The sequence below is a fragment of the uncultured Sulfitobacter sp. genome (assembly GCF_947499945.1).
In the GTDB taxonomy this organism is placed as follows: Bacteria; Pseudomonadota; Alphaproteobacteria; order Rhodobacterales; family Rhodobacteraceae; genus Sulfitobacter.
The window spans coordinates 1-106,971 of the sequence record NZ_CANMQD010000007.1; the positions used below are offsets into that span (position 1 = coordinate 1).

Below are 106,971 nucleotides of genomic sequence, written 5' to 3' on the forward strand. Positions count from 1 at the left end.
GTCTTCTCGAGTGTTGCAGTTGTCATGATCTTATCTCCTCATTCAGCCGCAACTTGGACGCTGGCTGCGTTTTCGCGTTCCTTGGCAACGGCTGCTGCCATACGCTCGGCCCATTGGGTGTGCTGGATCACGAACAATCCCTCGTCCTCGGTGCGCGCACCTGACATGATCGGATTGATCCCCAATGCCTTTGCATCCTCGTCCGGCCCCTCGATCCACTGGGTTGCACCCCGGCAGATGTCGTTCCATTTGGCGTGTGCAGCGCCCGCATACCCGCGCTGGGTCGCACGAAATTCTTCGGTGTCATCGGGCGTCGCCATGCCGGAGGCGTTAAAGAAATCCTCGTACTGGCGGATGCGCAACGAGCGGGACGCCTGATCTTCGCCTTTGGGCGCGATGCAATAGATCGTGACTTCGGTCTTATCGACACTGATCGGGCGGAACACGCGGATCTGGCTGCTGAACTGATCCATCAAGAAGACGTTGGGATAGACACAAAGATTGCGCAGCACACCAACCATCCATTCTGCCTTGGTCTTGCCGTAGGTCTCGGTCCATTCGTCCAGACGGGCATAGTTCGGGCGCGTGGTCGGGTTGTCCCATGTGGTCCAGAGCAGCAGATGACCATTCACATATGAGTGGAAGCCGCCCTTTTGCTTGGCCCACTTGGAGGCGTCAGTCGCTTTGATGTTATCTTCTTTGCCGTCCACGGTGCGGTGCGATGTGGTGGCAACATAGTTCCAGTGAACCGCCGAGACGTGATAGCCGTCTGCGCCATTTTCGGCCTGAAGTTTCCAGTTGCCATCGAAGGTATAGGTGGAGGAGCCGCGCAGCACTTCCATGCCGTCCTCGGACTGGTCAACGATCATGTCGATCATCTTGCAGGCCTCGCCGAGGTATTCCTCGAGCGGTGCAACATCAGCATTAAGCGAGCCGAATAGGAACCCGCGATAGTTCTGGAACTTCGCAACTTTTGTCATGTCGTGGCTGCCGTCTTTGTTGAACTGCTCGGGGTAGCCAGCGCCTTTGGGGTCTTTGACCTTCAGGAGCTTACCGGTGTTGGCAAAGGTCCAGCCGTGGAACGGGCAGGTAAATGTCTTTTGGTTGCGGCGCTTAAACCGGCACAGCATGGCACCGCGGTGCGAGCAGGAATTGACCAGTGCGTTCAGCTCGCCGTCTTTGTCGCGGGTAATGACCACGGGCGTGCGGCCCATGTGCAGTGTGAAATAATCGCCCGGGTTCGGGATCTGGCTCTCATGGGCCATGTAGATCCAATTGCCCTCATAGATGTGCTTCATCTCCAGCTCGAACAGTTCTTCGTCTGTAAACATGTCGCGGCGGGCGCGGAAAATTCCCTTTTCTGGGTCGTCTTGCACGATGCCGTCAAGGCGGCTTTCAAGCTCGTCGAGATTTGAATGGGTAAACATATTCAGTCCTCCTCTGGGTGCCGCGCCTTTTTGGCTGGCGGCGTTTTGATGGTGTTAAACTTCCGCGAGATGCTTTTGCGGGGTGCTCTTGTTACGGTCAAAATAGGCGACCTTGTCGTCGTCGAGCGCCACGCCAATGCCCGCGCCTTGCGGAACCTCAACGCAGAAATCGTTGTATTTTATCGGCTCTGCCAGAATATCGTCGGTCAGCAGAAGTGGGCCGAACAACTCGGTGCCCCAGCGCAGTTTCTCGACGGTGCAGAAGAGTTGTAGCGCAGCCGCCGTGCCCAACCCCGTCTCCAGCATGGTGCCTGCGTAAAGGCCAAGGCCCGCTGCCTGCCCGATGGCCACAACCTCGGAGGCGCGCTTGATCCCGCCCGACTGCGCAACTTTGACCGCGAAAACATCCGCCGCCGCATTGGCAACAATCTCAAGCGCGTCCTCGGGGCCGTTCAGTACCTCGTCCGCCATGACCGCAATCTCGTATTTCGCTGTCAGTTCGCGCTGCGCCTCGACATAGCGGCCCTGCACTGGCTGCTCGACCAGCTCACAACCAGCGTCCTGCAACCCTTTGAGACCCCAGCGCGCATCGTGTAACGACCACGCCTGATTGATGTCCACCCGCACGGAACCTGCATCGCCCACAGCGCGTTTGATGGCTGCAACATGGGCTAAATCATCGCGAACAGAACGTTTGCCGATCTTGAGCTTGAAAATGTTATGGCGGCGTGTCTCGATCATCTCCAGCGCCTCGGCGATATCGGTATTGGAGGAGCCGGATGCCAGCGTCCATGCAACCGGCATCCGCGCATGGACCTGCCCGCCAAAAAGTTGCGACACTGGCACGCCAAGGCGCTTTCCCAGCCCGTCCCAGAGCGCGATCTCGACAGCCGCTTTCGCAATCCGGTTGCCGCGCACGAGTTTGTCCATCAGCTGAATTGCGGTGTTCACATCGTCCGCAGCTTTACCCTTGAGCGCAGGCGCGATGTAGGTGTCGATGGCAGACTGAATGCTCTCGGGGCTCTCGACACAATATGTCAGGCCGCCGATAGTAGTACCTTCACCGATTCCGACTGAACCATCGGAAAACCTGATCCGCACCAGAACGGCCGTCTGCGAGCGCATTGTCGCCATCGACAGGACATGCCCGCGAATGGTCGGGACATCGACAACGACAGTTTCAATCTGATCAATCTTGGTCATGCAGCGTCCTCTGGTAGCAATGATGCTTCGAGGATCAGAATGCACAGGAGAACCTGTTTTCGGCGATACACGGGCAGGTCTTGGTTGATACCCTTTACGGCAGGACCGCCCTCGACAGCCGCAAAAGACGCTGGAAAAAACTACGGTGTTGATCATGAAACCGATGTCACCAAGTAGATAGCTGTCGGATACGTTGCCAAAAATTTAATTGTATGCGCCGATAGAGAAAGGATTAGGCGGATCCAGACCAAATTGGCGCGCTTATGCGCATCTAATTTTAAGTACTGTATTGAAAATATCTTATGTCCGAACTCGCTGCTCTATCGAGCCTGGCGCATTTCCTCTAACGTCAGCTTTTAGTTTGATTACAAGCGCACTTCGTAAGTACAACGAAGGTCAGCCGTCCGCACATGCTGCGTTTCGCCGCGGGAGAAGCATAGAAAAGCTGTCATTGACCGAAAAAATGCCAAGGTCGGTTTTGTCCTGCATTGAGTTAGTTCGTGCATGATGCAGCGAAGGTCGCAAATGCCTTATGATGCGATTCCGCTTCCAGCTGAGCTCGATACCTTTGACTCGGCATTAGTCACGTTATCCACCAATGGCCCCTTAAGCTAAAAGAATTTGGAGGCCGCTGCACCCCCTACCCTTCGCAAACGGCCCATTCCGGCCATTGGCCAACGAAGCAAAGTGCTGCGGTTGCAGCCCAATAGCGGCCGTTCGCAAGACCACACCATTTAAAGTTCCAGGAAATTGAACGGCGCAGTTTTCTTCGATTTTATGACCTAAGCCGGTACTACAAATCCAGGATGAGCTACTATAGTGACCGCACTTCTATGAACAGACGCTGAGCGCTTGGCGATCTGTCGTCGCTGACTTTGAAAAACCAATCTGGAGAATGTGTCTAATGGCTGGAAGCGGGCAGCACTTCATTCCGCGACATTTCTTGAAACCTTTCGTCATTCAAGATGGGTCTGACAAGCTGTGGATGTATCGTCGTAACCTTGACCATCCTGTTCCGGTTGACCGTGGTGATGCGGCTAAACAGAAGCATTTCTATTCGAAACCGTCAGAGGATGGGACGCCAACGCTTGACGATCTCATCACGGATTACGAAACGCACGTGTTCAAGATGGTTGACGTGCTGCGCGCCCTCAACATCGGTGAGGAGGCAGACCCACTAATGGTTGGCGAAGTCGCCGCCCACTTGTCCATTCGCTCCGCGCATTCGAGAACGTTCATAATGGAGGGGGCGGCGAGTATGGCGCAAGCCATAGGTAAGCTAGTCGAAAACCCTGCTGAGGTTTTCGGGATCGAAAGACTATCTGCCAACTGTATCCCTAAAAAACTTCAAGACCTCATCTTCGATGGCATTACTGAAAATGAATATGATGTCTTGTCTGGCGTCAGCAAGGAAACACTTACGCGTGTGCTCTATTTCCATTTCCGAGAGAATGGAGCCTCAATGCTTGGAGAGGCGCAAAGCACTCTTCTGCCGTTCGTGGATCAGTTTTTGGGGAATACGAAGGCTTTGGCCACCTCGGCACACATTGAAGCTCTATCCAGAACGCTCGCGCCTGACGGCATCATCGAAAAACTCGCCGGATTGCATTGGACGGTAGAACCACACAAAGTGGTGCCGGCAATCCTGCCAGACTGCGTTTGTATTTCTTTCGATGAAGATGAAGGCTGGCAACCACTTTTTCTGGGTGGAAAGAAACTGAGATATGTAGTTCTACCCGTTGCGCCGGATCGGATTCTGGTGGGCACCCGCGCGGGTGCCGATGCGTTTGCCGTCGAGGGCATTAATGACATCGCAACGACCGTATGCCTTGATTTTTTTCTATCGAGTCAACGTAGCGATGCCTTGGCATTTCACCACGAAGGTTTAGGTGACCGGATTCGCGGCAAGATCACAGGACTAATCGACGACGCTCTGTCAGGTGTTTCCCTCGACTTTCTTCCGCCAAGCGAAAACGCAGCCAACCAGAAGTCAATCTTCGACCTGGAACAAGACGATAATACGGATCAAAATCTGAGTTTTTCCATCGCGCTCAAAGACGCTGGCAATGAGGACTTTGCAAGACAGCTAGGCGACAATCTAAGCAAGTTGATCATACGACTGGTACCGACACAAACGTTCTGCCGATTTGACGGGTTCACGGTTGCGCATGATTATGAGTCCGCCCTGAATGAGGTGGATCGCGGCTTTGACGCCGCACCGATCAAATCCACGCCGCCCGAATTCGGTCTTGGCGTCGCCATGCCGCTTTGGGTGATGCGCGACGGTGTGATGAAGACACATTTCGTCTTGCGCGATAGTCTGGCTGCACAACTTATGTTTGGCGAAGAAGCCGAGCGGCTCGAAGCCGAAGACCTGTTAGCGCAAATGATTGCTGGCACTTATTTGGAATCGTTGATTTTCGGCAGGTTCCCGGAAGCAGCAAAGTTCGTTGCTTCCGATGGCGTTGAGCAATTGCTGAGCCAGCATTCTTACAATGCGTTCAGCGCGTATTTCTGCGCTCGAGTCTGCGCGCGCGACAACCTGAGAACTAATGCCGCTGAAGAACATCTCGTCGGTCAACTAGACGTGGCTCATCACAATATTGTTGCGAACCGCCAAGCCTATCGTGTGGATGGGAATTTGGACGGGTTCCTCGAGTACACTTTTGAAGCGCTAAGTCTTCTTCTAAAAGCATGTGCCCGATTGATCGGCACTTACCATTCGTTTGAGCAACCACCAGAGTTGCCGGGTGATCTGCGTGAAAAGCTCAAAGAACTTGAGATTATCGATTGGTTCGATCTGTTTGCGAAGGACCTGAGCGGGTTCATGGAGAGCTTTGAGGAATGGGGCCGATTTGAAGACATTCTGTTCACCAACCGGCATCTAGAACGCTTACTCCTCCGCTATGGTATCCTCCTAGATACGCATGAAGCGGAAGGTGTGTACGCCCACATTCCTTTTGGCTCCGATGAAGCCTATTTGTTGAAGCTTGAAGCCAAGCATTTGCACTAGTGAGGCTGCAGCCCCATGGCATCCAGAAAAGAACTAAAGTCAGCGTTACGTGGGCCCTGTGCTGCACGCTGGACATCTTCAAGGGCTATTTGCTTTCGAAGCTCCTGAGCAGGAAATCCTTTTTTGTATTGGGGCCAAACTGCCTGTAGACGGGTGAGAGCGATCGCCGCAGTGGGTGGTTCATCGTTGGCATGACCAACAAAGTGCCTGAGCAAGAATGCTTCGAAGCAGCAATTCTGTCTCAGCAGGACGAAGTTGTGCCGTTCCACCAACCCGTCAATCTGGGCATCACGACCGGGATTATTCCCGAGTAGGTCTGTATCCAGCATCAGAAAACGTACGCTGTAGGCTGGTTTAGACCCTCTTTCGCCTTGTGCGGCCATTTCAATTGCGCGCTCCACAATGGCGAGAGGATCGCCCGCGCGCGGTACCACTTTAGATTCGGCGTGAACGGCACCCCCTTGCTCGTCAGAAAAACGTTGCAGTAGCGCTGCGTAGCCCTGTTCACTCTCGCCCTCACAGCCGACAAATAGGCGCCGGCGCCGTCTAACTTTTTGCCTTCTCCCCATTAGCCAAGCACCGGTACGGCACCGTACTCGCCGCCCATATATTTCCCGTAAAAGTTCTCGTTTCGGCGTACCCGATCAACATCAGCTAGGTTGAATACCGTTGTGTTGCCCTCAGGATCCTTCTCGCAGAAAAACACCTCCTCTTTGGTGAGTTCCGTAAGGAGGCTTGCAGAATGGCAAGTCGTCCACAGTTGCGCCCCATGCGGATTGCGCTTTGGGTCGCCAAACCAACGCAGTATCTCTGGTAGGATGAGAGGATGGATTGTCGTATCGAGCTCATCGATTATTGCCACACCGCCTCGATCCAGTGCCATCAAAATGTAGGGGAAGATTTTGATGAACTGCTGAGTACCATGACTTTCGCGGTTCAGCGAAATTATCTGATCCAAACCCGAGTGCCGAAAGAGCATCATCGGTTCGCTCGAAGATGAGTCGATTCCGATCTCATCAATCCCAAGATCAATGCGCCTTGCAATCCCCTGAAGCTCTTCAAGTGCATTGGGATTGCTATGGTACCATTTAGTCATCGTCCTTACATCATCTTCAACCCGGTCGATGAAGATGTTCGAGACCACGGATAAGGCCGCTTCGACAAACGCGGTCGCAATCGTGTGGTTCAACTGCGCCAACGTCGCAATCACGCTAGCCCTGGGCCGAAGAACTTCCTTCAGGGCTTTCTCCGTGCCAGAGGTTAGGAATCCTTTTTCCGCCTTTACCGCATTGCTTTCGTTCCGTTCAAACAGCGTTCTAAACTTACCTTTCCCACGGGGCTGATAGCACATTTTTTCTAGAAGAACTTCGTCAACACGGCTATTGCCGCGAGGTGAGAAGACGACTTCATAAGTGTAGGGGCACTGATCACTGTCTTCGGATATGGAAAGTGGGTTAACTGGTCCCGCAAATGAGAATGCCAATCTAGTCGTTTTTTTGATCCGTTCATCGCTGCCAAACTTTTCGTAGGGAAGGCTGAGGTCTGAACGGTGGCCGAAGCTATGCGCGACAAACCATGACCCGAATGCTATCGACCGTAATATGTTCGATTTTCCAGCTGCATTTGGACCAAAAAGTGCAACGACGGTCGGGGCTCTCTCATCGGCGCCCTTGTAAATAGGGGATAGTCGCGCCAGCGGATCGTCAACTGACTTCCGGGCGCGAAGGTCGAGAATTTGGCGTTCTCCAACTGAGAAGAAGTTCTCAATTTCGACACTGTAAAGCATAAGATCACTCCATTCAGGTTCATATATAGTATCTATAATCGCAAATTCAACAAAAAAATGCTAAATGTTAGATTATAGGCCCTTCTATGATGACGCATTCGACGGCAAGGTAATGCTGGCCCCTAGTTCGGTCTGGACTCTTTGCGGTCATCGGATGCGTTGCCCGGATATCATCATCACGTCCCCGATGGTGGAAGCGTCGAGGGCAAGCTACAGTTCTGGCAGAGCGATAGCAGTTTCAATGAATGGACCGGACTGGCAATGGCGTACTATGAACAGGATTTCAAAGAGGTTGCTCATTGCGGGGCCAACACGACCATCAATATCTCTTGCGATGATGAAGGACGGAAGGGCGCAGCATTTGGAATTGTTGGACGTAGTCCGGGGCCAATGACTGCCGTTGGAGTCTACATCTTGCTCCCCCATGGGATCCCAGTGTCTGACTTCAAATTGGGAGGAATCGGCCAACCGTTTGATCCACCGCCCCCGGAGGGCTGTGTTCCGGCAAGCCTTGGGTCTGACTCACTAGGCTGCTGGGGTCATCAATGCCCACAATGTGGTGGCTATTTCCGCAATGGAAACCACGCGGCTATTTATCCCCAGACCTGCCCCTACTGCGGCTTGAGGACAGCGGCATTTCAATTTCTCACACCAGCACAAAGGATGTTCCTTGCTCACCTTGCTGAGAGGTTAGAGGAAGAACTTGCTGCACCCGATGAAAAGGGTACAGAGCGGCAAGTAGAAATCGACATGGAAAGCCTCGTTAAGCAGGCAGCTGATGAACCAAAGCCGGACTTCTACTATGCGTCACAGACACAACAAACGCGATACAAGTGCAAACACTGTGGCGAATTTAACGATATCAGAGGCCTCTATGGCTACTGCGCTGCCTGTGGACGTCGGAATAACGTCCAAATGCTCTCGGGTCGGCTTGAGGAAATCCGGCAGTCATTAAATGACGGACAAGCACAACCAGAGGTAGCCGTAAGCCAAAGCGTATCAGCATTCGATGCAGCGTGCCGTGACTTCGCTAATCAACTCGTACGCCGAACTCCGATGAAAGCCGCACGGAGAGAAGCGCTTTCTAGGTTGGTCTTTCATGACATTGAGTCGGAAACCTTCAAACGTTTGAAAGACTTTTTCGATCTGAGTCCACTCAAAGGGATTGCGGACAAAGATGCTCGGTTCATCCGGCTCATGATGGAGCGCAGGCACGTTTTTGAACACAATGCTGGCGTCATCGACCGTAGATACGTTGAGCGTAGCGGCGACGAAGAGGCTGTGGAGGGGAACCTATTGCGTGAGAACCGCGAAAATGCGCATCGCCTGATAGGCTTACTTGCACGAATGGCAAGCAATATCGACACGGATTTCCACGAGATATTCACTCCGACTGAGTGGCCAATCAAGTATTTCAAAGAACGGCAGGAAAGGGCGTCAGGGTAGCTGCGCGCAGGAACTTAAGTAGTTTCACCGAAACAGAACTGAGAATTTCCATTCGGAAAGCTGAAGGCCAACCAAGGTCCGCTTTGAAAATGTCCCATGAGCCCTCTCGCACCTGCGGCGAATGACCGGTTTCCGCCGTTCTTGTCGATCGCTCGACGCTAGTAGCGATCACCGCAATCTAGAAATCGTTGTATGAGCGACGCCAAGGTCCTTAGCGATTGTGCGGCAGGTTTCGCCATTCGCCATGCGATCACGGGCAAGTTGGCGCTGATGCTCTGTGAGCTTTGGCTTTCGTCCAAACTTGGTACCATTGGCGATAGCGATTTGGCGGCCTTCATTAGCGCGTCGGGTGATCCGCTCTCGCTCGTCCTCAGCCAAAGCTGAAAGAAAGGCCAAGATACCCTTCCCCATCGGGGTCGTTAGGTCGAGCCAGGGCTTGTCCAAGACTTTGACGGTCGCTGATCGGTCCGCAACGCGTTGGATGATATTGATCCCATCCATCATTGATCTTGTCGCCCTGTCCCATTCGGCGATGATTAATACGTCCCCTGCCCCAAAGGTATCGATTGCGCGTTCCAACTGGGGCCGACCTTTGACTGTCCGGCCCGACGCAACTTCACGAAAGATCTTATCCGCCTTGGCTGCGTTTAAAGCACCGATCTGGCGATCAAGGGACTGTCCTTGGCTGGACACTCTAGCGTAACCGATGAGCATGTGAAAAGCCTACACCAGACACCAACGTTGCGCACCTGATTTACGCACCGACCCAGAAGCCTTTTCTTTATGGTCAGCTCAGCTTGGTGCAAATATCATGCAATTCCTTACAAAAAACCCAAACCGGCCCTTCGCGATCAACGCGGCGAAGGTCGGTTGAGAGCCCATACCGTTGAAAAAGCAGTGCCGAATTCTGCTTATTACTTCTTCACGCAGCCGCTCAAGACACTACCATTTTCCCTCACTTTGGCTATGGAAGCGGCGTCGAAACACCAGCTGGAATTACGCTTTTCTCGTACAGTTGACATTTCTTTTGGAAGAATTCAGGGCGCTCGCACGTTAATATTGCAAGCGACACCAACAAGTGCTGCCTCAACCTTTCGGAAGGAACACAAAATGCGAACAATAGCCATTCTTGCAACAACTGCATTGATTGCGAACTCAGCGCTGGCCCAAGATACCCAGCTTTATGATTCAGCGATCAAACACATGCCAAAGGACGGCATCGTTAAGCTCTATGGTGCTGGGGGTCCACATACCGCATTCAAGAAAGTCGCCGAAGTTTGGGAGGCGCAGACTGGCAACAAAGTTGAAATTATTGCAGGCCCAGAATCCAAATGGTCCGCAGCGGCTCAGGCGGATGCTGATATTCTTTGGGGTACATCCGAACAGTCGATGACAGCGTTTTTGCAGACGTACCTGACATTTTCGCCCGATCAGGTTGATCCGATCTATATTCGTCCGACAGTGATCGCTGTGAAGGCGGGCAATCCCAAAGGTATCGACGGTTTCGATGACTTGCTGAAAGACGGGATCAAGATTGTGGTGACTGAAGGCTCTGGTGTCTACAATACCTCCGGCACCGGCACATGGGAAGACGTGGCTGGCCGTACAGGCAACCTTGAAGATGTGCGCGCGTTTCGGAAGAACATTGTGAGTTATGGCCTCGGTTCCGGCGCAAGTTTCAAGGCATTCAAAGAGATGGATGCTGACGCCTGGATCACTTGGCCAAATTGGCCGATCACACATCCGGACGTACTGGACATGGTACAAATCGACGATGACCGCCAGATTTGGCGCGATGTGAATGTGGCCGTCGCACCCGATGCCGACCCTGAAGCGCAAATGTTCCTTGATTTCCTGATAACAGACGAGGCCCAAAGTCTCATGAAAACAGAGGGATGGGTTCGTTAAGAAGCGTTTTTTAAGAAAAGGTGTAGGGCTGCGGGAATAAAATCCGCGGCCCGTACGTCAATATCGAAAGACCTTGGGTGCGCGATTGCATACCGAGGCACTGCCAGGGAGGAACATATGGCACTCGATGATGACAAAAACAAAACGGTCCACGGATTTTTTTCGAAAGATCCTGAAAAAGCGGACAAGGAATTTTTTGGCCGCGTCGCCAATCCTGACCGTCGCGGATTTCTGAAACGCACCGGCTATGCCACGATGGCGGCTATGGTTGGGACATCAATCCCGTTTTCAGATAAGATGCCCATCGGGTTTGTCCCTGCTGCCTTCGCACAGGACGACATTTTGATGGGTAAGGATGGTCTGACATTGCTAAACGATCGACCGATCAATGCCGAAACACCCCCTGAATTTCTCGACGATGCAATAACGCCAACCGCGCGGCACTTTGTGCGCAACAATGGCATTCCACCCGAAGACGTCGATCCAGCGACTTGGACGCTGACCATCGACGGTTTTGTTGATGCACCGATGGAACTGACCATCGCCGATCTGCGTGATCAATTTGAAGTCGTAACAATGGCTTTGACGCTCGAATGTGGAGGCAATGGTCGGGGATATTTCAATCCGCCTGCCAAAGGCAACCAGTGGACCTATGGTGCAGTTGCTTGCTCTGAATGGACAGGTGTGCGTCTGAAAGATGTGCTGGAGAAGGCTGGCGTGCAGGCAGGCGCGATCTATACTGCGCATTACGGTGCAGACGCGCATTTATCAGGCGATCCTGACAAACTGCCTATTTCTCGCGGGATGCCTATCGATAAGGCGATGACTGACAACATCTTGATTGCGTTCGAGATGAACGGCGATGCACTCCACCCGTTGAACGGCGCACCCTTGCGTCTTGTTGTACCGGGCTGGCCTGCGTCTACAGCGCAGAAATGGCTGACACGCATCCAGCTGCGCGACATCGTTCACGATGGACCGAAAATGACCGGCACCGCCTACCGTGTGCCCAATCGTCCGGTCGAGCCAGGTGAGGACGTGGACAAAAAAGACTTCGTTATCATTGAGCGGATGCCTGTGAAGTCGCTGGTTACATTCCCCGCCAACGGTGCTGCATCCGGAATGGAGACTGAAGTACGTGGCCATGCATGGTCAGGTGACAGGACCGTCGATAAGCTCGAAATTTCCATCGACTTTGGCGCGACTTGGCAGGATGCCGATATGGACGCACCGGTCAATTCAGGCGCATGGCAAAACTGGCGGTCAAACGTGACCTTCCCCATTGCAGGATATTACGAGGTTTGGGCGCGCGCCACAGACAGCGAAGACGACATGCAGCCATTTGCGATTGATTGGAACCCCAAAGGGTATCTCAACAACACCATGCACCGCGTCGGCCTGCGGGTGAGTTAATCTAATCAGGCGGGCGCTTTGTTGTGCCCGCCGAATTAAATTCTGGAGATTTCTATGTTTCGTAAGATGAACCTGGGCGCGCTGGCCCTTGGTGCTACGCTTTTGTCACCCCTTCCTGCCTTTGCTGATCTCACCGATGCGCTTGCTTCGGCGGATGTGTCGCAAGGGGAGAGCGTTTTTCGCAAATGCAAAGCCTGCCACGTTGCCGCAGCAGATGGCAAAAACAAGGTTGGTCCGAACCTCTACAATATCGTTGGCGCATCTGTCGCGACAGTTGACGGATTTAAGTATTCAGCCGCGCTGACCGAATATGGTGGCGATTGGACACCCGAGCGATTGGACGCCTTCCTCGCCAAACCCAAGGCCGAGGTCAAAGGCACAAAAATGGGGTTCGCAGGGCTGAGAAAAGATGATGATCGCGCCAACTTGATCGCCTATCTGAATACATTGTCCGATACCTCAATGGAATTTGGTGCGACGCCAGCCGCCGCTGAAGCCACGCTACCAGAAGAAGATCCTGAATTCGGGGTTTTGAAAGTTGCGCCGGGTGTTGAGGAAACGTTTTATGCATGTACGGCCTGTCACTCCGAGATGATCGTCGCCCAACAAGGATTAACGCGCGAGCATTGGGACGAATCCTTTGAATGGATGGTCGAAGAACAGGGCATGTCAGAAATAGACGAACCCGATCGCACAATCATCCTCGACTATCTTGCCAAGCACTATAACGAAGATCGTCCCAATTTCCCTCGACCCTTAAATTAACTGTCCTGCGCGCGCCCAAGGTAATCGCTCCTGCTATGATAAGTAGGAGCGAAAATTATGCGCAGGGTGTTGCGCCACGTACTGCACCCAATAGTGCAAGCACAGTCGCAGGTTTACGTTGGTCTTGGGTGGATTGCTGTAAATATACGGTCAACGCATCAAATTTCACTTGATCCATGCCAGTTGCCAAAGATTGATACCACTGCTCACCTACAGTCCATTCTGCAGACTGCAGGGTCTGGATGGGCTGCGGGGGAGCGCCAATCCCACGCAAAAGAGTCAAACGGCATCCATTCTCTCCAACGTAGTGAGCTGAAGCTGTTGCATCAGCTGTACTTGTAACCACCAACACCATGTTCGCATCCCGCAAACTGGGGAAGCCATCTGTCTCAGCGTTGGATACAGAACGGAGGTCATTCAGCGTTGGCGCCGGAAAAGTCTGGGCCGTGTAGGCATTGTGAATGTCCAACGGGTCTTGGACACTTTGCTGAGGGGCCAGAAACACCGCCACCGCAATCGAAGCAGCGACAGCCGCGCCAGCGATCCAGCGATACGGACGCCGATTTGAGTTTGCGGGTTGTGACGTATTATTTTGGCCTGGCTTCAAGGTAGACAGTGCCTGTGACATCTCGGTGATTGACGCAAGTGCCGCCTGTAATTCCGGTTCGTTGCGGAGCCGTTGTTCAAGGCGTGCAGCATCATCACCTCGCAATTCACCATCTGCAAAGGCACTCACCAATTCCCAGTCTTGTTCCGTTATCTGTGTCATCGTCCATTACTCTTGCGGTCCTCGGAGGGCCCTTCCACCAGTTCTAACAGCGCGCGTCGTGCCCTGCTTAACCGGCTCATCACCGTGCCGTTGGGCACATCCATCACCTTTGCCGCTTCAGCGTATTTCAAACCCATAATATCCACCAGAAAAAGCACTTCGCGGGTGTCTGGCGGCAGTTTTTCGAATGCACGGCGGATCAGCACGTCCCGCGCATGATCTCCCGTTTGCATGCTTTCCTCAGATAGACGTCCCATACCGGCAGAATATTCCCGGCGCACACGTAATTTTCTCAATTCATCGTAATGCAGATTACGGATGACCCGAAACATCCATGGTCGAAGTTGATCCAAAACGTCTGGCTTATTATTGCTGCGCAAGGCACGCTCTATGGCGTCTTGAACGAGATCTTCCGCACTATCAGAGGCAGACGTTATCGATCGGGCATATGCCAGAAATTCGGGCATGAGTTGTTGAAGATGAGCGGAAACGATCATATCAGCGAACTTGCTCTAATTCCAAGCAATCGTCAAAGTGAAGCTGTAGATTTAAGATCGCTCGTTTGAACAGTATTTTGGATTGATAGATTAGAGACTACTTCGCACCTCTTTCCTTGGCTCACTGTAGCATTGGGTACGTATCCAAAAACTGAAATTGTTGCTGGAAGTTCTGAGCAATTTCTCGCCGTTCATACATTGCGTCGTTATGCCGAACTTCTGCTTTTTCCATACAAGACTCTGAGATTCGCATTTGCAGCGAAAGTTGACTTTGTCCGCGTTGTGTCAGTTCAGGCAGAGCGCAGCGAATGTCCAGAAACCGATACCGGTCGTTCGTGCAGATTGCGTCTACATAGGATTGGCATGGCTGGATCTCAGTATCTCGGCTATGCTAAAAATCCCGGCTTCGTCAAAGCATAAGCTCCGGAAAGAAATGCGTTCTTCAAGTAAACAGGCAGCTTCTCGGGATATTTATCAAGGTCTTTCTTGGCGTAGTGAGAGAGTGCCACCGGACTAACGAACTTGGTTTTGCTTCCTTCGACGAGTTGGATCAAGGTTTCAATTTTGAAGGAAACCGCCCCGCCTGCCATACGGCCTTTCTTGGCACGAGTTTTAATCACGAACACATCAATCTCGTAATCTCGGGAAAACTGTTGAAGTTCTGCCAATACTGATCGTAGATCGGCCTCGGATGCGTCATCCTCCAGCACTACCCGTGTGGTCTTCAGGCGCAGCATTTCCACGCCGCCTTCATCATCATGGTAGGCAACGGCAAGCCGAACTTCACTCGCCGATATTTCACATCCACAAACTCTCATGTGTCACGCCTCCTTTTGAAAACTTGTCATTACCACATTGCCGACCTGAAAAATTCAAACCTTCGCTGCACTTTGAAAGAACACCATAGCCAGCGGCACAATGGCCGTCCTGCCTAATTGAAGCTGCACCAACAAAAGATCAGCGTAGTTACGATAACAGGCAATTATCCTCGCAATCAGCCAACACCAGCGACGACCAAGACTCGCTTCCTTCGATCAAGAAATGTGGAATTTGGGCAACCACGATCACCAGAATCCAAACATAGATGCTCTGGTTTCACTTGGAAATCTGACAACTTGGTGGTTAATGCTGTCTGAGAAACAGCAACATTGGGCGTTATACTACCTGCTCAGTGGCAATATTATAGCTACGACCAGACGATGGGCCACTTAGAGAACCACTGTCTTGAGTAGAACGGGAAGAGGTTTGGTGTGAGCAGCATCCAAGACAACGAAGCACCAAATGTGATTACTGAGACACGTTTCCGCACATTGATGCAAAGCGGGTACCTTGCGGAGGTCTATTGCCAATCTTCCGCCTTCAACAAAAGCGCGGTGTGGTACGGTGTATGGGTGATCCGCATTATCGACGAAGACAGGACCTTCATGAAGCTCTTGGTCCCAGCACGATCGATGTCAGACAAGCATGATGAAATCAGAATTCGCGAGTTTAAGACGGCGAACGGTCTGATCTCTTTCCTTGCCAGCATGGGGTGCACACATGCCAATGTACCGCTTCAAGAAGGCGGGGTTTCAACACACGCGTTGCCTGCTGAGCTTCTGGCCAAGGATGAGGGCTGACAAAACTTCGAGATTTTAATCCCAAGCTCTCAATAGTTGACCTGTTCAAAACCGTAGTTCCCCTCGTAGTCGCGCCATTCGACAAAGACGGAGCGATGCCAGATCGACGGGCAGTTAGACCCCCAACGCTCCGTTCCGACATGTGCATCTGGCAGGTCGGCGATGCCTGCACGGCTCCAACGGTAATCACCTTGAGTGCCGTAAGATCCGAGCCGCACTCTCGCTGATCTTTCGCAGTCACCTTCGCTCCCTGCCTCCCTTTGGTTTGCTTGGACGTCGAACACCCGGATTGATCGAACAAAGTTGAATTCTTGACCGCTTATGTCGATATCCGCTGTTCCAGTCTCGTCACTCAGACCTTGGACCAAGTTCAGGATTGCAGCTTCGGGCAATCGTGCAGCAGGACCACCACCCTGCCTCAGAAGCGCGAATTGTGGGATGAGGTCAAAATCACCTACAGGGCTGTTTGGAAGTGACTGTACCGGCGCATCCTCCATTTTGAACAAGATATCGTAGATACGATCAGCCGTCAGCATTTGCGGATCTGTTCTGTAAGCTGCTCCCATAGGACAACGCCAGATTTGAAGAGGCGGCTCCACGGGCCAAGGCGTTATGCGTCGGATGAACTCGGCGCGGGCTCGAGCACAGGGAACGGACGCTGGCCATCCGCCAGAAAGGCACAACAAGATTGCACAGTCTATTTGGTAGCTTTGCGCTTGGGCTCGATCTGGAACAGCAGTCAAACTGATGACCCCTGCAATCAATGAGAATGCGGAAGTGCGCAGAAAATTAAGCATAGGGCGCTCCATAGCAAAAATGATGCTATGCTTATTAACACTATATTATAGTATTGTTAAGTGAAAGATTTGAACGCCATACCCATCTGTTCGTGGACGCACCAAATCAAACTTAAGACGAGGTCGCCGTAAATACTTGTGTTACTCAACCATTTCCAGAACGAAGCGGCCATATTCTTGGCTAACTTCCTGCGCCTCGGTGAAAGCACGGGCACGCTCGCCCTCCATGCAGCGAAAGTAATCTTGCACCTCGTCGATGTAATTCTCGAAATCTAAGCGAATGAGGTCTTCGTATTCCTTGGCAGCCGCAGGATCGCTGGGAACAAAGGGGCGAGCGGGCGCAAGACAGGTTTCCGCACCCGCTTGCGAACACACTGCAATCAGCAAGACCGTAAAACCCCGAACAATCATGATGCGTATGATATCTTCCGCCTTCTCACTGTTTTTATGGGTACTTTTCCATGACAGCGATTACTTGCCAAACCTGCTCAGACTTCAACATGGTACAATCTTATAACTTGATGTCAATATTATAACATTGTATTGAGGTGGAACCGAGGAACGGTTCCCGACCTGCCAACAACAGTGAAAGTGCAGCAATGGGCCCAGAGTTAGAGAGAGAAGCGCCCAATGTGGTCACAGAAGCACGTTTCAGATCTCTCCTGCAAAGCGCGTACCATGCTGAAGTCGTTTGCAAGTGCACTGCCGAGAACAGGAGGGCCGTCTGGTACGGTGAATGGATTATTCGGGCAGTCGACAATACTCAAAAGCGCGAGAAGCTCCTGGTATTGGCCCGCCGAAAGTCAGGCGATGCAGACGAAGTGGTCGCTAGAACATTTAAGACAGCAAACGGTCTCATCTCATTCCTTTACAGTATGGGTTTCGCCCAAATTAATATCCCCCTTTATCAAGGTGGCCGCTCGTCCCAAGTACTTACTCACTTCCCTGCAGCACCTAACCATCGCTAGCGCCATCGGGTTTATGCTTGTCAGCAGTGCCGCAACTGCTCAAGGCATGGTCTTGGTTATGCAGGGTGACGGCTCTCTGTCGGAATCCGCCTCGCAAAACAACTTCGCCAGGAATTATAACGAAGGAGTTGGGCAAGGCACTGCGTCAGAAGGCCTGCGACTCTTCGGCCAGCAACCTGAAGAAGCCGGATCTGCCAGCGAAGGCTTCCGTGTCTCTTCAATTGCTCCACAACGCATCGCGCCTCGTCCAGAAATACTAGCTGCAATTGATGAGACGGCCCTGCGCTATGCAAGCAACCCTGCCCTACGTCGTGCTGGCCTCTCAGTGACAGAATGGCGGCTGTTGTTTCGCTCAAACATTGAAATTGAGAGTGCATATAACCCTAACGCTCGCAGTCAGGTTGGTGCCATCGGTTTGGGCCAACTGATGCCAGAGACCGCCTCAGATTTGCGCGTCGACCCCCACAATTGGCGGCAGAACCTTGATGGGTCTGCGCGGTATTTACTCATGATGTTGGAGCAGTTTGGCGACCCCCGACTGGCACTAGCCGCATACAACGCTGGACCTAACGCAGTCGCCCAATACGCAGGCATCCCACCTTACCGAGAAACTCAAAACCACGTCAGCCGTGTGCTGGCCGTATTCAACAGGCTTGAGGGAGAAAACTCATGAGGCCAACCACAGCAAAAATTGTTACGCTTTGCACCCTGTTCTTGATAGTCGCGCAACCTGCCTTGGCGCAGTCCATTGATCTATCCCCCGTTCAGAACGTCCTGCAAGGCATCGTTGACGCTATCACAGGGCCGCTTGGCATCGTTATCGGCACACTCGCATTGATCGGCGTATTCCTATCATGGCTCTTCGGCATTCTTGATTTCCGGCAAGCCCTTTGGGTTGTTGTGGCCATCGCCGGCATCGCTGCCGCTCCGACAATCGTCGCCGCAATCTGGACGACATAGGGGAAACCAATGGCTGAACAGTCTCGTCTTTTTCTGGGCCTCGTACGACCTCCCAAACTGTTGGGTCTGCCCATCATGTATGCGATGGTCTGGTTGTTCGGATCTGTTCTCATTTTCTTGTGGGTTCAGCATTGGGTGGTCGCCGTCATAGCCGTGATCACCTACCCCCTTTTGTGGAAGGCCGCGGACTGGGACCCCAATTTCTTGGATGTGGTTGCCACAACGCTGCAAGAAACACCTCCAACAGCCAACCGCAAAATCCACGGAGGCGATAGCTATGCCCCGTGATACCGATTTTGACCCCCTCACCCTCTTGCCAAACTGGGTGAAGAAAGAAAAAGAATTGGCCCACATGCTTCCCTATGTGAGCCTCGTAGATGACTTAACCGTTCGGACGCGGGGAAACGAAATATTCCAATGCATCCGGTTGGAGGGCGTGAACAGTTACACCAAAGACGATGATCAACTCGACAAGATCCGCGCACTGTTCGCGTCTATTATTGCTCAGATCGGGCCCGAGTTTTCATTCTACGTTCACAAAGTTTCCAAAGCCATCGACCCAGCCTTGGCGCCAATTGATGGCGACGACTTTGCCGCCACGGTGGATCAAAACTGGACAGAATTCCTCCTCGGCAGCGGGTTGCGCGATAAAACTCTGACACTCACGGTCAGCAACCGCCCCCCTCTCGCCTCAAAAATTCTGTTCAGCAGCGAGAAATCTGTCCTTCAGCTGAAGGAACAGACAGCAAAGCGGATGCGCCGGTTGGCAGAGGTTGTCGGGTTTCTGAAGTCTACATTCGCAGACATGTCTCCTCGGTTGCTGGCTGCCTCCGAGGGCGAGTTGTTGGGCTTTCTTGGCGGATTGAATACCGGCCAAGAATTACCACTCTTTGCGTCCTCAAAATATGGATACCTGTCGCAAGACGTCGCGAACGCACGCATCACATTCCGTGGAGCAACCTTTGAGGTTTCTGACGGAGCGGTTGGTTCACGGTTCGGAACCAGTTTCGCCATCAAGAATTATCCCGCGAGAACATCCTGCACGATGTTTGATGAGTTAAACCTACCTATCGACATGGTCGTCACGCACTCCTTCACGCCGATCAACAGCAACCTCATGGCGGGGCGGATCAAGAAGCAACAACGCCTCATGCGTGCCGCCGAAGATGGCGCAATCTCGCTGGAGGCAGAGCTGATTGATGCCCTTGATGATCTAGAGTCAAAACGCCTGAGTTTTGGCGATCACCATATGAGCGTGACCGTATTCGCATCGTCCATCGACGATCTTGCGTCCATTGCAGGCGAAGTACGAAACACCGCCGCGATTGAAGGGGTAAACTTGGTCAATGAGGCGTTCGCCGCCCAGACCCATTTCTTTGCCCAGCATCCCGGTAATGCAGCAAAACGCAGCCGGAAGGCCGCTGTCACCAACAAGAACTTTGCTGATTTTGCAGCCTTTCATCGGACACCACTTGGAAAACGCAGCCACGAGGTCCCTTGGGGAACAACAATCACGATGTTTCCCACGCCCGAGCGGTCCGCACATTGGTTCAATTACCATGAGCAAGGCTCACCTGACAAAGAACCTACTGGCGGCCACACACTAATCCTTGGCCGCCCCGGCTCGGGCAAGTCGGTCCTATCAGCATTTCTGATGACCCAAGCACGACGAGCGAGTGCGCGGATCTTCGTCTTCGATTACCGCCTCGGTATGGAAATGGCTGTGCGGGCGAACGGTGGCCGCTACGCGGCAATCAACGCGGGTCAGGCAACAGGCCTTAATCCGCTATGGACCGAAATTGATGAGCGCGGGCAATCTTGGCTTGCCGACTGGCTAGCCTCCCTCCTCTACCGCGCCGACAAACCACTCACCCCGGCACAGACCAACCGCATCCAAGAGGTCGTTCGGCAAAACGCATCTGCCTCTGACGCTGATCTACGCAACTGGCACGATCTCGCGTCACTCTTTGTTTCCGCCGATGACGACGGCGATTTGCATGAGCGCTTGCAGGAATGGACGGCCGATGGCCGTTACGGTTGGATTTTTGGCCAGACCAAAGAGGACACGTTCTCGCTTGAAGGCGATGTTGTCGGATTTGACCTTACAGGCATCTTGGACAGCGAAAGCGAAAAAGAGCGAATGGCCGTCCTGTCTTATCTGTTCCGTCGCGTCGAACGTGTCATTGAAGATCGCCAGCCAACGATCATAGTCATCGATGAAGCTTGGAAGGCCCTTGACAACGGATATTTCGCCGAACGCTTGTCCAATTGGCTTGTCACTGCGCGCAAGCAAAATGCGGTCGTTGTGATGATGACCCAATACGCCAGCCAGTTGGAACAAACCCGCACGGGTAGGACCATCGTGGAGGCCGTTCCGACACAGATCTTGCTGCCAAACATTCGGGCGAACGCGTCCGACTACGCGATGCTCAATCTTCAAAGCAAAGAACTCGATGTGCTGCTGACCACTGGCAGCAATTCTCGGCTTGGGCTCGTCAGAGACGATGAAGGTTCGGTCGTGATCAACGCTGACCTCAGTGCCTTGGGTCCGCTACTGACCATCCTCGGCGGGATGGAAAAAGGAGAACAATTGGTGGGTGCCGACTATCGCCAACGCCCAGATTTTTGGAGGACTTCATGAAACGAACCACTTTCATCCTGTTGTGTGCGTTTGGCCTTAGTGCCTGCGGTGACTACCAGGGACCGAAGGCAAATTGCTTTGAACGAGACGTCATTGCGCGATCAACCAACAGCTTGAGCTTCCTTCAATCACCTGGTGGCCGCGTCTCGACCAGCACCGCACCCGTTTCCGATTGCAACTTTGTTGCATTGGACGCGCCCATACAAACCGAAGCGCAGTAATGCGTGCATCCCTCACAGTTACTACGATTGGAGTGATCTGGGGGTCTGCCGCAGTCAGCCAAGGCGTGCCAACTGTGGATGGAAACCTGTTTATCCGAAACGAAGCGGCCAACCTGCGTCGCGAAAGTGACTTAGCCACACAAGCCGAACGCCTTTCAGCCGCAGAAGCGATTTCCGAAATCGAACGTGAGCAACTCGCTGTGCTGCAGCAGATACTTGATGCTCAATCCAGTTTTGGTGGACAGGGCATTCCAGCGATGGTGAGCACCCTCGAAGATGGCACTTTGCCAGAGCAATCGGCCGACAATTTGTATTCCCCTATCGATGGCAATCCCGGTGCCAATCAAATGTTCGGGGACGCAAATCTTAATATCGAGCAGCTCATCATCCGCGTGGCGCAAGAAACCCACGGTTTAACCGGGGTAAGTCAGGCAGGTCTCACTGTCGTCCAGTGGCGGTGTCTCCTGCAAGCTCTGATCTGGCAAGAAAGCCGCTTCACGATTGGAGCACGATCCCCCGTCGGAGCCTTTGGCCTGACGCAAATCATGCCCGGAACTGCAGGCGATTTGGGCATAAACCCAGAGTACTATGACAGCCCATATCTGCAGGTCGAGGGTGGCGCACGATACCTTTCGCAGATGCTGCGCATGTTTGATGGCAACATCATCCATGCCCTTGCTGCCTATAACGCAGGGCCCGGCAATGTTCAGACCTATGGCGGCGTCCCGCCATTCAAAGAAACGCAGCATTACGTTCAGGTCATCCCAGCAAAATACAATTTCTATCTAACAAGGGTCGGTGGCGTTGACGCCTTGGGCACGATTGACTCCGCACTGCTTGCAAATTCGAACCTGTCGATCACCGGCTCGGGTGCCAGCTTTTACGCCAACAGCTCGATGCAAAACGTCGAGGCTGCGGCCCTGCGTATTCAGAACACTGTGCGACGCATCGGTCAAACTCAGGACGTTCAAGAGTCCCTCGCCCTCAATACCTACGCCCGCGCTGAGTTGGTTCGGTTGGTCTCGACCCTGACCCGCCTCAAGGCCGTCCGAACCCGACCACTGAGCGACGCAGAACTCGCGATGGCCGCCGCACAACTCAGGGAAAATCAGTTCATGGACTTCACATTGGAGGAACTCGACTAATGGAAACATTTTCAAATAAGGGAGCCACATTAGGCTCCACAGTCAAAACCGTCGTTTTGTGCTCGATAGGCTTCATAGCCGCGCCCGGCCTTATGGGGGGCGGCGCTGCCTTTGCGCAGGGTGTCCCAACCGTTGATACGCGAAATATTGCACAAGAAATCCAGCAACTACGACAAATGATCGAAGATGAGGTCCTGCAAAACGAACAATTGCAGCAAGCACTGAACCAACTCGACACACTGCGCGAGCAGTACGCCCAATTGCAGGAAACCTATGCAGCCCTTACCGGACTGATGGATATCCCAGAAATCATCACGACGCAGTTTGAAGCTGAGTTGAACGGAGTTCTGGACCAAGAGTTCGGCGATATCCTTGCAACGATCGACGCTATCAAGAATGGCGACTGGTCTCGACTGGCGGGCAATGGTGCACCCGGCATCCAGACACAAATGACCCGCGTTCTGGCTGATGCGGGGTTTGACGAAGACACCTTGTCAGAGATGGCAAACAGCGGAGCGGCGGGTGCGGAACGCATTGCCCAACAAGCAACCACAGGTGCTGTCATGTCTGCCGCTGCCCAGAACAGTTATGAAGAAGCGGGCCAATCGCTGGAGCGCGTAGACCGTCTCGTCGGCATGATCGGCGATATGGAAGAGCTTAAAGACAGCGTTGACCTCAACACCCGTGTCACTGCCGAACTTGCAATCGCCTTGGTCGCACAATGGCAGTTGGAGGCTGTTCAGACCGTTGGGTCGGGCCAAGCGGGCGTTCTGGATGCAGCGACACTCGCAGAAGAGCAGCAGTTCATGGATTTCACACTCCCCACTCTGACTGCTGACTGATTGAGGAACAGGGTGTGACACAGGAAACTGAGATCGTTGAAGAAGAGCTTATTTACGGCGCGCGGCGACGTGAAAAGCTTTGGCAGAAGCTCGCGCTATCGGGTTTGGTGTTCGGGATCATCGGATGCCTGTCAGCTGCTACTGTTGCAATCCTCGATGTCGATCCAGACCCCATTGTTGTTCCCTATAATCCAGAGACAGGAATGGCCCTTCCCAACGCATCGGTTGGCGCTGTTCGCGTGACCGAGAATGAAGCCATTATCGAGTCAGTCGTCTTCCGCTACGTGACAGATCGTGAAACCTACAACCAACTCGACAATGACTTGCGCGTTCGCAGCATTCTAGAACGTTCTGATCGGGCCGCCGAAGCATCCATGCGGTCCTTATGGGACAGTGCAAATTCAAACTATCCACCAGAAGTTTATGGCGATGCCGGTCGTCTCGATGTCGAGATCCTCAGCATCAATCGGATCGGAGTGAACCGCGCACAGGTTCGGATGCGTAAGCGTCTTACATCGCCCCAAGGCGTACAAGCAGGCCTTTTCACCGCGACGCTGTTGTTTGAATTCAGACCAGAAGAGCGTCGTTCGATTGATGACGTCTGGAGCAATCCATTCGGCTTCACCGTCATTGAATACGCAATCCGCTCAGACAGATTGGAGAACTGATATGAAGGCCCTTAAGCCAACCATTCTGTCTATCGCGCTAACCTTGATCGCCGCCCCTGCCCTCGCAGAGTACATCCCACGCTCGGGCGGGAACGATAACCGCGTGCGCGTCGCGACATATCAAGACGGTCAGGTTTACCGCCTGAGCGTTAGCTTGACGCATGTGACGACAGTGGAGTTCGGGCAAGGCGAAACAATCCGTTCGATTATCGCTGGTGACACCGAAGGGTTCCAGCTTGATGGTGTTCCTGGCGGACGGGCCTTTGCGGTCAAGCCAAACGCACGCGGCGTTCACACCAACATCACGGTCTATACCAATCGGCGCAGCTACTATTTCAATGTGACAGAGGCATCGTCTCCAACCTACTACGTTGTCCAGTTTCGGTATCCTGAAGACAATGTGCGCCCAACCAATGCGGTCGCACAACAAGCCCCCAACTATAACTACGCAGCCAGTGATCAGACTGAGTTCACCCCAACGTCGGTGTGGGACGATGGCACTTTCACTTATTTCCGGTTTCCGCGAAGTTCGCCTGTCCCTGCAATCTTTCGATCTACCACTGGAAGCGAACGAACGGTCAACAGCCAACAAATTGAGGACGGCGTTTTGCGTGTTTCGGGCGTTAGCAACCAATGGGTTCTTCGACTCGGAGAAGACGTGGTCTGCATTCAAGTTAGTGCTGGAGGATCAGGATCATGAGCGATCAACCCGATTTGGAAAAGCGCTTAGCCGCATTGGAAGGCAGTTCTTCTTCATCCGCCCCGAAGAGGCCATCTATGAAAGTGGCTGCGGCAGGCATCATTGGTATCGCAGCGCTAGGAGGGTTCGCATATTTGGCTTTGCAGCCAGCGGTCGATTTACCCCTACCCACAGCACAACCAGAGGAATTCCAATCTGAAGGCGAAGGATTTGGTGATATTGCTCCGTTTGTTCCTCCTCCTCCACCAGACCCCGAAGTTCAGATCGTAGAAACAGAGGTCGAGCCAAATGCGGAATTGTTGGCACAACTCGCGGCGCTACAGACACAAATCGAAGCCTTGCAGAACGCCGAACAGCCAGTGGTCGAAGACGACACTGCTGCGGCAGATGCCATCAATTCCTTGAGCGAACAAATTGCTGCTCTTCAGGCGTCTTCGGAAAGCGCTCAGGAACAGTTTCAAAATGAACTTGAGGCGAGAGATCGCGAGCTTGAACGATTACGCATGGACCTTGAGCTTGCCCAGCTTCAGCCGCCAACACCCGCATCAGGTCCATCTCAAAATGATCTGTTGGAGGCGGAACAGCTTCGGCTTCAACGAGAGAACGAAGCACGCAGAATGGCAGAACTGGAACGACGTCGTGCAGAAGAACTGGCCTTCCAGCAAGCCCGCATAGAATCCCCGACAATTGCCTTTGGTGGCGGTGCTGGGGCCGATGGCTCTGACGCCCTCAGCGAACGTACACTCGGAGCGGTGCAAGATTTCGTTGTGAACGGAGCACTACCGTCCCAAGTCACACAAGCAGAAGTCATCGCCAATCCAGCAAATACGGTTGTCCAAGGTACAATGATACAAGCGGTGACCGAAACAGCCTTGGACAGCTCACTGCCTGGTGCGATACGCGCGATAATTTCAGAAGATGTCTATTCCTTTGACGGGTCGCGCATTCTGATCCCGCGTGGGTCACGCTTGATCGGGCGCTATCAATCTGGTGTAGAAATTGCCCAACAGCGGGTCACGGTCGCTTGGGATAGAATTATCATGCCCAATAACCAGACAGTGACAATCAGCTCGTTCGGAGGCGATGAACTTGGTCGTTCCGGCGTAACAGGTGTCGTCGACACCCGTTTTGGCGAACGCTTCGGTTCTGCAGCGCTGATCTCGCTCATAACCGCCCTGCCCGGCGCTGCTGCCGCTCAGGTTGAAGATGAGGCTTCCGCAGAAGTTCTGGAAGATGTTGGCGATGATCTGGCCGACAGCACAGACAGCGTGATTGGAGAATACCTCGCTATCGGTCCTGTCATCTATGTTGATCAAGGCTCACGCATCACGGTCATGGTTGACCGTGATCTGGAGATCTTCTGATGGCTTCAAACTACTTCCAGGTCAGCCTCGATAAAATCCCCGAGGCGAAACGGGATGATGTCATCGAACTGTGTATCAACCCAGACGGCTCACTGTGGGGGGAATTTCAGGGCGATCATTTCATGCGTCGCCTCGATACGGTTCTGACTAAAACTGATATTAAGGACCTTGCTTCCCAAATTGCTGACAAAGCCTCCACACCGATGAGCAAGAACAAGCCAATCATCTCTGTCAGCGTTCCCTATCATGGCCGCTCCATCAGAGCGCAGGTGATTCAGCCCCCAGCCGTCCGCGATGGTTACGCAATCGCGCTCAGATTTTTCTCGACGCTTCCACTGGAAGGCATTGAACTAAAGTTCCTATTTGGGGCTGAGCGTAGTTTGGAGACCGAACGCCAGCAAAAGAACCTCGCTCTACGTGAAGTGGTTGCCGGTGGCGACATTTATGCGGCCACGAAGTTTTGCGTTGAAAACAAACTGAATATGATCGTCTCTGGTGGGACATCCACGGGTAAGACTGTTGCCGCGCGCAAAATCCTCGCTGACGTCCCTGACGACGAACGTATCATCACGATTGAAGAGGCTGCGGAGTTGGTTCCGACGCAGCCAAATTCCGTCACACTAATCTCAAATCGTGACAATTCTGCTCAATCGGCAGACGTGCTGCTCACATCCACTCTAAGAATGCGGCCGGATCGTATCGTGCTGGGGGAGGTCCGCGGCCAAGAGGCAATGACGTTCTTGGAAGCGATCAACACTGGCCACGGTGGATCGATGACGACCCTTCACGCAGAGACGCCCCAACTGGCGGTTCAACGCCTAGCGATCGCTGCTTTGAAGACCGATGTGCCTATGACTTATCGAGACATGATAGAATACATTGAAAGCTCAATTGATGTCATCATCCAAGCTGGTCGCCATGAAGGAGACCGGGGCATTACCGAGTTTTATCTGCCCGGCACATCAGAGACAGGAGGCCAGAATGAAACAATTTGAACATGAAGTTCTCAACTTCGACATCTCTACGGACAAAAAATATGCAGGGATGCAGCAGACCCTACGTGAATGGGGTGAAGTTGGCTTTGAAGTAATCTCAGTCGTTCCAGCAAGTCTTGGCTTCGATGTAGTAAATGTATTCTTTAAACGTGAGATCGTCGAACAAGCCGCCGGAACTGGCGAGGCGGCAAGATGAAACTGATACATGTCGCCTTCATCTTACTTGTGGCCTTCAGTGCAAACTACGCAAGTGCTCAGATCACTCCAACATTAGGAAGTGAGACGCCGCGAGTATGTCCAGATCAACCGCCGCAACCTGAATGGTTAGACAGAATTCCGCTACGAGAAGCGCAAAACAAAGTGTTGATCCAGCAAATGTATCGCGCGCAAAGCATGCAAGCTGTTGCAGAAAGCGGTGATTGTTCTTGTGAAACAAGATTCCCATCTTGGGCGACCGTCGAAACCATTTTCTTAGAGGCTTATGCAAACTTGGACCGATGGGGTGCCACAGAGAGAACCGAGCAATATCGCGACATAGCAAATGAAAACCGAAGGGTTGCCAAACCGATCTGTGAGCAACAGGGCAACTGGTAAGGAGCAGAAAGTTGAGTGTTGTAACTTACTTCGTCGAAACTGCCGAAGGATACCTGAACACTGCTGCCGAAACCCAATTTGGATCAGTTGCCGCTACTGTTGGAACATTGATAATTTTAGCGGCGACGATCCTTGTGATCTTCGTTTTCGTTAACATGGCGTATCAATATCGTTCGATGGATGGGCGAACTGCCTTTTGGCTTGCGCTGAAAATCGCGCTGGTGGGTCTCTTCGCGACAAACTGGGTTCAATTCAACGCTTTTTCATCAGCCATTCTCAACGGCATTGATAGTATCGCTGGCGCACTGGTCGGATCAGTCGGTGGCGGCACCCCCGGACCGTCAGGGACATTTGCCGAAGAGTTCGATAGTCTAATCGGGTCTCTTGGTGATTACCTAAACGCCGCCGGTTCCGAGCTAAACTGGATGGCTGGCGCCATGCTGGACATACTTGGAGTACTTTTACTTTCGATCCTTGGTGGTCTCGCCGCTTTTATTTTAGTCGCGTCGCGCTTAATGATCGCGCTCCTCATCGGTATCGCGCCTGTGATGATCTTCTTGACGCTTTTTGATGTCACAAAAGACTATTTCGCACGCTGGCTCTCAGCACTAATTTCTTTTGCCATTTATCCCATTATTGTGGCTGGCGTTTTTGCAACAATAACGGGGGTGTCTCGCGCGCTGCTGGGAGAACTTGGCGATCCAGAAGGCGCTACTAATATTGGCGCACTTATTCCCTTCTTCATGATGGTCTTGATGGCCAAAGGATTCATCATCGCCACCCCGTTCATTGTGAGAGCCGTTTCTGGCAACATCGTGATGCCTGCGCTCACAAGCGGTATGGGAGGCACATATGCGTTTGGCCGCGCCATGGCAGGTAGTCAGCAAGCCTACAACAGACGCAGCGTGGGAACCGCGACGGGCCCAGAAATGCTTGCGATAAGCGGGAGATCAATGCTTGGTTTGAGTGATCCAAATACAAGGACCCAGCAACGGCCAGCAACTAGCCCTGTTACTACACCACCGCCGCAACCAACCGGAACTGGTCAACAAATGCAACGGATTCAGGCGAGATCCGATAGGCTACGTGGCAAGTAGAGTTCAGTACAAATCGACAGTTTTGAAATTGACATTAGAATTTTCTTATCTCAGATTCTGATCTGTTTCTGAGATAAGAGGACAGTTACTCACGGTGTCCTGACTAAAATCATGGGGCAACTTCGCAACCGATTGTTTGTGTTTTACGAATATATCAAGTTGTTCAGAAGATAGCGATTTGCGTGGCTGAAGCTTCCTACACAGCCGCCGTAACAGAAAAGCCCGTCTGCCGATCTTCAGCAAACTCTGCTTCCAGCTCTGATAGTTGTTCGTCGGCAGCTTGGAGTATTTCCAGATCAGCCTCTGTAACGTTCTCAAGGTCAGGACTGACGAGCCTTTGTTGCACTGCGTGATCCAACTCGGCCTGTGTAAACTCCAAATCGCGAGTAGCCTGATCAACGGTTTTCGCTCTTTGCTTACGTTTGGATGTCCGCAACTTGGCCCTGTGCGGTTTAGCCCGCAACTCCTCAATCGACATCGGTTCATCTACTTTTTGGAGTTCTCTTTCTACGACAAGGGCGCTCCCTGCCCCGACATCCGTTGATCCAGCCTCGGACTGGTCCATCTCACCCTGAACCGCATCAATTTCTGGCAGCGGTGGTTCGCTGACAACCTCAACCGCCAATGGCGGGAACGGCAATTCCCCAGTTTGTGCGGCATGGATTTTCTTGAAAAACGGGTCATCGAAATACTGGATGCGCTTGGCGCGGATCGGCATCTGCGCATCCACAACGATAATGATGTCATCCAAGGGCAAACGGCGCACTTCATCTTCTGGCAACAGAGATGTCTCTTCTGTCCGCTCTGACATACTGCGCCCCTCAAATGGATTGCGGCCAATTGACCTCGAACGGGTGACTACACGCTTTGTGGTTTTCCCAACCGCCTTGCTCAACTCCTCGACAGTCTTTTCATCCGACGGTGTCAGGTAAAGCTTCACACCCGCGTTCCCCTGCAACGCACGCCGTGTGTTCTCACCATAGATCTCATCAAGCGCTGGAATGGTTTGCGTAACGATAGCCAAATGCCCGTTGTAAGACCGCAGGGTCTCTATGCTGTCTGTGACAATCGGCATTTTTCCGAGACGGTTAAACTCATCCAACATGATCATCACTGGCCAAGGCTCATCTGGTCCAGGCTCTTTGTCCTGCATGGACGATATCAAGTCAGAAAAAAACAACCGGATCAGCGGCGCCAGTGGTTTCACCATGTTGGGCGACACGACGAGATAGACGGAAAACGGCTTCGAGCGGATCGTTCTAAAGTCAAAATCAGAAACGCGCGTTGCTTTATCGATGGCTGGGTTGCTCCACTGATCAAGACCGGACGTCATCAACAAGGAAACATAGGATGTCAGTGTATCATTATTCGTAGAGGCCATACGCTCAAGGATCAACTTAGCCGCACGGTTCTGCACTTCGTCGCGCCGCTTCATGAATTCCTTTTGCTTGTGTCCACCACTGGCCGTGATCCGATAGATTTCACCCAATGTTGGCACACCCCGCTCAAACGCCAGAAGGCCGGCCGCGACAAACAAATCTATCCCGCCTTTCAGGAGGCCCTGAACACGGTCGCTGTCAGCTTGTAAAAACAATGAGGCAAGCAACTGCAGTTCCATCTGTTGGCGATCAGGATCGGCCATCTCGGCGATACGCAGCAATGGATTATACCGGTGGCTGCGACGATCATGCCAATCTGTCGGCGCAAACCGAAACACGTCATCCCCCTGCCCTGCCCGATGACGCGCCGTTGCTTCAAAGTTTTCGCCCTTCACATCCAAGACCACCGCAGAGCCATGAAAAGTCAAAAGGTTCGGAATGACAAAGCCAGTTGTCTTGCCGCGCCCCGTGGGTGCAACAATCAATGCGTGCGGAAACACCTTGGAACAAATGAGCTGCCCGTTGCCCTTCGCCTTCCCTAGTTTACCGATGACAAAACCAGTGCCGGGTTTGCTGAAAAACCCGTTACGCCGCATGTGTCCAGCTTTTTGCCACTGGGTTCGACCAAACTTGGTCAGCGCGCTCCCGGACAGCACGGCGCTGAGCAATAGCCCAGCCAAACCAAAGCCGCCCATGATCAGGTTGGCCATCCGAAAATCAGCTGGTCTCACATCTTGGAGTTCAAGGTAGTTCTGGGCGAGCCAAAGGAAGTCGATTTCCGCTTTGATCCCAAAGTCCCGAAACGTCAGAAACGCTGTGGCCACGACATATCCAACCGCCACCGCCAAGAGTGTCAGCAGCACAATTCCAATGGCGATCTTGCCCTTATCCATGGGTCTGACCTTTTTCAGTCGTCCCATGTGTATGTTTCAGACGCTGAGCGTCATATTCTTCCTCCGCAATCTCGGAGACAACTTCGCGGGTGGCTTCACTGTTGGCAGTAGTCTCGTCAGATTGCAAATACGCCTTGGCAGCATAGAGACGATCAAGTCGATCATCGACGACCTCTGCAAGGGCGTCGCTGTCACCAGACCGTAATGCCTCAACCTGATCGTCATCCAAGGCGCGCTCAATCTCGCGGCGGAATGCAACGCTGCCGCCGTTCTCGGCAAACGGTGAGTTGATCTTGTCGTTGCGTTCATGGGCAATAACGCGTCGCACCTCGGCACCATCAGCGTTGAGTTTGTCCAACCGGTCTAGGTCTGTCGCGTCTCGGTGATTCTCGTCATGTGCATTGAGTTCATGTGAAGCCGTATAGGTAGCGGCCAAGCCATCCGCCAAATGATCAGGCATGTCAGGGTACCGCGCCTTGAAATCCGCGGCGATGGCTTCTTCCATATTGAGCCGTCCATCTGAGCGCCCCATAATCGCCTGAACTTCACGGTCAATCTGGTCTGCCCGTTGCGGGTCGATGATCTCGACAGCCCGTCCATCGTCATCTTCACCGTAAACTTGCGATGGCGATGCTAGAAGCTCTGGATGTTTTGCCATGAACTCTTCTTGCTCAGGCTGTTGAACATCGCGGAAATAATCCTCGTCACTATCCACGTCAGTTTCGACCACGCCATCTTCGCGAAGCACACCCGCGCGTTCCAATACCTGTCCCAGCTGAACATGTGCCTCATCCAATCGATCAACAGCAACCTTCAGATCTGCGTTTCGCTCCAGATTGAGGCCCTCTCTTTCGGCGATTTTGGTCAAATCATCCGCCAACCATCGCTGCTCGAGCCATGCATTACTTGCCCCTTGCTCAACCCGCGAGGTCACCGACGACACTGAGATGCCAGTACCGCGTAATGCAGTTTCAATTTGGGCGCGGGTTTCCGGATCTGACATGGCAGCGACTGCGGCCTTGTCGATATTCATCTCAGAATAGACCCCTGTCTCAGAAGCTGCATCGTTTAGGGTGAAGGAGCGCACACCAACGGGCTGCATATGAGCCACGTTGCGGTAAATTGCATCAAGCTGCTTTTCATACTTTGCTTTAAGAGTGTCGGGCGCGTCACGCACAAAGTGTTCAACCCGCTCTGCACGCTCGGCAAACCGCCCTTTCAGATCATCAAAAGAGTCCTGCGTATCCATGTAAACCTCTCCATTCTGTTCAAGGTGACCGCCGTGCGCCAACAACTCAGCAGCGCGGAACAAAGCGTTTGAAATATCGTGCCGGTTCTCTGCGGAAGCCTCTGCCGCCAAGGAGCGATAGGTCCGGGCGGTGTTGGCAATATCTGCGAGGGCTCGGTCCAGGTCTGACCCAATCCGTTCACGTGTGATCGGTGATCGGCCTTCAGACTTCGCAGCATAGATATCTTTGGTGCGTGGGGCATACGTCACATCGCCACGATCAATGCGCCGTGTGGCTTCAAGCCGCACACCGACTTTCTGCGCTTCCTCAACCATCGCGATGCGAAAATCGTCGTAGTTAAAGTGATGATCCCGCCCGAGATAGAAGTATTCACCTTCTTGAGAACGACGGTTCAACACAACATGAGCATGGGGATGGGCCCGGTCTTCATGCACCGCAATCAGATAGTCGAAGTTGCGCGCATCATTTGCAAAGAACCGTTCGCAAACCCCGCCTGCAATATCGCGAACGTCTTCGCCCTTGGTTCCAACCGGAAAGGACATCAGCATATGTGTCGTATGGCCCATCTTGGGCCGGAACCCTTCATCCCACCGCGCACTAAACCGGTCTGTTACGCTCCTTACTTCAGAAGTGTCGAGTTGTGTCTTGCCGTCGAAAACGCCCCTGCTGTCGACGATGTGCGACGATTTCGTGGCAAGATACTCCAGCTGATTTGATAGCTGGGCCTTGGTGTGACACCCGCCCGATTTGATCGCCTTGAACACTGCAGCACGATGACCTTTTGCAGCACGAACCAATTGGGAGCGCTTTGTGCCCAATCCTTGCATCGATCCGCGCACCTTGCTCCAACCTTCGCGAAAGATCTCACCAGTAACAGCGGTTACCGCATCATTTCTCTGCATTGGCCAGCTCCTTCAGAGCATCAGTTGCAACCAATCGGACGCCATCTGTACGGCGACGGGTCAACAGATCGACTTGATCGGCAAAGTCGAGAACAAAGCCTGCCAGGCTACGCATCTGGGCAAGACTTACGCGACCGAATACGGGGCGCATGCCCTTGTTGTTGGCCTCGTTCATCCGCTTTGCGATTTGGGTGACATTGTTACCAACGCGATTGAGCGCGGCGCGAAACCCGCGCAGTTCATCTGCGAGCATTTCATCGGGTTGGAACAAACCGTTTGCGGATTGGATCAATCGCCGCAGCGCATCGGAGCGGTACTTGATCCCATGGCGAGATAGTAGCGCATCGAAGTGGCGGAGCTCGTCTGGCGTAAGTGTGACGCTCACAGTTTCGGTTCGAATGCCGCTATCGCGCTTACGGTGCTTGTCGCGATGGATCGTGTATTGGACGGTTCGTGCCGTTACATCGTAGCGCTTTGCCAACACCGCAGACGAAACTCCTTTGAGAGTTTCACGGACGATTTCCAATCGCTCCAGATCAGATAAGCGGCGTCGAGACGGCATGCGAACAAAGACTCCCTATTTCCTGCCAACTTCATACAGCCAGTTTAGTTATGACGCAATTATAATATTGCGTCATAATCTATACGATTGCTAAATCGGATAGCTGAGCTGTATTCCGCTACTTTCGCCGCCTCAAAGGCGGCCCTTAGGATCGAGCCTCGGCACGAGTCAATTTCATTCCTCGGGGCGAGGCTCAAAATCGACGCCCCTGAGGCCATGTATGCTCAATTCCGTGTAAGCACCCGCCGACGGGACGTTATGGCCCCTTAAATCGCAGCTCAGCGCCTCTGATCGACAATATTTGCCTCACCTCTCCGTGTCAGCCATGGAAACAGATCCGATTCGCCCCTTTAGGGCACGCGATACGCGACACAAGACCGCCGTGCCGCATTGAAGCTCATGAAATGGACAGCACGCCGCTTCAGCCAACCGAGCAGTAGGCCTTGTCGTCCCGCGACACGCGGCACGCGTCAAGCAACACGCGAAACGGATCACGGACACGCGATATTGTGCACGCAACACGCCCCACGTGTTTTATATCACGCGATAATTGACACGCAGCACGCTGTGCGCGATAGGTTGCACGCAAAACAGTAAACGCGACGCGCTGTTTCGAACACGCGACACGCGACACGCAATGAGGTAGAGCAATGCCAAACGACAACATGAAGGTCATTACAGTCATGAGCCGGAAAGGCGGGGCCGGAAAAACCACCCTCCTCCAAGCACTCTTAAGTGCGGCTATCAAAGACGGAAAACGGTGCCTCGCGCTTGACGCCGATCCACAGCAAGCTCTGACACGGTGGTTTGACCGCGCCGAAATAAACAGTCCGCTTGTGCGATGCGCGCAACTCGAAGTGTCTTCAGATCTCGAAAAATGGACAGATGAGGCCTGGGAGAAAGGCGAGACAGATATTGTCTTTGTGGACACACAAGGAGCGGCTGGTGCATGGGCTGACGATCTTGCCGCATTCAGTGATGTGCTCATCGTACCAATGAAGCTCGGCGATACCGATCTCACGATCACGACTGACACCTTCAATTGGTACTGCGGCCTAAGAGAGCGGACGGACGACCCCGAAAACCTTCCATCTTTCAAGGTCGTGTTTGCGGATGTTCCGAACAAGCTCACCGCCTCTCAAAAATACATTGAAGAGGTCGCGTTGACGCGTTTTCCGATCATGGAAGATTACTTCATGCATCGTAACCAACACATCGACGCAGACCGATCCGGATTCTTGCATGATTTGGCGGATTTCCGACGCGCCCACAAATATGGACTATTTCGCAGCCACGCAAAGCTCTTCGACGAAGCCGTCGAAGAAGCCACAGCCATCCTGACCGAAGCCATGGGAGACGCATAATGGCACGACGCAAGAAGCCACAAATCAAAGGCACAGATCCATCATATGATCACAGCTTTGAACGGTTCCGCCCCGTGCCAAACGACATGCCCCCTGATGTCGTGGTCCCAGGCGTCGCAGCAGAGAGAGCCGTTGTCGAAACGCCAAAACCCCAGCCAAAGCCAGCCAGTGTGGATGCCAAAAAGATCACAACATCCGCACCGGAACCGAAAAAGGCCGCACGGGTCAAACCGAGCACAACAAAACGGCAAACCCCATCAACGCCAAAGGCCCCAGCAGCCCAAAAACAAAATACCGAAGCTGATGTCTCACGGGGCTCTGATGACCCACTCAGAACGGGCGAACGCCAAACAACGCTCGATGCCGCCGTAAAGGTCACGCAGGCAAAACAAATGGCCGTCTTGGAAGAGAAGGGCCTTAAGATGAAAGACATCGTCACCTTGGCGGGACGCCGCGCAACGGAACAATTTGTCCTTTCACCCGACTTTGTTCCAAAGCCAGAAGCCGAAAGGCTGCCGATGAAACAGGGCTATCACACCTCCAAACGATTGCCCGGCCCCATTTTGGACGCCATGCGCAAAGAGCAAGACCCCCTTGGCATCAGTTCGGATCCCGCAATGGTCAGAGGGCAATTCGAGCTTTTGTTCTGGTCCTGTCTTGATGACGTGATCAAAGAACTCAAAGCCAAATACTAAGCTCTGGCGCGGAAGTCCGCGCCCCGATATTTCTAAGAGGGGGAAGGAGTTTCGACTTCCTTCCCCCTGAAACAAAATAGACAAGACCGTGTTGTCGGCTGCGCCTCCGCCCGCACCACTCCTGTCGATTTGGTTTCACCCCCATCCTCTCAAGCTCCGCGCATACTCAGGGATAAGCCACAGCTTATCCTGCTTCGATTGAGAAATCGGGCAGGGAAAACGCCGTTTTCAGCGCCGACCAAGGAAACACTATGCCACGCAAACAACGACGAGAAGCGCATGCAATAACGCGCATCCTGGATCGCAAAACCCGCGTGGTGGTCGGTTGGCTGTACCAATGGAACACAGGCGAGCGCACTCCAAAATGGAAAAATGGGGTTCGATCGGATGTAGTCTACGAGGACAGAACACAGAGACCGCCCAAACCTTGAAAGCCCAAAGGGCATCCGCGCGAAGCGCCAGGCGGGGCAGGGGGGGCGCACCGCGCGCCCTTTGCCGCGTCACCACCATCCGACCGCGAAACGCGCCCCCGATCATACGAGGGCGCATATATATCAATCCGCCTTGCGCCTATGCGGCTTCAACGTCGCGCATTCTATCGGCCCCACCTGCATTCATAATAAAATCAACGGCCTTTTGCGCTTCTGACGCGGCTTTAAAGATCAAACCCTTGTCATTCTTCAACGCCTCGAGCCAATTTTCTATGTAGGCAGCGCTTTGATCAAAATCCGGTTCAACGCCAAGTTTGACACCAAGGATACATGCGCCAATCTCGGCCACCAATTCTTCGAACGCGTAAGCGCTGCGGTCATTATATTTTGCGATCCGGTCCAACCGCTTGGGGCCGCCCGTCCAATGCGTCAACTCATGCCCCAAAACGCCGTAATAGCGCGCCGCCTCAAAAAATGTTGCAATGGGGGGCATGTGAACTTGATCGGTGGACGGGCGATAGTAAGCGCGAGGCTCGGTCGTGGTAACGATATCGGCTCCAGTATTGGCGAAAAATCTGTCTAGCTCTGGGTCGGCTTGTGTCCCAAGGTCACGCGCAGGTTCGGGCAAGATATAGAACTCTTCCGGTAGCCCCTCGATCTGATCAGCGTTAAATACATTATTACATTTGGCAAACGGGATGCGCGTCTTGCCATCAGCGTCTTTTGTCGTGTGTTCTGCCTGTTGGTCATCTTTTTCAAACATACCGTAGAAGACAGAACGGGCGCATTTCGATCCCTTTATGATGCTGCCACCAAGGTCGAGCGCCTGTTTGAACGTCATCCAACGCTCCGATGTAAATTCGCTGATTTCTGCCGATGCCCAAAGCATCAGGATATTAACGCCACGATAAGGTTCGCCGTTGTGTCGCAATGGCAAGGCAGCACCTCCCCCCCCCGTCCAAGGCTTGCGCCAAGGCGGTGTGCCTGCTTCCATTTGCGCGATGATCGTATTGGTGACGTGCTGGTGAATATCAATCTTTGGCATAACACTTGCTCCTGTGCGGTGAGGTCGGGGCGCTGCCCCTGTTGGTGACTGGTTTTGAGCGCAGCCCTGAAAGGGCGTCCGTCTCTAAAACCTGTCCCGCTGGCGAAGTGCGGAGGGGGTGCTAAACCACCTAAAATCGACAAGGCTGGCGCGGCCCGCAGCGATGAGCGAGGACACGGCTTGTCTATTTTGGGTTGTTTTGTGGGGGAGGCAGAGCCTTCCCGAAACGCAGCTTAGTGGCGTTCGGCTTGTCCGAACCTCAAGCTGCAGAAAAGAAAATCGGTGTTGAATTTCTCATGACACTTGACCATCACCTCAAAAGTCGTCCATTTTTTTTGGCAGATAGAGGAGGCTTTTTCATTCTTCTACATCGTTTTAGATGAATGCGATTTCGATGGTGCTGAACGGCTCTATGCGAGTCAGGCCATCGTTACCGATTGACGTTTGGATAATATCAAGGGCTTTGCTCGCTTCGGTGTGAAAGTCTCTGCCATCACCCGATTGAGAAAAAACGTCGCGTAGATCAAGCGTGATGGTGAACACCATTTCGCCCATGTCGATCACAATGACTTCGTGATCCATGCTGCGTATCGACGGTTCCGACTTGGCGAGTATCGAGCATAGTTCAACCATAGCTTCGGGGTGCAACGTCAAGCCGGTTTGTTTTTGGGTTTCAAAAAACAGGGAGGCGATGAAATTGTGAGAAACAAAGCGAGTGTCTTTCACGGCCCAATCATTCAGAAAATCAGCCGTATAGCCGCCTTCGGCACCGACCAATGCCGCATATCGGTCGCGGCACGCCTCACGCATAGCACCTTGGGTTGGGTAGGATGTTGCGAGGGCGGCAAAAAGTGTCTCGGCTAGTGTATGCGGATCAATACTCGCATCGTCATTGCCAGATGAGAAACCGACAGGAATCTTAGATTTGTTGGGGCCTTCAATGTAAGGCGTGCATCCGCCAAAATTATCGCTGTATCGCAAAGGATTATCAGCAAAGTGATCTAGGACTTTCGAGTTACCGGCCCGGACAACTTTAATCCAGATATGGCGGGCCGCTTTAGATACGGCCTTCGTTCGGAACCCGATCAGGTAGTAGTTCTCGCTTGGGTCAAACTCGACTTGCCATTGGTCAGCCTCTATCGCCTTTGCAAGTTCTCTGGCAAACAATGTTTCCTCCTTGATGGCGAAAAATTCCGTTGGCTTCTTAGCTGGCTCAAGACCCCAATACTCATACCAATGATGGTCGGGGTCATAATGTTCTGGCAGCGTATCCGCGCCGTAAACGTGGATGGAAGCAAGGCGGCCGATAATTACGCCAATAACATGATCTTGCCAACCAAGTGAGGGCGGCAGGCCCCGCTCGGCAAGGTCTTCAACTGTGAAGGTGCGCAGGTAGATTTCTTCGATCAGATCGTCTTCGGCCTCCGCTTGGCGTTCGTCGCAAAACTCGACAACCATATCATTCGTGAACCGTATATGATCATACAGTTCTTCCAAAACCGGCCCCGGCACTACCAGTTTATCGCTGTCCCATTTTTTGATCGTATCCAGGCGAGTGGAAAAAATCTTGGAGGCGTCTTTTTGGGAAAACCCAAGGTATTTGCGCATGTAAGCGAACCGATTATCCATAGCGATAATCCTCCATTTGTTGTTGCAACTGGACTTGAAGCCAAAAGCCAATGGACGAAGTCTCCGGCTAAGGTGAATTATATTGTCGCTTCTGACCCACGCATGCTCTCGAATGGCGGACGTTCGGTCTGAGTCAGAAATGCTTGGCCATTGGGCCAACACTGCGTGACGCCTTCTTTTGATAGGATTCAGAAATACCCAGCGATCGGGTCAAAGATGCGCGGAGTTCCACAATTTTCGGGTCACTCAAGCAGCACTGCGTTCCATCGATTTCTTGACGGACAGCGAGATGTTGTCGAAATCCTCAGCTGCCATCGTGATCCCATACTCGGTGCCGCCATCCTGTTTTTCCCACTGGGATTGACGGATGGTGCCGCGCACATGCACAACATCACCGGGATGGACGTTTTCCTTCGCCCACTTAATGACGTTGTCGTTGAAGATCGTCACCTCGTTCCAAAATGGATTTGATTGAAAATCACCGCGATCATCTTTGCGGCCATACTCTGAGGCGACACTGACCCGGAGGGTTTTACCGACCTCTTTAGTCTTGCCCACGCGTCCGATCAATTGGAATTCTGCAAAGGTTCTCATGCTTCAGTCTCCTGGCTGGAAGGGATGACGCCCAAAGTTCACGTATCAAAGGGCGTTAATCAATATTATAATATTGATAACTAAATTACTGTCAAGTCATGCGAACGTCACTGCCCGCCAACCCTGAAATTGGCCGCAAAGAGAATGCCTGTCTGCTTGCTTTCTGTTTGCTTTGAAAACGCGTGGCCCACCTTTGGGCCGCCCCTACTCACGTGAAATACAACCTACCTTGAAGAGAAGAGGGGCGGCATGTCTGCCGCCCCGAGGTTTGTGTCTGTTATTCGGTGACGTTGCCGTCGTCGCCATCGGGTTTGGGTGGGAAGGCTACCAACTCGGTGACCGCAACGGGGAAGTCGAGCTTGATAGAGAGAAAGGGTTCTCCGCTGTCGTTGCGGGTGTTCTCGAAGACGGCGCCAACACGACGGAAGCTGGTTTGATCTTTGCCATCTTTTTGGTAGGTGACTGGAACGGTGAGGGTGTAGATTTTGTTAGACATTTTCGATCTCCTTGTTTCGATGTGGGTGTCCCAGCGGATCGATTAATGGCGTCGCGCAAGTGGAAATGCGGAGGGTCCGCGCCAACGGGGTGGAAACCGTATTTCTGCTTGCCGGAGCGCAGCGCAGGGCACGCGGCGGCCGAGATCCGCAACCCATTCATCGCAAAAGAAACAAGGCAGATCGAACAGGCCCGATCAAAACGCCTCACGCGCGCCACGTCACTCCAAATCAAAATTGGCGAAGCTCATGCCAGTGCTGTGTTGGAATTGCTCAAGGGCCCCTCACAAGACACGCACAACACATACCTTCAAGCAACGCCTGACTATGCGGTCGATGTACGGGCCAGTTCTCCCAAACCTATAGCGGACCGGCCCTCCACCCACTGACATATGTCTCTAAGGCAAATTACTGTCCCTTGGCTTTTGAAACGGTTGGCTGTGATCCAAACGGCAGAGACGCGCGGTAGCTTTGCACAAAGGATCGTGACCCGAATGGGCGAAGACCGTGTGCGGGCTTCGGGCGCAGCCAAGAGCCTGGTCAGCCAACTGTGGCTGATGGGCCTGTCATAAACAGCGCTACCTACAGAACTAAATCGTCCCCGTAGAGATCGAGCACCCAATCAGGAAGCTGCGGTAAGGCAAAGGTGAGGGTTCCGTTAGTGAAGGATACCGCCCGCACCGGGGGGTGGTTCAACTGGGAATTGTCAAAGACATGACCGATATCGCTGGCCAGAATGGCTTTGCGGATCAGGGGGCCGGAGCGGTCATAACGGTTTCTGATTTTCTCTTCAGGTACGGGATGACCGCCCTCAATGACACGCTCACCGACACGCGCCACCGACAGATCAGGATGCGCGACGGAGATATGAAACATCATAACGCGATACCCACGGGCCTTGGCTTGGGTGATTAGATCAAGCTTGGAAGGATGAGAGAACACGGTTTCCGTGGCAAAGCTCTTACGATCCGCCATCAAGGTCGCGCGGCGGTCAGAAGCGATCTTCGCCGCCTCATACGCGGCGTTCACATTGCCGTCCTTAAGTTCATCGCGCTGGATGATGTCGGCGTTGATGAACGGCACTGCAAATTTCGGCGCGATCCGCGTCTCATAAAGCGTTGATTTGCCTGATCCGTTCGGACCTGCCAGCATCACGAGTGTTGGACGCGGGGCAGGGGCCACGCTTAGGCTGCGGCCTCAGGATAGACCAACTCGCCTTTGTCATTCAGCCCAACACCACGGCCCAGCTGACGACGCTGCGCAAAAAACGCCTCTTCTTGATCAGAGGGCGCGGTCATATCTTCAGCAAACTGCGCAAACCAAACTTCTTGCTCCTCGGCGGTCAACTCATCGGGGGAAAGCGCGCCTGCAAGGGCAGCGTTGATGTGCTGATAATCAAACGCGCTCGATTGCTCGATGGCGCGACCAATGTTGATCCAATGGGTAATTTGCCCTGCAACGGACCGGCTTTGCAAACCAGACTCGCGGCGGACCACTGACATGACGTCATCAGAAAGCTTTATAGATTGGGCCATAACAACTCCATCAGTAGAAAAGGTGGCAAAATGCCACCTGCATCACTTATATGGCGATAAATCTGTAAATGTCCAGTTAATAGACTGTCCTGAGCATCAGGTGCCAGACGTTGTACCCAAGAAACCGTTCACGTCAGTCTTCTCCAAATCCATTCCTACTTCGATGAAGTAGTGCAGCGAAAGCCTGGTTTGCTAGTTCGCCTGTTTCATCTAATGCTCCGTTTCACAAAGTCCGTGATCGGCAAGCGTTTCAATGACGGCACATGCAGCCACATTCCCAGCGTCACATTTAGTAATGCGCTTCAACTCCCGTTCCAATCGCCGCAGTTTCGCAATCCTGCTTTGAACATCTTGAAGGTGTTGAGCCGCAATGCTGTGAGCATCAAGGCATGGTTTTTCAGGATGCTGACTTAGTTCCAAGAGCCCGCGGATATCCTCGACTGAAAACCCCAGATCACGAGAGTGGCGGATAAACGACAAGCGGCTCAAACCTACCTTTGTGTATCGGCGCTGGTTGCCTTCTGAACGCTCAGGCGCATCGATCAAGCCCATTTGTTCGTAGTACCGAATGGTCGGGATTTTGACGCCGGTACGCTTGGAAAGCTGGCCGATTGAAAACATATCAATTTCCTCTTGAAGCTCTAGTAGCTAGAGGAATTATAATTGTGAAGAATCGAATATGGAAGCGCCTTCATGAACATACCCCCACTCGCACTACTGGCATTTTGCATCCTGATGGCGAGCTTTCTTGCGGCGTTCGTCCCTCTGGCGACTTTTGAAATACCCACTTGGTTGATTGCCGCGACTGCAATGGTCGGGGCGCTGTTTTTACTGCCCGCCGTCCTAAGTTTTGTCCGCCACAGGACGACAGTGAATCCACGATCACCGGAAAATGCAACGACTCTCGTCACGGGCGGCATCTACAGCGTAACGCGCAACCCGATGTATGTCGGTATGCTGATCGTTTTGATGGCCTTCGTCCTGTGGCTTGGCGCGATCAGTGCAGTCTTGGCCGTGGTCGCCTTCTTCCTAATGATTGATCGGTTCCAGATCAAAGGCGAAGAACAAACCCTGACCCAGATATTCGGAAAACCTTTTGAAGACTATGCCGAGCGTGTCCCACGCTGGCTCTTCAGATCCATAACACGAGGAACAAGAAATGACTGACGCACTCAACGAAACCGGCATAGCGTGCGGGTGCTCCGGTAATCCGAAGTTTGATGGCGTTGACCCCACCTACAAACGGGTTCTCTGGGTCGTTATCTTCATAAATGCTGCCATGTTCTTTGTCGAAATGTCGGCAGGCAAACTTGCAGGATCCCAAGCATTGCAAGCAGATGCCCTCGATTTTTTTGGGGATGCCTTAACCTACGGCCTCAGCCTCGCAGTTATCGGGATGAGCCTCAAGGTTCGCTCAACCGCTGCGCTGATCAAAGGGCTAAGCCTTCTGTTCATGGGTCTCTGGGTCTTCGGATCGACGGTGTATCAGATATTCATACTAGGCGTTCCGAGCGCGCAGATCATGGGAGTAATCGGGCTGCTGGCGTTGGCCGCAAACTTAGCAAGTGTCCTGCTTCTGATGCGCTACAAGGACGGCGATGCAAACGTACGCTCTGTCTGGTTGTGTTCGCGCAATGATGCCATCGGTAATGTCGCTGTCATGGTGGCAAGTTTCGCGGTCTTTCTGACGGCTTCGGCGTGGCCTGACCTCATCGTGGCGATTATCATGGCGGGGCTGTTCTTGCGGTCGGCCCAGCTTATTCTGGTTCAAGCGTGGCAAGAACTACGCTCAGGCAAAGACATCGGTGCGCTGGAAAGTCATGGGCATCACCATGTTGAGTAACATCGAAATCCTTGCCGTTTGGGTTGGCGGGATCGCAGGTTGCTACCTTCTTGCAGCGTTCGGGTGGTCCATCGCGTTCCCCGAGCGCCGTATCTGGCCACCAAAGCAAGCCACAACAGGTATCAAGTTTCGGGTCTGGCTTGCCACGATCTCAATATTCGCCGCCGCCTTCATACTGGGCATAGCGAACTGGAACAGCTTTGGCTGGTCAGTATCTGTCCGATGGGGCATTGGTCTTTCACTCATTATCGTAGGGAACTTTGTTGTCTCTATTGGAGTTCGCAAGATCGGACTTGGCGCGACCAGTGGCGAAGTCGCTAAGTTGAAAACAGATGGTCTCTATCGGTATTCCCGTAACCCGCAATACGTGGCGGATATGGCCATTCTTGTGGGATGGGCTGTGCTCTCTGCGTCTGGGTGGGCGACATTCGTTGCAGTGTTCGGCGTCATAGTTCTTGCGGCTGCACCATTTGCTGAAGAGCCGTGGTTGGAAGACACATATGGCAAGGACTATCTTGCCTACAAAACAAGAGTGCGACGATACGTTTGACAGCGACGCCAACGGCAGGCCTCGATTCTCAAATAGCCGAGTTAGGATTTGGCCGTTCTGCAGGTGATAGACTTTGGCTTCACTTGTGTGCGCTAGCACTTCGGCGCGAACAGCGCCGGGCCTGATAGGGCAGGGGGAAACCTTCCCCGATCCATCAGGTCAACAAAAAAAGACCCTGCCGAGGCAGAGCCAGTTGATCCTCACCACAAGGATAAAAGGGCGGGGCGCGAAACGCGCCCTGCCAAAGTGTCTAGGACATGCCTTCTGGCACCCATGCGGCAATCCGCGCAACCTGCGCCTCTGTCAGCCCTCGCGCCTCTTGTGCATCGTCATTCCCAAATAGAGCGGCCATCTTATCGGCCTTTTCGGATTTCTTCAGCTTGGCAAACGTCGTGACTGTAGGATGATCCTCTTTGAGGTCTAACAGATCGCGCCATTGCTGGATCAAGTAAGGGCCGCCAACACGGCCAAAGAAGTTCTCAGCGTTTGGGGTAAAGTTGTCGCGGATATTGGTCTCAACAGCCTTGTCGATCACTTCCGCCAGTTCGGCGTCAACCGTGAGCAGGGATGCGAGATGGCGGATGATTTCCTCCATGACGAACTCGGGCCCTTTGGCTTTATAAGCACGAAACACGCGGGCCATGTCGCTGCCGTACTTGGCGCTCGGTGTTGGTTTGGTCAGTCGCTCGTCCAAGGTGTAGCCCGACATTTCAGTACTGGGGACTTTTGGCACATCATCTTTGCGCAGGCCAAAGGCAGATGTGTAACCAGACTTGCCTGATAGTTGGAACGCAAAGAGCGCCAGTAAGAGTTCGGGATCGCGCAGGGCGGCGTCTTGACGTGCCCCCGTTGCGATGCGCCCTAAGTCCATCGCCAGCTTTTGCGAGATTGGCGACTTGGTGGCTGTGCTGCCCACGTGGTTGGATTTTTCCAGAACACCTACGTCAATCGCTGCCTTTTTGTCTGTGCCTTTCACAAGTCCAGCCTCAACCTGCACCGCGCCGTGTGTGTCGATGTAGACCAACACGCCTGCATGAGCTTTTTGATCCTCGGTAAACGACCCATCAAGGATGTCTTGCAAGGCTGCAAGCTGGGCGTAGCCATCATCATTTAAAACCTCTTGTTCGGCTTGGTCTGACAGCGTGTCATAGGTTTCGCTTTGATCATCAGACAATGCGCCGCCTTCGGCATAGATGCGTGACAGTTTCATCTCCTCAATCTGATACCAGCCGATATAGCTGTCCCCAATGGCTTCGGCCCATTTCCAGCCCTCGGCTTGCAAAGTTGCGGCAGCTTCTTCCAGCTTCGTGCCAAACAACGCGTCTAGAATGGCAGGGTCATCGATGAGAACCTCCTCTGCAAACAGATCACTGCCTGTCCGACCCCCAGCGGCCTTGTATGCCTCTATGCCCACAAACACGGCGCGTCGGTCACTGTCTTTGACGGCATCGGGTTTGAGCATCTTCTTGATACGGTGATCGCTCTCGCCTTGGCCGCGCACGTTTTCCAAGATTTCCAAGGTCAGCTTTTCATCATCACTGATGGTGAAGGCGGCGGCATTCGACAGGCTAATCTCGCCAGAACGCAAGGCATCGATCACAGGATCAGGCAAGTTGGCCAAGGCGAGGCGGCGATAGACATGCGCCTCGGTGGCCCCATACGCAACAGCGATATCGGCCACTGTGGCCCCGCGTTTTTCCATCGCGCCAAAATCGCGGATTTCATCGGCGGGATGCAGGGCTTCGCGTTGTGCGTTTTCGCTGGTCGCCCAGAATTGCGCAGTTTCCAGATCAGGGGCCATTTTGACGCTGACCGTCTGAAAACGCGGGTCGTCTTGCAAGAAGGCAAGGGCGCGAAAGCGGCGTCCGCCGACAACCACGCCGATACCGTTCTCCTCAGTAAAACCTGCGATGTTCTGGATCAGCCCATAGGCGCTGATGTTGTCAGCCAAAGTCAGAATGCTGGCCTCGCTGACGACAGTGCGCGGGTTCAGATCAGAAAGGTGCAGGTCCGCAAACGGAACGTCTTGGACATGTGCGGTGATTTGAGATTGATCATTCATTGGGTCATTCCTTTTGTTGGTGGTGAGACTGGAAGGGATGCCCCACCCAGCGAACTGAGTGAGGCGAGGGTTATTGTTCAATATTCGGAGGCGTGGAGGACGGTCAGAACGCGCCGCGTGGCGTCCACATTGGCGGGATCGTCGCTGCCCATGTTGTAGGCCAGATCGTAAAGGTCGATCTTCCAGAAAATGCTGTACGTTTCGCCAGCATTTTCAAATTCAAACGCCCCGAATGTGTGATCGCCGTAGGGATCATTGTCCTCGGTGAACTTTGAGAATTGCTGCACCCGCTGCATGATGATCGCGATGGCTGCTTGGGGCAGGTCCGCCACCCCGCGCGTGATGACAATTTGGCCGGGAACGGTAAAATCAGCGCCCCAAGTTCTGCGGAACCGATCGTTCTGCTCCGCGATGGCAAGGGTTGTTGCTGTGACTGTGTCTTGTTCTGTCATGACGCTCACCACCAGCACGAGTAGACAACGGTTTGACCGTTGGTGAGTGCATCTTTGGCCCATGCGCAAAACGCGAGGTCTTGTTCGGTGTTCTCGTCTGCGGCTTCATCTTGGAACTGATGCCCAAAGAAGAACCCACCCTCAGACTTTGGTAGGGTCTTCTGTCGGACAAGTGTCTCTAAGGCCGCGATGTCTGCGGCCCCTAAGACCAGTTCTGCGCAATTCAGCTTTTCGGCAGGTTGGCCTGTTTTGGTGGTAAAGAGCGTCTCTGCCCAAGCTTGCAGTTTGGAATGTTTGCGCCATACGAAATCGGCAGCGCGATCATCATCCGCGCCGTCCCCATGTTTGATATAGGCATATTGGTCGAGGCCCATGTGCTTACTCCTTTGTGGTGTGGTTGGGGTCTTTGCCCCTTGATTGTCTGGTTTTGAGAAAAGCCCCTTGAGGGCGTCGCTCTAAAACCTGACCCACTGGCGAAGTGCCGGAGTGAGCAAACGCCACTTAAATCGACAGGGAGTGGTGCGGCCCGCAGGCGCCAGGCGAGGACACGGCCCTGACTATTTTGGTTGCGTGCGCGAGAACCCAGCGGGTTCTAAAGCAATGTTCCGCCGTGGCGTATCGCGCTCGCGCGAACCCCAAGGAATCAGGAAACCGGATCGGGCGAGATCCGATGGACCAGATTGATCGTGACCCGGAGGGCAGATCCAGCCATCGCAGATGTGAGATGAGCAAAAGAAGGAAAGGGGTTCTGGAAGAAACGCGGCTCTGACTATTTGATCAGTCGCATGTTTGATGGAAGGTTCTGGATTGGGATGCGTCTCGCGGCCCTATCTAGAGCAATGGTGGCCCGTCAGGTGGACGGGGCAGGGCCCGAACCTGAAGTGTATCTACATCCGTGATATCTCTTAGCCCTATTGGTGTCAGAAGGACCGTTTTGGGGATATCGGGAACATCTGTTTGAAACGCCTGCTTTTTCGTATTCTAAGCATTCTGAGGTATCTACATGCGCTATATATAGATATTTGGCGTTCTCGCTTGGTTATTTCTGTTAGAAATATAGTTATGTTCGTTTAAGAGTTATGCTAAGCAGTTCTCGCCTATAAATCAGTACCTTAAACTGGAATTCTGTTCCTGATGTACCGATCATCCGTTCTTGATGTACCGAACTTGTGTTCTTGATGTACCGAGCCGCTTGTTCCTGATGTACCGAGGAAATGTTCCTGATGTACCGACTCAGTACAGTGGGTTGGCTTCTACATAGGTTTTTGCAAACGCCGTGAAGGCTGAATTGGCATTTTTGACGGGCTGGTCCTTTGAGACGGCCCATTCTTTCCAAGTTTCAAGGATATATCCAACGTCATACTCGGGATGTTTGTGCTTCACTTTGACCATTGTCGCGTGAGAGACGTTCAAATCCATATGATTCGGTACAACGGGAACATCTACAACATCAAATTTGGGCCGAAACCTCACAAGAGCCTGTTTTCCCTTGGTTTTAAAGGGGGTAGACACTTGAGAAGGTTCAACGATCTCCATGTGATAGTCAGGGATCGTGTCCAGTTCCGAGATTTCATTGATGCGAAACTTGAATTTGCGCTCGGTATCGATGGAGCCGCACTTTTCAGCGAGACGTTTGACGCCGATATACCATTCTGGCTGGCGTCCGACGTGTTTGCGCGCAAGCTCGTAGAGACGGCGCTCAAGACCCTTCGAGAGTCGGAAATAGTCGCGATTGATGGTTAGAACGCGGCGATCCTTGACGATTGCGTTGAACATCCAGCGGTTCATGGTGACTTCGACAGCCCCCATGACGCGTTCACCGTTGCGATTCGTGCGCTCGACGACACGCCAATCTTCAATCCAGCCAAAGCCACGACGCTCTCGCTCACCGCCGGCTTCAACGTTTGTCAGAATGTTTGTGGAGCGCAGGCGCAGCAGAGCGTCCAAGAACAGCTCGTAGGCGCGTTTTCCTGTCCCACGCCCAGTGATCTTGAGGAAGTCATGGGCCGAAAACTGGATGGTACGATCGGCATCAGTGCCGTGTTCAATTCGCTCATTTACCAATGATGTCAGATAGATAAGGATATCTTTGTCCCAGATTGTGGCGATGCCCTTGGGACCTGGCTGGATCTCGATCCGAACAGTCCCGTCATCAAAGATAAACGGGGTTGTTCGCGGACGCTTTTGCAGGGAGAAAAATGGGAACTCCATCAGAGCACGCTCATCTTTGATAGGCGCGTCTGCAAGCTGGTCCAAGAAGAAATCTACCTGTTTATCTGACAAAACTGTTCCTGATGTACCGAATCCAATATGTTCCCGTTATACCGAGGTTTGTGTTCCCGATATACCGAAAAATTACGGTGTTAGGATTCGCTACAATCAACTTTGATGAACTTAAGCAAAACTGCTATATCGTGTCAATGTTATAATATTGATATAGATTCAAAGTTGGCGATATTGAGCACTTGGACCGGATACCAGTATCCAATCAATGACTGCGCTTTAACAACTGCTTCAAATTCAAACCGGCCAACAGGATATACGGGGGCATCGCGAGTGAATAATGGCCACAATTTAGCTCTTGAATTTCTGGATTGGCCCCAGCTACCTTCAGTCTCGCTATGAACCTTTCTGACAGCTCTGGCAATACAACGGTGTCTCTTTGCGCCAACACAATCTGAAGATCGAGGTCAGGCCGCGCCAAACGATCCACGTAATTTTCCAAATTGAGTGGACCCCAGGCTCTTCTGAGATCAGTCAATTGAATTGCAGGCTCAACACTCTGGCGAATCTTTCGTGTCGCGCGCCCCGTCCAAACAAAATCTGCAAAACTGCCCGCCGTTAGAAACAGGGAGGCTTTTGTAACAGTCGTGTCGTGCGCGGCGACCAACCCAGCAACCCAAGAACCTAAACTCATCCCGAGGACAGAAATCTCCTCAAAGCCTTCGCCCTTCAGCCAACGTATCAGCATTCGCCCATCCAACACGCCCTGACGAATAGATTGAACCGTGCGACCAAGATTTGGGCTCAGAATATAATCGGCGTGCATGGAGCCGGGGCGACTGCGCTCAAAATGATAGGGCAAAGCAATTTCGATAACAGTGATTCCACGTTTCGAGAAGTAGTTGGCAATCTGACTGTTCCGCTTGTTCGCATTCCAATGGTGAAAGACCACGAGTGCCTGATCGAATGACCCGCTTTCTGTAATTTTGGCCCAGACGATGTTATTCTCTTTGACATCAGTGGGAATGCTCGATGGGAACTTGATCCATCCATCGATCTTTTTATAGCCTATGTCCGATCCAGATGGTTCATCGAAGAAGTCTGGATCAGCGACGGCCTGGTCCGCGAAGTCACAAAATTCGGAAATACTTCGGGCATTCGGCATGTCTGGAAACGCGAGCGCTCCATCAAGCATCAAGTCAGAAACGGTTTTTACTGCGTCTCCGCGCTGTGCGCGTCTCTCATCCCATCGATCAAGCCATCTATGATACACTTGTATTTTCTCCTTGTTGGCTCATTTCTCTTGTTCCAAATTCTGGATCATACAGCCCGTAGATTGAGAGCATTACCCCAATACCCAGTAAGATCGAAAAACCGGTAAATTCATTGATCAGCAAATAGCTTGTGATGAGGAGGAGTACGATCGCGGCCATCAATCGCAACTGCAAGAAGAATGGACTTTTAGCACCAATTTGCAGGTAGCCGTACAGAAAGACAAAGCAGGTCGCCAATGCGATAAGTAAGCTGCTGTAATGCGTTGGCATACTGTAGTTGATCGTGTTGCTGACCTCATCGCGTGCGTACAGAATTGAAGACATATCACTGAGCAGCCAAGCTACGATGTTCTCTCCATTCGATGAAAGATACAAGGTTTGAAGTTTCATACAAATAGAGATCAGCATCCCCAAAACAGTGCATCGAAAGATTCCACACATAACCCTTAGGCCGACTTCACTAACCTCCCTATGAAAACTCACATCGGGTTGGGTTTTCCCCAGAGGACCAATCTTCCGAAGGTCATAGACTACAGTAAAAAGTAAAACGAGACCGACGAAAAATAGATAGAAGCACAGACTCATGTATAGGTAGGCCAGCCCGGTAAATGCGACCGCTTCCGGCACCGATATAATCTCAGGATGGGCAATCGCCAACGATCCCCAATCTGGCGCGATGTCGCCGCTACCTCTAATCAAGGGAATCAAACGCACGCCTATCCACTGAAATAGACCGGCAAACCCCAAGCAAATCAAAAAGATCGCCCAGTATGTGTACGAAGAAACCTCTACACTGTGGGTCCAACTATCGTCGCTTTCCGTTCTACTGCCCTCAGCAAGTTGCTTTGAACGCCCTTCGTTCTTCCAGAAAATAACCATCTCCACCACGAACCCGAGGAATAATGGCATGAACACCATAAACAGGATTGTCCAATTTGGAGCCCAGATGAATCCAACTTGCTTGAGGGTGCCATCGGCCCGGGAATACGAAATACTGTGGATACCCAGAAAATAAGACAAGAACCCGAGTGCAACGGCTCCCGCAAACACAGAAACCGGCAAATCTAGAGGAGATCCTCGGCTGAAAAAAGCCTCAGATTTTCTAGCCAGACTAGAACGCCGCTTCGACCCTTCAGCAGTTTCATCGCTCTCAGTGCATGCCGTGGATCCCCTCTCTTTAGCGATGGCCTGAGGCTGGGCAATATCTGGAGCATCCTTTGCTTGATTTTCTGCGGGTGTTCGCGCTTTCCGCCTTTTGGCCGCCAACCGTCCCTGCGCTGCACTTAACTTTGCCTGCCATTCACTTGTCGTCTCGGGATCATCACATCCAAAAATTCTTGCTAACCATCGGATATTTTCAGCGCTGATCCCCTTTTCGTTGTCCTGGAACCAAAGTTGTACGGTTCGCAGTTCAACCCCAGAACCGTTGGCTCCGATCTTTGTAATCGCTTCCGCCAGCAGTTCGGCAGTCCACGGGCCTTCGGGAAATCCACCCTTGTCTACGGGTCGACCCACACCCGCCGAGGCGAGATGTTGGAACAGTTCTTTAAAATTACTGCCGTCTTTCACGGGGGGCAGGAAATATTTTCCATTTTTTATCAAGTGCCTACATGCTTTCGATGCGTTTCGTTTCGTTCTTCTTCGTAACGCATCGTGCCTTTGTTAGCGTTCTGAATTCAACTACTGCGAGAAGTTGACTCAAAAACGAGCGGTATTGTTCTCAAACCCCCGAATTTGGCCAATCATTGGAGAGGAACAAAGTTGTGAGCAATGCGATCAGGACACTCCCAGACGCAGTACCAAACGGTCTCAAAATCAGATTAGAAGCATGGGTCAAAGAATACATCTTGGACCAAGATTCCCGAGAAGTCGTCGGCTGGCTCTATGAATGGAACACCGGTGAGCGCGAGCTAATGTGGAAAAACGGACAGCGCGAAGATGTCATCTATGAGTGTCATGACCAACGTCGGTATTCGGACATTGCGATGCAGTGATGGGGTGTTCAGTTAAAGTTAAATCACAGTGGTTTGCAAAAGGGTAGGGGATCTGATCTGCGACATAGCTGGCGACCGCGCTGAGCGCATTTTGTAGTTTTTCGAAGGACGAAAAACCGATAATGGCGCATATGTTAAATGGCACCGTTCGCCCTTTTTCTCAGTTGCTTGGGCGGACCCTTGCGGCACTCTTGTCCGCAAATGCTGCAAGCCGCTCACGCGCGTCTGGCTGTGTGTTCACCACACCAGCCACCACCGCTTCGGCATATGCGGCATCAAAAGCCGACATGTTCTGCATGTGGCTGATCGCGGAACAGATGGCAAAATTGGTCAAAGGGAGGTTCCGTGCAGCCTTGCGGGCTAATTCCAGTGCTTTGTCAAAACTCGATCCTTCAACAATGTACTGCGCTAGCCCCAGATCTACAGCTTCCTGGCCCTGATACACCTGTCCCGTCAACATCATGTCAATCATTCGTGATTTACCAACTAGGTCTGCAACGCGGATTGTTGCACCTCCTCCAGTGAATAATCCACGCTGACCTTCGGGGAGGGCGAAATAGCAAGTTTGGTCCATCACCCGAACATGGGCCGAGCTGGCCAGTTCTAAGCCGCCCCCAACGACGGCACCTTGAAGGGCAGCAAAAATCGGCACCCCGCCATATTCCATCTTGTTAAAGGCCTCGTGCCAGCGGAGACAAACATGCATGAAATCCGCTGGTGTGCGATCTTCATCATGGTGTTCGATCAAATCAAGACCCGCACAAAAGTGGTCTCCCGATCCGGCCAATACAACGGATTTCACGCCAGCACGTGGGGCCAGCGAAAAGAAATCAACCAACTCGTCAATCGTGCCGATGTCTAACGCGTTTCGTTTCTGTGGGCGGTTTAGGGTTACTACCCAGACACCATCATCATGTTCCTCAAGGGCAAGGTTTTTAAAGCGGGAGATGTCGAACTGCATGGCCATGATTGGTCCTTGTGAGAATAAATGGGTATGAGAAGGAGTTGAAATGTATAGGATATCCGCTGCACAAAAACGGATGCCAACTGAGGATGCGACTTGTTTTGCAGGTAACAACGCGCAGCATCCACGCAATACTCATAACATTCCTGGAACTACTTGATTGGGTGGACGGTGGCCATCTTGGAAAGTCTTGATATTCAAGATGATCTTTTCGCCCATCTCGATGCGCCCCTCATTGGTCGCTGATCCCATATGCGGCAACAAGACGACGTTGCTGAGGGATGTAAGGCCTTGGTTAACCTCGTTCCCATGTTCAAATACGTCCAGACCTGCGCCTGCAATTTCATTGTTGCGCAACATGCGTGTCAGCGCATTTTCGTCAATGACCTCGCCGCGTGAAGTGTTCACGATAACGCTGTCTGGCTTCATCATTTTCAGTCGATGTGCGTTCATCAAGTGAAACGTGTCCGGTGTATAGGGACAGTTCACGCTGATCACGTCCATACGCGCAACCATGTCGTCAAGGCTTTCCCAATATGTTGCCTTAAATTCTTCTTCCTCCACGGGGCGAAGCCGAATGCGATCGTGATAGTGTATTTGCATCCCAAACGCCTGTGCGCGACGCGCGACAGCTTTTCCGACACGACCCATGCCGATGATGCCCAATCGACGACCTGCGATCCGCCCCCCCAACAAGGCTGTTGGAGACCAACCTTGCCAGTTGCCTGACTTCATCACTTCCAGACCTTCTGGAATGCGGCGGGTCACGGCAAGTATCAGTGCCATTGTCATGTCAGCAGTGTCGTCGTCTAGAACTCCGGGCGTGTTGGAAACAAGAATGCCGTTCTGGCGCGCAGTGTGGACGTCAATATGATCTACGCCGACGCCATAATTTGCGATCAGTTTCAACTGGTCACCGGCTTGCCCGATCAGACCGGAATCAATCCTGTCCGTGAGCGTCGGCACTAAAACGTCAAATTCTTTGACGGTTTCAATAAGCTCCTGCCGTGACATTGGCGCGTCTGAGCAGCGTAGTGAAACATCAAAAAATTCGCCTAACCGGCTTTCCAATGCCTCAGGCAAGCGTCGTGTTGTCGCAACACGCAGTTGTGTGGATGGCATCATGGTTCTCCTTCAATTCTTTGAAATTATGATTTTTCCTGCCGAAAAGCGCTCAGCGGCTGACACTCCGCAGGCTCTTAGCAATTTGGTTTTGGCACTGAAGTTCGCGTGGGATAGGTATATCGCGCGCTGTTATTAAACCCATTCCACAGTCATCCCAAATACGTAGCCAACGCCGTAGACAGTTCTAATGATATCTGGCGATTTGGGGTCATCGCCAAGTTTTTTTCTTAAACGGCTGATCCTTGCATCCATGCTGCGATCAAATGGCTCGCTCGACCGCCCCGAAGTGGCGTCAAGCAATTGACTTCGCGTCAGGACGCGGCCCGCAGAGCTTACGAACGCCATCAATAAGCCGGCTTCGGCAGAGCTAAGATCGGTGTCATCACCTTCCACATTGGTGAGCGTACATGCGCTGAAATTGGCCGTCCAATTGCCAAATCTCGCAATTTTCGCGTCACCCTCCACGTTGCGAATTGTGCCGCTCCGGCGCAAGACAGCGCGCACGCGCGCGACAAGCTCCCTAGGTTCAAAGGGTTTGACGATGTAGTCATCAGCGCCAATCTCGAGCCCAACGATTCTATCCGTGAGATTGCCGCGACCTGTAACAATAACTTTTGGCAGCGCTTCTGGGAGGATCGAGCTTTTGATCAGGGAAAGGCCGTCTCCATCAGGCAGGCTAAGGTCGATTAGGCAGATATCCGGCAACTGGCGTTTCACTTCACGTTCAAAGTCAGACCTGCGTGTAAATGAAAGAACGCTGAACCCATGCTGCGAAAGGGCGCGAACGATCAGTCTTGAGATATCGACGTCGTCTTCGAGAAGATATGCGACTGGCATCATTACTGGCTTCTCCTCATCTTCACAGCGTTTAAGGCCTGATCTAAATCCTCAACCTCAAAGGGTTTCCTCAGAAATGGTATGCTTTGATCTTCTGCACTGCTGAAATTTGTTTGACCACTCATCAGGACTATTTTGATCTTGGGAAACGCTGCCTTTACATGAGAGGCAAGCGCGTTGCCATCCATGCCGCCGGGCATGCTTATATCCGAAAGTAGGATTCCGATTTCGTGAATGCGATCCAGCAATCTCAATGCCTCGGCACCGCTTTCAGCTTCGACTAAGGGGTATCCGATTCCGGCGAGTTTGCGCCGAACGATGCGCCTGACATCCGGGTCGTCTTCAACGAGAAGGACCATGGGCAGGTCTGTTTCATCAATGTTGGTCAACACCTTGGCACCTTCAGACTGCCGAGGTTCCTCAACCTCACCATTTGAATCGACCAACTCTACGCTCGGAAGGAGAACTGAAAACGTTGTTCCTTTTCCGGGAACGCTGTCGACCCGGATAGAGCCATTGGATTGCCGTACAAAGCCGTAGACCATTGACAGGCCAAGACCGGACCCCGTTCCGGAGGCTTTGGATGTAAAGAAGGGTTCAAAAATTTGGTCTATCTGGCTGGCGGGCATTCCGCAGCCATCATCAGAAAACGCTAGTCTCACATAATTCCCGGTCGCAAGATGAAGCGATTCCGCCTCAGCGATCGCGAGAGAATAGTTAGAAACCGTGATTGTGACCTCGCCTGAGCCGTTCGTTGCGTCGTGTGAGTTCATAGCGAAGTTCAACAGGGCCATTTCCAATTGCGCCCGATCAACATAGGCCTTGGAGACGTTTTCACTTTGAAGGTGCTTGATCTTGAGCGTTTTGGGAAACGATGATTTGAGTAGTTTTGAAATTTCCGTAACTGCTTTATTTAAGTCGGTTGGTTGCGGGTCGAATTGTTCTCGCCGTGCCAGCTTCAACAATCGCTGTGTTAACGAAGATCCTCGCCGGGCGGCCGAGATGGCAGGCGTCAGATATTCGTCGATAAGCGTACTGTTTGGAAGGTTCTCAGATAGCGGTACAAGGTTGCCTAGAATAACGGTGAGCAAGTTGTTGAAATCATGTGAAATGCCGCTGGCCATCCGACCAAGCGCATCCATTTTTTGAGATCTCATCAAAGCGGACATTGTTGCTTTGTGACGGGTGACATCGACAGACACAAAATAGAATCCAATGACCTCGCCGGATGACGGCGTTTCCGGTCGCAACAACGTGCGGATATCTTTTGTGCGATTTCCGGGCAGCTCAATGCGCATGTCGAAGTCCACAAGCGCCCCGCGCCGGGACTGTTCAAAAAAATGAGCTGATTCTTGAAGTGTTCTCCTTGAAAGCACCTTGTTTATATGTAGGCCCAATATTTCTTGGGGCGTTTTTTGGTACGAACGGGCAAAACGCTTGTTCGAGTAAAGGATCGTCATGTCCTTGTCCAAATGCACAATTCCTGCCGGTACTTCATCCGCAACCAGTTTCAACCGATGTTCACTCAGTGAAAGTTCCTGTGTGCGTGTGCGGACCAGGTCTTGGAGTTTTTTCTGCAAGCGCCGTGTTTCAGTGACATCTGTATAAGTAGTCACAAATCCGCCGGATGGCAGTGGCGTACCACAAATCTCGATAACGGTGCCATTTGGTCGTTCTCGCTCAAGCTGGTGCTCGGCGAACTTCCCCGCAGTTTTCACCCTGTCCGAGACAAGCTGATCTATTTGGCCTTCGCCATATTCGCCGCGCTCGGCATTGTATCTAATGAACGAACCAAAGTCGGCTCCAGAAAATGCCAATCGCTTGGGGTAACCATAGATATCCAAAAATTTGTCGTTCCATGCGACAAGCTTTAGGTCGCGATCAAATATCGTCACACCTTGGCTGACGTGCGCCAGCCCCTCAAGAACGAGGTGAATTGCGTCATTTCCGTTTGTTTCGACTAACATATCTTGGCTCCGTTTGCTTGGGCCGGTGAAGTCAAGAATGCGCCATGCAGTTCGTTTACCAAAGACGAATCTGCGTGACGTCACAATTGGATACAATTTTCGCAAATTTGGGCAACATCAACATGTGTACATGAACTCGTTCAGCAGGAGGACCGGAGTATTTCGGGTGCTGATCACGGGAGGATACATGACTAACGAGACATCTATATACGAAAGTGGCTTGGCACCTAACGCTGCCAACTATGTGGCGTTATCGCCATTGAGCTTTCCACAGAGAACAGCAGAAATTTACCCTGACCTTTTGGCGGTTGTCCATGGCGACATACGTCGCACTTGGCGCGAGACGTATGAGCGCATGCTGCGCTTGGGAAGCGCGCTTCAGAAGCGCGGTATCGGCAAAGGTGATACGGTTTCGGTGATCGCCGCCAACATCCCGGAGATGTTTGAGGCGCATTTTGGCATCCCGATGGCGGGCGCAGTTCTGAACGCTGTGAACACTAGGCTGGATGCTGAAGCGATCGCTTTCATCCTGTCACACGCCGAAGCTAAAGTGGTGATGGTTGATCCGGAATTCAGTGAAGTAGTGGACACTGCCATCAAGATGAGTGGCCGCAAAGATATGCTCGTTGTTGATATTGAGGACGCATCCTTTGATGGCGGACGACTAATTGGTGAAATGACCTACACCGCTTTGTTGGCCGAAGGCGACCCCAACTTTCAATTCGAGCTTCCTGGTAATGAATGGGACGCAATCAGCCTGAACTATACATCTGGCACAACGGGCGACCCCAAGGGGGTGGTGTATCATCACCGTGGTGCCGCCCTCAATGCAATGTCGAACATTGTGACCTGGGGCATGGCGCATCACTCGCGCTACCTTTGGACATTGCCGATGTTTCATTGCAACGGCTGGTGTTTTCCGTGGACCATTGCCGCCAATGCAGGGGTTTGCGTCTGTCTTCGTGCGGTGCGGGCTGAGCCGATTTACCAATTGATCCGCGACGAAAAGGTCACCCATTTCTGCGGCGCGCCAATCGTGTTGAACATGCTGGCCAATGCGCCGGACGAGCTGAAAGATTTCAGCCACGAAGTCAAAGTTATGACAGCCGGTGCTTCACCGCCCGCAGCTGTGATTGCGAACATGGAATCGATGGGCATCGAAGTGACCCATGTGTACGGGCTGACAGAAACCTATGGCCCTTCAGTAGTCTGTGCTTGGAAAACCGAATGGGACGGGCTCGACGGAGAGAAGAAATCCAAACTCAAGGCACGGCAAGGCGTAAAGAACGTCGCGCTTTCGGGCCTGATGGTCGCTGACCCCGACACGCTGGAACCCAAGCCGCATGATGGCACGTCAATTGGTGAGATTTTCATGCGTGGGAACAACGTTATGAAGGGGTATCTCAAGAACCCCACCACGACGGACAAATCCTTTAAAGGGGGCTGGTTTGCTTCTGGTGACCTCGGAGTGATGCATCCTGACGGTTACGTTGAACTAAAGGACCGCTCAAAAGACATCATCATTTCTGGTGGAGAGAATATTAGCTCCGTTGAAGTCGAAGATGTGATTTATACCCACCCCGCAGTCATGGTAGCCGCCGTCGTTGCGCGGCCGGACGAGAAGTGGGGCGAAACGCCCTGCGCCTTTGTCGAACTGAAGCCCGACCACGATGTGAGCGAAGCCGATCTGATCGCATTCTGTCGCGAGAGTATGGCGCGTTTCAAGGTGCCCAAAAGAGTGGTCTTTGGAGACCTTCCCAAAACATCGACCGGTAAAGTGCAGAAATTTCTTCTTCGCGATCTTGCACGCGCTCTGGCCGACGACGGCCTCCGCGATTTCGCACGCGCCCTGTCCGACACCAAATAAATCCTCCCTGAAACTAAGGGGAGAGTTGATGATTTCTTCTCTCCTCGCCTTTTTTGGAAATATTTCATGAGCGAAGCTGCACAATACATCCTTGAAACGCAGGGCCTGACGAAGGAATTCAAGGGTTTCACTGCAGTTGACACAGTTGATCTGAAGGTACGCAGGCATCAGATTCATGCTCTGATCGGTCCCAACGGGGCTGGCAAAACAACCGTGTTCAACCTGTTGACCAAATACCTGATTCCTACCCGTGGAAAGATCTCCTTTAACGGTGAGGACATCACCAAAACCAAGGCTGCGGACATCTCGCGCAAAGGTGTTGTCCGGTCATTTCAGATTTCAGCCGTGTTTCCCCAGATGACAGCCCGCGAAAATGTGCGCGTGGCCCTGCAACGCAAACTGGGAACGTCCTTTCATTTCTGGCGCCCCCTCAGCAGTCTGAACCAGCTGAACGATCGCGCTGAGGAGTTGCTGGACATGGTCGGCCTTAGCAAGTTCTCCGACGCGATTGTTGGTGACATGGCATATGGGCGCAAACGTGCTTTGGAAATCGCTACCACTCTCGCAATGGAGCCGGAGTTGATGCTGTTGGATGAGCCAACTCAAGGCATGGGCCGAGAAGATGTGGATCTGATCACTCAGTTGATCAAGAAGGTATCAGCCAACCGCACAATTCTGATGGTTGAACACAATCTCGGCGTTGTCTCGACCCTTTGTGACACAGTCACTGTTTTGCAGCGCGGCGCGGTGCTGACCGAAGGGGACTATGAAACGGTTTCATCCGATCCACGTGTCAAAGAAGCCTATATGGGGAAAGCCGCATGAGCGCGACTGTCGAAAACCACGAACTCGGTGGTCCGCATGTTTCGGATCATATCGAAGAACTGAGCATCCGCGATCTTCACGCGTTCTACGGTGAAGGTCATGCTCTGCACGGAATCGATATGACGGTCTATCGCGGCGAATTGGTGACGTTGCTTGGCCGTAACGGATCTGGCCGGACCACGACCCTGCGCTCGATTGTGGGGCTGATGGGACGGCGCACCGGATCAATCATGTTGAAAGGTCAAGAGATCATCAAAGCTTCTCCGCATGCGATTGCGCATATGGGTGTTGGGTATTGCCCCGAAGAACGCGGAATCTTTTCCAGCCTCAACGTCGAGGAGAACCTGATGCTGCCGCCAGAGGTGGCAGCGGGCGGGATGTCTGTTGAAGAACTCTACGAGATGTTTCCCAACTTATCCGAGCGGCGCAAGAGTCCCGGCATGCGGCTTTCGGGTGGTGAGCAGCAGATGTTGGCCATGGCACGCATTCTGCGCACTGGCGCGAATGTTCTCTTGCTCGATGAGATTACCGAAGGCTTGGCACCCGTCATTGTCGACAAGCTCGCCGAGGTTCTGATCGAACTAAAGACCCGCGGATACACAGTGCTGTTGGTCGAGCAGAACTTCCGCTTTGCCGCTCCATTGGCTGATCGGCATTTCATCATGGACCACGGCAACGTGGCCGCTGTCATTCACAAAGACGAGCTGGAAGAAAAGCAGCACGTTTTTGATGAGTATCTAAGTGTTTAACAAAAAATCTCCCGGAGGAGGATCAATGAATATTCTTAAAAAGCTATCTCTCAGTGTTTCGGCACTGGCCATGGTAGCATCAGCAGCATCAGCAGAAATCAGCGATGGCGTTGTTAAGATCGGTGTGTTGACCGACATGTCCGGTACCTATTCCGACCTTTCAGGTGAAGGCGCGGTTGTGGCTACGCAGATGGCCATCGACGAGTTTGGCGGTACGGTTGCTGGTGCTCCGATTGAGATCGTGTCAGCCGACCATCAGAACAAGGCTGACATCGCGGCCAACAAGGCCCGCGAGTGGGGTGACACCCAGCAGGTTGACGCATTTGCGGAACTGGTGACGACATCCGTTGCGCTTGCTGTTTTCGAAGTGGCAAAACAGCAGAACAAAATCGCGCTGGTCTCTGGTGCTGCGTCTTCTCCCCTGACCAGCGATGCCTGCATTCCGACCGGTTTGCACTGGACCTATAACACCCGCGCGCTGGCTGTGGGCACTGGCTCAGCCATCGTAAAAGAGGGCGGAGATTCCTGGTATTTTCTGACTGCTGATTATGCGTTTGGCGAAGCGCTTCAGGGTGACGTGACCAAAGTAGTCGAGGCTGAGGGCGGCACTGTTCTGGGCGCGGCAAAGCATCCATTCCCTGCGTCGGACTTTTCATCTTTTGTCCTGCAGGCGCAGGCATCTGGTGCCAAAGTCGTTGGTTTGGCCAATGCCGGTGCCGATACCATCAACGCGATCAAAGCGGCCAACGAATTTGGTCTTGTCGCGGCAGGCCAAAAAGTTGCGGGCCTGCTGGTCTTCCTGACGGACGTACATGCACTTGGTCTGGACACCGCTCAGGGCCTGCAAATGACCGTCAGTTTCTATTGGGATCTCAACGACGAAACACGCGCCTGGTCGCAGAAGTTCTTTGAGAAAACAGGCAAGATGCCAACGGGCGTTCAGGCGGGCACATACTCGTCAGTTCTTCACTACCTGCGGGCGATCGAGGCAACTGGTTCGGATGACACCGACACAGTGTTGGCAAAGATGCGTGAAATGCCTGTGAACGATGCTTTCGCAACGAACGGTGTTTTGCGCACAGACGGACGCATGGTTCATGACATGTTCCTCGCCGAGGTAAAGTCGCCTGCTGAATCTTCCGGGCCATGGGACTACCTCAAGATCGTGCGCACCATTCCCGGTGAAGAAGCTTACGGACCACTCTCCGAAAGCAACTGCCCAACCAAATAAGACCAAACGGCCCGCCAGACGCCATGCGCGTTTGGCGGGTTCCGTGCGCACAACCACTTTAGGACATTGTTGATATGCTGACAGATCTACTGGGTATTCCGCCCCAAGTCCTTTTCGGCCAGCTTATGCTCGGTTTGATCAATGGGGCGTTTTATGCCGTTCTCTCCCTCGGACTGGCCGTCATTTTTGGCCTGCTGAACATCGTGAATTTTGCGCACGGCGCGTTCTACATGCTCGGTGCCTTCGCCACAGTCGCGGTGACGCAATATCTTGGGATAGGGTATTGGGGTGCCTTGATCGTCGCACCTTTGGTTGTTGGCGCTTTCGGAGCAGCCATTGAATATTTCCTGCTGCGGCGCCTCACCGGTGTGGATCACCTTTATGGCCTTCTTCTTACCTTTGGATTGGCGCTGGTTATCGAGGGCTCGTTTGTAAAAATGTTTGGGGCTTCGGGCCTGCCATACCCTGTCCCCGCACAATTGACTGGCGGCGTGAACCTTGGGTTCATGTTTCTGCCTTGGTATCGTGGTTGGGTTGTTGTTGCGTCGCTCGCGGTCTGCATCGCCACGTGGTTTCTGTTTGAACGCACCAAGATTGGTGCATATCTGCGAGCCGGAACCGAGAACCCAAAGCTTTTGCAAGCCTTTGGTGTGAATGTTCCCCTGCTGACAACACTCGCCTATGGCTACGGCGTAGCGCTTGCTGCTTTCGCAGGTGTGCTGGTCGCTCCGATCACCCAAGTCAGCCCGCTGATGGGGTCAAATCTGATCATTGTGGTTTTCGCAGTGGTCGTCATTGGCGGCATGGGGTCGATCATGGGGGCCGTTGTAACCGGTTTGGCAATGGGCGTGATCGAAGGTCTGACCCGCGTGTTTTGGCCCGAAGCATCAGCAACCGTCATCTTTATGGTCATGGCCATCGTTCTGGTCCTTCGACCAGCGGGCCTCTTTGGCAAAACAGCGTGAGGAAATAAGAATATGAACTCCAAAATTGGATATCTGATCGCGTTTGCCATCCTTCTGGTTCTGCCATTTGTGGTCTACCCCGTCTTTTTGATGAAATTGCTTTGTTTCGCCCTTTTTGCCAGCGCGTTTAACCTGATCCTTGGCTTCGGCGGCTTGCTAAGCTTCGGTCACGCGGCGTTTTTCGGTGGCGCGGGCTACATCACAGGTCATGCCTTAAAAGTTTGGGGTCTCCCCACCGAGTTGGGCATCTTGTTCGGCGCATTGACAGCGGGTCTGCTAGGTTTGCTAATCGGTATGTTGGCGATCCGTCGGCAGGGCATTTATTTCGCCATGATCACATTAGCTATGGCGCAAATGGTCTACTTCATCTTTGTCAGTTCCGATTTCACCGGTGGTGAAAACGGTCTTCAGGGGGTGCCGCGCGGTTACGCTCTGGGTTTCATCGATCTGCAAAACGACTTGTCGATGTACTACTTCGTATTGGCAATCTTTGTTGCCGCCTTCTTTATAATCTCGCGAACTGTAAACTCGCCCTTCGGGCAAGTCCTCAGCGCAATTCGGGACAATGAAGATCGGGCAACGTCGCTTGGTTATGATGTCGATCGCTATAAATTGCTGGCCTTCGTACTTTCTGCAACCTTTGCCGGACTGGCCGGAGGGACCAAGACAGTCGTATTCCAACTCGCCTCACTGACAGATTCTCATTGGCACATGTCTGGTGAAGTCGTCCTTATGACACTGCTTGGCGGATTGGGCACGATTGCTGGTCCGTCAGTTGGTGCTGCCATCATCATCACGCTTCAGAACTATCTGGCATCCGGTCCGCTTGGTGCGTGGGTACCTGTCGTACTCGGTGTGATCTTTGTGGTCTGTGTGTTGGCCTTTCGCCGCGGCGTCGTCGGGGAACTTCACGCGTTCATTAAGAAATCGTTCTGAGACTTGCATGCGATGAATAACAGGAGTTTGAGATTATGAAGGTTCTCGTCCCAGTTAAACGGGTTATTGACTACAACGTGAAAGTGCGCGTCAAAGCGGACGGGTCGGGTGTTGATCTCGCTAACGTAAAAATGTCGATGAACCCGTTTGACGAGATTTCTGTCGAACAGGCGATCCGTCTAAAAGAAGCGGGCCAGGTCGATGAGATCGTCGTCGTTTCCATCGGTGTAAAGCAAGCACAGGAAACTCTGCGCACAGCGTTGGCCATGGGTGCGGACCGCGCCATTTTGGTTGTCGCGACGGATGATTTGCATAACGACATTGAGCCACTTGCAGTTGCCAAAATTCTTAAAGCGATTGTAGACGAAGAAAAGCCGGGTTTGGTTTTGACCGGCAAGCAAGCCATCGACAACGACATGAACGCGACAGGTCAGATGTTGTCGGCCCTTTTGGGCTGGTCACAAGCGACATTTGCCTCCGAAGTCGAGATCGCAGGTGACAAGGCCAAGGTCTCACGCGAAGTGGACGGCGGAATGCAGACTATTGAAGTCACGATGCCAACTGTCATCACCGTCGATTTACGTCTGAACGAGCCGCGCTACGCATCACTGCCCAATATCATGAAGGCCAAGAAAAAGCAGATGGATGAAAAGACACCGGCGAACTACGGCGTTGATGTCACCAACCGCCTGGAAATCGTCAAAACAGTTGAACCGGCTGAGCGTGCGGCCGGAATAAAGGTTGCTTCTGTGGATGAATTGGTCGCGAAACTCAAAGAAGCGGGGGCTGTGTAAATGGCTGTTCTACTCCTTGCAGAAGTAACTGACGGTGAACTGGCGATGGATGCAACGGCCAAGGCTGTTACCGCAGCCAAGCCATTGGGTAAAATCACTATTTTGGCTGCTGGCGGCTCTGCAGCCGCAGCCGGTGATGCAGCGTCCAAGATAGATGGCGTGTCCAAAGTGTTGGTCGCCGAGGATGCGTCCTTGGGTCACCGTTTGGCCGAATCCACAGCGGCGCTGATCGTATCGCTTGTGGGTGACTTTGAGCACATCGTCGCCCCGGCCACCACGGACGCCAAGAACGTTATGCCTCGAGTTGCGGCATTGCTGGACGTTATGATGATATCTGATGCATCCGGCGTAGTGGACGCAAACACATTCGAGCGTCCGGTCTATGCAGGCAACGCTGTCCAAACAGTCAGATCGTCGGACGCGAAAAAGGTTATCACTTTCCGCACATCTACATTCGATGCGGCAGGGGGCGGTGGCTCTGCGGTTGTCGAGGCAGTAGGCGCAGTAACAAACCCCGGCTTGTCCGAATGGATAGAGGACAAGCTTGCAGCCTCTGATCGCCCAGAATTGACATCAGCAGGTGTGGTTGTGTCCGGTGGTCGCGGTGTCGGGTCCGAAGATGACTTTGCGATGATCGAAAAACTGGCCGACAAACTCGGTGCCGCCGTGGGCGCATCCCGTGCGGCAGTCGACAGCGGTTATGCCCCGAACGATTGGCAGGTTGGCCAGACGGGCAAGGTCGTAGCCCCTGATCTGTACGTAGCCATCGGCATCTCTGGTGCGATTCAGCACCTTGCCGGCATGAAAGACAGCAAGATCATCGTCGCCATCAACAAAGACGAAGAAGCCCCCATCTTTCAGGTCGCCGATTTCGGCCTTGTTGCGGACCTATTTGAGGCAGTGCCTCAACTAATCGAAAAACTTTGATCTTAACGGAGAACCCAAACCATGACATATAACGCTCCGATTGAAGACATGATCTTCGTGCTCGAAGAACTTTGCGGCCTTAAAGACATCGCCGAACTCCCTGGTCTGGAGGAAGCTACTCCCGACATGGTGGCGGCAATTCTTGAGGAAGCTGGCAAATTCGCCTCACAGGTGTTGTCACCTTTGAACGCTGTTGGTGACATCAAAGGGCTTGGATTTGACAAAGGTGAAGTGACGACACCGGACGGGTGGAAGTCAGCCTATGATCAGCTTGTTGAGATGGGTTGGAATTCACCGACTGCAGACGGCGAACATGGCGGCATGGGCCTTCCTGCTGTCGTGAACGCCTGCATTCAAGAAATGTTTCAAGGTGCAAATGCTGCATTTCAACTATGCCCGATGTTGACGCAGGGCGCGATCGAGGCTGTGGAGGGTTTTGCATCGCCCGCGTTGAAGGAAACCTATCTGCCCAAACTCGTTAGTGGTGAATGGACGGGTACGATGAACCTGACAGAGCCCCAAGCGGGCTCGGATCTGGCTGCAATACGCTCAAAAGCTGTGCCACAGGGCGATCACTATCTGATCTCGGGTCAAAAGATTTATATCACTCATGGCGAACACGACATGACCGAAAACATCATCCATCTGGTGTTGGCACGACTTCCTGATGCACCAGCAGGGGTGAAAGGTATTTCGCTATTTGTGGTGCCAAAGTTCTTGATCACTGAAGATGGTAGTTTGGGCGAACGCAACGATATGCGCTGCGTTTCAATCGAACATAAACTGGGCATTCATGCGAGTCCAACCTGTACCCTTGCCTTTGGCGATAACGGCGGTGCAGTGGGGTACTTGGTGGGCGAGCCGAACGTCGGCTTGCAGTACATGTTCGCGATGATGAACAATGCGCGTCTGAATGTGGGCTTGCAAGGTGTTGGCATCGCCGAACACGCGACCCAACACGCAACCCATTATGCAATGGAACGCAAACAAGGCGGAACACCTGAGGACAGCGGCGTTGCAACGATCATCGGGCATCCTGATGTTCGTCGGATGCTGGGATTGATGAAGTCACGGACCGAGGCGGCACGTATCTTGGCATATCGCGCAGCCCGATCGCTGGATTACTCTCAAAGGTCAGTTGACGCCAATGAAAAAGCACGCCACCAGCGCCGTGTTGACCTGCTAATACCTGTGGTCAAAGGCTGGTCGACGGAATTGTCAGTGCAGACCGCATCACTCGGCATTCAAGTCCACGGTGGTATGGGGTACGTCGAAGAAACCGGGGCTGCTCAATACCTAAGAGATGCTCGGATCACGACGATCTATGAAGGTACGACGGGAATTCAGGCTCTTGACTTGATCGGCCGTAAAATATTGCGTGACCGTGGTAAAGCCGCTCTCGAAATCGTCAGAGATATGCGGGCCACCGCGCTGGTACTTGCGGATCAGCAGGGCTCATCAGCGGATTGGCCTGCACTAAGCGGCGTTGTAAGTGGATCCGCTGAACTAATCGAAAACGTAACCAATTGGATTTTGGAGCAGAACGGCCATGAGCCGCAGGCCGTAGCAACAGATGTCCTCGAACTATTTGGGATTGCGTTGGGTGCATGGGCAATGGGTGATGCGGCTTTAAGCGCAGGACGACACATAGAAGGTCGGTCTGGTACTGCGTATCACGATGCCAAGATGAAAACCGTCAAGTTCTACATGGCCAATGTGGTCCCTCATGCAAACGCACTCTCGATGATAATTACCGGTGCGGCTCCATCGATCCTCAATTTGAAAGCAAGTGATTTTGGGACGGCGGCCTAGATGTGTAAGCCGTCGAAACTGGCCGGTTGGATGCTTATCGCTCCCTTAGTGAGGCATCAATGAAGCAAGTCTCTCGTGAAACCATGGAATACGATGTTGTGATTGTCGGGGCAGGGCCTGCTGGCCTTGCCGCGGCAATCAGGCTCAAGCAACTTGACGCTGATTGCCAAGTCGTTGTGCTTGAGAAAGGCTCCGAAGTTGGCGCCCATATTCTGTCGGGTGCGGTGCTGGACCCTTGCGGCCTCGATACGTTGATACCGGATTGGAAAGACAAAGGCGCGCCCGTGACCGTGGCTGTAAAAGAAGACAACTTTTACATGCTGGGCGAAGCCGGGCAGGTGCGTATCCCTAACTTTCCAATGCCGCCACTGATGAGCAACCACGGCAACTATATCGTTTCAATGGGAAATGTTTGTCGCTGGATGGCCGAGCAAGCCGAGGGCCTGGGCGTGGACATCTTCCCCGGCATGTCAGTTTCTGAATTGGTCTATGCCGAAGATGGCAGCGTCAAAGGCGTGGTTGCGGGTGAGTTCGGCAAGAATCCTGATGGCAGCCAAAGTGAAGCCTATGAGCCCGGCATGGAGTTGCATGGCAAATACGTTTTTCTGGGCGAAGGTGTGCGCGGATCGTTGGCGCAGCAAGTGATCTCGAAATTCGACCTCTCAAAGGGCCATGAACCCCAAAAGTACGGCCTTGGCATGAAGGAAATCTGGGAAATTGATCCAGCCAAGCATGTTGAGGGCCGTGTGACCCACACGATGGGCTGGCCTTTGGGCAAGAACGCAGGCGGCGGGTCATTCATTTATCACCTTGAAAACAATCAGGTCTACGTCGGTTTTGTTGTCCATCTAAACTACAAGAATCCGCATTTGTTCCCGTACATGGAATTCCAGCGGTTCAAGCATCACCCGATGGTGGCCGACCTTCTGGAGGGTGGTAAGAGGGTGGCATATGGTGCGCGGGCTATTTCCGAGGGTGGATACCAATCGATGCCGAAAATGGTGGCACCCGGCGTAGCGCTTTTGGGATGTTCTGTGGGCATGGTTAACGTGCCGCGCATCAAAGGCAATCACAATGCAATACTGTCAGGTAAGGCCGCTGCCGAGGCTGCTTTTGCAGCCATTCAGGCGGGCCGTTCGGGCGATGAGCTTTCAGAGTATGAGGCGGAAGTCCGTAACGGGGCGATCGGCAAGGATCTGAAAACAGTGCGCAATGTCAAACCGTTGTGGTCAAAGTACGGGTTAGTTGCTTCGCTTGTCGTTGGCGGTCTGGACATGTGGACGAACACTTTCGGGGTTTCTCTAATGGGGACACTGAAGCACGGCAAGACCGATGCAGCAGCGACCGAAATCGCCGACAGACACAAGGTCATCGAGTATCCCAAGCCTGACGGCAAGCTGTCGTTTGACCGACTGACCAATGTGGCATTTTCTTTCACGAACCACGAAGAAAACCAGCCTGCGCACCTGACATTAAAGGATGTAAGCGAGCCGGTAAAAATCAACTTGCCGAAATTTGGCGGACCTGCGGCACGTTATTGCCCTGCGGGCGTCTATGAATTCGTTGAGGAAGAAGGCAAGGCCCCCCGTTTCATCATCAACTTCCAGAACTGCGTGCACTGCAAGACCTGCGACATCAAAGATCCGGGCCAGAACATCGTCTGGACCACGCCGCAAGGGGGCGACGGGCCAAATTATCCAAATATGTGACTAAGAAATAATGGCGAGGACAATACCATGAACGAACTGAACGGTTACGATATTGAGGATCTTGAGGTCGGCATGACGGCGACGTTCTCAAAGACCATTACAGAGGCTGACATCGTCCTTTTCGCCGGCGCTTCAGGCGACAACAACGCAATCCACATTAACGAAGCTTTTGCCAAGACGACACCATTCAAAGGCAGAATAGCCCATGGGTTTTTGACCGCCAGTACCATTTCGGCGGCTATTGCAAACAGGCTGCCCGGCCCCGGGACAATCTATATGTCCCAGCAAATGAGTTTTCTTGGCCCAGTCCGCCCTGGTGATACCGTGGATGCAGTCGTGACTGTCAAAGAGCTGATCCGGGACAAAAGCCGAGCAGTGTTGGAAACAGTGTGCTCCGTCGAAGGGGCGGTTGTTGTAAGCGGTGAAGCATTGGTCAAGACGACCTCTGCCGCAAAAAGAACTGCCAAAGCATCGTAATTTGTCTGAAATTTGGCTTTGGCCTGCTCGACGGAACTTGAGGGGGTAACAAAATGACGAAACAACCAATTAGCCGATATCCAATACCTGACATCTTTGATCTGCCAGACGACATAAGAGAGCGGATTATTGGAGTTCAGGAGAAGGCCGGATTCATTCCCAATGTCTTTCTGACCTTAGCTCACCGCCCAGCAGAGTTTAGGGCATTTATGGCGTACCACGATGCCGTAATGGAAAGCGAAAGCGGGCTCACCCAAGCAGACCGTGAGATGATTATTGTCGTTACCTCTAGCGACAACAGCTGCCAGTATTGTGTTGTTGCACACGGAGCTATCCTGCGGATACGCGCGAAGAACTCCACTATTTCTGATCAAGTTGCGGCCAATTATCGAAAGTCGGATATCACGCTGCGTCAAAAAGCGATGCTCGATTTTGCATTGAAGGTGTCAAATGATGCAAAAGCTATCAATGACACCGATTTCGAGCTTTTACGCGAACATGGTTTTTCGGATGAGGATATTTGGGATATTGCCGGGGTGACTTCCTTTTTCGGACTGTCCAACCGGATGGCCAACTTCACATCAATGCGCCCGAATTCCGAATTTTATATGATGGGGCGCGGGTAATCCGCCGTCTGTATCCATCTATTTTTTCCGCCGACTATGTGGCCGATACTGGTCTTAACAGGAGTAAGAAATGACAAATGACGTCGTAATCTTGGATGGAGTGCGCACCGCGATCGGCACATTTGGTGGATCTCTAGCAGGGTATACGCCCACTGCACTCGCGGCGGCTGTTTCAAAAGAAGCAATCGCTCGCAGTGATGTTGATCCAAAACAGATTGGCCACGCGGTCTTTGGGCATGTAATCAATACAGAGGGCCGCGACATGTATCTGGCGCGGGTGGCCGCTGTAGAGGCTGGCGTGCCTAACGAAGCACCTGCCCTGACTGTAAACCGCCTTTGCGGATCAGGAGCGCAGGCCATTGTTTCATCTGCGCAACACATCATGTTAGGGGATGTCGATTTCGCTCTGGCAGGTGGTGCCGAATGCATGTCGCGTTCGCCATTCTCCAGCAATGCACCGCGCTTTGGCCAGAAAATGGGTGATCTTTCGATGACCGACATGATGATTGCGGCATTGAGCGATCCATTCGGGGGCGGCCACATGGGTGTCACAGCCGAAAACGTCGCTGATGAGCATCAGATTTCACGCGATGATCAGGATGCTTTTGCCGCGGAAAGCCAGCGTCGCGCCGCGCACGCCATTGCCGAAGGTCGCTTCAAAAGCCAGATCTTGCCCTTGGAGATCAAGGTGCGCCGGGAAACCATTGCGTTTGATACGGACGAGCACGGAAAGGCCTCAACCACAATTGAAAGTTTGGGAAAACTTCGCGCCGCTTTTAGAAAGGACGGTTCGGTCACAGCTGGTAACTCATCGGGATTGAATGACGGTGCAGCGGCAGTTGTCTTGGCCTCTGCCAATGCGGCGGAGAAAGCAGGTCTGAAACCCCGCGCGCGTCTTTTGGGCTATGCACACGCCGGCGTGCGCCCAGAGGTCATGGGTATCGGTCCGGTTCCAGCGGTTACTAAGTTGCTGAACAAGCTGGGAATGCAACCTGGCGATTTCGATGTGATCGAATCAAACGAAGCTTTTGCCGCTCAGGCCTGTGCGGTGAATAAGGAACTCGGCTTTGATGTTGCCAAGGTGAACCCTAATGGGGGCGCTATCGCTCTTGGGCACCCAATTGGCGCAACCGGTGCTATCATCACCATCAAAGCGTTGAATGAATTGGAACGCACGGGTGGTAAACTTGCTCTTGTGACCATGTGTATTGGCGGCGGGCAGGGCATCGCCTTGGCAATTGAAAGAATGAACTAGCTTCCCGCGAACCTTGGCGCACAGTTCTTTGGACTAGTAGGTTTCTGCTTGAACTGGGTGGGGCAAAGCCGTCTCAACTGTGCGGCTTTTGAATAGCATAAACAGCCGACAAGTAAATGAAACCAACTGCTAGGAGATACGACATGGCTAAGAAAGAAACACCCGATCCTTTCAAGGAATTCATGCAAATGTTCGACCCCGCCAATCTTAGTAAGGCCTTTGACCCCATGGCGATGATGGAAAAGTTTGGCGTCAGCACCGGCAACGTAGATCCGCAAGACACGATTCAGAAAGCAAAAGGTCAGTTCGATGCGATGGCGAAGGCGAACGAGGCCGCCGCACAGTCTTATCGTGATCTGATGGAAAAGCAGATGAAGATTTTTCAGGATTTGACGACCGAGGCTGTGGCTCAGGCAAAATCAGGTACACCTCAAGACGTATCCGCCAACTATCAACAAGCGGTCAAACGCGCCCTCGAAATAATGACTGAAATGTCCGAAGCGGCGCGAAGCGCCAACGATCAGGCCTATGACGCAATAATGGATCAGGTGGACGCGGCAATGAAAGAGCTGAAGTCGTAAAGGCACTGAATCTGTACAGGGTGCCAAAACCTAGGGAGCTTTGAAATGACAAATTTGATCCTGTTAGGGCCACCCGGCGCAGGGAAGGGCACACAGGCGCGCATGTTGACAGAAAGCGTGGGCCTGCTTCAGCTTTCTACCGGCGACTTGCTACGTGAGGCCGTTGCCAAAGGTACGAAAGCAGGGGAGGCTGCGAAGCAAGTGATGGAAGCCGGCGATCTGGTCTCAAACGAGATTGTCATTGCGATTGTCAATGACCGGCTGGATCTTCCCGATGTGGAAGCTGGTGTGATTTTCGATGGCTTTCCCCGCACCGTGGTTCAGGCTGAGGCGCTTGATAAACTCCTTAAAGCAAAAGCAATGAAACTCGACTTCGTTGTTTCTTTAGATGTTCAGGATGCTGCCATGATTGAGCGGATATCTGGTCGCTATACATGTGCGGGTTGTGGCGAAGGATACCATGATACTAAAAAAGTGCCCGCAAATGTCGACATCTGCGACAGCTGTGGTGAATCAAATTTCAAGCGTCGGGCCGATGACAACGCAGCGACTGTCGCTGAACGGCTCAAAGCCTATCATGCCGAGACAGCGCCACTCATAGAGTATTACCGAAATAAGGGTCTGCTTTTTCGCATAGATGCGATGGGAGATATCGTTGCCATCAGCGACCAGCTGAAAGAGCTAGTCAGCAAAACTAACTGAGGGAATCCAAGAAATGCAAGACGATGCCACATCTGCCCAAACCACGGACATTGCCGAACAGACAGAGCGGCTTGCACGTCTGACCAACCGCGCCATGATGGCCAGCGCCCAGATGCAGGGCCATGCGATCAAGCAGGCCTCGGGGTCTGAATATGCACTGATGGATGCGGGCACTTTGGCAAAGGCCTATGGCACCTTCTGGTCAGATATGATCTCGGACCCAAGCAAATTGATGGACATCCAGCAGACCGTCGGCACCGAGATGATGGCTGCATGGCAGTCTATGTTTGGTTTGTCCTCGGATGAACCCGTCAAAGACAAGCGGTTCAAAGATGAAAGCTGGTCCGACGATCCGATTTCTCGCAGCTACCGTGACGTTTTCCTGGCCTTCGATCGCGCCAGCAACAGCCTGCTAGAGCGTTTGCCAGACGGGTCCAAAGACCACCAGCGGGTCAGTTTCTACACCCGTCAGATGATCAGTGCCCTGTCACCCAGCAACTATTTGGCAACCAATCCCGCTGCACGCAAGGCGCTGATGGACACCCAAGGCGAAAGCCTGTTGGCGGGTCTTGAGAACCTCTTGACCGATCTGGAACGCGGCGAAGGGCGGCTTGCGGTTGCGACCAATGACGACACCGCATTTGAGGTTGGTGTTGATCTGGCCACCACCGCAGGGCAGGTGGTTTTCCAGAATGATCTGATGCAGTTGATCCAATACGCGCCCACCACCAAAGAACAACATGCAACACCAATTCTGTTTGTGCCTTCATGGATAAACAAGTTCTATATCCTCGATATGAAACCAGAGAACAGCCTGATCCGCTATATGCTGGATCAAGGGCATTCAGTTTTTGTGGTCTCGTGGGTCAACCCCACCCGCGAACATTCCGAGAAAGATTTTGCCGCTTATATGACCGAAGGTCCGTTGGCCGCATTGGACGTGATCCGTAACATCACGGGCGAGGAAAAGGCCAATATCCTTGGCTTCTGCATCGGCGGTATTTTGGTGACGGCGATGCTTGCTTATTTGGCTGCCAAGGGTGATGACCGCATCGCCTCGGCCACCACATTGGCTACGATGGTCGACTTCGAAAACGTCGGTGAGATTGGCGTGTTTGTTGACGATGACCGTTTGGCAAGCATGCGCGTCACCATGGCCGAAAAGGGCTACCTAGACGCGCATCACCTGCAGGACATGTTTTCGATGCTGCGCGAAAAAGACCTGATCTGGTCCTTTGTTGAGGCAAACTATCTGCGCGGACAAAAGCCGCCAGCTTTTGATCTGTTGTCATGGAATTCGGATTCCACACGCCTGCCATCTGCAATGCTGTTGTGGTATCTTGAGGAAGTTTACCTGCAGAACGGGTTGCGCAAACCCGGTGCGTTGGAGATGAACGGCGTCAAAATTGACATCACCAAGATCAAAACGCCAACATTCATTCTGGCCACTACCGAGGACCACATCGCGCCGTGGCGCTCGATCTATCCCGCAACGGAGTTTTTTGGCGGCGAAGTCGAATTTGTCCTTGGCGGATCTGGACATATTGCAGGCGTGATCAACCCGCCGAACGAGCGTATGAAATACGGCTACCGTACGAGTGACAGTTACCCAGCTTCACCGGATGAATTTCTCGCACAGGCAGAGCAGCACAAAGGATCATGGTGGCCTCATTGGGACAAATGGTTGAGAGCAAAAGAGACCAAGAAGGTGCCTGCTCGCAAACTTGCGACCAAAGGCAAGTATAAAGCTATCGAAGCGGCACCGGGTTCATACGTCAAAGCAACTTAGGTCCGAAATGGATGGAAAGGTTGTGTCGCAAACTTTGTCTGTGTTTGAGGACGCCCATTTACAGGGCATAATTCGTAACCGCTCCATTGGCACTGCCTGCCTGAAGATGGGTTTTTGATCTAAGACAAGTGTTTAATGACGTCTTTAGCGACGTCTCTTATGCGGGGTCTGCGATGTGTGGCGAAATTCTTGGAGTGGAGCGGCGGCGCTTCTGGCATGACGACGAAAAGCTCGAGATTGTCATGTCGGTTGGCGTCGGTGGAGCGAGAGTGACTTAGGTGGTGCAGCGCCATGAGATCATGCGACAACAGATTTACGCATGGCGGCACGGCCTGAAGAAAAAAGGTCTTTGGTCGCCTGATGCAGGGGCTCTAAAACATGCGCGGCACGTGGTTTACGCTGACGACTTAGACATATCAAATGATGAGAGTTTTGACCGCCTCGGCGCAAGTTGCCGGATATGCGAGCAACAAGACTGTTTCCACCGATCCGTGCCTCCAATAGGCAAAGAAATAGCAATTGACCAGCATAAGCGTGGTAGGCCCCATTCAAAATTAACTGAATGCTACGACTGGATAGTGTGAACTTAGTTTTATGTGTTTGCTGCGATAAAATCCAGCACAAGTGGGCGAATGTTGTTGCGCCAGCTTTTACCGGCAAAAATGCCATAGTGACCTGCACCCGGCTCGAGATGGAACGCTTTTTTGCTGTCGGGCAGGCCAGTTAACAGATCGAGGGCAGCCAAGCACTGGCCTGGGGCAGAAATATCATCTTTTTCACCTTCTACAATTTTGACGGCGACAGTTGTGATCTCTGATATGTCGACCTTACGACCAGCGACCTCAAAATCATTGCGTGCAATATCGCGGTCTTTGAAAACTCGTTTCACTGTAGACAGATAGAATTCGGCAGGCATATCCATCACTGCGAGATATTCATCGTAGAAATCGTTGTGACGATCATGTTCTGATGCGTCACCACTCGCTACTCGTGAAATTTCGTTCTTGAAGGCCGTCGCGTGAGTGTCTCTGTTCATCGCGATAAAAGACGCCAGCTGCAGTAGGCCCGGATATACTTTGCGGCCAACACCCTTGTTTTTGAAACCAACGCGTTGAATCATGCTTTGTTCAAGCTGGCCCATTGTTACAGAACGGCCAAAGTCAGTTACTTCGGTTGGGTTGGCATCGGGGTCGACGGGACCACCAATCAATGTCAGAGACCGCGGTTGTGCTTTGGGATCCTCCGCGGCCAAATATGCTGTGGCGGCCAATGCCAATGGCACGGGTTGGCAAACTGCTATAACGTGGGTGTCAGGGCCAAGTTCGCGCATAAAGTCGACAAGATATAGGGTATAGTCTTCGACGTCGAATTTGCCTGCGCTTACAGGAATATCGCGGGCGTTGTGCCAGTCAGTTGTATAAACTTCGCAATCTGGTAGCAGGCTGATCACTGTTTTGCGCATAAGTGTCGCGTAGTGGCCTGACATAGGTGCCACTAAGAGGACCTTTGGCTTCACAGCGGTGCGGTTTTCTACAGAAAAATGGATCAGATTTCCGAACGGACGTTCGACAACAGTCTTGATTGTCACAATGCGATCTTGGCCGTTTTCATTTGTGAAAGGTGGAATATTCCAGTCAGGTTTCACAACCATGCGGCCAAACGTTCGTTCTGTCACTTCGCCCCACGCTTTGATCATGTTGATTACAGGATTTGAGCCGAATGCCATCATAGGGTGGTTGGCCCAAGAATGTGCCGTAGCGCCCAACCATTGGTTTGCGTTGCGGCTTGTTTCCATTAGGTCGTATGCCACCATGTGCTTCATTTTCTAATCTCCTGACGGCATGCGTTATATCCCAAACACATCCACACATGGTTTGGCGCGAGAGTCGTAGCCTAATATCCAACAACAATGAATCGGACTACGAACTTGCTTACGTACGACTTAACACACATATGCTGCAGCGCAACATAAAAATGCTGCACTGCAGCGTGCCGTTGAACAACAAGCTCAGGCTGTCATGTTCCGAAGCCGTGATCCTTATCTGCGACAGCGCACGCAACTGATCAATGCGATGCATGGAGATCTCGCTGAGTACAGCGTCCTGCTGCCAACCTCCCGAGCGAGTGTGGCGCGAATGGTTGCCGCCGTTAGAGATCGTTCCGAAGACTTGCCAGCACCGGTCTTCGAGATGGCTCTGCTCATGGTAGAGGATATCGAACAGTTTACGAACAAGGTGGCAACGATTGATAAGACTTTGAAAAAAATTGCTCAGGGATCGCCGGAAGCAAAACGCTTGCGAACTATGCCAGGCGTGGGTCCGATAACGGCAGTCGCAATCGAAGCCTTTTGCCCACCGGCCAAAAGTTTCAACCGTGGCCGTGGTTTTGCGGCTTGGCTTGGGCTTGCACCACGTCAGAATTCGACCGGCGGCAAAGATCGCTTGGGGCGGATTACTAAGATGGGGCAGCGTGACATCCGACGATTGCTCGTGACGGGCGCCCCTCTCATGGATGTAAGAACATGCACTGCCGGGCAGTGAATGTCCGTGATCAGCGCGTCCGAGCGAAAAGATCGTTGCGATGATCCGTGGCTAGCCAATATGCTGAAGAAGAAACCACGCATGTTGGTTGCAGTGGCGCTTGCACATCGGATGGCGCGCCAGCTGTGGGCCATGATGGTGACAGAGAAGAATTACGAAATTCGAGCGGCCGTGTAAGTTAACGGCATCGGATACCGGCAGGACTGAGAGGAGAGCGGAAAGTTACGGAACACGGATCAAGAGATTGACTCGGAACACCCAGAATAAGCGTCTGGCCATCGACTAGGCCGTGTAATTGATTGGGGCCCGGATCGCGTATCTCCATAAAGGCCCGCCGCCATGTGTCGCGGCAACTACGAGGCCGGACACCTGACTGCACCGATCAGTGGTTCCAAGACCGACCGATACTCAACTCAGCCCCGGGGCATCCACACCCGCTTATGTTACCGCCATGGTCTCCAAAAGTGAAAAAGGTCCAAGCGCATCTCACAGACTTCTCCACTGCATTTGCAGCTCATAGACTAATCGTCTTTGACGTCACTTTCAAAAGTCTGCAGGTAAGCAAGCAAATCATCGATGTCTTTTTCTTTTCGCAGACCCGAAAACGACATCTTGGTTTTGGGCAAGAAATCCCTCGGTTTCGTCAGAAACGCGGTCAGGGCCTCTTGGTTCCACACCAACCCGTCTTCTGCGGCGGCCTTCAAGGCGTCCGAATAGCCAAAATCAGGGTCAATACCAGCGGGTGCGTCTATGATGCCGGTCAAGATGGGGCCGGTACGGGACTTGGCCCCTTCGCCGATCTGGTGGCAAGCTTTGCATTTCTTGAATACGCGCTCGCCTTTCTTGCTGTCCCCGTCAGCACTTGCGAGTGACGTGCCTAGACCAAAGATCAAGGCCGCGTAGAACCATTTCCGAATAAACATACAGTGCTCCTTGAACTGAAGAGTTGGGTGAGCTTTACTAGGCTTTGAGACGCGTGGAACCAATTGGACTTTGGTCGTTTCGACCAAAGCAGTAGGGTCAGAACCTTCTGACTTTGCATCGTTGGTCTGGTGGACTTGTACCTTGGTCTCATAGACTCGAGACTGTAATCGCCCGAAACTGTTACGGGTAAAGCAACTGATTTTTTGGGAGGAAAACTCATGGCATGGTCAAAACCAATCATTCGTGAAATCGAATGTGGCATGGAAATCAACATGTATGGTCCGGACGGCGATCGTAATCCAGACGACGGCGATCTGTTTTAAAAACACTGCGTGCGGGGTTCGCAATGACATTCCGCGCGCATATTCTTGGGGCGGCGGCCGGTGGCGGTTTGCCTCAATGGAACTGCGGTTGTGAAAACTGCAACCTAGCACGGGCAGGTGAAATACCGGCCCAATCCCAATCCTCCGTCGCGTTTAGCGCTAATGGAGATGAATGGGCTATCCTGAACGCATCCCCTGATATTCGGCAGCAGATGGCGCAGGCGAAGGTCTTGCATCCAACTGATCTGCGCAAATCGCCCTTGCGATCCGTCTTGCTGACCAATGGCGATATCGACCATGTGGCCGGATTGCTGACGCTGCGAGAACAGCAAGCCTTTACGCTTTTTGCCACGACGGAAATCCATCAGGTGTTGGCGGACAACCCGATTTTTGCGGCACTCAATCCTAACTACGTCTCTCGCGTGCAGATAGCATTGGATGAGGAGTTTGAGCTGGTGGAAGGCCTAACCGCGCAGTTGTTTGCGGTGCCAGGAAAAGTGCCGCTTTATCTCGAAGGCGAAGAGGTGCAGACTGACCTTTTAGGCGAACAGACTGTTGGTGTTCATCTGCGCAGTGAGGGCAAGAATGTCTACTACATCCCCGGATGTGCCGCCATGCGCCCCGAGTTGCGCGACCGGATCGAAGGCGCCGACATGGTGATGTTTGACGGAACACTTTGGCAGGATGACGAGATGGTGCAGGCTGGTTTGAGCCAAAAGACAGGGCAGCGGATGGGCCATATGTCGATGTCAGGTGAGGACGGCTCTATTGCCGCGTTCAAGGACATATCGGTCGCGCGCAAGGTCTTTGTCCACATGAACAACACCAACCCCGTTTTGCGCCCCCGATCGGATCAGCGCAAAGCGGTTGAAGCAGAAGGCTGGACCGTTGCTTATGACGGATTGGAATTGACGATATGACAGCCTCGCCTGCGGATTTCGAAGCCCGCCTGCGCCAGATCGGCGCAGAGCGGTATCATGACAAACATCCATTTCATCATTTGCTGCATTCCGGAGGATGTACACCCGATCAGGTTCGCGCATGGGTGATCAACCGCTTCTATTATCAGGCCAGCATCCCGATCAAAGACGCAGCTTTCATGAGCCGTGTGGAGGATCCCGCCTTGCGCCGTGCGTGGCGATCGCGGATCGAAGATCACGACGGCACGGATGAGAATGAAGGCGGGATTGCCCGATGGCTGCGGCTGGCGGATGCAGTCGGGCTGGACCGCGCCTACGTCGCAAGCAAGGCTGGCGTCCTGCCCGCGACGCGCTTTGCCGTGGATGCCTATGTTCGCTTTGTGCGTGACAAGACATTGCTCGAGGCAGTAGCGGCTTCCTTGACCGAACTCTTTGCGCCTGCGATCCATGCTGCCCGGATCGAAGGGCTCTTGGCAAATTATGACTTTGCCGATGACAGCAGCCTGTCCTATTTTCGTAATCGTCTGACACAGGCCCCCAAGGACGTGGCCTTTGGGCTGGCATGGGTTTTGGAACACGCGGATACGGCGGAGAAACAGGATGCGGCGGCGGCGGCGCTGATTTTCAAGACCGATGTGCTTTGGGCGCAGCTTGATGCATTGCATGCGGCCTATGTTTCACCGGCGCGTATCCCGCCGGGGGGGTGGCAGCCGGGCAATCATCTAAGCGATGCACAACAATGAATAAGGTCAGCGGCAAAGCGATCCCAATGATCCCCCGTGGCGTGCGCCTGCACGAGGACAAGGTCCGAGGAATGTGGGTGCTTCTGGCGCCGGAGCGTACCATCAATCTGGACGCTATCGGCCTTGCGATTGTTCAACAGGTCGATGGCAAACGTAATTTTGCGGAGATGGTTGCGCGCCTTGGTGCGAAATACGCCGCACCCGTCGACCAAATCGAGGGTGATGTGGCTGACTTCATCATCGGCCTGACAGACCGCCGAATTCTGGAGTTGTCGTGATGAACGCAGTCGCAAACATTCCAGCCCCTATCGCGATGCTGGCAGAGCTGACCTATCGCTGCCCGTTGTCGTGTCCTTATTGCTCCAATCCGGTTGAAATGGCCAAGAAGGACAGCGAACTGGATACCGAAGTTTGGGCAGATGTGTTCACCCAAGCCGCCGCGATGGGCGTGTTGCAATTGCATCTCTCGGGGGGGGAACCTGCCTCGCGGCGTGATCTGGTGGCTTTGGTGCGTGCTGCGCGAGAAGCGGGTCTTTACACCAATCTCATCACCTCTGCGATAGGGCTGACCCAGCGCCGGTTGGCCGAATTGGACGCGGCAGGGCTAGATCATATCCAGCTGTCCTTGCAAGGCACGGACGCAGATATGGCGGACCGGATTGGCGGCTACAAAGGGGGCTTTGACCGCAAGATGCAGGCGGCAGAGTGGATCGTAGAGGCTGGCTTTCCGCTGACCCTGAACGCCGTTGTACACCGCCAGAACCTGCATCAACTGCCTCAAGCAATCGAGATGGCGGTGACGATGAAAGCACGGCGCATGGAAGTGGCAATCGTACAGTTCCACGGCTGGGCGATGCTGAACCGCGACGCGCTGATGCCAACGCGCGAACAGGCCGAGGAAGCCAGCCGCATTGTGGCTGAAGCCCGCGTACGATTGAAAGGCGTGCTGGTGATTGATTATGTCCCGGCGGACTATCATAGCGAGTATCCTAAACGCTGCATGGGGGGCTGGGGCACGACGGGGTTGAATGTCACACCAGACGGAACGGTGTTACCTTGCCATGCGGCCCAGAGCATTCCATCGCTCGAGTTTGATAACGTACGCGATAAATCGTTGTCTGACATCTGGTATCAAGGCGATGCTTTTAACGCATATCGCGGCGAAGACTGGATGCAAGAACCCTGTAAATCCTGTGATCGACGCAAGTTGGATTTCGGAGGGTGCCGCTGTCAGGCGATGGCAATCGCCGGGGATGCGGCGGCCACTGATCCGGTCTGTGTCAAATCACCGGTGCATGCGAAAATGGCCAAGCTTGCCGCGGATTTTTCGCAAGATGACAGTGCGGAACTTGTCTATCGAAAAAGCCCCTGAACGAGGGGTTGGCTAGTCGAATTTGTCTTGAAACAAGTCGACCAGCAAATCATGAAGGCGGTTTTTCTCAATCGGTTTTGCAAACAACTGGGTGCCCAAGTCTTTGCATGCCTCTCTTAGATTTCTGGTGCGTTCAGCGGAAATGATCGCGGCCGGCACAGGGCCAAAGCGGCGAAAGATCTCCGAGAGAAACTGCGTGCCAGTTTGGCCGGACCCCAACTGATAGTCGACCAGCAGGGCATCGGGTACCAGTTGAATTTCCCCTAGAATATTCAGAGCCTCTTCGGCCGTGTGCGCATGGATGACTGTGGTGCCAAAGCCTTCGATCATGGCGGTCATGGCTTGGGCCAGTTGGGAGTTGTCTTCGACCAGCATCAAAAGCCTACCTGACAATTGCGGGGGAGCGATTGTGATACCTGCGTCTTGTAAGGTAGCTTCTGGTCCGTTGGTATTCCGGATGGGTACATTCAAAGAGAAGCAACTGCCCAGACCCGGTTCGGACCAAAGGCTGAGCGGGTGCTCAAGCCCCTTGCAAGCCCGTTCCACAATGGCAAGGCCAAGGCCCAGACCGGTGTCTGAATTGTCAGGGGAGAGCCGTTCAAACTCTCGAAATATCGTTTGCTGATCTTGTTGTGCAATCCCGCGGCCAGTGTCCCAGACCTCAATCCGAGCAGCGTTTTTGGTGCGGCGAACTCCTACAAGCACCCGACCCTGATCGGTGTAACGGATGGCATTTGTCAGGAGGTTCTGCACGATCCTGCGCAGGTATCCCGGATCGCTTTCAACCGTCAGATCACAGCCGACGATCCGCATATCAATGCCCTTTTGCTGGGCCAGCGGCATTAGCTCATTGCGCAGAGGCGTGAATATATCAGCCAACCGCAAGGGCTGTATTTCGAACACAGCCTGATCCGCGTCCAGCTTCGAGATGTCCAAGAGGGCGGAGATGAATTGCTCAACGCTGTTCAGCGCCATCTCCGCCTTCTTGGTGACACTGCGCGCATCTATGGGATTGGCCTGCTCAGATATGGAGGTGACAAAGAGTTTTGCAGCCGAAAGCGGTTGCAGCAGATCATGGCTGGCGGCGGCGACAAAGCGGGTCTTGGATGCATTCGCGCGCTCAGCCTCGGCCAGTGCCAGACCTAATTCGCGGGTCCGATCATCAACCCGCTGTTCCAGCATTTCGTTTAATTCAAATAGAGTGCGGGCGGTGGCGCGTTCGGTGGTCACATCGGTAAAGCTAATCACAAACCCCTGGTCGGGCATTTCCTGAGCAAAAACGCTATAGGTCTGACCATTGTCGCGGCGCACTTCAAAGGTGATTGGCTTGCGCCGGATCGTGCGGTTGGTCCATTCCAGCAAATGATCGGCATCAAATCCGGCTTCAAATGTCAGCTCCCCTTTCAGCCGCTCCATCAGTACGGCAAAATCCATTCCCAGCGTTGTGGTTTGGGCCGTGTACGTAAAAAGCCCGTTCATCCGCGAATTCCAGCCTACCAGTGTCTGGCCGGAGTCAAAGATGCAAACGCCTTGATTGAGGTGGTCTAGTGTAGCCTGCAACATTTCGGCTTGCTGGTCACGCATCTTGGCGCGTTCCTGGCGTTCGCGGCGGATGATCGTGGTGACATCGGTTTGCAGAATAACGGTGCTGCCGCGCGAAGTGCGATGTTCGCTGATTTGCAACCAGCGATCCCATTCCAGACGTACGTTGAACACCACATGTTCGTCCCCGTGCCGCTCCATTCGGCTGGAAACCCAATCACTGGCTGATTGTCCTTCGGGCAGGGCAAGAACACGGCTTTGCGAAATCAACGTCACGTAGTCTTCAAAACTAAGACCTTGCGCCAAGTGTCCCGCAACATCTGTGAAGTCTCTGCAAAAACGGCTATTTGACAGGACTAGGCCTTCGATTGGCTCGAATAAGGCAAAGCCTTCGTTGATTGTCTCAATAGCCTCGGTCAGGTTAGAACGTGCCTTTTCGGTTTCATCATTCGCGATCTCAAGTCGGGTGTTGGATTCTTGCAAAAGATCCAGCGCGCGTTCCAGATCATGGGTACGTTCGCGCACCTCAGTTTCCAACAGGGCGGCGCGTTCGAATTGCTGGTAGGCGAGGCCGGATTGCTCGTTCTTTTGCTCGACCCGGCGCATCAAGGATTGAGCGATCAACAACAGCTTCTCATTTTGCCGCTCAATCGAGTCGGTGGGGTTGATCAAGGACACGCCGCTCACTCCTCGGAGGGGTAAATCGCAACGCCGCTCATCGTATGGTTGACATGCAGCGGGCCGATCTGTTCGCCGTAGGTCGAAAACCCGATCACGTTGTGATCAGATAGAATACCTGAGAGTTTAAGCGTCATTTGAGTTTGCTCAGCCTCAATCCGACGCAGGATGCAATCACAGCCCAGAATATGCGCGGGCCGCCCATTTTCCGATAGGTCTGCCATCTTTCTGCGCAGATGCGAAACCATGTTTTGGGGAGATGCCACCGTCAGCACCATGCCTTCGTCAATGGCGGAAAAGAAGACAAGCTCGCCGGCCTCATTAACCTGTTGGATAGCTCGCACATGATGGGTGCCACCGATGCGTACCACAACAGGGTGAGAGGCAAAGGTGAAACGGTTAAGCTGTTCGGGGTCTTTACCAACGATGCGGGCATATTCGCGCGCAGCAGGCTCTGCGTTGATAGATTTCACAATGCGCAGGTCCGGGTCCGCTTCGGTTACGACCATTTGATTTTCTGACGGGACAAGATGGTCGAGGCTGAATACTTCGGTTCGGTAGCGGCTGCGTATCATGGTCAAAACTGCGGCGGTTTCGGCAACTTTACCATTGAGAGACACCAGAGTGCGTTTGAACTCCGTGCCGTCCCCGGCCGATCCACCAAAGATCGGCATGTCCCGTAAAGCCGGAGAGATCGTGGCGCTTAACCCATCCTCAGCCAACGAAAGCCCGTCCACCATCAGAAAGGCAAAGTTATGCTTCATGTCGAGAAAACGCTCTTGAAGGCCAACACGCTCCAACGCGATGCGGTCGATCAGCGGTTGGGGCTTGAGAGTTCTGATTTCTTCGATCAGCAATGATGTTGTGGCAAACCCTGACGCCGGGAAGCCCACAGCGATGATTTGCCCTTCGTCATATCCCAATTCGCTGATCTCACCTGCCGTTGTACATGCAGCCACGTCTGTATCGGGATAGAGCCGTTCGGCCTCGGCCACCACGCTTTCAAAATCCGCACGCGGAGAGACAAACAGGGCAAGAAAGCTGAGCGCTTGCGTGCCAAATTCAAGTCTGATCTGCGCAACCGGCGACGTGTTTCCGCATGACACCTGACCAGTCAGCAGGACAGGCGGTGCTACAGCACCGGACATGACAGGCGATGGGCCAGTCTCAACTTCCAACGGCATTCTGATCTCTCTCCCTGTTCAGAGAGTATTGTGGGCTGATGTCAGTTGGCAAGGTGGTTGAGCCTGTCTTCTGATCCGGCGCGATCAGATATGTGTCAGCCAGAGTTGGCAAACCTGGCTTCCTGAGCGACCAACACAGCTTGGGTGCGGCTTTGCACGCCAAGCTTGCGCATGATTGCTGTGACATGGGCTTTCACGGTTGTCTCGGCGATGCTGAGGTCAAAAGCGATTTGTTTGTTCAGTTTGCCTTCACAGATCAACTCAAGAATCTTGGCCTGTTGGTTGGTCAAAGTTGACAGTCGGCTTACAGTCTCATCTCGGGGGGACACGGCGCTGCTTTCAACATAACCGCTGGGTTTGTAGATTTCCCCGCGTCCAATTTTTTCTATCGCTTCTTTGAACACGGCTCGTGAGCTGTGTTTAGGTACAAATCCGGCCGCACCCGCGACGATGGTGGCGCTGATGATTGAATTATCCGTCATGGAAGAAACGATCATAATTGACGCTCGCTCAGCCTGACGTTTCAGACGTATCAGTCCATCCAGGCTGGTTACATCCGGCAGTTTCAAATCAAGAATGATCAAAGACGGCTGTTCAACTCCGTCCAAAAGCGCCAAAGCGGTTTCAAGACTGGAAGCCGTTTTCACCACATCGAAATTGGCAACTGATTTCAAAGTCAGCTCAAGTGCGTCACAAAATAGGGGATGATCGTCGATAACCAAAGCCCAACCTTGACTGTTAGGTGAGGTGGGCGAATTGGGTTCAGGGTTATCATTTTGCATCATATTACAAGGCTACGCTGATACGTGCAGTGGGTCACCTGCCAAAAGGTCTTAGACAAAAGAAAAGGCGCACCCCCATTCGAGGATGCGCCAAGGATCATAGCTGTCCAATTAGTTTGACGCGAGCTGCTTGGGCAAACGGAACGTCCAAAGCAGCCCACCTTGGTTGAGGTAGTTCACCTTCTTGGCCACTTCGCCACCCCAAAGCGGCACAGCGCCACCCCAGCCGGAGATCACAGTGAGATACTGTTCGCCGTCCTGCTCCCATGTGATCGGCTGACCAATCACGCCGGAACCAGTCTGGAAAGACCACAGCTGTTCGCCGGTTTCATCATCAAAGGCAATGAATTCACCCTCAGGGGTACCGGTGAACACCAGACCGCCAGCAGTGGTCATGACACCACCCCAAAGTGGCGCGTTGTTCTTGAACTCCCACTTCAGTTCGCCCGTGTCAGGGTCGATGGCTTTCAAGCTTCCGATGTGATCGTCATAGTTCGGCTTGATCGTAAAGCCGGACCCGAGGTAGGCGGCGCCCTTCTTGTAGGAAATCGGCTCGTTCCAGATGTCCATGCCCCACTCATTAGACGGCACATAGAACAGGCCTGTCTTGGGGCTGTGCGCCATTGGCATCCAGTTTTTGCCACCAAGGAAACCCGGTGAGGAAAACACAACAGTCCCTTTCTTGCCATCAGCCGCGTCGGCTGGATTGCCCGGACGGTTCTCTTCGATAAAGATCGGGCGACCGGTATCGTCGATGCCGCTGGCCCATGAGATGTCTTTGACAAAGGGCACTGCAGAGACGAATTTGCCGTCTTCGCGGTTCAACACGTAGAAGAACCCGTTGCGATCCGCCGTGGCAAAGCGTTTGTTGCCAGAGCGGTCCGTATAGGCGACCACCTCGTTCACTCCGTCATAATCCCAGCCTTCACGGGGCGTGGTCTGGTAGTGCCATTTGATTTCGCCCGTCTTGGGGTCGATGCCGATGCGCGATGCGGCATAAAGGTTGTCGCCTTTGTTGCCCTCGCTTGGCTCACCAGCTGCACGCAGGTGGCTGTTCCATGGTGCAGGGTTGCCCGTGCCAAAAACCAGCGTGTCGGTGTCCGCGTCGTAGGAACCACCAAGCCATGTCGCACCGCCACCGGTCTTCCACATGTCACCCGGCCATGTTGCATTGAGCGTACCGGTCATCGTGCTTTCTTCGCCGTTCAGCATGCCCATGTGACCTTCAATCACCGGACGGTCCCAAACCAGATCACCCGTCTCGGCGCTGCGGGCCTGTACTGAGCCTACGATGCCAAATTCGCCGCCTGAGTTACCTGTAATGATGAGACCATCAACAATCAGCGGTGCCGCCGTATAGGAATAGCCAGCTTTGTAGTCAGCAATCTTTTTGTTCCAAACGACATCACCTGTCTTTTGGTTCAGCGCGACGATCCGCGCGTCCAAAGTACCGAAATAGATGTTATCGCCATAGATTGCGGCACCGCGGTTAACCACATCACAGCAAGGCAGGATGCCTTCGGGTAGGCGGGCGTCATACTGCCAGATCTCTTTGCCGGTCATGACGTCAATCGCATACATCCGGCTGTAGGATCCGGTAATGTACATCACGCCATCATGCACGATAGGCTGGGTTTCCTGTCCGCGCTGCTTTTCACCACCCAGGCTGAATGCCCATGCAGGTTGCAGGTTCTTGACGTTGTCCTTGTTGAGAAGGTCGAGCGGCGAGTGCCGCTGCAAGTGGCGGCCCATGCCATTGGTCAACACGTCACCGGTGGATGCCGCGTCATTGGCCAGCATGTCTTCCGTAACGCCAGCGGCTTGCGCCCCCGAAAATGCGGTGCTCGTCATGATGCCGATTGTTGCGGCAATAATAAATCTGTTCATTGGTTAGGTCTCCTCCCTATGCCCGATTGGTGGGCGTATCTCTGAGGGCCATGCGGTGTCGTTCTGAAGCTTGTGGCCCTGCGTACAGTATTCGTGCAAAGCGCCTTTGCGGGTATTGAACATTGGTCGTAAGCGGGCGGTACGGTGTATGACGTCAAAACCGCCACCATGGTCGCAGAGCAACGGAACGCAATATGCCGTAGTTTGGGTGGCGGGAGGAGCAAAAATGAAACGCTATTTATGGCTTGCGTTGGGGATCATCGCAAGCAGTGCCGTCGCTGAGACACGCGCGGTGTTCCTTGAAGATATGCAAGGCACGCGGATTGAAATCGCGACGCTGAACTTCGGTTCTGAGGGCAGCTATAGCATTGAGATAGCACAAGCCCCTTTTTCCGATCATTTCCTTTCTATGCGGCCGTTCAAATGTCTGGAAGGGCCGCAGAAAAACTGGTGCTACGTGCCCTATCCCTATGAAATAGAGCGAAATATTGCGGATGATTTGATCGATCTGGAGTATGATTTCCTATTCGTATGGAAGGAAGCCAGCGACTATGGCATCAACATGTGGAACGGGGTCTATTACAAGATTTCCGAGGTAGACGGGCAATTGACGGGGGTCTTGCACGAAATGGATATGGACACGTTATCCGCCCCACCACCAGCAGGCGAGCTACGCCCAGTGCAGGCCAAAGACCTGCACCAAAGTGACCCCGAAAGCCATTGGTTGCCACGGCTCGTTATTGAATAACAGGCGGTGCAGATTGTCGACAAAAAGAGGAATTCAAACTTTGATACGACGCTTACTTGTTAGCTTCCTTGCCGTGGTATCCATGGCAACAACGGTCCTGGCGGAGCCCAAAACGCTTATAGTTGCCGTATTGAAATTTGGCACGGTGAACTGGGAACTGGACACGATTGCGCACAACGGTTTGGACACGGCCAACGGTTTTGCCCTAGACGTGCAGGGCATGGCCGGGGGGCCCGCGGCCAAGGTGGCATTTCAGGGTGGGACGGCAGATGTCATTGTCTCTGACTGGCTTTGGGTTGCGCGCCAGCGTGCGGCGGGCAAGGATTATGTTTTCATCCCCTACTCCAAGGCTGTGGGGGGCGTACTGGTGGGTAAAGACAGCACGGCACAAAGCCTCGCAGACCTCAAAGGTGAAAAGATCGGCATTGCGGGCGGGCCGCTTGATAAAAGCTGGTTGATTTTGCAGGCCTACGCCGCACAAGCGCATGGTTTTGATTTAGCGGGCGAGACCGAGCAGGTCTTTGGCGCGCCGCCGCTGATCTTTAAGTCAGCCTTGTCCGGCAATGTTACTGCTGCAATCAATTTCTGGCATTTCATGGCCAAGATGGAAGCCTCTGGCATGCGCAAGCTGGTGGACATTTCCCAAGCAGCGGAGGCCTTGGGTCTGGACCCGGAGACGCCGTTGTTGGGCTATGTGGTGAAGGGTGAAATGTTGGCGCGCGATCCGGCACTGGTGCAGGGGCTTGCCGCAGCCTCGCGTGCCGCCAAAGCGTTGCTCGCACAAGACGATGCAGAATGGGACCGCTTGCGCCCCCGGATGAATGCCAAAAGTGATGCGCAATTCGAAGCGTTAAAGGACGGGTTTCGCGCGGGAATACCAGCGCCGGGTCCGATTGATGAAGCAGCTGCGGATCGCATGCTGCAGCTGATGGTAAAGCTGGGCGGTGAGAAACTACTGGGTTCGGCGACGTCATTGCCAAAGGGCACGTTTTTACAAGGTGAGGACTAGCGGCTGCACCTGAACGCGCAAACCAAAGACGCCGTGCTGGACCTGCATGTGAAACGCCTGACCTTGAGGGGGCGGCCCATATTGGGTGACATCAAGCTGACGCTTGGCCCCTCGGAAACGCTCGCCCTTGTGGGTCCATCTGGTGTTGGCAAAACCTCGCTCTTGCAGATCATTGCTGGGCTGCAAGGCGCTTATGAAGGCCACTGCCACGTTCGCGGCCGCATCGGAGCCGTGTTTCAGGAGCCAAGGCTTTTGCCGTGGCGCTCTGTACGAGATAACCTGTGTATCACCACAGGGATCACGCCAGCTCAGGCAATGCAGGCCTTGGCAGAAGTAGGGCTGGCCGAGCGCCATGCAGATTTTCCTGAACAATTGTCGCTTGGCCAACGACGTCGATTGTCCCTTGCCCGCGCTTTCTCGGTCAAACCGGATGTGTTGTTAATGGACGAACCTTTTGTCTCGCTTGATCCGGCCTTGGTCGAAGAAATGATGACGCTGTTTACAACATTGCGCACGGCGCATGACGTTTCTGCCATCCTTGTCACCCATGCCAAAGAAGAGGCGGAGCGGCTGGCCGATCGCATCGTTACCTTGGGCGGTGCACCCGCGCAGATTACCAGTGACGTCTCAAACATTTAACCCCGCTTGCCCGCGCCAGATCGTGCCGGATTGTACCCCCACAACGCCGCCAGCGTGAAGACGAGCGTTGCGAGGATCACCCAACCCAACGCGGAGCCATTGAAGCTAAGGTAGAGCGCAAAACGGATCAATTCGACCGCATGGGTAAAGGGGTTAACCGCGCAGATCGTGTACAGCAGCACTGAGCTTTCTGCCATTTTCCATAACGGATAAAGCGCTGACGACAAAAAGAACATCGGGAAGATCACAAAATTCATCACACCCGCAAAGTTCTCCAACTGCTTGATGAAGCTGGACAACAGCAAGCCCAAGGCCCCCAGCATGATGCCGGCCACGACCAATGCAGGCAGAGCTGTCAGATAGCCAAACAGAGGCATCGTGATGCCGAATGCCGCCGCAATCGCAAGGAACGTATAGACCTGCAGCACCGAAATTGCGGTGGAGCCGACCAGTTTGCAAAACAACAGCCACCAGCGGGGCAACGGGCTGGTTAGCAGCAATTTCATCGACCCCATTTCGCGATCATAGACCAGACTAAGTGAGGACTGCATGCCATTGAAAAGTAAGATCATGCCGCAAAGGCCGGGCACAATATAGGTCTCGTAAGTGATGTAGGTTTGATAGGGTGGGATGATGCTAAGGCCCAGTGCAGCGCGAAAGCCAGCGGCAAACACAAGTAACCAGACAAGCGGACGCACAAGCGCCGCGATGAAGCGTTCGCGCTGGTGGATGAACCTCAAAGCCTCGCGTTTCACAATCGCGAGCAGGGAGGTGAGATAGGGGCTCATGCGGACTGTGCCGTCAGGGCAAGGAACTTGTCTTGCAACGGGGCATCCCCGCAGATGTCCTGCGCTGTTCCTCGTTCAAGAATCCGGGCTTGATGGAGGATGATCAGATCATCGCTGGGGCGGATTTCATCTGTCAGGTGCGTAGCCCAAAGGATCGTTGTGCCCTCATCCGCCAAAGCGTGGACATGGCCTGTGATCGCATGGCGCGCGGCGGCGTCCAACCCCACTGTTGGCTCATCCAATAACAACACGGCAGGGTCATGGATCAAGGCGCGCGCAATCTCTGCCCGGCGACGGTGCCCACCGTTCAAGGCGCGGGCCTTTTCATAGGCACGTTCGCGCATCGAGAGCCTTTCGAGAGAGCTATCAATGCGCATCGCTGCGTCGCGTCCTGACAGCCCATGCAAAGCGGCAAAGTAACTTAGGTTCTGATGCACACTCAGATCTAGATCGAGTGTAGTTTGTTGGAACACGATGCCCAGTTTGGCAAGCGCTGCGCGCGGGGCATGGGCCAGATCGTAACCCGCAATTTCAATGGTGCCATCAGTAGCGCTCAATAGTCTTGTAAGCAAGCCGAACAGCGTCGATTTACCCGCTCCGTTTGGTCCCAAAAGCGCACAGAAATGTCCGGCCTCAACCTCAAAGCTAATTTTGTCCAAAGCGCGCTTTGGACCGTAAGAATAGCTGAGGTCTGAAACCTTCAAGCCGCTCATTCAATGGTAATTTCGATGCGCTGGGTTTCGCCCGTCGTACCGGGGATCTTCATGTAATAGCGTCCCGGTTTGATGGCGAGAAATCCGATCTCCATCTCGCCTGCCTCATCAAACTCTATGCTGTCCAGACCAAGTGGACGGATTTCCAACCCTTCGACCACAATCTCATCAATCCAGATGGCTCGGAAGAATTCGGGGCCGACAATGGCCAACTCCTGCGATCCGTCGCCGATGATCTCAAACTCGTAGTAAGTGCCTGATTTCAGAGCCCAAGACCCGGCCGAAATCGGCTCTCCTGCAGACAATGTGATCGGAGGCAGGTCTTCTTTGTTCTTGCCAGACAGGACACCTGCTGCGCCAAAAACCTTACTATCATCATCCGCGAGAGCGGGGGCACCAAAGGCGATTGCGGCAATTACTGTGGTAGCTTTTAGAAATGTTTTCATTGGCTGGCCTTATGATCAGAAGCTAGGGGGAAGGGCGAAATGCTGCACCCCAAGGGAACCGCCCGACCTTGATGGATTTCAGCGCCTTTCGCGAGGCGACGTCAATGACCGTGACATCCCCCGAAACGCCATTGGTGGTGAACAGCTGCGATTTGTCGGCGTTAAAGGCCATGTGCCATACGCGGCGCCCAACCAGAATATAGTCCTCAACCTCAAAAGTTTCAGCGTTCACAACTGCAATATGATTGGAAGGGCCAAGTGCTACAAAAGCGTGCGTGTCGCCATTGGTGAACTCAAATCCGACCGGTTGCACGCGGTCTTGGTGCACACCTTGCACTTCAAAGCTGATCTTAGCCTTTTCCGATTGGTTGGCAGTGTCAAAGATGGTCAATGTGCCGCCAATCTCGGAACTGACCCACATCTCTGCCCCGTCTTTGGCAAATTCGGCGTGGCGCGGGCGGCTGTCGACAAGGGTATTGGCAAACAGCTCTTGAGTTTCCGTATTAATCCAATGTGCCATATTGGTTGTCTCGGAAGTGGTAATGGCGATTTTGCCATCTGGGGAGACGGCCATGCCTTCGGGTTCAACACCCACATCAATCTGGGCGACCACCTTGCGGGTCTGTGTGTTGACGACCGTGGTGATCGCATCATCTTCGTTGGCGATATAAAGGTGTGTGTCATCGGGGTGTAGCACAAATTGTTCGGGATCTTCGCCCGACGGCAGGTCATGCAGGATCTTGCCGGTATTGGGGTCTATGACCTGCACCGCGTCACTGTCCGAGGCGCAGATGTAGACGCGGCTGAAGTCCTTGGAAAAGGTAATGCCGCGCGGCCGCTCTCCGGTTTCGTAGGTTTGAATGACCTCCAGCGTGTCGGTGTCGATGACGGAAACGGTATCGTCTTTTTCGTTGGTCACCCAAATTTCACCAGCCCCCGCGGCTGTGCTCAGCAGCATGCAGGCGATTGTTGATAGGGCACTCAGTTTCTTGAAGATCATTGGTAAGCCTCGCATTTGCTTTCAAGGCGGTCCCGCCCAAGACTGTCGAGCTCATTCGTTTGGTGCAGAAACCCTTCTAGCGGGGCCTGAGCGACCAACGCACGCGGATGGGCAATCGCGATCGGCTGGCGCAACTGGCCGTTCCATGCCCTATAGGTAAGTGGGCGGCCCTTGAAACCAGCAAGCTCAAACGCGTCAGACATGATATAGGCGCGCAGGGTCTCAGGATCGCTGGCATTGGTGCGGGTCACGGCCTCGCCAAGGGTGCGAAAAGCAGCCCAGGCGGCATAGTCCTGAGAGGTCATGTCGCGGGCGTGCAGTTCGCGAAACCGGCTTTGCAATTGCGCAGCACCCCATTGTTCAATCACGGGCGACCATGTCGTTGCCGTCAGCCCTTCTGAGCCGACAATCGGGCGCGCAGCCCAGGTATTATAAAGAACATAGCGGCCGAAATCATGCAGCTCATCGGCAAGGATCATCGCGTCGTAATCACCAAACCCTTGGGTAAAAAGTGGAATTTCCTGCGACGCAGTACGGCGCATGTCTGCACCCGCGTCCCATTGCTTTTCATCCGACAGTTTCAGGCCGAATTTTTTCAGCGACCCTCGCATCGCGTCAGCATAGGCCCTGTCCTCGGGAAAGCTGCCCGCGATCATCACAAGGTCCGTCCAGCGTTTTTGCACCAAGACCTGCGCCAAAGCATCTGTTCGCATCGCAAGCGATGGCAGGCTATGCAGCATATTGGCGCGGCACTCTGTGTCACGCAATGCAACGTCACCCGCAGAGATGTTGAACAGCAACGCACCTTCTGCTTCTGGCAGATCGGCGATGGCAAGCAATACCTCGGCAGGCGCATCGACGATCAGATAGGGCGAGGCCGCCAGCATGGTCTTGGCCGCCTCCAGCGGATCATCACCCAGTTCTGCAATTGCAGCTGCCAATTCATAGGTCTGGCCCAGAAATTTACCGGTGGTCTGATTGTCCCGCAGTCCCAGTTCTGCCCCTGCCAGCCCGTTTTTTTCAGGCAGAGGGTCCAGATTGGAAAGGGTTGGCGGCCGTTCCACTTCAACTTGCAGATACCCCGCCTGAAGCTGGACCTGCGCAAGTGCAGGCTGGCAGAAGAGGCAAATGGCCATCAACCAAATCAGGCGTTTCATGATCATCCGTCACGTTAACAAGCGCCAATATGCGCGTCGAATGAGACTTTGGTCGGAAACCATAGCGACCACAACCAAAGTCCAATATCCTTGATAGATGGAGCTGGATTAAAAGAGGCCAACAGCAGCCCCGAGGAGGACGCACATGGAACGTACATCAATCAAGGCCATTCTTGCCGGTGGGATCATTCTGGCATCCACAACTATGATCATAGCGCATGGAGACGTGGCACCACAGCCTGTTGATACCGCTGGTCTTCCTGAAACGGGTGAGGAGTGGCTGATCGAAAATCCTTATCGCGCTGACAAGGTCGGTGAGGAAGTATGGGCCAAAGCAATTGAGATCGGAGCGTCTGGCTACAACCAGAATTGTGCGCGCTGTCACGGGCTTGAGGTCGTCTCTGGCGGGTTGGCACCTGATCTGCGTTTCCTTGAGGCCGAAGAATACGGCGATGAATGGTATGCGGAACGTTACCGGACAGGGTATACTCAGAATGGCACAACAAAGATGCCCGCGTTCGAGGAATTGCTAGGACAGGATGCGGCTTGGGCCATTCGCACCTATATCGAAACCCGACCAGATGGCGACGCCATGGAAGAAGTGGCTGATGAATTGAAAGGCCTTCGGGATCAATTGGCGGGGTATGCCACAGATGCATCTGGCGCCGATCCCGATGCGCTCAAGGCGCGGCTAAGTGAAATTGCGGGCGGCATTGAAACCCTGTCCGGGGCTCCGGTTGCAGATTCGGTTGCTTTCCGCGCGGCCAAACTGGTGGATGGCACGCCCGCGGGCTATAAGTCCGCTGCTGAGACCCTGACCATCGGGTTATCCGCAACCCAATAGCGCCGAAAAATAGGATCAGAAAACTGACCAATATAAGAATTTTGTTGGCTTTTGCCTTGGGCCTGTCGTGGATCACGCAGGCTCAGGCGGCTGATCCTTGTGCCGATCACATCCCACAACCCAAACCGCAAAACGTCGGGCGCGACATTGTCGGCCAAGACATGGATTCCATTCAGGACCAGGGGCACATGTTGTTCGCGGTTTATGAAAACTATCCTCCTTATAGCTGGAAAGAGGCTGGCAAGCCGCGCGGAGTTGATGTTGAGATTGCCCAGATCATCGCGGAGGACTTGGGTGTAGAGGCGCGGTTTAACTTTGTCTCTGCAGGCGAAAACCTTGAGGCGGATTTGCGTAACAATATCTGGAAAGGGGCGTTAATTGGCGGCCGCATCGCTAATGTGATGATGCGGGTACCCTATGACAGCGGGTTCAAATGTCGGGTGGAACAGGTTGTCTTTACCGGCCAGTACAGTGCTGAATCCATCGCTATCGCCTATGACAAGGCCAGCTATCCAGAGGAAAAACCGGTCCCGGCCTATTTTCGTTTTGATGCAGTTGCAGTTGAAAACGATTCTATTTCGGACTTCTACCTGTCGTCGTTTGCTGGCGGGCAGTTGGCAGGCAAAATGCAACGCTACCCCGATATGACCCAAGCCATGGCCGCCTTGAATGCTGGAGAGACCAAGGCAGCAATGGGGCCACTTGGCCAATTGGAATACGGTCTGGATGACGGATCAGATGTCCATCAGCCGCCGCTTGCAGGCTTTGCTGTAAGCAATTGGACCTTAGGTGTCGCTGTGAATTTTAGCTACAGACCCTTGTCCTATGCGGTTGATGACGCAGTGAATTATGCACTGCAGGACGGGCGTATCGCTGCGATCTTCGAAAATTATGGGCTGAGCTTTCAGCCGCCCGAGCGTTGATCCTAGACTTTCGTCGTACACACTAAGTCCAATGGAACGCGGCCCATCCTCTGCTTAGGCTTGTTTAAAACAGGGGGAGTTAATTTAGTGAAATTGAGTGATAGCCGCACGATCAATGCAGACGCAACAACGGTTTGGGCAGGATTGCTTGACCCGGAGGTTCTTAAGGCCTGCGTGCCGGGCTGTACCGAAATGAGCGGCTCTGCCAGCGACGGTTTTGAAGCGACAGTTGTGCAGAAGGTCGGCCCCGTCAAAGCGACATTCAAAGGTGCCGTGCAGCTGAGCGAGATGAACGAGCCGACCAGCTTGACGATCTCGGGGGAAGGCAAAGGCGGCGCTGCGGGCTTTGCCAAAGGTGGCGCAGATGTGCGCCTTGAGCCGCAGGGTGATACCACGATTTTGCACTATGACGTCGAAGCCAAAGTGGGCGGCAAGTTAGCGCAACTTGGCAGCCGGATCATTGATGGCTTTGCCAAGAAAATGGCCGATCAGTTTTTCGAAAACTTCTCGAATGCTGTTGGCGAAGCTGATCCTGAATCGGCTGAAGGCATCGAAGAAACAACCAAGAAAAAGGGCTGGTTCAAGAAGCTGGTGAGCTAGGAACCACGCCCCAAAGGACGATCCAAAGGGAGGATTATGATGACGAAAGTGACAATGACCATCAACGGTAAATCCGTTGCGGGTGATGTGGGGGGCAACACGCTGTTGTCCTCTTTTCTACGTGATGACCTGCGGCTGACTGGCACACACATCGGCTGTGATACCAGCCAATGCGGTGCCTGTGTGGTGCATGTGAACGGGCGCCCGGTGAAATCCTGCACGATGTTCGCAGCTGAGGCTGAGGGGGCCGAGGTTTCCACCATCGAAGGGCAGGCCAACGCGGACGGCTCGCTTAACGTGATCCAGCAAGCGTTTCAGGATCATCATGGCCTTCAGTGCGGTTTCTGCACGCCGGGCATGGTGATGACTGCGGCCGCCTTGTTGAAAGAAAATCCCAAGCCGACTGTGACGGAGGTCCGTGAGCACCTCGAAGGCAACATCTGCCGTTGCACAGGCTATCACAACATCGTCAAAGCGATCATGGCCGCGTCTGGACAAGATGTTTCCGCCATCGCAGCCGAATAACAAAAATTAAGGGAGGATAACCATGCCCAAAGATGATGGAATTGGCGCCGCAACAGTGCGCCGCGAAGACGTTCGGTTCTTAACAGGTGTTGGCCAGTACACCGACGATATCAAGGCCTACGGCGAGACGGTGGCAGTTTTTGCCCGCTCTACCGTGGCCAATGGTGTGATCAAAAGCATCGACACGACTACTGCCGCTGGCATGCCCGGCGTTTTGGCGATTTTCACTGGTGAGGATTTTGCAGAAGTAGGCGGTAACCCCGCAGGTTGGCTGATTAACTCACGTGATGGCACACCGATGCACGAGCCAAAGCGCCCCGTTTTGGCGCATGGTAAAGTACGCCATGTGGGCGACGCCTATGCCGCTGTGATCGCGGAAACGCTGGAGCAGGCCAAAAACGCGGTTGAAGCGATCGAGGCCGACATCGAAGAACTCGACGCGATTGTGAATATGAAGGACGCGCTTGCGGGTTCTAACTATGTGCATGACGAGATTGGCACCAACCAGTGTTTTGACTGGGGTTGGATCGAAGACAACCGCGATGCCACAGACGCTGCCATCAAAGGCGCACATCATGTCACCACTTTGGAGTTGGTCAACAATCGTCTCGTGCCCAATGCAATGGAACCGCGCAGCTCTCGGGCAGAATATAAGGCAGCGGGCGATGAATATGTGTTGCACACAACGTCGCAAAACCCGCACCTGACGCGCCTGTTGATCTCTGCCTTTGTGCTGGGCATTCCAGAGAACAAGCTGACGGTGATTGCACCTGACGTGGGCGGCGGCTTTGGCTCAAAAATTTATCACTACGGTGAAGAGGCTTTGGTGCTGGCTGCGGCGAAAAAGCTGGGCCGCCCCGTGACATGGACCGCAGACCGGACAGAGGCGTTTTTGACCGATGCCCATGGCCGCGACCACGTGACCAAAATCGAACTGGCGATGGACGCAGAGGGTAACTTCCTCGCCTTCCGCACCGAAACCTTGGCTAATGTCGGCGCGTATCTGTCGAACTTCTCGACCGCCACGCCAACCTTCTTGCATGGCACCTTGATGGCCGGAAACTACACCGTGCCGAATGTCTATGTGAACGTGAAAGCCGTATTCACCAATACGGCCCCCGTGGACGCCTATCGCGGCGCGGGTCGCCCTGAGGCGACCTATTCGTTGGAACGGGTCATCGACAAAGCTGCGCGTGAGATTGGACGCGATCCGATTGAATTGCGCCGTCAGAACTTCATCAAGCCCGATCAATACCCCTTCGCATCAGCAGCGGGTCTTGAGTACGACAGCGGCAACTACGATGCGCTGATGGACAAGATGGAGGAGGTCGCCGATATGGCAGGCTTCGCCGCACGTCGCAAAGCATCAGAGGCCAAAGGCCTGCTGCGCGGCTTTGGTGTGAATGCCTACATCGAGGCTTGCGGCATCGCGCCGTCCAACCTTGTTGGTGTGCTTGGCTCTCGTGTGGGTTTGTATGATGCGGCCACTGTGCGGGTAAACGCCACGGGCAATTTGTCTGTTATGGTGGGCGCGCACAGTCACGGGCAGGGTCATGAAACGGCCTTCCCTCAAGTGGTGGCAGAGATGCTTGGCATTGACGCTTCAACAATCGACATTGTGCATGGCGATACGTCCAAAATTCCGTTTGGCATGGGTACCTATGGCTCCCGCTCGCTTGCGGTTTGCGGCTCTGCCGTCGTGCGTGCCACAGAAAAGGTGATCAACAAGGCCAAGAAGATCGCCGCCCATATGCTGGAAGTCTCTGATGGGGACATTGAGCTGAAAGACGGACAATTTTCTGTCGCGGGCACGGATAAATCCGTGTCCTTTGGCGAAGTGGCGCTCAAGGCCTACATCCCGCATGAGTTCCCATTGGAAGACATCGAACCGGGTTTGGAAGAGACCGCGTTTTATGATCCGGCGAACTTTACCTATCCATCAGGTGCCTATTGTTGCGAGGTCGAATTGGATCCGGAAACCGGCAAAGTCAGTGTGGAGCGGATGACGGCGGTGGATGATTTCGGCAATGTGATCAACCCGATGATTGTGACCGGACAGGTGCATGGTGGCTTGGGCCAAGGTATTGGTCAGGCGCTGTTGGAAAACACCACCTACGATGAAAATGGCCAACTGCTCAGCGCCTCTTACATGGATTACACCATGCCGCGTGCGGATGACCTGCCGTTCTATACGGTAGATCACTCTCAGGGTAACCCTTGTACGCACAACCCCTTGGGCGTCAAAGGCTGCGGCGAGGCGGGGGCGATTGGCTCCCCTCCGACAGTGGTCAATGCTGTGATCGACGCCATGCAATCGGGGGGCAAAAACGTCACCCACATCGACATGCCCGTGACCCCACATCGTGTGTGGTCGGCCATGCAGAACGCTTGAAAGGAAAAAACACATGTATGCATTTGACATAGAGCGCCCTGCAACAATCGGTGAGGCGGTATCAGCGCTTACCGGCGAAGCCATGGTGCTAAGCGGCGGCCAGACCCTGATCCCGACGTTGAAATCGCGGTTGGCAGATCCAGGCAAACTGGTTTCGCTGAGCGGGATTGGCGAGATGAAGGGGATCGGCCTTTCGGGCCGTGATCTGCAAATCGGAGGTGGAACGGTCCACGCGGATGTGGCGGCTGATGGCAGCTATAAAGCGCTGTCTGAACTGGCCTCAAATATCGGTGATCCGGCGGTGCGCAGCCGTGGGACAATCGGTGGATCGATTGCCAATAATGATCCGGCAGCGTGCTATCCGGCGGCGGCCTTGGCCTCTGGCGCAATTATCGTGACCAACACGCGCGAAATTGCTGCGGATGACTACTTTCAGGGCATGTTTGAGACGGCACTGAACGAAGGCGAGATCGTGACCGCGGTTAAATTCCCGATCCCGGATGCAGCGAACTATCAAAAGTTTGTCCAACCCGCCTCGCGGTTTGCATTGGTTGGTGTTTTTGTCGCCAAATACGCAGATGGCGTGCGGGTGGCGGTCACTGGCGCGTCCAACGAAGGTGTGCATCGCTGGACGGCCGCAGAGGAAGCTTTGACAGCGAATTTCTCGGTATCCGCGCTGGAGGGTCTGAGTGTCTCGGCAGACAACCTGATCTCTGATTTGCACGGCTCGCCCGAGTATCGTGCGCATCTGATCAAAGTGATGACAGGACGGGCAGTGACCGCGGCCTCCTGAGCGGAGCACGACCACCTGTAAAGAAGGTCCCGCCAGAGTGGTGGGGCCTTTTTGCGTTTGTGGACCGTCAAAGCGTGATGAGGTTGCCGTCAAAATCCACCAAGGTGACGCGGGTTACGTCGGCTTGGTCTTTGATCGCTTCAATTTGATCGCGGCGGGCAAGCACCATTGCGGTGGACAGGCTATCTGCGAGTGTCGCGTTGGGTGCCTCAACCGACACTGTCGACCAGCGCGCCCGCTCCGTTCCATGAATGATGTGGCCATCTGCGCCCATTGGCGTTGCATGTGGACTAGAGGTAGCAATCGCGCCTGTGGTCAGGGTACGAAACCCGAGAACCCCGTGTGCTGGATCTTGAAGTGCCAGGTTCCAAGGCCCACCGGTACCGCGATGTTCACCGATATTGACCAAAACGTCCCCAAGGCCGTGGGCGTGCAATACTTCGGTCACTTTGTCCGTGGCATAACCCTGCGCGATACCGTTGAAGGTTAGCGCTTGCATTTTGTCCAACGTAATCTGAGTGGTATTAAACCGAACGCGATCCCAGCCGATTGTGTCGAAATATTCCGTTGGCTTGTACCCTTTTGCCAGCATTTGCCAAAGCCGCTGAACCGTTGGATCGAACAACCCGTCAGTCACTTTGTAAGCGTGATCCGACGCCTCCATTAACTCAACAAAGCGCAGGTCAGGCGCGGATAAAGCACCGTTCAGGTTCAGTTGTGACACGGCGGAGCTATCGTCATACAGACTAAAAAGCGCTTCGATGTCTCGAATGGCCTGACGGGCCTCTGTTAGCGCTGCGTTAGCACTATCGCGCTCACTCCTGATGGTGATGGACACATCCGCTCCAAACGCGCGGCCTTGCCAGGTGTTCGCTTGAGCGCCAACAGGGGCCAACGCAAAACCGGCAGATATCGTCAGGAAACGGCGACGTGTCAGTGTCATTCGGCAGCCATCCTTACTTTACGCCCTTTGGCCGCAAGGATCAGCGGCACGCATTGTTTTTCATCGTCATGAATAGTGACGCAGTCCAGGCATTGGAAGCATTCGGAATACTGGATCTCACCCGTCTTCTTGATCGCGCCATAGCTGCATTTCACCTTGCAAAGCTGGCAGGGCGATCCGCATTCAGCGCGCCGTTCAATCCATTTGCGGCCGCGCAGCAACCCGCCAATCGCCATCACCGCGCCCAGTGGGCAGACGTAGCGGCAAAAACCTTTGAAAAGCACCATAGAGGACAAGAGCAACCCGACTGCATAAGCGACATAATACCATTCACGGATGAAGAAGGTCGTGATGGCGGTTTTGAAGGGCTCAATCTCTATCGCTTTGTCCAGCCGCCCAGGGGCGGTGAGCAACAAGAGCACCATGGCTGCTAGCACGATGTATTTCAGCCATTTCAGACGGTCATCCCAAGCCGCAGATGGCTCAATCTGTGGAAGGCGCAGGGCGCGGCCAATGTGATGGGCAAACTCTTGCAGCGCGCCAAACGGGCAAAGCCAACCGCAAAACAGACCGCGTCCCCAAAGGACAAAACCAAGGATGGTGACGCCCCAAATCGCCATGGAAAACGGATCGTATAGGAGAAAGGTGTATGAGCCGCCTTCCAACGCAGTGCGTGCCACGGCAAGCGGGGTAGCAATGGACAATTGCCCCTGACCCCACCAGCCGATGAACCCAGTGACAAAGGCCAGAATAGTCAACCGGATTGGCGTAAAGTAGCGATGCCCGGCAAGGCGGTTCAGCCCAAAGCCCAACAGCGCAATCAACCCAACCAGAAAGACGCCCAGCAAGATCAGATCAGCCTGCCGATTGCGCAAGGCGTCAACCCATGGCGGTGTTGGCTTGACAGGTTCGACACGCGAATAGAAACGCTCGGGCGTGACATGGGTCATCTCCAGAATGGTCGACCCGATTTCAGGCTGGAAAGATCCATGCGCACGCAAGGCTTTGATCCGCAAAATCCATTCGGCCGCAGGATCAAAGCCAAGCCGCCGGTCGGTACGCAGGATCAGCGCCATGCCATCATGGACCTCTTGCGGCAGCGCGTCGTTCAGCTCAACGAACAAATCAGAGTCCCGGAACGCAATAGGGAAACCACCCTGTTCCGCGCTGATCAGGTCTGGCGAGGTATTGCGCACAAAGTCCTCTGTTACCAATCCGTGTCGGGCTGTTTCAACCAGCAGCACCGGTTCATCGGTGGTGGAGATGGTCATGAATTCTTGCAGCTCTGCAAAGCCATCAGGGCTCAGCACGGCCTTGGCCACCGAAGGCGCACCCAGATCAACCACCCAAAGATCAAGATAGTTTTCGTCAGGGTTCTGAGTGGCCCCGGGGTCGTCGTCTTCCCAAAGTGTACCTGCAAAGGCGGCATCGATTTCGGCATTTGTGACGGTTTTGCGCGTGACGATGCCTTGGGTAACCAGATCGTCCCACGTTAGGTCTTCACTGTATTCCAGATTGGGAAATGCGGGCGGACCTGTCGATATTCCATTCATCTTCTCGCGCGCAACCTTAAGCGTGGCGGCCAGAATACTCTCATGGGCGATGCGTACGGAGGCGGTCCCTTTGGTCACACCGTCAAGATACACCAACGAAGACCCTTCGGAGCCGTTGCCATAAGGAGAGCCGACAACCAGCGTGTCTGATATCGAATGGCCGCGGTATTGCTTGAAGAAGTCGAAAAACAGCTTTTCCGGTAGGCCAGAGACAAAAATCGGCTCATTATGCGAAATCAATTGCACGTCCAGAAACTGCCCCTCAAGGTCCAGTACAACCAGCATGTTGATTGCAGCCCCGGAAAAGCCGGGCAGGGGGGCCATCGGCTCTGTTTCAAACACATAGCCTGCTTCGGCCCCGCCAGAGTTGAGCAATTGCCACACGCCTTGGTCATTCAACTGCTCACCCAGCGACATCGGCGGCGCGACGTATGGAGCTAGCACGTCGCGCGATAACGGTTCAGCGCGCAGCATAACTGCCGCGCTGAGCCACATCATCAAACTTACCGCAATCGCGCGCATCAAGAGGCCTGCCACCATACTAAAGAGCGTAATAGCTGATCATGAGAGACAGTATTCGACCAAGGTATGACACGTTTTGATTCCGCTTTGGTTTGATTGATGTTTCGTGACACTCTGCTAGTATGGCCCAATCTGCTTTCCCCAATCAGGCACCCGTTATCTTGACCTCGCTTGCGGGTCTCATCGTAGTTTGGGCATTTGCCGCTTGGATGGGGGCCGATCCAACTGTTTTGCCGGGACCGTTTGAAGTCTGGCAGCTGATCTTGTCAGAAAGCGCTTCGGGCGAATTGCCACGCCACCTGCTGGCCACGTTCCGCCGGGTCGTTTTGGCCTTCACGCTGGCTATGGGTTGCGGTCTGGTTATCGGCATTGCCTTTGGGCTAAGCGCCCGGTTGAACCATTGGTTTGGCCCATGGCTGGTGGTGTTGCTGAATGTTCCGGCATTAGTGGTGATTGTGCTGTGCTATCTGTGGATCGGGCTGAATGAAGTCGCGGCAATCACTGCCGTTGCGTTGAACAAAACCGCAATGGTGGCAGTGACGATCCGCGAAGGGGTGCACGCGATGGACCCGAAACTGTCTGAGATGGCGCAATCCTTTCGAATGGGAAAACGGACCAGACTGCGCCATGTGATCCTGCCGCAACTTTGGCCTTACGTTGCCTCAAGCACCCGAAATGGCCTTGCGATTATCTGGAAAATCGTCCTGGTGGTGGAATTTCTGGGCCGCAGCGACGGGGTCGGCTTTCAGATCCATCTGTATTTTCAACTGTTCGAGACAGCTTACGTGCTTGCCTATGCGCTTAGCTTTGTTGGTCTGATGCTGGTGTTGGAATACGGGGTGATCGGCGTTATCGAGCGCCGTGCCGTGCGGTGGCGGCGCGCGGTTCCGGCCTAAATCAAAACAGGATGTTACAGCCAAGTGACGTCCGCATGGCCGCAATCAACTGATCCAGAGTTTCCGCGCTGGCATAGGTGCCCCCGGTGCGATCAGCAAGGCAGCGCGAGGTGCTTTCAGCCACATTGTAATCATTGTCGCTCTGTCGGTCCCACGAAAAGAAAGTCCCCCGCACCTTGAAACCGATCACATGTACGGTAGTCTCTGCTCCTTCAGCCGCAAGCTCGGCTGCCAAGGCACAGGGCATCCCACCGCAAGTTTCTTTGCCGTCCGTCACCAGCAGGATCGTGGCGGGCCGGGTTTTGTACTGCAAAGTCTGCGCCGCCATCCGAACGGCTTCTGTCAGTGGCGTGCTGCCACTGGGTTCCAGCGCATCCACCGCATCAATGATGGGCTTTGCGGCATTCACCGAAGGCGCAAACCGGATATCAAGGCCGGAACATTCATCCGTGCCATTTGGCCCATAAATCACCAACCCCAACCGCCTGACCTGTGCGATATTCGGGATGGTCTCTGCCATGGCACGACGGGCTTCAAATATCCGCGGCTCATTAATGTCGTTAAATCCCATTTCGGCCATAGAACCGGAGCCGTCGAAAACAATCATCGCATCTGATGAACAATCTTCAGACGCAAACACCGGATAGGTGCTGATCAATGTCGCCAAAAATGGTGTCAAAATCCGCATGTGATGAAGGTGCCATGCTGCAAAAATTCTGTCGACTCCTATTGTGGTCAATCTGTCGGATACCACGCTTAATCGCGACCTAATAGTGAGCAGATAAGCGCGACCAAAGCCCAATTTGGGAAGGGTTGCTTCCTCGTGTAATATTGGCGAATGACCCGATTTGCGGTGATACTTTGCCTGATCTGTACGGCATGCGCCTTCGTGCTTGTGCTGCGCCCAAACGCGTGGGACCACGCAAACACAAAAGCGCAGACTGACGCTGAGCTTTTTGCAGGTTTGATTGCCCAACCTGATCGAATTGGGTGGCGTCTGACCGAAGATTTGACATTGAAACGTGCAATGCTTTGGGACGCTGTTTCAACGCTTCGGTATCCCGTGCCGGATGGGTTCACTCCAGTGCTCTATGAATTTTCCGAAGATGAAACCCGCACGTTGACCAAGCGACAGTCTGAAAATACCGGACAATTCTGGGAACAATTCGACACGGCAGGAGAACAACTTTTGTATTGCAGCGCGACCCCGTCGGCCTGCCTGATTTACGACCGCTCGGCCTTGGCAAAGTCTCTCGGACTGCGTGGCAATGCCCTTAGGCGTGCAGGCCATGACCACCTTTGGTCTGCATTGTTGCTCGGTCTGGCAGCATTTCTTGGCAGTGCAGCCTATTGGCTTTTCCATAGAGAACGACAAACGTCACAACAGTTCGTTCTTTTGCCAGAACGGCACACTGCAATGCGAGGCGGGTTAGAGGTGCTGTTGAATGCGCGCGACCTTAAGATTTTGTTATTGCTGGAAGAACGCAATGGTGCAGTTGTGACCAAGGACGACCTTTACGATGCAGGCTGGGGCCGTGATTTCATGCCCAATTCACGTGCTCTAGATCAGCATATGATCAACTTACGCCGAAAGCTCGACCCAGACAAAACCCGACCGAATCTAATAGAAACCGTTCATGGGGTTGGTTACCGTTTGCTCAGATAGATTATTTGCTTCTTTTTTGCATTTGATTTGCAAAATTCTCACACATTCAGCCCCCTAATATGATGGCATTGAAGTATCTGAACAAACGGAGATTGGGTATGAGACAAACCTTTGCAATGGCCGCGATTATCGTTGGACTGGCTGCGCATTCTGCCAGCGCCGATGAACGCGAAAGCCATGTTTCGAATGCATTCGGCACCAAAAACCCAGAAGAACTGTCATTGCGTGGTGCTCTCGACCGATTGCAACATGGTGAATGGCACCCAATGACAAGCGCCATTGGATATGGCGCGGCCAAAGCAGGCATGCACGAGGTTGCCCGCGAGATTTTCACAGACAGTGCAAGGCGCGGGAATGTGCAGGGGATGACCTGGCTTTCCTGGATGGAAGACAACGGGCTTGCAGGTCCGGAAAACCCAAAGGCAGCAGCCTATTGGGATCGGCGTGCGATGGAGCTTGGTTCGGAGGTTGGCGCGTTTAATTTTGGACTAGATGTTCTGCGGGGACGCGGGGTGTCTCATGACCGTGCCTTGGGGCAGGCAATCATCAAGGAGGCCGCAAGAATGGGCAGTCCCGACGCCCAGCATCTTGTGGATCAAGATTTCGACTTGGATTCAGCGACCCCAGATGCCGACGAATGGAAATACAAAAAGAACCTGTTCTAAATACATGTGGAAGATTTCTGGCGGCAGCTATCTAAGCCCTGCCACAGTCAGCACAAGAACAGCTCAGAGGAAACAGAATGACCTTATCAAAAGCCCTGCTCGCAACCTGTATGCTGACTTGGACAGGCGTATGTCTGGCCGACCCACCCGAAAAGATCGAAAACGAATTTGGCATCCTCAATCCCGAAGACACCGGAATTGCAATGTTGAAACGCAAGATCGAGATGGGCGTTATCGACTCTGTCACATGCTCTTTGGGGATCAATGCCACCAAGAACAGTGACTATGCGCTGTCGCGAAAGTTGGCTAAGCGATGTGCCGAAGCTGGATACACAAAGGCGATGACATGGATGAGCCAGCTTGAAAACAATGGCATGGGTGGCGACTACAACCCTGACGCTTCAGCTGAATGGGATCGGCGCGCCGCTCAGGCTGGCGATCCAGTTGGACAATTCAACCACGGTCTAAATCTAATGCGCGGTCATGGCACCGCACAAGATGAAGCCCTCGGACGCCGCTACATAGATAATGCTGCAAACGACGGCCTTGCGATTGCCAAACGCCTTCAAGCGGCTGACTATGATCTGGATGAGGTAACGCCTGACGCAGACAATTGGAAGTACGGCAACATGTTCTGAGGCGCATGTGTTGCGGTTCGAGTGGACAGACCCTCAGTTAGAGTATTGAGATTTCCCAAGATTTGTGGATTCTTTGCTTCGTGATTTTGGAAGCAATGAGAGACAGATAGGAGCAAGGGAATACGCTTCATCGACGAGTTATAGCAGGACGCTGCAACGAAGGTAGTTTTTTCAATATTTAACATAATGACTATTATGCGAATTTGACCATTTGGTAAAATATCATAGAGCCGAGCGTCCCACTTCGAGGCATAACTAACAACTTGATCTGTTTCAGACACCGTTATCAATCGCGCGATTGCGCTGAAGCAGTCGTTCGCGCAGATAGCGGCGAATGGCGCCAATGAGCCCAATTCACCATTTTTTTGCGCTGTAGCAAAAGTCCGGTTTGAGGAAAGGCGATAAGTTAGCTCATGAAGTTCCGGCTCCACGGAGATCTTCGTCGGCCAGCTCGACGCTGCGCTGCAAC

Annotated in this window: 108 protein-coding genes; 64 read left to right on the forward strand and 44 right to left on the reverse strand. The window is 53.4% G+C overall.

What is annotated here, in order from left to right:
- Positions 1-38: 38 nt before the first annotated feature.
- Both benA and Q0775_RS18090 read right to left on the reverse strand, forming a co-directional pair.
- Positions 39-1,427, reverse strand: a complete 1,389-nt coding sequence (gene benA / locus Q0775_RS18085) for a benzoate 1,2-dioxygenase large subunit (RefSeq protein WP_298864383.1) — start codon at positions 1,425-1,427, stop codon at positions 39-41.
- Positions 1,428-1,481: 54 nt separating this feature from the next.
- Positions 1,482-2,630 (reverse strand): muconate cycloisomerase family protein, encoded by a 1,149-nt coding sequence (locus Q0775_RS18090; protein ID WP_298864386.1) that lies wholly within the window; start codon positions 2,628-2,630, stop codon positions 1,482-1,484.
- A 904-nt stretch (positions 2,631-3,534) separates the two neighbouring features.
- On the opposite strand from Q0775_RS18090, the gene Q0775_RS18095 reads away from it, so the two are divergent.
- A complete protein-coding gene (locus Q0775_RS18095; RefSeq protein ID WP_298864389.1) occupies positions 3,535-5,643 on the forward strand; it encodes a hypothetical protein in 2,109 nt (702 codons plus the stop codon).
- On the opposite strand, the gene Q0775_RS18100 is transcribed toward Q0775_RS18095, so the two are convergent.
- The gene (locus tag Q0775_RS18100; RefSeq protein WP_298864392.1) at positions 5,640-6,212 is read right to left on the reverse strand and encodes an RloB domain-containing protein; all 573 of its coding nucleotides are present in this window, start codon (positions 6,210-6,212) and stop codon (positions 5,640-5,642) included. The two genes, Q0775_RS18095 and Q0775_RS18100, sit on opposite strands and share 4 nt — an antisense overlap.
- The gene (locus Q0775_RS18105; RefSeq protein ID WP_298864395.1) at positions 6,212-7,429 is read right to left on the reverse strand and encodes an ATP/GTP-binding protein; all 1,218 of its coding nucleotides are present in this window, start codon (positions 7,427-7,429) and stop codon (positions 6,212-6,214) included. The genes Q0775_RS18100 and Q0775_RS18105 overlap by 1 nt, the downstream gene beginning before the upstream one ends.
- A 261-nt stretch (positions 7,430-7,690) precedes the next feature.
- On the opposite strand from Q0775_RS18105, the gene Q0775_RS18110 reads away from it, so the two are divergent.
- Entirely contained in the window at positions 7,691-8,875 is a 1,185-nt protein-coding gene (locus tag Q0775_RS18110; RefSeq protein ID WP_298864398.1) for a hypothetical protein, read from the forward strand.
- Positions 8,876-9,043: 168 nt separating this feature from the next.
- On the opposite strand, the gene Q0775_RS18115 is transcribed toward Q0775_RS18110, so the two are convergent.
- Positions 9,044-9,589, reverse strand: coding sequence for a recombinase family protein (locus Q0775_RS18115; RefSeq protein WP_298864400.1), 546 nt, complete (start codon positions 9,587-9,589; stop codon positions 9,044-9,046).
- A gap of 396 nt (positions 9,590-9,985) precedes the next feature.
- On the opposite strand from Q0775_RS18115, the gene Q0775_RS18120 reads away from it, so the two are divergent.
- The 3 genes from Q0775_RS18120 (at position 9,986) to Q0775_RS18130 (ending at position 12,961) form a co-directional block, all read left to right on the forward strand.
- Positions 9,986-10,783: a substrate-binding domain-containing protein gene (locus Q0775_RS18120; RefSeq protein WP_276152822.1), complete on the forward strand. Its 798-nt coding sequence runs from the start codon at positions 9,986-9,988 to the stop codon at positions 10,781-10,783.
- Positions 10,784-10,900: 117 nt separating this feature from the next.
- On the forward strand, positions 10,901-12,196 hold the full coding sequence (locus Q0775_RS18125; protein ID WP_276152821.1) for a sulfite oxidase: 1,296 nt from the start codon (positions 10,901-10,903) through the stop codon (positions 12,194-12,196).
- Positions 12,197-12,250: 54 nt separating this feature from the next.
- On the forward strand, positions 12,251-12,961 hold the full coding sequence (locus Q0775_RS18130; protein ID WP_276152820.1) for a cytochrome c family protein: 711 nt from the start codon (positions 12,251-12,253) through the stop codon (positions 12,959-12,961).
- Between the two features lie 55 nt (positions 12,962-13,016).
- Here the strand turns inward: Q0775_RS18130 and Q0775_RS18135 are convergent, their stop codons facing one another.
- The 3 genes from Q0775_RS18135 to Q0775_RS18145 all read right to left on the reverse strand — a co-directional run bounded on the left by Q0775_RS18135 (position 13,017) and on the right by Q0775_RS18145 (position 15,045).
- Positions 13,017-13,730, reverse strand: a complete 714-nt coding sequence (locus Q0775_RS18135; RefSeq protein WP_276152819.1) for a hypothetical protein — start codon at positions 13,728-13,730, stop codon at positions 13,017-13,019.
- Positions 13,727-14,227 (reverse strand): RNA polymerase sigma factor, encoded by a 501-nt coding sequence (locus Q0775_RS18140; RefSeq protein ID WP_134015205.1) that lies wholly within the window; start codon positions 14,225-14,227, stop codon positions 13,727-13,729. Before Q0775_RS18140 ends, Q0775_RS18135 begins: the two co-directional genes overlap by 4 nt.
- Positions 14,228-14,613: 386 nt before the next feature.
- Positions 14,614-15,045, reverse strand: a complete 432-nt coding sequence (locus tag Q0775_RS18145; RefSeq protein ID WP_298864435.1) for a DUF3010 family protein — start codon at positions 15,043-15,045, stop codon at positions 14,614-14,616.
- 432 nt (positions 15,046-15,477) lie between these two features.
- Here Q0775_RS18145 and Q0775_RS18150 point away from each other — a divergent pair, with 432 nt between their 5' ends.
- Entirely contained in the window at positions 15,478-15,846 is a 369-nt protein-coding gene (locus tag Q0775_RS18150; RefSeq protein WP_366863717.1) for a hypothetical protein, read from the forward strand.
- 29 nt (positions 15,847-15,875) lie between these two features.
- Here the strand turns inward: Q0775_RS18150 and Q0775_RS18155 are convergent, their stop codons facing one another.
- Positions 15,876-16,643, reverse strand: coding sequence for a hypothetical protein (locus tag Q0775_RS18155; protein ID WP_298864437.1), 768 nt, complete (start codon positions 16,641-16,643; stop codon positions 15,876-15,878).
- A gap of 141 nt (positions 16,644-16,784) precedes the next feature.
- On the reverse strand, positions 16,785-17,054 hold the full coding sequence (locus tag Q0775_RS18160) for a hypothetical protein (RefSeq protein WP_298864440.1): 270 nt from the start codon (positions 17,052-17,054) through the stop codon (positions 16,785-16,787).
- Positions 17,055-17,657: 603 nt separating this feature from the next.
- Between Q0775_RS18160 and Q0775_RS18165 the strand changes: the two genes are divergently transcribed.
- From Q0775_RS18165 to Q0775_RS18225, 13 genes are all read left to right on the forward strand, one after another.
- The gene (locus Q0775_RS18165; protein ID WP_298864669.1) at positions 17,658-18,284 is read left to right on the forward strand and encodes a lytic transglycosylase domain-containing protein; all 627 of its coding nucleotides are present in this window, start codon (positions 17,658-17,660) and stop codon (positions 18,282-18,284) included.
- Complete coding sequence (locus Q0775_RS18170; protein ID WP_298864443.1) at positions 18,281-18,571, forward strand: TrbC/VirB2 family protein; 291 nt, start codon at positions 18,281-18,283, stop codon at positions 18,569-18,571. Before Q0775_RS18165 ends, Q0775_RS18170 begins: the two co-directional genes overlap by 4 nt.
- 9 nt (positions 18,572-18,580) lie before the next feature.
- Entirely contained in the window at positions 18,581-18,859 is a 279-nt protein-coding gene (locus Q0775_RS18175) for a VirB3 family type IV secretion system protein (protein ID WP_298864446.1), read from the forward strand.
- Positions 18,849-21,212 carry a type IV secretion system protein B4 gene (locus tag Q0775_RS18180; protein WP_298864449.1) on the forward strand — a complete coding sequence of 788 codons (2,364 nt, stop codon included), beginning with the start codon at positions 18,849-18,851 and terminating at the stop codon, positions 21,210-21,212. The genes Q0775_RS18175 and Q0775_RS18180 overlap by 11 nt, the downstream gene beginning before the upstream one ends.
- A 220-nt stretch (positions 21,213-21,432) precedes the next feature.
- A complete protein-coding gene (locus Q0775_RS18185; protein ID WP_298864452.1) occupies positions 21,433-22,578 on the forward strand; it encodes a lytic transglycosylase domain-containing protein in 1,146 nt (381 codons plus the stop codon).
- A 92-nt stretch (positions 22,579-22,670) separates the two neighbouring features.
- A complete protein-coding gene (locus Q0775_RS18190; RefSeq protein ID WP_298864673.1) occupies positions 22,671-23,420 on the forward strand; it encodes a type IV secretion system protein in 750 nt (249 codons plus the stop codon).
- Between the two features lie 14 nt (positions 23,421-23,434).
- The gene (locus Q0775_RS18195) at positions 23,435-24,088 is read left to right on the forward strand and encodes a virB8 family protein (protein ID WP_298864455.1); all 654 of its coding nucleotides are present in this window, start codon (positions 23,435-23,437) and stop codon (positions 24,086-24,088) included.
- A gap of 1 nt (position 24,089) precedes the next feature.
- The gene (locus Q0775_RS18200; RefSeq protein WP_298864457.1) at positions 24,090-24,788 is read left to right on the forward strand and encodes a TrbG/VirB9 family P-type conjugative transfer protein; all 699 of its coding nucleotides are present in this window, start codon (positions 24,090-24,092) and stop codon (positions 24,786-24,788) included.
- Positions 24,785-26,152, forward strand: coding sequence for a TrbI/VirB10 family protein (locus tag Q0775_RS18205; RefSeq protein ID WP_298864459.1), 1,368 nt, complete (start codon positions 24,785-24,787; stop codon positions 26,150-26,152). The genes Q0775_RS18200 and Q0775_RS18205 overlap by 4 nt, the downstream gene beginning before the upstream one ends.
- Positions 26,152-27,147, forward strand: a complete 996-nt coding sequence (locus Q0775_RS18210; protein WP_298864462.1) for an ATPase, T2SS/T4P/T4SS family — start codon at positions 26,152-26,154, stop codon at positions 27,145-27,147. Before Q0775_RS18205 ends, Q0775_RS18210 begins: the two co-directional genes overlap by 1 nt.
- A complete protein-coding gene (locus tag Q0775_RS18215; RefSeq protein ID WP_298864465.1) occupies positions 27,134-27,343 on the forward strand; it encodes a hypothetical protein in 210 nt (69 codons plus the stop codon). Before Q0775_RS18210 ends, Q0775_RS18215 begins: the two co-directional genes overlap by 14 nt.
- Positions 27,340-27,741 (forward strand): hypothetical protein, encoded by a 402-nt coding sequence (locus Q0775_RS18220; RefSeq protein WP_298864468.1) that lies wholly within the window; start codon positions 27,340-27,342, stop codon positions 27,739-27,741. Before Q0775_RS18215 ends, Q0775_RS18220 begins: the two co-directional genes overlap by 4 nt.
- A gap of 11 nt (positions 27,742-27,752) precedes the next feature.
- Entirely contained in the window at positions 27,753-28,838 is a 1,086-nt protein-coding gene (locus tag Q0775_RS18225) for a type IV secretion system protein (RefSeq protein WP_298864471.1), read from the forward strand.
- Positions 28,839-29,034: 196 nt separating this feature from the next.
- Here Q0775_RS18225 and Q0775_RS18230 read toward each other — a convergent pair whose 3' ends face one another.
- Genes Q0775_RS18230 through Q0775_RS18240 form a run of 3 tightly spaced genes read right to left on the reverse strand, consistent with a single transcriptional unit; the run spans position 29,035 to position 33,824 of the window.
- Positions 29,035-31,110 carry a type IV secretory system conjugative DNA transfer family protein gene (locus tag Q0775_RS18230; protein WP_298864474.1) on the reverse strand — a complete coding sequence of 692 codons (2,076 nt, stop codon included), beginning with the start codon at positions 31,108-31,110 and terminating at the stop codon, positions 29,035-29,037.
- A complete protein-coding gene (locus Q0775_RS18235; protein WP_298864476.1) occupies positions 31,103-33,262 on the reverse strand; it encodes a relaxase/mobilization nuclease domain-containing protein in 2,160 nt (719 codons plus the stop codon). The genes Q0775_RS18230 and Q0775_RS18235 overlap by 8 nt, the downstream gene beginning before the upstream one ends.
- Positions 33,249-33,824: a transposase gene (locus Q0775_RS18240; RefSeq protein ID WP_298864478.1), complete on the reverse strand. Its 576-nt coding sequence runs from the start codon at positions 33,822-33,824 to the stop codon at positions 33,249-33,251. The genes Q0775_RS18235 and Q0775_RS18240 overlap by 14 nt, the downstream gene beginning before the upstream one ends.
- Before the next feature lie 650 nt (positions 33,825-34,474).
- Here Q0775_RS18240 and Q0775_RS18245 point away from each other — a divergent pair.
- Together Q0775_RS18245 and Q0775_RS18250 are read left to right on the forward strand one after the other, a co-directional pair.
- Complete coding sequence (locus Q0775_RS18245; RefSeq protein WP_298864481.1) at positions 34,475-35,188, forward strand: AAA family ATPase; 714 nt, start codon at positions 34,475-34,477, stop codon at positions 35,186-35,188.
- Positions 35,188-35,883, forward strand: a complete 696-nt coding sequence (locus Q0775_RS18250) for a hypothetical protein (protein ID WP_298864484.1) — start codon at positions 35,188-35,190, stop codon at positions 35,881-35,883. The genes Q0775_RS18245 and Q0775_RS18250 overlap by 1 nt, the downstream gene beginning before the upstream one ends.
- Positions 35,884-36,453: 570 nt before the next feature.
- Here the strand turns inward: Q0775_RS18250 and Q0775_RS18255 are convergent.
- The 4 genes from Q0775_RS18255 to Q0775_RS18270 all read right to left on the reverse strand — a co-directional run bounded on the left by Q0775_RS18255 (position 36,454) and on the right by Q0775_RS18270 (position 40,078).
- Positions 36,454-37,359, reverse strand: coding sequence for a zincin-like metallopeptidase domain-containing protein (locus Q0775_RS18255; protein WP_298864487.1), 906 nt, complete (start codon positions 37,357-37,359; stop codon positions 36,454-36,456).
- Between the two features lie 375 nt (positions 37,360-37,734).
- A complete protein-coding gene (locus Q0775_RS18260; protein ID WP_298864490.1) occupies positions 37,735-39,150 on the reverse strand; it encodes a hypothetical protein in 1,416 nt (471 codons plus the stop codon).
- 84 nt (positions 39,151-39,234) lie between these two features.
- Positions 39,235-39,582 (reverse strand): single-stranded DNA-binding protein, encoded by a 348-nt coding sequence (locus Q0775_RS18265; protein WP_298864495.1) that lies wholly within the window; start codon positions 39,580-39,582, stop codon positions 39,235-39,237.
- 277 nt (positions 39,583-39,859) lie between these two features.
- On the reverse strand, positions 39,860-40,078 hold the full coding sequence (locus Q0775_RS18270) for a hypothetical protein (RefSeq protein WP_298864498.1): 219 nt from the start codon (positions 40,076-40,078) through the stop codon (positions 39,860-39,862).
- Between the two features lie 45 nt (positions 40,079-40,123).
- Here Q0775_RS18270 and Q0775_RS18275 point away from each other — a divergent pair, with 45 nt between their 5' ends.
- Together Q0775_RS18275 and Q0775_RS18280 are read left to right on the forward strand one after the other, a co-directional pair.
- A complete protein-coding gene (locus tag Q0775_RS18275; RefSeq protein WP_298864501.1) occupies positions 40,124-40,465 on the forward strand; it encodes a hypothetical protein in 342 nt (113 codons plus the stop codon).
- Positions 40,466-40,516: 51 nt separating this feature from the next.
- Positions 40,517-40,648: a hypothetical protein gene (locus Q0775_RS18280; RefSeq protein WP_298864504.1), complete on the forward strand. Its 132-nt coding sequence runs from the start codon at positions 40,517-40,519 to the stop codon at positions 40,646-40,648.
- 10 nt (positions 40,649-40,658) lie between these two features.
- Here the strand turns inward: Q0775_RS18280 and Q0775_RS18285 are convergent, their stop codons facing one another.
- From Q0775_RS18285 to Q0775_RS18295, 3 genes are all read right to left on the reverse strand, one after another.
- Positions 40,659-41,258 carry a zeta toxin family protein gene (locus tag Q0775_RS18285; protein ID WP_298864507.1) on the reverse strand — a complete coding sequence of 200 codons (600 nt, stop codon included), beginning with the start codon at positions 41,256-41,258 and terminating at the stop codon, positions 40,659-40,661.
- 2 nt (positions 41,259-41,260) lie between these two features.
- Positions 41,261-41,611: a hypothetical protein gene (locus Q0775_RS18290; protein WP_298864510.1), complete on the reverse strand. Its 351-nt coding sequence runs from the start codon at positions 41,609-41,611 to the stop codon at positions 41,261-41,263.
- A 210-nt stretch (positions 41,612-41,821) separates the two neighbouring features.
- A complete protein-coding gene (locus tag Q0775_RS18295) occupies positions 41,822-42,232 on the reverse strand; it encodes a helix-turn-helix domain-containing protein (protein ID WP_298864513.1) in 411 nt (136 codons plus the stop codon).
- Between the two features lie 72 nt (positions 42,233-42,304).
- Between Q0775_RS18295 and Q0775_RS18300 the strand changes: the two genes are divergently transcribed.
- The 3 genes from Q0775_RS18300 to Q0775_RS18310 are packed head-to-tail and all read left to right on the forward strand — an operon-like array spanning position 42,305 to position 44,004.
- Positions 42,305-42,778 (forward strand): isoprenylcysteine carboxylmethyltransferase family protein, encoded by a 474-nt coding sequence (locus tag Q0775_RS18300; protein WP_298864516.1) that lies wholly within the window; start codon positions 42,305-42,307, stop codon positions 42,776-42,778.
- The gene (locus Q0775_RS18305; RefSeq protein WP_298864519.1) at positions 42,771-43,454 is read left to right on the forward strand and encodes a cation transporter; all 684 of its coding nucleotides are present in this window, start codon (positions 42,771-42,773) and stop codon (positions 43,452-43,454) included. The genes Q0775_RS18300 and Q0775_RS18305 overlap by 8 nt, the downstream gene beginning before the upstream one ends.
- Positions 43,444-44,004, forward strand: coding sequence for a PEMT/PEM2 methyltransferase family protein (locus tag Q0775_RS18310; protein ID WP_298864521.1), 561 nt, complete (start codon positions 43,444-43,446; stop codon positions 44,002-44,004). The genes Q0775_RS18305 and Q0775_RS18310 overlap by 11 nt, the downstream gene beginning before the upstream one ends.
- 250 nt (positions 44,005-44,254) lie before the next feature.
- Here Q0775_RS18310 and Q0775_RS18315 read toward each other — a convergent pair whose 3' ends face one another.
- From Q0775_RS18315 to Q0775_RS18340, 6 genes are all read right to left on the reverse strand, one after another.
- Complete coding sequence (locus tag Q0775_RS18315; protein ID WP_298864524.1) at positions 44,255-46,066, reverse strand: ParB/RepB/Spo0J family partition protein; 1,812 nt, start codon at positions 46,064-46,066, stop codon at positions 44,255-44,257.
- 77 nt (positions 46,067-46,143) lie between these two features.
- Positions 46,144-46,518 (reverse strand): DUF3768 domain-containing protein, encoded by a 375-nt coding sequence (locus Q0775_RS18320; RefSeq protein ID WP_298864526.1) that lies wholly within the window; start codon positions 46,516-46,518, stop codon positions 46,144-46,146.
- Between the two features lie 5 nt (positions 46,519-46,523).
- Positions 46,524-46,892 (reverse strand): phosphoglycerate kinase, encoded by a 369-nt coding sequence (locus Q0775_RS18325; RefSeq protein WP_298864528.1) that lies wholly within the window; start codon positions 46,890-46,892, stop codon positions 46,524-46,526.
- An 859-nt stretch (positions 46,893-47,751) separates the two neighbouring features.
- Entirely contained in the window at positions 47,752-48,801 is a 1,050-nt protein-coding gene (locus Q0775_RS18330) for a replication initiator protein A (RefSeq protein ID WP_298864529.1), read from the reverse strand.
- Between the two features lie 205 nt (positions 48,802-49,006).
- A complete protein-coding gene (locus tag Q0775_RS18335) occupies positions 49,007-50,014 on the reverse strand; it encodes a dienelactone hydrolase-related enzyme (RefSeq protein WP_298864531.1) in 1,008 nt (335 codons plus the stop codon).
- Entirely contained in the window at positions 50,004-51,617 is a 1,614-nt protein-coding gene (locus Q0775_RS18340) for a hypothetical protein (protein ID WP_298864533.1), read from the reverse strand. Before Q0775_RS18340 ends, Q0775_RS18335 begins: the two co-directional genes overlap by 11 nt.
- A gap of 245 nt (positions 51,618-51,862) precedes the next feature.
- Between Q0775_RS18340 and Q0775_RS18345 the strand changes: the two genes are divergently transcribed.
- Positions 51,863-52,009 (forward strand): hypothetical protein, encoded by a 147-nt coding sequence (locus Q0775_RS18345; protein ID WP_298864535.1) that lies wholly within the window; start codon positions 51,863-51,865, stop codon positions 52,007-52,009.
- Positions 52,010-52,169: 160 nt separating this feature from the next.
- On the opposite strand, the gene Q0775_RS18350 is transcribed toward Q0775_RS18345, so the two are convergent.
- From Q0775_RS18350 to Q0775_RS18365, 4 genes are all read right to left on the reverse strand, one after another.
- Positions 52,170-52,970 (reverse strand): crotonase/enoyl-CoA hydratase family protein, encoded by an 801-nt coding sequence (locus Q0775_RS18350; protein ID WP_298864676.1) that lies wholly within the window; start codon positions 52,968-52,970, stop codon positions 52,170-52,172.
- A 138-nt stretch (positions 52,971-53,108) separates the two neighbouring features.
- On the reverse strand, positions 53,109-54,095 hold the full coding sequence (locus Q0775_RS18355; protein WP_298864537.1) for a D-glycerate dehydrogenase: 987 nt from the start codon (positions 54,093-54,095) through the stop codon (positions 53,109-53,111).
- A 135-nt stretch (positions 54,096-54,230) separates the two neighbouring features.
- Complete coding sequence (locus Q0775_RS18360; protein ID WP_298864539.1) at positions 54,231-54,938, reverse strand: response regulator transcription factor; 708 nt, start codon at positions 54,936-54,938, stop codon at positions 54,231-54,233.
- A complete protein-coding gene (locus tag Q0775_RS18365) occupies positions 54,938-56,902 on the reverse strand; it encodes a PAS-domain containing protein (RefSeq protein WP_298864541.1) in 1,965 nt (654 codons plus the stop codon). The genes Q0775_RS18360 and Q0775_RS18365 overlap by 1 nt, the downstream gene beginning before the upstream one ends.
- Positions 56,903-57,089: 187 nt before the next feature.
- Between Q0775_RS18365 and Q0775_RS18370 the strand changes: the two genes are divergently transcribed.
- The 17 genes from Q0775_RS18370 to Q0775_RS20025 all read left to right on the forward strand — a co-directional run bounded on the left by Q0775_RS18370 (position 57,090) and on the right by Q0775_RS20025 (position 74,731).
- Positions 57,090-58,769, forward strand: coding sequence for an acyl-CoA synthetase (locus tag Q0775_RS18370; protein WP_298864543.1), 1,680 nt, complete (start codon positions 57,090-57,092; stop codon positions 58,767-58,769).
- Between the two features lie 66 nt (positions 58,770-58,835).
- A complete protein-coding gene (locus tag Q0775_RS18375) occupies positions 58,836-59,594 on the forward strand; it encodes an ABC transporter ATP-binding protein (RefSeq protein WP_298864545.1) in 759 nt (252 codons plus the stop codon).
- Positions 59,591-60,343 carry an ABC transporter ATP-binding protein gene (locus tag Q0775_RS18380; protein ID WP_298864547.1) on the forward strand — a complete coding sequence of 251 codons (753 nt, stop codon included), beginning with the start codon at positions 59,591-59,593 and terminating at the stop codon, positions 60,341-60,343. The genes Q0775_RS18375 and Q0775_RS18380 overlap by 4 nt, the downstream gene beginning before the upstream one ends.
- A 25-nt stretch (positions 60,344-60,368) precedes the next feature.
- Positions 60,369-61,574 carry an ABC transporter substrate-binding protein gene (locus Q0775_RS18385; RefSeq protein WP_298864549.1) on the forward strand — a complete coding sequence of 402 codons (1,206 nt, stop codon included), beginning with the start codon at positions 60,369-60,371 and terminating at the stop codon, positions 61,572-61,574.
- A 74-nt stretch (positions 61,575-61,648) separates the two neighbouring features.
- Positions 61,649-62,539, forward strand: coding sequence for a branched-chain amino acid ABC transporter permease (locus Q0775_RS18390; RefSeq protein WP_298864551.1), 891 nt, complete (start codon positions 61,649-61,651; stop codon positions 62,537-62,539).
- Positions 62,540-62,551: 12 nt separating this feature from the next.
- Positions 62,552-63,475: a branched-chain amino acid ABC transporter permease gene (locus Q0775_RS18395; protein ID WP_298864553.1), complete on the forward strand. Its 924-nt coding sequence runs from the start codon at positions 62,552-62,554 to the stop codon at positions 63,473-63,475.
- Positions 63,476-63,510: 35 nt separating this feature from the next.
- On the forward strand, positions 63,511-64,269 hold the full coding sequence (locus Q0775_RS18400; protein WP_298864556.1) for an electron transfer flavoprotein subunit beta/FixA family protein: 759 nt from the start codon (positions 63,511-63,513) through the stop codon (positions 64,267-64,269).
- Positions 64,270-65,196, forward strand: coding sequence for an FAD-binding protein (locus tag Q0775_RS18405; protein WP_298864558.1), 927 nt, complete (start codon positions 64,270-64,272; stop codon positions 65,194-65,196). It begins immediately after the preceding gene.
- 21 nt (positions 65,197-65,217) lie between these two features.
- Entirely contained in the window at positions 65,218-67,008 is a 1,791-nt protein-coding gene (locus Q0775_RS18410) for an acyl-CoA dehydrogenase (RefSeq protein WP_298864560.1), read from the forward strand.
- 59 nt (positions 67,009-67,067) lie between these two features.
- A complete protein-coding gene (locus Q0775_RS18415) occupies positions 67,068-68,717 on the forward strand; it encodes an electron transfer flavoprotein-ubiquinone oxidoreductase (RefSeq protein WP_298864562.1) in 1,650 nt (549 codons plus the stop codon).
- Positions 68,718-68,744: 27 nt separating this feature from the next.
- Positions 68,745-69,194, forward strand: a complete 450-nt coding sequence (locus Q0775_RS18420; RefSeq protein WP_298864564.1) for a MaoC family dehydratase — start codon at positions 68,745-68,747, stop codon at positions 69,192-69,194.
- A 53-nt stretch (positions 69,195-69,247) separates the two neighbouring features.
- Complete coding sequence (locus Q0775_RS18425) at positions 69,248-69,820, forward strand: peroxidase-related enzyme (RefSeq protein WP_298864566.1); 573 nt, start codon at positions 69,248-69,250, stop codon at positions 69,818-69,820.
- Between the two features lie 70 nt (positions 69,821-69,890).
- On the forward strand, positions 69,891-71,075 hold the full coding sequence (locus Q0775_RS18430) for an acetyl-CoA C-acyltransferase family protein (RefSeq protein WP_298864568.1): 1,185 nt from the start codon (positions 69,891-69,893) through the stop codon (positions 71,073-71,075).
- Positions 71,076-71,218: 143 nt separating this feature from the next.
- The gene (locus Q0775_RS18435; RefSeq protein WP_298864570.1) at positions 71,219-71,656 is read left to right on the forward strand and encodes a hypothetical protein; all 438 of its coding nucleotides are present in this window, start codon (positions 71,219-71,221) and stop codon (positions 71,654-71,656) included.
- A gap of 45 nt (positions 71,657-71,701) precedes the next feature.
- Positions 71,702-72,358 carry an adenylate kinase gene (locus tag Q0775_RS18440; RefSeq protein WP_298864572.1) on the forward strand — a complete coding sequence of 219 codons (657 nt, stop codon included), beginning with the start codon at positions 71,702-71,704 and terminating at the stop codon, positions 72,356-72,358.
- A gap of 13 nt (positions 72,359-72,371) precedes the next feature.
- A complete protein-coding gene (gene phaC / locus Q0775_RS18445; RefSeq protein WP_298864573.1) occupies positions 72,372-74,147 on the forward strand; it encodes a class I poly(R)-hydroxyalkanoic acid synthase in 1,776 nt (591 codons plus the stop codon).
- A gap of 299 nt (positions 74,148-74,446) precedes the next feature.
- Positions 74,447-74,731: a short-chain fatty acyl-CoA regulator family protein gene (locus Q0775_RS20025; RefSeq protein WP_366863718.1), complete on the forward strand. Its 285-nt coding sequence runs from the start codon at positions 74,447-74,449 to the stop codon at positions 74,729-74,731.
- Positions 74,732-74,739: 8 nt separating this feature from the next.
- Here the strand turns inward: Q0775_RS20025 and phaZ are convergent, their stop codons facing one another.
- Positions 74,740-75,969 carry a polyhydroxyalkanoate depolymerase gene (gene phaZ / locus Q0775_RS18450; protein WP_298864575.1) on the reverse strand — a complete coding sequence of 410 codons (1,230 nt, stop codon included), beginning with the start codon at positions 75,967-75,969 and terminating at the stop codon, positions 74,740-74,742.
- 313 nt (positions 75,970-76,282) lie between these two features.
- Between phaZ and Q0775_RS18455 the strand changes: the two genes are divergently transcribed.
- A complete protein-coding gene (locus tag Q0775_RS18455) occupies positions 76,283-76,687 on the forward strand; it encodes a transposase (RefSeq protein WP_298864577.1) in 405 nt (134 codons plus the stop codon).
- Positions 76,688-76,864 (forward strand): hypothetical protein, encoded by a 177-nt coding sequence (locus Q0775_RS18460; protein WP_298864579.1) that lies wholly within the window; start codon positions 76,688-76,690, stop codon positions 76,862-76,864.
- A gap of 344 nt (positions 76,865-77,208) precedes the next feature.
- Here Q0775_RS18460 and Q0775_RS18465 read toward each other — a convergent pair whose 3' ends face one another.
- Entirely contained in the window at positions 77,209-77,610 is a 402-nt protein-coding gene (locus Q0775_RS18465) for a cytochrome c family protein (RefSeq protein ID WP_298864581.1), read from the reverse strand.
- Positions 77,611-77,829: 219 nt separating this feature from the next.
- On the opposite strand from Q0775_RS18465, the gene pqqA reads away from it, so the two are divergent.
- The 5 genes from pqqA to pqqE are packed head-to-tail and all read left to right on the forward strand — an operon-like array spanning position 77,830 to position 80,969.
- A complete protein-coding gene (pqqA, locus tag Q0775_RS18470; protein WP_298864583.1) occupies positions 77,830-77,934 on the forward strand; it encodes a pyrroloquinoline quinone precursor peptide PqqA in 105 nt (34 codons plus the stop codon).
- 23 nt (positions 77,935-77,957) lie between these two features.
- Entirely contained in the window at positions 77,958-78,854 is an 897-nt protein-coding gene (gene pqqB / locus Q0775_RS18475; protein ID WP_298864584.1) for a pyrroloquinoline quinone biosynthesis protein PqqB, read from the forward strand.
- Complete coding sequence (gene pqqC, locus Q0775_RS18480; RefSeq protein ID WP_298864586.1) at positions 78,851-79,597, forward strand: pyrroloquinoline-quinone synthase PqqC; 747 nt, start codon at positions 78,851-78,853, stop codon at positions 79,595-79,597. The genes pqqB and pqqC overlap by 4 nt, the downstream gene beginning before the upstream one ends.
- Positions 79,594-79,875, forward strand: a complete 282-nt coding sequence (gene pqqD, locus Q0775_RS18485) for a pyrroloquinoline quinone biosynthesis peptide chaperone PqqD (RefSeq protein ID WP_298864588.1) — start codon at positions 79,594-79,596, stop codon at positions 79,873-79,875. Before pqqC ends, pqqD begins: the two co-directional genes overlap by 4 nt.
- Entirely contained in the window at positions 79,875-80,969 is a 1,095-nt protein-coding gene (gene pqqE, locus Q0775_RS18490; protein ID WP_298864590.1) for a pyrroloquinoline quinone biosynthesis protein PqqE, read from the forward strand. The genes pqqD and pqqE overlap by 1 nt, the downstream gene beginning before the upstream one ends.
- A gap of 12 nt (positions 80,970-80,981) precedes the next feature.
- Here pqqE and Q0775_RS18495 read toward each other — a convergent pair whose 3' ends face one another.
- The 4 genes from Q0775_RS18495 to Q0775_RS18510 all read right to left on the reverse strand — a co-directional run bounded on the left by Q0775_RS18495 (position 80,982) and on the right by Q0775_RS18510 (position 87,042).
- Positions 80,982-83,189, reverse strand: coding sequence for a PAS-domain containing protein (locus tag Q0775_RS18495; protein WP_298864592.1), 2,208 nt, complete (start codon positions 83,187-83,189; stop codon positions 80,982-80,984).
- 5 nt (positions 83,190-83,194) lie between these two features.
- On the reverse strand, positions 83,195-84,373 hold the full coding sequence (locus Q0775_RS18500; RefSeq protein ID WP_298864595.1) for an FIST N-terminal domain-containing protein: 1,179 nt from the start codon (positions 84,371-84,373) through the stop codon (positions 83,195-83,197).
- Positions 84,374-84,468: 95 nt separating this feature from the next.
- The gene (locus Q0775_RS18505; protein ID WP_298864597.1) at positions 84,469-85,158 is read right to left on the reverse strand and encodes a response regulator transcription factor; all 690 of its coding nucleotides are present in this window, start codon (positions 85,156-85,158) and stop codon (positions 84,469-84,471) included.
- Positions 85,159-85,266: 108 nt separating this feature from the next.
- Complete coding sequence (locus tag Q0775_RS18510) at positions 85,267-87,042, reverse strand: PQQ-dependent methanol/ethanol family dehydrogenase (RefSeq protein ID WP_298864603.1); 1,776 nt, start codon at positions 87,040-87,042, stop codon at positions 85,267-85,269.
- A 226-nt stretch (positions 87,043-87,268) separates the two neighbouring features.
- On the opposite strand from Q0775_RS18510, the gene Q0775_RS18515 reads away from it, so the two are divergent.
- The 3 genes from Q0775_RS18515 to Q0775_RS18525 all read left to right on the forward strand — a co-directional run bounded on the left by Q0775_RS18515 (position 87,269) and on the right by Q0775_RS18525 (position 89,438).
- Positions 87,269-87,790, forward strand: a complete 522-nt coding sequence (locus Q0775_RS18515; RefSeq protein WP_298864605.1) for a hypothetical protein — start codon at positions 87,269-87,271, stop codon at positions 87,788-87,790.
- 82 nt (positions 87,791-87,872) lie between these two features.
- Positions 87,873-88,799: an ABC transporter substrate-binding protein gene (locus tag Q0775_RS18520; protein ID WP_298864608.1), complete on the forward strand. Its 927-nt coding sequence runs from the start codon at positions 87,873-87,875 to the stop codon at positions 88,797-88,799.
- Between the two features lie 48 nt (positions 88,800-88,847).
- Positions 88,848-89,438 (forward strand): ATP-binding cassette domain-containing protein, encoded by a 591-nt coding sequence (locus Q0775_RS18525; protein WP_298864611.1) that lies wholly within the window; start codon positions 88,848-88,850, stop codon positions 89,436-89,438.
- Here the strand turns inward: Q0775_RS18525 and Q0775_RS18530 are convergent.
- The 5 genes from Q0775_RS18530 to Q0775_RS18550 are packed head-to-tail and all read right to left on the reverse strand — an operon-like array spanning position 89,435 to position 93,542.
- Entirely contained in the window at positions 89,435-90,226 is a 792-nt protein-coding gene (locus tag Q0775_RS18530; RefSeq protein ID WP_298864614.1) for an ABC transporter permease, read from the reverse strand. The genes Q0775_RS18525 and Q0775_RS18530 overlap by 4 nt on opposite strands.
- Complete coding sequence (locus Q0775_RS18535; protein ID WP_298864617.1) at positions 90,223-90,939, reverse strand: ABC transporter ATP-binding protein; 717 nt, start codon at positions 90,937-90,939, stop codon at positions 90,223-90,225. The genes Q0775_RS18530 and Q0775_RS18535 overlap by 4 nt, the downstream gene beginning before the upstream one ends.
- Positions 90,936-91,385, reverse strand: a complete 450-nt coding sequence (locus Q0775_RS18540) for a hypothetical protein (protein ID WP_298864620.1) — start codon at positions 91,383-91,385, stop codon at positions 90,936-90,938. The genes Q0775_RS18535 and Q0775_RS18540 overlap by 4 nt, the downstream gene beginning before the upstream one ends.
- A 22-nt stretch (positions 91,386-91,407) precedes the next feature.
- Positions 91,408-92,385 carry a YVTN family beta-propeller repeat protein gene (locus tag Q0775_RS18545; protein WP_298864623.1) on the reverse strand — a complete coding sequence of 326 codons (978 nt, stop codon included), beginning with the start codon at positions 92,383-92,385 and terminating at the stop codon, positions 91,408-91,410.
- Positions 92,382-93,542 (reverse strand): ABC transporter substrate-binding protein, encoded by a 1,161-nt coding sequence (locus tag Q0775_RS18550; protein WP_298864626.1) that lies wholly within the window; start codon positions 93,540-93,542, stop codon positions 92,382-92,384. Before Q0775_RS18550 ends, Q0775_RS18545 begins: the two co-directional genes overlap by 4 nt.
- A gap of 145 nt (positions 93,543-93,687) precedes the next feature.
- On the opposite strand from Q0775_RS18550, the gene pedF reads away from it, so the two are divergent.
- The 6 genes from pedF to Q0775_RS18580 all read left to right on the forward strand — a co-directional run bounded on the left by pedF (position 93,688) and on the right by Q0775_RS18580 (position 99,619).
- On the forward strand, positions 93,688-94,386 hold the full coding sequence (pedF, locus tag Q0775_RS18555; RefSeq protein WP_298864629.1) for a cytochrome c-550 PedF: 699 nt from the start codon (positions 93,688-93,690) through the stop codon (positions 94,384-94,386).
- A 44-nt stretch (positions 94,387-94,430) separates the two neighbouring features.
- A complete protein-coding gene (locus Q0775_RS18560; RefSeq protein WP_298864631.1) occupies positions 94,431-95,309 on the forward strand; it encodes a transporter substrate-binding domain-containing protein in 879 nt (292 codons plus the stop codon).
- 87 nt (positions 95,310-95,396) lie between these two features.
- Entirely contained in the window at positions 95,397-95,909 is a 513-nt protein-coding gene (locus Q0775_RS18565) for a CoxG family protein (RefSeq protein WP_298864634.1), read from the forward strand.
- Between the two features lie 39 nt (positions 95,910-95,948).
- Entirely contained in the window at positions 95,949-96,434 is a 486-nt protein-coding gene (locus Q0775_RS18570; protein WP_298864637.1) for a (2Fe-2S)-binding protein, read from the forward strand.
- Between the two features lie 22 nt (positions 96,435-96,456).
- Positions 96,457-98,826, forward strand: a complete 2,370-nt coding sequence (locus tag Q0775_RS18575; protein WP_298864640.1) for a xanthine dehydrogenase family protein molybdopterin-binding subunit — start codon at positions 96,457-96,459, stop codon at positions 98,824-98,826.
- Between the two features lie 13 nt (positions 98,827-98,839).
- Complete coding sequence (locus tag Q0775_RS18580; RefSeq protein ID WP_298864643.1) at positions 98,840-99,619, forward strand: FAD binding domain-containing protein; 780 nt, start codon at positions 98,840-98,842, stop codon at positions 99,617-99,619.
- A gap of 67 nt (positions 99,620-99,686) precedes the next feature.
- On the opposite strand, the gene Q0775_RS18585 is transcribed toward Q0775_RS18580, so the two are convergent.
- Positions 99,687-100,562 carry an FAD:protein FMN transferase gene (locus Q0775_RS18585; RefSeq protein WP_298864646.1) on the reverse strand — a complete coding sequence of 292 codons (876 nt, stop codon included), beginning with the start codon at positions 100,560-100,562 and terminating at the stop codon, positions 99,687-99,689.
- Entirely contained in the window at positions 100,559-102,637 is a 2,079-nt protein-coding gene (locus Q0775_RS18590; protein WP_298864649.1) for a 4Fe-4S binding protein, read from the reverse strand. The genes Q0775_RS18585 and Q0775_RS18590 overlap by 4 nt, the downstream gene beginning before the upstream one ends.
- A gap of 122 nt (positions 102,638-102,759) precedes the next feature.
- On the opposite strand from Q0775_RS18590, the gene Q0775_RS18595 reads away from it, so the two are divergent.
- Positions 102,760-103,533, forward strand: a complete 774-nt coding sequence (locus tag Q0775_RS18595; RefSeq protein WP_298864652.1) for an ABC transporter permease — start codon at positions 102,760-102,762, stop codon at positions 103,531-103,533.
- A gap of 1 nt (position 103,534) precedes the next feature.
- Here the strand turns inward: Q0775_RS18595 and Q0775_RS18600 are convergent, their stop codons facing one another.
- Positions 103,535-104,221 (reverse strand): vWA domain-containing protein, encoded by a 687-nt coding sequence (locus Q0775_RS18600; RefSeq protein WP_298864655.1) that lies wholly within the window; start codon positions 104,219-104,221, stop codon positions 103,535-103,537.
- A gap of 327 nt (positions 104,222-104,548) precedes the next feature.
- On the opposite strand from Q0775_RS18600, the gene Q0775_RS18605 reads away from it, so the two are divergent.
- The 3 genes from Q0775_RS18605 (at position 104,549) to Q0775_RS18615 (ending at position 106,502) form a co-directional block, all read left to right on the forward strand.
- Complete coding sequence (locus Q0775_RS18605) at positions 104,549-105,199, forward strand: winged helix-turn-helix domain-containing protein (RefSeq protein WP_298864657.1); 651 nt, start codon at positions 104,549-104,551, stop codon at positions 105,197-105,199.
- Positions 105,200-105,297: 98 nt separating this feature from the next.
- Complete coding sequence (locus Q0775_RS18610) at positions 105,298-105,864, forward strand: sel1 repeat family protein (RefSeq protein ID WP_298864660.1); 567 nt, start codon at positions 105,298-105,300, stop codon at positions 105,862-105,864.
- A 77-nt stretch (positions 105,865-105,941) separates the two neighbouring features.
- Entirely contained in the window at positions 105,942-106,502 is a 561-nt protein-coding gene (locus Q0775_RS18615; RefSeq protein ID WP_298864663.1) for a sel1 repeat family protein, read from the forward strand.
- The last annotated feature ends 469 nt before the right edge of the window (positions 106,503-106,971 follow it).

Excerpts from the sequence above, each read along its gene's own strand:
- Q0775_RS18275 (WP_298864501.1), top strand. The coding sequence starts at position 40,124 with ATGGCGTCGCGCAAGTGGAAATGCGGAGGGTCCGCGCCAACGGGGTGG.
- Q0775_RS18295 (WP_298864513.1), bottom strand. The coding sequence starts at position 42,232 with ATGTTTTCAATCGGCCAGCTTTCCAAGCGTACCGGCGTCAAAATCCCG.
- Q0775_RS18365 (WP_298864541.1), bottom strand. The coding sequence starts at position 56,902 with ATGTTAGTCGAAACAAACGGAAATGACGCAATTCACCTCGTTCTTGAG.
- Q0775_RS18240 (WP_298864478.1), bottom strand. The coding sequence starts at position 33,824 with ATGCCGTCTCGACGCCGCTTATCTGATCTGGAGCGATTGGAAATCGTC.
- Q0775_RS18110 (WP_298864398.1), top strand. The coding sequence starts at position 7,691 with ATGGCGTACTATGAACAGGATTTCAAAGAGGTTGCTCATTGCGGGGCC.
- Q0775_RS18230 (WP_298864474.1), bottom strand. The coding sequence starts at position 31,110 with ATGGATAAGGGCAAGATCGCCATTGGAATTGTGCTGCTGACACTCTTG.
- Q0775_RS18530 (WP_298864614.1), bottom strand. The coding sequence starts at position 90,226 with ATGAGCCCCTATCTCACCTCCCTGCTCGCGATTGTGAAACGCGAGGCT.
- Q0775_RS20025 (WP_366863718.1), top strand. The coding sequence starts at position 74,447 with ATGCGACAACAGATTTACGCATGGCGGCACGGCCTGAAGAAAAAAGGT.
- Q0775_RS18090 (WP_298864386.1), bottom strand. The coding sequence starts at position 2,630 with ATGACCAAGATTGATCAGATTGAAACTGTCGTTGTCGATGTCCCGACC.
- Q0775_RS18170 (WP_298864443.1), top strand. The coding sequence starts at position 18,281 with ATGAGGCCAACCACAGCAAAAATTGTTACGCTTTGCACCCTGTTCTTG.
- Q0775_RS18140 (WP_134015205.1), bottom strand. The coding sequence starts at position 14,227 with ATGATCGTTTCCGCTCATCTTCAACAACTCATGCCCGAATTTCTGGCA.
- Q0775_RS18405 (WP_298864558.1), top strand. The coding sequence starts at position 64,270 with ATGGCTGTTCTACTCCTTGCAGAAGTAACTGACGGTGAACTGGCGATG.
- Q0775_RS18120 (WP_276152822.1), top strand. The coding sequence starts at position 9,986 with ATGCGAACAATAGCCATTCTTGCAACAACTGCATTGATTGCGAACTCA.
- Q0775_RS18370 (WP_298864543.1), top strand. The coding sequence starts at position 57,090 with ATGACTAACGAGACATCTATATACGAAAGTGGCTTGGCACCTAACGCT.
- Q0775_RS18145 (WP_298864435.1), bottom strand. The coding sequence starts at position 15,045 with ATGAGAGTTTGTGGATGTGAAATATCGGCGAGTGAAGTTCGGCTTGCC.
- Q0775_RS18210 (WP_298864462.1), top strand. The coding sequence starts at position 26,152 with ATGGCTTCAAACTACTTCCAGGTCAGCCTCGATAAAATCCCCGAGGCG.
- Q0775_RS18395 (WP_298864553.1), top strand. The coding sequence starts at position 62,552 with ATGAACTCCAAAATTGGATATCTGATCGCGTTTGCCATCCTTCTGGTT.
- Q0775_RS18300 (WP_298864516.1), top strand. The coding sequence starts at position 42,305 with ATGAACATACCCCCACTCGCACTACTGGCATTTTGCATCCTGATGGCG.
- phaZ (WP_298864575.1), bottom strand. The coding sequence starts at position 75,969 with ATGAAGCACATGGTGGCATACGACCTAATGGAAACAAGCCGCAACGCA.
- pqqB (WP_298864584.1), top strand. The coding sequence starts at position 77,958 with ATGACATTCCGCGCGCATATTCTTGGGGCGGCGGCCGGTGGCGGTTTG.
- Q0775_RS18115 (WP_298864400.1), bottom strand. The coding sequence starts at position 9,589 with ATGCTCATCGGTTACGCTAGAGTGTCCAGCCAAGGACAGTCCCTTGAT.
- Q0775_RS18350 (WP_298864676.1), bottom strand. The coding sequence starts at position 52,970 with ATGCAGTTCGACATCTCCCGCTTTAAAAACCTTGCCCTTGAGGAACAT.
- Q0775_RS18425 (WP_298864566.1), top strand. The coding sequence starts at position 69,248 with ATGACGAAACAACCAATTAGCCGATATCCAATACCTGACATCTTTGAT.
- Q0775_RS18355 (WP_298864537.1), bottom strand. The coding sequence starts at position 54,095 with ATGCCATCCACACAACTGCGTGTTGCGACAACACGACGCTTGCCTGAG.
- Q0775_RS18580 (WP_298864643.1), top strand. The coding sequence starts at position 98,840 with ATGTATGCATTTGACATAGAGCGCCCTGCAACAATCGGTGAGGCGGTA.
- Q0775_RS18270 (WP_298864498.1), bottom strand. The coding sequence starts at position 40,078 with ATGTCTAACAAAATCTACACCCTCACCGTTCCAGTCACCTACCAAAAA.
- Q0775_RS18410 (WP_298864560.1), top strand. The coding sequence starts at position 65,218 with ATGACATATAACGCTCCGATTGAAGACATGATCTTCGTGCTCGAAGAA.
- Q0775_RS18095 (WP_298864389.1), top strand. The coding sequence starts at position 3,535 with ATGGCTGGAAGCGGGCAGCACTTCATTCCGCGACATTTCTTGAAACCT.
- Q0775_RS18320 (WP_298864526.1), bottom strand. The coding sequence starts at position 46,518 with ATGACAGAACAAGACACAGTCACAGCAACAACCCTTGCCATCGCGGAG.
- Q0775_RS18390 (WP_298864551.1), top strand. The coding sequence starts at position 61,649 with ATGCTGACAGATCTACTGGGTATTCCGCCCCAAGTCCTTTTCGGCCAG.
- Q0775_RS18155 (WP_298864437.1), bottom strand. The coding sequence starts at position 16,643 with ATGCTTAATTTTCTGCGCACTTCCGCATTCTCATTGATTGCAGGGGTC.
- pqqA (WP_298864583.1), top strand. The coding sequence starts at position 77,830 with ATGGCATGGTCAAAACCAATCATTCGTGAAATCGAATGTGGCATGGAA.
- Q0775_RS18420 (WP_298864564.1), top strand. The coding sequence starts at position 68,745 with ATGAACGAACTGAACGGTTACGATATTGAGGATCTTGAGGTCGGCATG.
- Q0775_RS18255 (WP_298864487.1), bottom strand. The coding sequence starts at position 37,359 with ATGCCAAAGATTGATATTCACCAGCACGTCACCAATACGATCATCGCG.
- Q0775_RS18105 (WP_298864395.1), bottom strand. The coding sequence starts at position 7,429 with ATGCTTTACAGTGTCGAAATTGAGAACTTCTTCTCAGTTGGAGAACGC.
- Q0775_RS18615 (WP_298864663.1), top strand. The coding sequence starts at position 105,942 with ATGACCTTATCAAAAGCCCTGCTCGCAACCTGTATGCTGACTTGGACA.
- Q0775_RS18575 (WP_298864640.1), top strand. The coding sequence starts at position 96,457 with ATGCCCAAAGATGATGGAATTGGCGCCGCAACAGTGCGCCGCGAAGAC.
- Q0775_RS18455 (WP_298864577.1), top strand. The coding sequence starts at position 76,283 with ATGGTTGCCGCCGTTAGAGATCGTTCCGAAGACTTGCCAGCACCGGTC.
- Q0775_RS18135 (WP_276152819.1), bottom strand. The coding sequence starts at position 13,730 with ATGACACAGATAACGGAACAAGACTGGGAATTGGTGAGTGCCTTTGCA.
- Q0775_RS18415 (WP_298864562.1), top strand. The coding sequence starts at position 67,068 with ATGAAGCAAGTCTCTCGTGAAACCATGGAATACGATGTTGTGATTGTC.
- Q0775_RS18440 (WP_298864572.1), top strand. The coding sequence starts at position 71,702 with ATGACAAATTTGATCCTGTTAGGGCCACCCGGCGCAGGGAAGGGCACA.
- Q0775_RS18305 (WP_298864519.1), top strand. The coding sequence starts at position 42,771 with ATGACTGACGCACTCAACGAAACCGGCATAGCGTGCGGGTGCTCCGGT.
- pqqE (WP_298864590.1), top strand. The coding sequence starts at position 79,875 with ATGAACGCAGTCGCAAACATTCCAGCCCCTATCGCGATGCTGGCAGAG.
- Q0775_RS18185 (WP_298864452.1), top strand. The coding sequence starts at position 21,433 with ATGCGTGCATCCCTCACAGTTACTACGATTGGAGTGATCTGGGGGTCT.
- Q0775_RS18435 (WP_298864570.1), top strand. The coding sequence starts at position 71,219 with ATGGCTAAGAAAGAAACACCCGATCCTTTCAAGGAATTCATGCAAATG.
- Q0775_RS18235 (WP_298864476.1), bottom strand. The coding sequence starts at position 33,262 with ATGCAGAGAAATGATGCGGTAACCGCTGTTACTGGTGAGATCTTTCGC.
- Q0775_RS18130 (WP_276152820.1), top strand. The coding sequence starts at position 12,251 with ATGTTTCGTAAGATGAACCTGGGCGCGCTGGCCCTTGGTGCTACGCTT.
- Q0775_RS18180 (WP_298864449.1), top strand. The coding sequence starts at position 18,849 with ATGCCCCGTGATACCGATTTTGACCCCCTCACCCTCTTGCCAAACTGG.
- Q0775_RS18190 (WP_298864673.1), top strand. The coding sequence starts at position 22,671 with ATGGGGGGCGGCGCTGCCTTTGCGCAGGGTGTCCCAACCGTTGATACG.
- Q0775_RS18595 (WP_298864652.1), top strand. The coding sequence starts at position 102,760 with ATGGCCCAATCTGCTTTCCCCAATCAGGCACCCGTTATCTTGACCTCG.
- Q0775_RS18265 (WP_298864495.1), bottom strand. The coding sequence starts at position 39,582 with ATGAGAACCTTTGCAGAATTCCAATTGATCGGACGCGTGGGCAAGACT.
- Q0775_RS18510 (WP_298864603.1), bottom strand. The coding sequence starts at position 87,042 with ATGAACAGATTTATTATTGCCGCAACAATCGGCATCATGACGAGCACC.
- Q0775_RS18570 (WP_298864637.1), top strand. The coding sequence starts at position 95,949 with ATGACGAAAGTGACAATGACCATCAACGGTAAATCCGTTGCGGGTGAT.
- Q0775_RS18310 (WP_298864521.1), top strand. The coding sequence starts at position 43,444 with ATGTTGAGTAACATCGAAATCCTTGCCGTTTGGGTTGGCGGGATCGCA.
- Q0775_RS18505 (WP_298864597.1), bottom strand. The coding sequence starts at position 85,158 with ATGATGCAAAATGATAACCCTGAACCCAATTCGCCCACCTCACCTAAC.
- Q0775_RS18200 (WP_298864457.1), top strand. The coding sequence starts at position 24,090 with ATGAAGGCCCTTAAGCCAACCATTCTGTCTATCGCGCTAACCTTGATC.
- Q0775_RS18610 (WP_298864660.1), top strand. The coding sequence starts at position 105,298 with ATGAGACAAACCTTTGCAATGGCCGCGATTATCGTTGGACTGGCTGCG.
- Q0775_RS18380 (WP_298864547.1), top strand. The coding sequence starts at position 59,591 with ATGAGCGCGACTGTCGAAAACCACGAACTCGGTGGTCCGCATGTTTCG.
- Q0775_RS18375 (WP_298864545.1), top strand. The coding sequence starts at position 58,836 with ATGAGCGAAGCTGCACAATACATCCTTGAAACGCAGGGCCTGACGAAG.
- pqqC (WP_298864586.1), top strand. The coding sequence starts at position 78,851 with ATGACAGCCTCGCCTGCGGATTTCGAAGCCCGCCTGCGCCAGATCGGC.
- pqqD (WP_298864588.1), top strand. The coding sequence starts at position 79,594 with ATGAATAAGGTCAGCGGCAAAGCGATCCCAATGATCCCCCGTGGCGTG.
- Q0775_RS18515 (WP_298864605.1), top strand. The coding sequence starts at position 87,269 with ATGAAACGCTATTTATGGCTTGCGTTGGGGATCATCGCAAGCAGTGCC.
- Q0775_RS18220 (WP_298864468.1), top strand. The coding sequence starts at position 27,340 with ATGAAACTGATACATGTCGCCTTCATCTTACTTGTGGCCTTCAGTGCA.
- Q0775_RS18600 (WP_298864655.1), bottom strand. The coding sequence starts at position 104,221 with ATGCGGATTTTGACACCATTTTTGGCGACATTGATCAGCACCTATCCG.
- Q0775_RS18500 (WP_298864595.1), bottom strand. The coding sequence starts at position 84,373 with ATGCCGTTGGAAGTTGAGACTGGCCCATCGCCTGTCATGTCCGGTGCT.
- Q0775_RS18290 (WP_298864510.1), bottom strand. The coding sequence starts at position 41,611 with ATGGCCCAATCTATAAAGCTTTCTGATGACGTCATGTCAGTGGTCCGC.
- Q0775_RS18175 (WP_298864446.1), top strand. The coding sequence starts at position 18,581 with ATGGCTGAACAGTCTCGTCTTTTTCTGGGCCTCGTACGACCTCCCAAA.
- Q0775_RS18100 (WP_298864392.1), bottom strand. The coding sequence starts at position 6,212 with ATGGGGAGAAGGCAAAAAGTTAGACGGCGCCGGCGCCTATTTGTCGGC.
- Q0775_RS18205 (WP_298864459.1), top strand. The coding sequence starts at position 24,785 with ATGAGCGATCAACCCGATTTGGAAAAGCGCTTAGCCGCATTGGAAGGC.
- Q0775_RS18160 (WP_298864440.1), bottom strand. The coding sequence starts at position 17,054 with ATGATTGTTCGGGGTTTTACGGTCTTGCTGATTGCAGTGTGTTCGCAA.
- Q0775_RS18215 (WP_298864465.1), top strand. The coding sequence starts at position 27,134 with ATGAAACAATTTGAACATGAAGTTCTCAACTTCGACATCTCTACGGAC.
- Q0775_RS18460 (WP_298864579.1), top strand. The coding sequence starts at position 76,688 with ATGTCCGTGATCAGCGCGTCCGAGCGAAAAGATCGTTGCGATGATCCG.
- Q0775_RS18545 (WP_298864623.1), bottom strand. The coding sequence starts at position 92,385 with ATGATCTTCAAGAAACTGAGTGCCCTATCAACAATCGCCTGCATGCTG.
- Q0775_RS18585 (WP_298864646.1), bottom strand. The coding sequence starts at position 100,562 with ATGACACTGACACGTCGCCGTTTCCTGACGATATCTGCCGGTTTTGCG.
- Q0775_RS18385 (WP_298864549.1), top strand. The coding sequence starts at position 60,369 with ATGAATATTCTTAAAAAGCTATCTCTCAGTGTTTCGGCACTGGCCATG.
- Q0775_RS18165 (WP_298864669.1), top strand. The coding sequence starts at position 17,658 with ATGGTCTTGGTTATGCAGGGTGACGGCTCTCTGTCGGAATCCGCCTCG.
- Q0775_RS18430 (WP_298864568.1), top strand. The coding sequence starts at position 69,891 with ATGACAAATGACGTCGTAATCTTGGATGGAGTGCGCACCGCGATCGGC.
- Q0775_RS18520 (WP_298864608.1), top strand. The coding sequence starts at position 87,873 with ATGGCAACAACGGTCCTGGCGGAGCCCAAAACGCTTATAGTTGCCGTA.
- Q0775_RS18315 (WP_298864524.1), bottom strand. The coding sequence starts at position 46,066 with ATGAATGATCAATCTCAAATCACCGCACATGTCCAAGACGTTCCGTTT.
- pedF (WP_298864629.1), top strand. The coding sequence starts at position 93,688 with ATGGAACGTACATCAATCAAGGCCATTCTTGCCGGTGGGATCATTCTG.
- phaC (WP_298864573.1), top strand. The coding sequence starts at position 72,372 with ATGCAAGACGATGCCACATCTGCCCAAACCACGGACATTGCCGAACAG.
- Q0775_RS18465 (WP_298864581.1), bottom strand. The coding sequence starts at position 77,610 with ATGTTTATTCGGAAATGGTTCTACGCGGCCTTGATCTTTGGTCTAGGC.
- Q0775_RS18550 (WP_298864626.1), bottom strand. The coding sequence starts at position 93,542 with ATGAAACGCCTGATTTGGTTGATGGCCATTTGCCTCTTCTGCCAGCCT.
- benA (WP_298864383.1), bottom strand. The coding sequence starts at position 1,427 with ATGTTTACCCATTCAAATCTCGACGAGCTTGAAAGCCGCCTTGACGGC.
- Q0775_RS18245 (WP_298864481.1), top strand. The coding sequence starts at position 34,475 with ATGCCAAACGACAACATGAAGGTCATTACAGTCATGAGCCGGAAAGGC.
- Q0775_RS18360 (WP_298864539.1), bottom strand. The coding sequence starts at position 54,938 with ATGATGCCAGTCGCATATCTTCTCGAAGACGACGTCGATATCTCAAGA.
- Q0775_RS18540 (WP_298864620.1), bottom strand. The coding sequence starts at position 91,385 with ATGAAAACATTTCTAAAAGCTACCACAGTAATTGCCGCAATCGCCTTT.
- Q0775_RS18535 (WP_298864617.1), bottom strand. The coding sequence starts at position 90,939 with ATGAGCGGCTTGAAGGTTTCAGACCTCAGCTATTCTTACGGTCCAAAG.
- Q0775_RS18250 (WP_298864484.1), top strand. The coding sequence starts at position 35,188 with ATGGCACGACGCAAGAAGCCACAAATCAAAGGCACAGATCCATCATAT.
- Q0775_RS18590 (WP_298864649.1), bottom strand. The coding sequence starts at position 102,637 with ATGCGCGCGATTGCGGTAAGTTTGATGATGTGGCTCAGCGCGGCAGTT.
- Q0775_RS18325 (WP_298864528.1), bottom strand. The coding sequence starts at position 46,892 with ATGGGCCTCGACCAATATGCCTATATCAAACATGGGGACGGCGCGGAT.
- Q0775_RS18125 (WP_276152821.1), top strand. The coding sequence starts at position 10,901 with ATGGCACTCGATGATGACAAAAACAAAACGGTCCACGGATTTTTTTCG.
- Q0775_RS18400 (WP_298864556.1), top strand. The coding sequence starts at position 63,511 with ATGAAGGTTCTCGTCCCAGTTAAACGGGTTATTGACTACAACGTGAAA.